The 110481-nt window shown below is 70.3% G+C and carries 118 protein-coding genes, 4 tRNA genes and 1 pseudogene (1 of these 123 only partly in view); 61 read left to right on the plus strand and 62 right to left on the minus strand.

The window, feature by feature from the left end; all coding sequences use genetic code 11:
• Window positions 1–148: 148 nt before the first annotated feature.
• A complete protein-coding gene (gene soxR / locus ACVKXF_RS03865) occupies window positions 149–631 on the plus strand; it encodes a redox-sensitive transcriptional activator SoxR (protein ID WP_111085894.1) in 483 nt (160 codons plus the stop codon).
• Here the strand turns inward: soxR and ACVKXF_RS03870 are convergent.
• Window positions 628–1065 carry a MarR family winged helix-turn-helix transcriptional regulator gene (locus ACVKXF_RS03870; RefSeq protein WP_456794905.1) on the minus strand — a complete coding sequence of 146 codons (438 nt, stop codon included), beginning with the start codon at window positions 1063–1065 and terminating at the stop codon, window positions 628–630. The two genes, soxR and ACVKXF_RS03870, sit on opposite strands and share 4 nt — an antisense overlap.
• A 25-nt stretch (window positions 1066–1090) precedes the next feature.
• Between ACVKXF_RS03870 and ACVKXF_RS03875 the strand changes: the two genes are divergently transcribed.
• Window positions 1091–2353, plus strand: coding sequence for a multidrug effflux MFS transporter (locus tag ACVKXF_RS03875; protein ID WP_456794906.1), 1263 nt, complete (start codon window positions 1091–1093; stop codon window positions 2351–2353).
• Between the two features lie 93 nt (window positions 2354–2446).
• Here ACVKXF_RS03875 and ACVKXF_RS03880 read toward each other — a convergent pair whose 3' ends face one another.
• Window positions 2447–3148 carry a phosphatase PAP2 family protein gene (locus ACVKXF_RS03880; protein ID WP_340196023.1) on the minus strand — a complete coding sequence of 234 codons (702 nt, stop codon included), beginning with the start codon at window positions 3146–3148 and terminating at the stop codon, window positions 2447–2449.
• 88 nt (window positions 3149–3236) lie between these two features.
• Between ACVKXF_RS03880 and poxB the strand changes: the two genes are divergently transcribed.
• The gene (gene poxB / locus ACVKXF_RS03885) at window positions 3237–4961 is read left to right on the plus strand and encodes a ubiquinone-dependent pyruvate dehydrogenase (RefSeq protein WP_456794907.1); all 1725 of its coding nucleotides are present in this window, start codon (window positions 3237–3239) and stop codon (window positions 4959–4961) included.
• A gap of 66 nt (window positions 4962–5027) precedes the next feature.
• Here poxB and ACVKXF_RS03890 read toward each other — a convergent pair whose 3' ends face one another.
• The gene (locus tag ACVKXF_RS03890) at window positions 5028–5711 is read right to left on the minus strand and encodes an SDR family NAD(P)-dependent oxidoreductase (protein ID WP_456794908.1); all 684 of its coding nucleotides are present in this window, start codon (window positions 5709–5711) and stop codon (window positions 5028–5030) included.
• A 101-nt stretch (window positions 5712–5812) separates the two neighbouring features.
• Between ACVKXF_RS03890 and ACVKXF_RS03895 the strand changes: the two genes are divergently transcribed.
• From ACVKXF_RS03895 to ACVKXF_RS03905, 3 genes are all read left to right on the plus strand, one after another.
• Window positions 5813–6655 carry a helix-turn-helix transcriptional regulator gene (locus ACVKXF_RS03895; RefSeq protein ID WP_456794909.1) on the plus strand — a complete coding sequence of 281 codons (843 nt, stop codon included), beginning with the start codon at window positions 5813–5815 and terminating at the stop codon, window positions 6653–6655.
• A 141-nt stretch (window positions 6656–6796) separates the two neighbouring features.
• A complete protein-coding gene (locus ACVKXF_RS03900; RefSeq protein ID WP_456794910.1) occupies window positions 6797–8290 on the plus strand; it encodes a hypothetical protein in 1494 nt (497 codons plus the stop codon).
• Window positions 8291–8346: 56 nt separating this feature from the next.
• Window positions 8347–8487, plus strand: a complete 141-nt coding sequence (locus tag ACVKXF_RS03905; protein WP_456794911.1) for a hypothetical protein — start codon at window positions 8347–8349, stop codon at window positions 8485–8487.
• A gap of 245 nt (window positions 8488–8732) precedes the next feature.
• Here ACVKXF_RS03905 and ACVKXF_RS03910 read toward each other — a convergent pair whose 3' ends face one another.
• Window positions 8733–9032 (minus strand): Dabb family protein, encoded by a 300-nt coding sequence (locus tag ACVKXF_RS03910; protein ID WP_456794912.1) that lies wholly within the window; start codon window positions 9030–9032, stop codon window positions 8733–8735.
• Window positions 9033–9060: 28 nt separating this feature from the next.
• Complete coding sequence (locus tag ACVKXF_RS03915) at window positions 9061–9948, minus strand: SDR family oxidoreductase (RefSeq protein WP_123310880.1); 888 nt, start codon at window positions 9946–9948, stop codon at window positions 9061–9063.
• 68 nt (window positions 9949–10016) lie between these two features.
• Here ACVKXF_RS03915 and ACVKXF_RS03920 point away from each other — a divergent pair, with 68 nt between their 5' ends.
• A complete protein-coding gene (locus tag ACVKXF_RS03920) occupies window positions 10017–10619 on the plus strand; it encodes a hypothetical protein (protein ID WP_456794913.1) in 603 nt (200 codons plus the stop codon).
• 66 nt (window positions 10620–10685) lie between these two features.
• Here the strand turns inward: ACVKXF_RS03920 and ACVKXF_RS03925 are convergent, their stop codons facing one another.
• Complete coding sequence (locus ACVKXF_RS03925) at window positions 10686–10811, minus strand: hypothetical protein (RefSeq protein ID WP_456794914.1); 126 nt, start codon at window positions 10809–10811, stop codon at window positions 10686–10688.
• A 47-nt stretch (window positions 10812–10858) separates the two neighbouring features.
• On the opposite strand from ACVKXF_RS03925, the gene ACVKXF_RS03930 reads away from it, so the two are divergent.
• Window positions 10859–12673, plus strand: coding sequence for a hypothetical protein (locus ACVKXF_RS03930; RefSeq protein ID WP_456794915.1), 1815 nt, complete (start codon window positions 10859–10861; stop codon window positions 12671–12673).
• Between the two features lie 17 nt (window positions 12674–12690).
• The gene (locus tag ACVKXF_RS03935; RefSeq protein ID WP_123312173.1) at window positions 12691–13524 is read left to right on the plus strand and encodes a glycoside hydrolase family 16 protein; all 834 of its coding nucleotides are present in this window, start codon (window positions 12691–12693) and stop codon (window positions 13522–13524) included.
• Window positions 13525–13621: 97 nt separating this feature from the next.
• Here the strand turns inward: ACVKXF_RS03935 and ACVKXF_RS03940 are convergent, their stop codons facing one another.
• The 5 genes from ACVKXF_RS03940 to ACVKXF_RS03960 form a co-directional block, all read right to left on the minus strand.
• Window positions 13622–14353, minus strand: coding sequence for a S1 family peptidase (locus tag ACVKXF_RS03940; protein ID WP_123310882.1), 732 nt, complete (start codon window positions 14351–14353; stop codon window positions 13622–13624).
• 51 nt (window positions 14354–14404) lie between these two features.
• Window positions 14405–14785, minus strand: coding sequence for a hypothetical protein (locus ACVKXF_RS03945; RefSeq protein ID WP_456794916.1), 381 nt, complete (start codon window positions 14783–14785; stop codon window positions 14405–14407).
• Window positions 14782–14997, minus strand: a complete 216-nt coding sequence (locus ACVKXF_RS03950; protein WP_148061698.1) for a helix-turn-helix domain-containing protein — start codon at window positions 14995–14997, stop codon at window positions 14782–14784. Before ACVKXF_RS03950 ends, ACVKXF_RS03945 begins: the two co-directional genes overlap by 4 nt.
• Before the next feature lie 242 nt (window positions 14998–15239).
• Complete coding sequence (locus ACVKXF_RS03955; RefSeq protein ID WP_456794917.1) at window positions 15240–17375, minus strand: Ig-like domain repeat protein; 2136 nt, start codon at window positions 17373–17375, stop codon at window positions 15240–15242.
• A 93-nt stretch (window positions 17376–17468) separates the two neighbouring features.
• Complete coding sequence (locus ACVKXF_RS03960) at window positions 17469–18755, minus strand: HupE/UreJ family protein (RefSeq protein ID WP_396289898.1); 1287 nt, start codon at window positions 18753–18755, stop codon at window positions 17469–17471.
• A gap of 122 nt (window positions 18756–18877) precedes the next feature.
• Here ACVKXF_RS03960 and ACVKXF_RS03965 point away from each other — a divergent pair, with 122 nt between their 5' ends.
• Complete coding sequence (locus ACVKXF_RS03965; protein WP_340196033.1) at window positions 18878–19600, plus strand: type 1 periplasmic-binding domain-containing protein; 723 nt, start codon at window positions 18878–18880, stop codon at window positions 19598–19600.
• 24 nt (window positions 19601–19624) lie between these two features.
• Here the strand turns inward: ACVKXF_RS03965 and ACVKXF_RS03970 are convergent, their stop codons facing one another.
• The 5 genes from ACVKXF_RS03970 to ACVKXF_RS03990 all read right to left on the minus strand — a co-directional run bounded on the left by ACVKXF_RS03970 (window position 19625) and on the right by ACVKXF_RS03990 (window position 25972).
• On the minus strand, window positions 19625–20548 hold the full coding sequence (locus tag ACVKXF_RS03970) for an ROK family protein (protein ID WP_396289896.1): 924 nt from the start codon (window positions 20546–20548) through the stop codon (window positions 19625–19627).
• A complete protein-coding gene (locus ACVKXF_RS03975) occupies window positions 20545–22233 on the minus strand; it encodes a dipeptide ABC transporter ATP-binding protein (RefSeq protein ID WP_456794918.1) in 1689 nt (562 codons plus the stop codon). Before ACVKXF_RS03975 ends, ACVKXF_RS03970 begins: the two co-directional genes overlap by 4 nt.
• On the minus strand, window positions 22233–23126 hold the full coding sequence (locus tag ACVKXF_RS03980; RefSeq protein WP_456794919.1) for an ABC transporter permease: 894 nt from the start codon (window positions 23124–23126) through the stop codon (window positions 22233–22235). The genes ACVKXF_RS03975 and ACVKXF_RS03980 overlap by 1 nt, the downstream gene beginning before the upstream one ends.
• Window positions 23123–24082 carry an ABC transporter permease gene (locus ACVKXF_RS03985; protein WP_456794920.1) on the minus strand — a complete coding sequence of 320 codons (960 nt, stop codon included), beginning with the start codon at window positions 24080–24082 and terminating at the stop codon, window positions 23123–23125. The genes ACVKXF_RS03980 and ACVKXF_RS03985 overlap by 4 nt, the downstream gene beginning before the upstream one ends.
• A 93-nt stretch (window positions 24083–24175) precedes the next feature.
• On the minus strand, window positions 24176–25972 hold the full coding sequence (locus ACVKXF_RS03990; protein ID WP_456794921.1) for a peptide ABC transporter substrate-binding protein: 1797 nt from the start codon (window positions 25970–25972) through the stop codon (window positions 24176–24178).
• Between the two features lie 216 nt (window positions 25973–26188).
• Here ACVKXF_RS03990 and ACVKXF_RS03995 point away from each other — a divergent pair, with 216 nt between their 5' ends.
• The 3 genes from ACVKXF_RS03995 to ACVKXF_RS04005 are packed head-to-tail and all read left to right on the plus strand — an operon-like array spanning window position 26189 to window position 29650.
• Window positions 26189–27373, plus strand: coding sequence for an ROK family protein (locus ACVKXF_RS03995; protein ID WP_456794922.1), 1185 nt, complete (start codon window positions 26189–26191; stop codon window positions 27371–27373).
• Window positions 27366–28913, plus strand: a complete 1548-nt coding sequence (locus ACVKXF_RS04000) for a M81 family metallopeptidase (protein WP_456794923.1) — start codon at window positions 27366–27368, stop codon at window positions 28911–28913. The genes ACVKXF_RS03995 and ACVKXF_RS04000 overlap by 8 nt, the downstream gene beginning before the upstream one ends.
• Entirely contained in the window at window positions 28910–29650 is a 741-nt protein-coding gene (locus ACVKXF_RS04005) for a copper homeostasis protein CutC (protein WP_456794924.1), read from the plus strand. The genes ACVKXF_RS04000 and ACVKXF_RS04005 overlap by 4 nt, the downstream gene beginning before the upstream one ends.
• A 13-nt stretch (window positions 29651–29663) precedes the next feature.
• On the opposite strand, the gene ACVKXF_RS04010 is transcribed toward ACVKXF_RS04005, so the two are convergent.
• Window positions 29664–30851: a Fic family protein gene (locus ACVKXF_RS04010; protein ID WP_456794925.1), complete on the minus strand. Its 1188-nt coding sequence runs from the start codon at window positions 30849–30851 to the stop codon at window positions 29664–29666.
• Window positions 30852–31074: 223 nt separating this feature from the next.
• Here ACVKXF_RS04010 and ACVKXF_RS04015 point away from each other — a divergent pair, with 223 nt between their 5' ends.
• Genes ACVKXF_RS04015 through ACVKXF_RS04025 form a run of 3 tightly spaced genes read left to right on the plus strand, consistent with a single transcriptional unit; the run spans window position 31075 to window position 34410 of the window.
• Window positions 31075–32094, plus strand: coding sequence for a Gfo/Idh/MocA family protein (locus ACVKXF_RS04015; protein WP_456794926.1), 1020 nt, complete (start codon window positions 31075–31077; stop codon window positions 32092–32094).
• Window positions 32091–33119: a Gfo/Idh/MocA family protein gene (locus ACVKXF_RS04020; RefSeq protein WP_456794927.1), complete on the plus strand. Its 1029-nt coding sequence runs from the start codon at window positions 32091–32093 to the stop codon at window positions 33117–33119. The genes ACVKXF_RS04015 and ACVKXF_RS04020 overlap by 4 nt, the downstream gene beginning before the upstream one ends.
• A 49-nt stretch (window positions 33120–33168) precedes the next feature.
• Window positions 33169–34410 carry an MFS transporter gene (locus ACVKXF_RS04025; protein WP_456794928.1) on the plus strand — a complete coding sequence of 414 codons (1242 nt, stop codon included), beginning with the start codon at window positions 33169–33171 and terminating at the stop codon, window positions 34408–34410.
• A gap of 15 nt (window positions 34411–34425) precedes the next feature.
• Here ACVKXF_RS04025 and aztA read toward each other — a convergent pair whose 3' ends face one another.
• Window positions 34426–35058, minus strand: a complete 633-nt coding sequence (gene aztA / locus ACVKXF_RS04030) for a zinc ABC transporter ATP-binding protein AztA (RefSeq protein WP_456794929.1) — start codon at window positions 35056–35058, stop codon at window positions 34426–34428.
• A 50-nt stretch (window positions 35059–35108) separates the two neighbouring features.
• Here aztA and aztB point away from each other — a divergent pair, with 50 nt between their 5' ends.
• Genes aztB through ACVKXF_RS04050 form a run of 4 tightly spaced genes read left to right on the plus strand, consistent with a single transcriptional unit; the run spans window position 35109 to window position 39338 of the window.
• Window positions 35109–35999 carry a zinc ABC transporter permease AztB gene (gene aztB / locus ACVKXF_RS04035; RefSeq protein WP_456794930.1) on the plus strand — a complete coding sequence of 297 codons (891 nt, stop codon included), beginning with the start codon at window positions 35109–35111 and terminating at the stop codon, window positions 35997–35999.
• Complete coding sequence (locus ACVKXF_RS04040) at window positions 35996–37207, plus strand: YncE family protein (protein WP_456794931.1); 1212 nt, start codon at window positions 35996–35998, stop codon at window positions 37205–37207. The genes aztB and ACVKXF_RS04040 overlap by 4 nt, the downstream gene beginning before the upstream one ends.
• The gene (locus ACVKXF_RS04045) at window positions 37204–38133 is read left to right on the plus strand and encodes a metal ABC transporter solute-binding protein, Zn/Mn family (RefSeq protein WP_456794932.1); all 930 of its coding nucleotides are present in this window, start codon (window positions 37204–37206) and stop codon (window positions 38131–38133) included. Before ACVKXF_RS04040 ends, ACVKXF_RS04045 begins: the two co-directional genes overlap by 4 nt.
• A gap of 26 nt (window positions 38134–38159) precedes the next feature.
• A complete protein-coding gene (locus ACVKXF_RS04050; RefSeq protein ID WP_456794933.1) occupies window positions 38160–39338 on the plus strand; it encodes a hypothetical protein in 1179 nt (392 codons plus the stop codon).
• 78 nt (window positions 39339–39416) lie between these two features.
• On the opposite strand, the gene ACVKXF_RS04055 is transcribed toward ACVKXF_RS04050, so the two are convergent.
• A complete protein-coding gene (locus ACVKXF_RS04055; RefSeq protein WP_123310913.1) occupies window positions 39417–39773 on the minus strand; it encodes a VOC family protein in 357 nt (118 codons plus the stop codon).
• Window positions 39774–39950: 177 nt separating this feature from the next.
• Between ACVKXF_RS04055 and ACVKXF_RS04060 the strand changes: the two genes are divergently transcribed.
• The 3 genes from ACVKXF_RS04060 to msrA all read left to right on the plus strand — a co-directional run bounded on the left by ACVKXF_RS04060 (window position 39951) and on the right by msrA (window position 41993).
• Window positions 39951–40409 (plus strand): DUF4383 domain-containing protein, encoded by a 459-nt coding sequence (locus tag ACVKXF_RS04060; protein ID WP_123312179.1) that lies wholly within the window; start codon window positions 39951–39953, stop codon window positions 40407–40409.
• A gap of 141 nt (window positions 40410–40550) precedes the next feature.
• Window positions 40551–41372 carry an aldo/keto reductase gene (locus ACVKXF_RS04065; protein ID WP_456794934.1) on the plus strand — a complete coding sequence of 274 codons (822 nt, stop codon included), beginning with the start codon at window positions 40551–40553 and terminating at the stop codon, window positions 41370–41372.
• Window positions 41373–41471: 99 nt separating this feature from the next.
• Window positions 41472–41993 carry a peptide-methionine (S)-S-oxide reductase MsrA gene (msrA, locus tag ACVKXF_RS04070; protein WP_222659191.1) on the plus strand — a complete coding sequence of 174 codons (522 nt, stop codon included), beginning with the start codon at window positions 41472–41474 and terminating at the stop codon, window positions 41991–41993.
• Between the two features lie 91 nt (window positions 41994–42084).
• Here msrA and ACVKXF_RS04075 read toward each other — a convergent pair whose 3' ends face one another.
• The gene (locus ACVKXF_RS04075) at window positions 42085–43086 is read right to left on the minus strand and encodes an aldo/keto reductase (protein WP_123310919.1); all 1002 of its coding nucleotides are present in this window, start codon (window positions 43084–43086) and stop codon (window positions 42085–42087) included.
• 200 nt (window positions 43087–43286) lie between these two features.
• Here ACVKXF_RS04075 and ppk2 point away from each other — a divergent pair, with 200 nt between their 5' ends.
• The 4 genes from ppk2 (at window position 43287) to ACVKXF_RS04095 (ending at window position 45831) form a co-directional block, all read left to right on the plus strand.
• Entirely contained in the window at window positions 43287–44195 is a 909-nt protein-coding gene (gene ppk2 / locus ACVKXF_RS04080; RefSeq protein ID WP_123312180.1) for a polyphosphate kinase 2, read from the plus strand.
• 86 nt (window positions 44196–44281) lie between these two features.
• On the plus strand, window positions 44282–44818 hold the full coding sequence (locus tag ACVKXF_RS04085; RefSeq protein WP_456794935.1) for a hypothetical protein: 537 nt from the start codon (window positions 44282–44284) through the stop codon (window positions 44816–44818).
• Complete coding sequence (locus tag ACVKXF_RS04090) at window positions 44815–45342, plus strand: DUF6611 family protein (protein ID WP_456794936.1); 528 nt, start codon at window positions 44815–44817, stop codon at window positions 45340–45342. The genes ACVKXF_RS04085 and ACVKXF_RS04090 overlap by 4 nt, the downstream gene beginning before the upstream one ends.
• 69 nt (window positions 45343–45411) lie before the next feature.
• Window positions 45412–45831, plus strand: a complete 420-nt coding sequence (locus ACVKXF_RS04095; RefSeq protein ID WP_123294560.1) for a DoxX family protein — start codon at window positions 45412–45414, stop codon at window positions 45829–45831.
• A gap of 6 nt (window positions 45832–45837) precedes the next feature.
• Here the strand turns inward: ACVKXF_RS04095 and ACVKXF_RS04100 are convergent, their stop codons facing one another.
• The 5 genes and pseudogenes from ACVKXF_RS04100 to ACVKXF_RS04120 form a co-directional block, all read right to left on the minus strand.
• On the minus strand, window positions 45838–47049 hold the full coding sequence (locus ACVKXF_RS04100; protein WP_456794937.1) for a cupin domain-containing protein: 1212 nt from the start codon (window positions 47047–47049) through the stop codon (window positions 45838–45840).
• A gap of 68 nt (window positions 47050–47117) precedes the next feature.
• Window positions 47118–47345 (minus strand): hypothetical protein, encoded by a 228-nt coding sequence (locus tag ACVKXF_RS04105; RefSeq protein ID WP_456794938.1) that lies wholly within the window; start codon window positions 47343–47345, stop codon window positions 47118–47120.
• A gap of 61 nt (window positions 47346–47406) precedes the next feature.
• Window positions 47407–48243: an alpha/beta fold hydrolase gene (locus ACVKXF_RS04110; protein WP_456794939.1), complete on the minus strand. Its 837-nt coding sequence runs from the start codon at window positions 48241–48243 to the stop codon at window positions 47407–47409.
• 200 nt (window positions 48244–48443) lie between these two features.
• On the minus strand, window positions 48444–48914 hold the full coding sequence (locus tag ACVKXF_RS04115) for a hypothetical protein (RefSeq protein WP_456795342.1): 471 nt from the start codon (window positions 48912–48914) through the stop codon (window positions 48444–48446).
• A gap of 102 nt (window positions 48915–49016) precedes the next feature.
• Window positions 49017–49103, minus strand: a pseudogene (locus ACVKXF_RS04120) (DUF2510 domain-containing protein); the annotation flags it as partial.
• A gap of 481 nt (window positions 49104–49584) precedes the next feature.
• Here ACVKXF_RS04120 and ACVKXF_RS04125 point away from each other — a divergent pair.
• Genes ACVKXF_RS04125 through ACVKXF_RS04135 form a run of 3 tightly spaced genes read left to right on the plus strand, consistent with a single transcriptional unit; the run spans window position 49585 to window position 50778 of the window.
• A complete protein-coding gene (locus ACVKXF_RS04125) occupies window positions 49585–49968 on the plus strand; it encodes a TIR domain-containing protein (RefSeq protein ID WP_456794940.1) in 384 nt (127 codons plus the stop codon).
• Window positions 49959–50255: a DUF7701 domain-containing protein gene (locus ACVKXF_RS04130; protein ID WP_456794941.1), complete on the plus strand. Its 297-nt coding sequence runs from the start codon at window positions 49959–49961 to the stop codon at window positions 50253–50255. The genes ACVKXF_RS04125 and ACVKXF_RS04130 overlap by 10 nt, the downstream gene beginning before the upstream one ends.
• Window positions 50248–50778 (plus strand): RipA family octameric membrane protein, encoded by a 531-nt coding sequence (locus tag ACVKXF_RS04135; RefSeq protein ID WP_456794942.1) that lies wholly within the window; start codon window positions 50248–50250, stop codon window positions 50776–50778. The genes ACVKXF_RS04130 and ACVKXF_RS04135 overlap by 8 nt, the downstream gene beginning before the upstream one ends.
• 273 nt (window positions 50779–51051) lie before the next feature.
• On the opposite strand, the gene ACVKXF_RS04140 is transcribed toward ACVKXF_RS04135, so the two are convergent.
• From ACVKXF_RS04140 to ACVKXF_RS04165, 6 genes are all read right to left on the minus strand, one after another.
• On the minus strand, window positions 51052–51297 hold the full coding sequence (locus ACVKXF_RS04140) for a transposase (RefSeq protein ID WP_456795331.1): 246 nt from the start codon (window positions 51295–51297) through the stop codon (window positions 51052–51054).
• Between the two features lie 508 nt (window positions 51298–51805).
• Window positions 51806–52432, minus strand: a complete 627-nt coding sequence (locus ACVKXF_RS04145) for a hypothetical protein (protein ID WP_456794943.1) — start codon at window positions 52430–52432, stop codon at window positions 51806–51808.
• A 30-nt stretch (window positions 52433–52462) separates the two neighbouring features.
• Window positions 52463–53137, minus strand: coding sequence for a hypothetical protein (locus ACVKXF_RS04150; RefSeq protein ID WP_456794944.1), 675 nt, complete (start codon window positions 53135–53137; stop codon window positions 52463–52465).
• 326 nt (window positions 53138–53463) lie between these two features.
• Window positions 53464–54627: an XRE family transcriptional regulator gene (locus tag ACVKXF_RS04155; RefSeq protein WP_456794945.1), complete on the minus strand. Its 1164-nt coding sequence runs from the start codon at window positions 54625–54627 to the stop codon at window positions 53464–53466.
• Complete coding sequence (locus tag ACVKXF_RS04160) at window positions 54602–55345, minus strand: hypothetical protein (protein ID WP_456794946.1); 744 nt, start codon at window positions 55343–55345, stop codon at window positions 54602–54604. Before ACVKXF_RS04160 ends, ACVKXF_RS04155 begins: the two co-directional genes overlap by 26 nt.
• Window positions 55346–56030: 685 nt before the next feature.
• Window positions 56031–56120: transfer RNA gene (locus tag ACVKXF_RS04165), tRNA-Ser, on the minus strand.
• Between the two features lie 143 nt (window positions 56121–56263).
• On the opposite strand from ACVKXF_RS04165, the gene ACVKXF_RS04170 reads away from it, so the two are divergent.
• Together ACVKXF_RS04170 and radA are read left to right on the plus strand one after the other, a co-directional pair.
• The gene (locus ACVKXF_RS04170; RefSeq protein WP_456794947.1) at window positions 56264–57229 is read left to right on the plus strand and encodes an SGNH/GDSL hydrolase family protein; all 966 of its coding nucleotides are present in this window, start codon (window positions 56264–56266) and stop codon (window positions 57227–57229) included.
• 10 nt (window positions 57230–57239) lie between these two features.
• The gene (gene radA, locus ACVKXF_RS04175; protein WP_456794948.1) at window positions 57240–58601 is read left to right on the plus strand and encodes a DNA repair protein RadA; all 1362 of its coding nucleotides are present in this window, start codon (window positions 57240–57242) and stop codon (window positions 58599–58601) included.
• Window positions 58602–58605: 4 nt separating this feature from the next.
• On the opposite strand, the gene ACVKXF_RS04180 is transcribed toward radA, so the two are convergent.
• Window positions 58606–58989, minus strand: a complete 384-nt coding sequence (locus tag ACVKXF_RS04180) for an SseB family protein (protein WP_123311003.1) — start codon at window positions 58987–58989, stop codon at window positions 58606–58608.
• A 281-nt stretch (window positions 58990–59270) separates the two neighbouring features.
• Between ACVKXF_RS04180 and cspE the strand changes: the two genes are divergently transcribed.
• Entirely contained in the window at window positions 59271–59480 is a 210-nt protein-coding gene (cspE, locus tag ACVKXF_RS04185) for a transcription antiterminator/RNA stability regulator CspE (RefSeq protein WP_017887662.1), read from the plus strand.
• 74 nt (window positions 59481–59554) lie between these two features.
• On the plus strand, window positions 59555–60286 hold the full coding sequence (locus ACVKXF_RS04190) for a DUF3800 domain-containing protein (protein ID WP_456794949.1): 732 nt from the start codon (window positions 59555–59557) through the stop codon (window positions 60284–60286).
• Between the two features lie 93 nt (window positions 60287–60379).
• Here the strand turns inward: ACVKXF_RS04190 and ACVKXF_RS04195 are convergent, their stop codons facing one another.
• Both ACVKXF_RS04195 and ACVKXF_RS04200 read right to left on the minus strand, forming a co-directional pair.
• Entirely contained in the window at window positions 60380–61036 is a 657-nt protein-coding gene (locus tag ACVKXF_RS04195) for a hypothetical protein (RefSeq protein WP_456794950.1), read from the minus strand.
• A gap of 64 nt (window positions 61037–61100) precedes the next feature.
• The gene (locus ACVKXF_RS04200; protein ID WP_181437672.1) at window positions 61101–61643 is read right to left on the minus strand and encodes an amino-acid N-acetyltransferase; all 543 of its coding nucleotides are present in this window, start codon (window positions 61641–61643) and stop codon (window positions 61101–61103) included.
• 122 nt (window positions 61644–61765) lie between these two features.
• Between ACVKXF_RS04200 and ACVKXF_RS04205 the strand changes: the two genes are divergently transcribed.
• From ACVKXF_RS04205 to ACVKXF_RS04225, 5 genes are all read left to right on the plus strand, one after another.
• Window positions 61766–62218: an SRPBCC family protein gene (locus ACVKXF_RS04205; RefSeq protein WP_123311007.1), complete on the plus strand. Its 453-nt coding sequence runs from the start codon at window positions 61766–61768 to the stop codon at window positions 62216–62218.
• Window positions 62219–62430: 212 nt separating this feature from the next.
• The gene (locus ACVKXF_RS04210) at window positions 62431–62874 is read left to right on the plus strand and encodes a hypothetical protein (protein ID WP_456794951.1); all 444 of its coding nucleotides are present in this window, start codon (window positions 62431–62433) and stop codon (window positions 62872–62874) included.
• A complete protein-coding gene (locus ACVKXF_RS04215; RefSeq protein WP_456794952.1) occupies window positions 62871–63329 on the plus strand; it encodes a hypothetical protein in 459 nt (152 codons plus the stop codon). The genes ACVKXF_RS04210 and ACVKXF_RS04215 overlap by 4 nt, the downstream gene beginning before the upstream one ends.
• The gene (locus ACVKXF_RS04220; RefSeq protein WP_456794953.1) at window positions 63326–64276 is read left to right on the plus strand and encodes a hypothetical protein; all 951 of its coding nucleotides are present in this window, start codon (window positions 63326–63328) and stop codon (window positions 64274–64276) included. The genes ACVKXF_RS04215 and ACVKXF_RS04220 overlap by 4 nt, the downstream gene beginning before the upstream one ends.
• On the plus strand, window positions 64273–65301 hold the full coding sequence (locus ACVKXF_RS04225) for a hypothetical protein (protein WP_456794954.1): 1029 nt from the start codon (window positions 64273–64275) through the stop codon (window positions 65299–65301). The genes ACVKXF_RS04220 and ACVKXF_RS04225 overlap by 4 nt, the downstream gene beginning before the upstream one ends.
• Before the next feature lie 255 nt (window positions 65302–65556).
• On the opposite strand, the gene ACVKXF_RS04230 is transcribed toward ACVKXF_RS04225, so the two are convergent.
• Together ACVKXF_RS04230 and ACVKXF_RS04235 are read right to left on the minus strand one after the other, a co-directional pair.
• Window positions 65557–68079 carry an ATP-dependent Clp protease ATP-binding subunit gene (locus ACVKXF_RS04230; RefSeq protein WP_123311017.1) on the minus strand — a complete coding sequence of 841 codons (2523 nt, stop codon included), beginning with the start codon at window positions 68077–68079 and terminating at the stop codon, window positions 65557–65559.
• 155 nt (window positions 68080–68234) lie between these two features.
• Entirely contained in the window at window positions 68235–68711 is a 477-nt protein-coding gene (locus tag ACVKXF_RS04235; protein WP_456794955.1) for a Clp protease N-terminal domain-containing protein, read from the minus strand.
• Window positions 68712–68781: 70 nt separating this feature from the next.
• On the opposite strand from ACVKXF_RS04235, the gene ACVKXF_RS04240 reads away from it, so the two are divergent.
• Window positions 68782–69714, plus strand: coding sequence for an NAD(+)/NADH kinase (locus tag ACVKXF_RS04240; RefSeq protein WP_123311021.1), 933 nt, complete (start codon window positions 68782–68784; stop codon window positions 69712–69714).
• 149 nt (window positions 69715–69863) lie between these two features.
• Here the strand turns inward: ACVKXF_RS04240 and ACVKXF_RS04245 are convergent, their stop codons facing one another.
• From ACVKXF_RS04245 to tilS, 14 genes are all read right to left on the minus strand, one after another.
• A complete protein-coding gene (locus ACVKXF_RS04245; protein WP_123311023.1) occupies window positions 69864–70922 on the minus strand; it encodes a sigma-70 family RNA polymerase sigma factor in 1059 nt (352 codons plus the stop codon).
• A gap of 367 nt (window positions 70923–71289) precedes the next feature.
• Window positions 71290–71421: a hypothetical protein gene (locus ACVKXF_RS04250; RefSeq protein WP_258373406.1), complete on the minus strand. Its 132-nt coding sequence runs from the start codon at window positions 71419–71421 to the stop codon at window positions 71290–71292.
• 131 nt (window positions 71422–71552) lie between these two features.
• Window positions 71553–71756 carry a hypothetical protein gene (locus ACVKXF_RS04255; RefSeq protein ID WP_111086942.1) on the minus strand — a complete coding sequence of 68 codons (204 nt, stop codon included), beginning with the start codon at window positions 71754–71756 and terminating at the stop codon, window positions 71553–71555.
• Between the two features lie 44 nt (window positions 71757–71800).
• Entirely contained in the window at window positions 71801–73327 is a 1527-nt protein-coding gene (gene lysS, locus ACVKXF_RS04260) for a lysine--tRNA ligase (RefSeq protein ID WP_456794956.1), read from the minus strand.
• A 71-nt stretch (window positions 73328–73398) separates the two neighbouring features.
• On the minus strand, window positions 73399–74091 hold the full coding sequence (locus tag ACVKXF_RS04265) for a Rossmann-like and DUF2520 domain-containing protein (RefSeq protein ID WP_222659121.1): 693 nt from the start codon (window positions 74089–74091) through the stop codon (window positions 73399–73401).
• Complete coding sequence (locus tag ACVKXF_RS04270; RefSeq protein WP_456794957.1) at window positions 74088–75845, minus strand: PH domain-containing protein; 1758 nt, start codon at window positions 75843–75845, stop codon at window positions 74088–74090. The genes ACVKXF_RS04265 and ACVKXF_RS04270 overlap by 4 nt, the downstream gene beginning before the upstream one ends.
• Window positions 75846–75854: 9 nt before the next feature.
• Entirely contained in the window at window positions 75855–76376 is a 522-nt protein-coding gene (locus tag ACVKXF_RS04275) for a PH domain-containing protein (protein WP_111086938.1), read from the minus strand.
• A 27-nt stretch (window positions 76377–76403) separates the two neighbouring features.
• A complete protein-coding gene (locus ACVKXF_RS04280; protein ID WP_123311031.1) occupies window positions 76404–76892 on the minus strand; it encodes a DUF3180 domain-containing protein in 489 nt (162 codons plus the stop codon).
• Window positions 76889–77464, minus strand: coding sequence for a 2-amino-4-hydroxy-6-hydroxymethyldihydropteridine diphosphokinase (gene folK / locus ACVKXF_RS04285; protein ID WP_123311033.1), 576 nt, complete (start codon window positions 77462–77464; stop codon window positions 76889–76891). The genes ACVKXF_RS04280 and folK overlap by 4 nt, the downstream gene beginning before the upstream one ends.
• A complete protein-coding gene (gene folB / locus ACVKXF_RS04290; protein ID WP_222659116.1) occupies window positions 77461–77850 on the minus strand; it encodes a dihydroneopterin aldolase in 390 nt (129 codons plus the stop codon). The genes folK and folB overlap by 4 nt, the downstream gene beginning before the upstream one ends.
• Complete coding sequence (folP, locus tag ACVKXF_RS04295) at window positions 77847–78713, minus strand: dihydropteroate synthase (protein WP_456794958.1); 867 nt, start codon at window positions 78711–78713, stop codon at window positions 77847–77849. Before folP ends, folB begins: the two co-directional genes overlap by 4 nt.
• A 9-nt stretch (window positions 78714–78722) precedes the next feature.
• Window positions 78723–80711, minus strand: a complete 1989-nt coding sequence (gene ftsH / locus ACVKXF_RS04300; protein ID WP_123311037.1) for an ATP-dependent zinc metalloprotease FtsH — start codon at window positions 80709–80711, stop codon at window positions 78723–78725.
• Between the two features lie 135 nt (window positions 80712–80846).
• Complete coding sequence (gene hpt / locus ACVKXF_RS04305) at window positions 80847–81398, minus strand: hypoxanthine phosphoribosyltransferase (protein ID WP_111086933.1); 552 nt, start codon at window positions 81396–81398, stop codon at window positions 80847–80849.
• Between the two features lie 9 nt (window positions 81399–81407).
• Window positions 81408–82427, minus strand: a complete 1020-nt coding sequence (gene tilS, locus ACVKXF_RS04310) for a tRNA lysidine(34) synthetase TilS (protein ID WP_456794959.1) — start codon at window positions 82425–82427, stop codon at window positions 81408–81410.
• 64 nt (window positions 82428–82491) lie between these two features.
• Between tilS and ACVKXF_RS04315 the strand changes: the two genes are divergently transcribed.
• A complete protein-coding gene (locus ACVKXF_RS04315; RefSeq protein ID WP_456794960.1) occupies window positions 82492–82983 on the plus strand; it encodes an inorganic diphosphatase in 492 nt (163 codons plus the stop codon).
• 185 nt (window positions 82984–83168) lie between these two features.
• Here ACVKXF_RS04315 and ACVKXF_RS04320 read toward each other — a convergent pair whose 3' ends face one another.
• Together ACVKXF_RS04320 and ACVKXF_RS04325 are read right to left on the minus strand one after the other, a co-directional pair.
• Window positions 83169–84632, minus strand: a complete 1464-nt coding sequence (locus ACVKXF_RS04320; protein WP_456794961.1) for an NlpC/P60 family protein — start codon at window positions 84630–84632, stop codon at window positions 83169–83171.
• A 33-nt stretch (window positions 84633–84665) separates the two neighbouring features.
• Entirely contained in the window at window positions 84666–85943 is a 1278-nt protein-coding gene (locus ACVKXF_RS04325; protein ID WP_456794962.1) for a M23 family metallopeptidase, read from the minus strand.
• A gap of 258 nt (window positions 85944–86201) precedes the next feature.
• Between ACVKXF_RS04325 and ACVKXF_RS04330 the strand changes: the two genes are divergently transcribed.
• The 3 genes from ACVKXF_RS04330 (at window position 86202) to ACVKXF_RS04340 (ending at window position 86478) form a co-directional block, all read left to right on the plus strand.
• A tRNA-Glu gene (locus ACVKXF_RS04330) sits at window positions 86202–86274 on the plus strand.
• A 53-nt stretch (window positions 86275–86327) separates the two neighbouring features.
• Window positions 86328–86404, plus strand: a tRNA-Asp gene (locus ACVKXF_RS04335).
• Between the two features lies 1 nt (window position 86405).
• Window positions 86406–86478 (plus strand) — tRNA-Phe (locus ACVKXF_RS04340).
• Between the two features lie 68 nt (window positions 86479–86546).
• Here the strand turns inward: ACVKXF_RS04340 and ACVKXF_RS04345 are convergent.
• On the minus strand, window positions 86547–87557 hold the full coding sequence (locus ACVKXF_RS04345) for an aldo/keto reductase family protein (RefSeq protein ID WP_456794963.1): 1011 nt from the start codon (window positions 87555–87557) through the stop codon (window positions 86547–86549).
• A gap of 126 nt (window positions 87558–87683) precedes the next feature.
• On the opposite strand from ACVKXF_RS04345, the gene ACVKXF_RS04350 reads away from it, so the two are divergent.
• Complete coding sequence (locus tag ACVKXF_RS04350; RefSeq protein WP_456794964.1) at window positions 87684–88676, plus strand: NAD-dependent epimerase/dehydratase family protein; 993 nt, start codon at window positions 87684–87686, stop codon at window positions 88674–88676.
• Between the two features lie 98 nt (window positions 88677–88774).
• Here the strand turns inward: ACVKXF_RS04350 and rocD are convergent, their stop codons facing one another.
• A complete protein-coding gene (rocD, locus tag ACVKXF_RS04355; RefSeq protein ID WP_456794965.1) occupies window positions 88775–90004 on the minus strand; it encodes an ornithine--oxo-acid transaminase in 1230 nt (409 codons plus the stop codon).
• The gene (gene ddaH, locus ACVKXF_RS04360) at window positions 90004–90906 is read right to left on the minus strand and encodes a dimethylargininase (RefSeq protein WP_456794966.1); all 903 of its coding nucleotides are present in this window, start codon (window positions 90904–90906) and stop codon (window positions 90004–90006) included. The genes rocD and ddaH overlap by 1 nt, the downstream gene beginning before the upstream one ends.
• Before the next feature lie 246 nt (window positions 90907–91152).
• On the opposite strand from ddaH, the gene ACVKXF_RS04365 reads away from it, so the two are divergent.
• From ACVKXF_RS04365 to ACVKXF_RS04380, 4 genes are read left to right on the plus strand one after another with little or no spacing between them, the layout of a single operon-like run.
• The gene (locus tag ACVKXF_RS04365) at window positions 91153–91590 is read left to right on the plus strand and encodes an Lrp/AsnC family transcriptional regulator (protein ID WP_111083794.1); all 438 of its coding nucleotides are present in this window, start codon (window positions 91153–91155) and stop codon (window positions 91588–91590) included.
• Window positions 91591–91600: 10 nt separating this feature from the next.
• Window positions 91601–91975, plus strand: a complete 375-nt coding sequence (locus tag ACVKXF_RS04370; RefSeq protein ID WP_456794967.1) for a hypothetical protein — start codon at window positions 91601–91603, stop codon at window positions 91973–91975.
• Between the two features lie 22 nt (window positions 91976–91997).
• Window positions 91998–92831 (plus strand): nitroreductase family protein, encoded by an 834-nt coding sequence (locus tag ACVKXF_RS04375; RefSeq protein WP_456794968.1) that lies wholly within the window; start codon window positions 91998–92000, stop codon window positions 92829–92831.
• The gene (locus tag ACVKXF_RS04380) at window positions 92828–93589 is read left to right on the plus strand and encodes a YqjF family protein (protein WP_456794969.1); all 762 of its coding nucleotides are present in this window, start codon (window positions 92828–92830) and stop codon (window positions 93587–93589) included. Before ACVKXF_RS04375 ends, ACVKXF_RS04380 begins: the two co-directional genes overlap by 4 nt.
• On the opposite strand, the gene ACVKXF_RS04385 is transcribed toward ACVKXF_RS04380, so the two are convergent.
• Window positions 93561–94223 carry a hypothetical protein gene (locus ACVKXF_RS04385; protein WP_456794970.1) on the minus strand — a complete coding sequence of 221 codons (663 nt, stop codon included), beginning with the start codon at window positions 94221–94223 and terminating at the stop codon, window positions 93561–93563. The genes ACVKXF_RS04380 and ACVKXF_RS04385 overlap by 29 nt on opposite strands.
• Before the next feature lie 98 nt (window positions 94224–94321).
• Between ACVKXF_RS04385 and ACVKXF_RS04390 the strand changes: the two genes are divergently transcribed.
• The 4 genes from ACVKXF_RS04390 to ACVKXF_RS04405 are packed head-to-tail and all read left to right on the plus strand — an operon-like array spanning window position 94322 to window position 96433.
• Window positions 94322–95317 (plus strand): SDR family oxidoreductase, encoded by a 996-nt coding sequence (locus ACVKXF_RS04390; protein ID WP_456794971.1) that lies wholly within the window; start codon window positions 94322–94324, stop codon window positions 95315–95317.
• A complete protein-coding gene (locus tag ACVKXF_RS04395) occupies window positions 95314–95649 on the plus strand; it encodes a hypothetical protein (protein WP_396289816.1) in 336 nt (111 codons plus the stop codon). The genes ACVKXF_RS04390 and ACVKXF_RS04395 overlap by 4 nt, the downstream gene beginning before the upstream one ends.
• A gap of 33 nt (window positions 95650–95682) precedes the next feature.
• Window positions 95683–96225, plus strand: coding sequence for a dihydrofolate reductase family protein (locus ACVKXF_RS04400; RefSeq protein ID WP_396289815.1), 543 nt, complete (start codon window positions 95683–95685; stop codon window positions 96223–96225).
• 10 nt (window positions 96226–96235) lie between these two features.
• Complete coding sequence (locus tag ACVKXF_RS04405) at window positions 96236–96433, plus strand: hypothetical protein (protein ID WP_222659099.1); 198 nt, start codon at window positions 96236–96238, stop codon at window positions 96431–96433.
• Between the two features lie 15 nt (window positions 96434–96448).
• Here the strand turns inward: ACVKXF_RS04405 and ACVKXF_RS04410 are convergent, their stop codons facing one another.
• A complete protein-coding gene (locus ACVKXF_RS04410) occupies window positions 96449–100021 on the minus strand; it encodes a proline dehydrogenase family protein (RefSeq protein WP_456794972.1) in 3573 nt (1190 codons plus the stop codon).
• Window positions 100022–100100: 79 nt separating this feature from the next.
• Window positions 100101–100361: a DUF4190 domain-containing protein gene (locus ACVKXF_RS04415; protein ID WP_456794973.1), complete on the minus strand. Its 261-nt coding sequence runs from the start codon at window positions 100359–100361 to the stop codon at window positions 100101–100103.
• 152 nt (window positions 100362–100513) lie between these two features.
• Between ACVKXF_RS04415 and ACVKXF_RS04420 the strand changes: the two genes are divergently transcribed.
• Window positions 100514–100990 (plus strand): MarR family winged helix-turn-helix transcriptional regulator, encoded by a 477-nt coding sequence (locus tag ACVKXF_RS04420; protein WP_340196695.1) that lies wholly within the window; start codon window positions 100514–100516, stop codon window positions 100988–100990.
• A 177-nt stretch (window positions 100991–101167) separates the two neighbouring features.
• Here the strand turns inward: ACVKXF_RS04420 and ACVKXF_RS04425 are convergent, their stop codons facing one another.
• The 3 genes from ACVKXF_RS04425 to ACVKXF_RS04435 are packed head-to-tail and all read right to left on the minus strand — an operon-like array spanning window position 101168 to window position 103073.
• Window positions 101168–101875 (minus strand): anti-sigma factor, encoded by a 708-nt coding sequence (locus tag ACVKXF_RS04425; RefSeq protein WP_456794974.1) that lies wholly within the window; start codon window positions 101873–101875, stop codon window positions 101168–101170.
• Window positions 101872–102387 (minus strand): sigma-70 family RNA polymerase sigma factor, encoded by a 516-nt coding sequence (locus ACVKXF_RS04430; protein WP_123311076.1) that lies wholly within the window; start codon window positions 102385–102387, stop codon window positions 101872–101874. Before ACVKXF_RS04430 ends, ACVKXF_RS04425 begins: the two co-directional genes overlap by 4 nt.
• Window positions 102384–103073, minus strand: a complete 690-nt coding sequence (locus tag ACVKXF_RS04435) for a YceI family protein (RefSeq protein ID WP_456794975.1) — start codon at window positions 103071–103073, stop codon at window positions 102384–102386. The genes ACVKXF_RS04430 and ACVKXF_RS04435 overlap by 4 nt, the downstream gene beginning before the upstream one ends.
• Before the next feature lie 119 nt (window positions 103074–103192).
• Here ACVKXF_RS04435 and ACVKXF_RS04440 point away from each other — a divergent pair, with 119 nt between their 5' ends.
• Window positions 103193–104203, plus strand: a complete 1011-nt coding sequence (locus ACVKXF_RS04440; RefSeq protein WP_456794976.1) for a TerC family protein — start codon at window positions 103193–103195, stop codon at window positions 104201–104203.
• A gap of 71 nt (window positions 104204–104274) precedes the next feature.
• On the plus strand, window positions 104275–105132 hold the full coding sequence (locus tag ACVKXF_RS04445) for an NAD-dependent epimerase/dehydratase family protein (protein ID WP_456794977.1): 858 nt from the start codon (window positions 104275–104277) through the stop codon (window positions 105130–105132).
• 11 nt (window positions 105133–105143) lie between these two features.
• Here ACVKXF_RS04445 and ACVKXF_RS04450 read toward each other — a convergent pair whose 3' ends face one another.
• Window positions 105144–106130: a DNA-3-methyladenine glycosylase family protein gene (locus tag ACVKXF_RS04450; RefSeq protein WP_456795332.1), complete on the minus strand. Its 987-nt coding sequence runs from the start codon at window positions 106128–106130 to the stop codon at window positions 105144–105146.
• A gap of 93 nt (window positions 106131–106223) precedes the next feature.
• Between ACVKXF_RS04450 and ACVKXF_RS04455 the strand changes: the two genes are divergently transcribed.
• The 5 genes from ACVKXF_RS04455 to ACVKXF_RS04475 all read left to right on the plus strand — a co-directional run.
• Window positions 106224–107252, plus strand: coding sequence for a 6-phosphofructokinase (locus ACVKXF_RS04455; RefSeq protein ID WP_123311084.1), 1029 nt, complete (start codon window positions 106224–106226; stop codon window positions 107250–107252).
• A gap of 145 nt (window positions 107253–107397) precedes the next feature.
• On the plus strand, window positions 107398–108375 hold the full coding sequence (locus ACVKXF_RS04460; RefSeq protein ID WP_456794978.1) for an MDR family oxidoreductase: 978 nt from the start codon (window positions 107398–107400) through the stop codon (window positions 108373–108375).
• 85 nt (window positions 108376–108460) lie between these two features.
• Window positions 108461–109129 carry a GntR family transcriptional regulator gene (locus ACVKXF_RS04465; protein WP_111083777.1) on the plus strand — a complete coding sequence of 223 codons (669 nt, stop codon included), beginning with the start codon at window positions 108461–108463 and terminating at the stop codon, window positions 109127–109129.
• 17 nt (window positions 109130–109146) lie between these two features.
• On the plus strand, window positions 109147–109932 hold the full coding sequence (locus ACVKXF_RS04470) for an ABC transporter ATP-binding protein (RefSeq protein ID WP_456794979.1): 786 nt from the start codon (window positions 109147–109149) through the stop codon (window positions 109930–109932).
• Window positions 109933–110094: 162 nt separating this feature from the next.
• A protein-coding gene (locus ACVKXF_RS04475; RefSeq protein WP_456794980.1) for a hypothetical protein crosses the window boundary here: on the plus strand, window positions 110095–110481 show its 5' portion. It continues 210 nt past the right edge of the window; the window shows 387 of its 597 coding nt (coding positions 1–387); it begins with the start codon at window positions 110095–110097; the stop codon falls past the right edge of the window.

Here is a 110481-nt window from a genome sequence, read left to right on the forward strand (position 1 = left end):
CGGGGGGCGGGCCCCGCCGTGCCACGGGGCCCGGGTTCCCCTCCTCGGGTGCGGGCCCCGGCGGGGGGCCCCCGGGGGGCGGGGGGGCGGGGGGGCCGGGGGCGGCCCCCCCCCGCGCCCCCCGCCCCCCCGCCGTAAGATCTCGACCATGGTCGAGATCCAGCCGCCGCGTCCGACCGACCTGCTGCCCATCGGCGAGATCGTCCGCCGCACCGGGGTCGCCGCGTCGGCCCTGCACTTCTACGAGCGCAAGGGCCTGATCCGACCCGAGCGCACCGACGGTGGCACCCGGATGTACCCGCGCCACGTCGAACGCCGGATCGCGATCATCCAGGTGGCCAAGCGGCTCGGCATCCCGCTCAGCGAGGTCGCCGAGCAGTTCGGCACGCTGCCGGCCGACCGGATGCCGTCCCTGCGCGACTGGAACCGACTGAACGAACGGTGGCGTGCGCGACTGCGGGCCCGCCAACTCGAACTCGAGCGGCTGCAGCAGGAGATGACGCAGTGCATCGGGTGCGGCTGCGTCTCGCTCGGTGCGTGCTCGGTCGTGAACCCGGGCGACACGCTCGGCGACGAGGGGCACGGCGCTCGTCGGCTGCTCCCGATCGAGGACGACGCGCCGCAGGACTAGACCCCGCGGAGTCCGTGGTCGATCCGGTCGAGCAGCGCGACCGCATCGGACACCCCGTCGTCGTCGCCGAGCGCGTCCCGGAGCTTGCCGGCCCAGTGCGCGCGGAGGCGTCCGATGCTCTCCCGCGCCAGCTCGGTCGAGTGCAGCTGCACGGTCCGCGCATCGTCCGGGTCGTGCCGGCGTTCGACCATCCCCTTCGACACGAGGGACCGCAGCGCGACGCTGAGGTTGCTGCGCTGGAGTGCGGTCGCCTCCGCCGTCGCGCTCGGCGAGGTGCCGGGGTTGCGGTCGACCCAGCGCATCACGAGCGCCTCGGTCCCGGTGAGCGGCACGATGTCGAGCGCACCGGCACCGTGCGGGTCGATCTCCCGCGAGATCCGGAGCACGACGTCGGCGAGGTCGGCGAGGACGTGGTCGGACACAGCGGAGTGCATGTCCGTACTGTACCGAGGATCGGCAATGAGTTATGCTTTCATAACAATGACCACGGACACCGGAACCATCCGCGCGCACGTCGCGACACCCACGACCAGGCAGCAGGGCATCACGATCCCGCTGCTGCTGGTGCTCGGCCTGCTCAGCGCCGTCGCCCCCTTCGCCACCGACCTGTACCTGCCGGCGTTCCCACAGATGACCACCGAACTCGGTGCGAGCGCCACCACCGTGCAGCTCACACTGACCGCGTTCCTGGTCGGCGTGACGGCCGGCCAGCTCGTCTTCGGGCCACTGTCCGACCGGTTCGGCCGCGTGCCGCCGCTCATCGCCGGCGCGGCACTGTGCGTCCTGGCGAGCGTCGCCGCCGTCTTCGCCCCGAACATCGGCGTGCTCATCGCCGCACGACTCCTGCAGGGACTCGGTGGCGCCGCCGGCATGGTGATCAGCCGTGCGGTCATCTCCGACCTGGCGACCGGCAAGCCCGCCGCCCGCGCGTTCTCGCTCATGATGATCGTCGGCGGGGTCGCCCCCGTCGTCGCACCACTGCTCGGCGGCCTGCTCACCGGCCCGATCGGCTGGCGCGGACTGCTGTCGATCGTGCTCGGCCTGTCGGTGGTCATGCTCGTCGCAGTGCTCGCCGTCATCCGTGAGACCCACCTCAAGGCCCACCGCGACGTGCTGCGCGAGGAGCGCAAGGGCTCCGGTTCGCCGCTCCGCGCGCTGCGCTCTCGCACGTTCCTCGGCTACATCGCCGTGTTCGGCTTCGCGTTCGCCGTGATGATGGCCTACATCTCGGCCTCGCCGTTCCTGTACCAGGACATGATCGGGCTCGGCACCGTCGGCTACGGCCTGGCGTTCGGGCTGAACGCGCTGGCCCTGATGGGTGTGAGCATCGTGTCCGCCAAGCTCACCGAGACCCGTTCGGTCACCGGCGTGCTGTCGCTCGGCATCGCCCTGGTGTTCGCGTCGACGGTCGTGTTCGCACTGCTCGTCGTCTTCTCGGCGCCGGTGTTCTGGCTCGCCGTCCCGCTGTTCACCGCGGTCGGCTCGCTCGGCCTGGTGCTCGGCAACGCGACGGCGCTCGCGCTCGGTGCGGTCCCCACTGCTGCCGGCAGCGCGTCGGCCGTGCTCGGTGCGCTGCAGTTCGGGCTCGCCGCGCTGGTGTCGCCGCTCGTCAGCATCGGTGGCTCGGCGACGGCTGTGCCACTGGCGGTCGTGATGCTCGCGTCCGCCGTGGTCGCCGTCGTGGCGCTGCTCGTCGCCCGGGGGCGCACCCGCCTCGCCTGACCCGGTCGGGCCCGACCCGGAACGACATCATCGACGTCGCACGACGACGAGGACGTCGTTCCGGGTCGGCAGCCGACCCGAACGCCCCGTCGGCTACCGCCCCGGGCGCAGGAACGGGATCCGCGGCATCAGCCAGTCGACCCACACCACCCGCACGCCCGGAGCGACGGCGAGCGCCCACAGGATCGAGGCCGCCGCGTCGGTCGGGTAGTGCACCGCGTCGATCGACACCGAGAAGAACACCACCACGATCGCGACGACCCCGAGTGTCAGCGCGAGCCGGTGCCACCGCGTCTCGCGCAGCAGCCAGATCAGCGCGATCACGAACGCCGTGATGTAGACGGTGTGCCCGCTCGGGTAGCCGGGGTCGGGCTGCACCGGGAACGGGTGCGGCAGCACGGCGACGTCGGGCCGAGCGCGGTGCACGATCTCCTTGACGACCGCGGAGGGGACCCAGGTGACGGCGATCGTGCCGCCGAAGGCCAGGGCCGGTCGGAGGCTCCGGGTGCGCCACCAGATCACGGCCACGACGACGACGGTGATCCCGATCGCCGGAGCGGGACTGATGACGTGGTAGACCGCGGTGGTGAACGCCCCGACCGCGCCCGTGTGCAGGGCGTTCAGGGCCTTCGAGAGCCCGAGGTCGACCGTGCCCAGAGCGAACCCGACGAGCGTGATGACGACCACCGCGATGACCGCGATCGCGACCGACACGAGCGGGTAGGGCGACGGCTCGAGGATGCCGTCCGCGTCGGGCCCCGGTCGGCGGGGGCGGAGCTGCGGCGCGTCGGTCATCCGACCATCGTCCCAGCCCCGGCCCGACCACGGGCCCGGCGAGCCTCTGAAAGCACTCAGCGCAGCCGTCCGCGAGTAGACAGGACGCATGCCAACCGTTGCCGAGAACATCGTCGCCACCCTCCGCAAGAACGACGTCGCGCGCGTCTACGGCCTGCCGGGGGACTCCCTCAACGGCTTCACCGACGCCCTGCGCAAGGACGGCACGATCCGGTGGGAGCACGTCCGCCACGAGGAAGCCGCCGCCTTCGCGGCGAGCGCCGAGGCCGAACTGACCGGTGAGCTCGCGGTCTGCGCCGGCAGCTGCGGCCCGGGCAACCTGCACCTCATCAACGGCCTGTTCGACGCGAACCGGTCGCGGGTCCCGGTGCTCGCGATCGCCGCGCACATCCCCACCGCCGAGATCGGCTCCGGCTACTTCCAGGAGACCCACCCGCAGGAGCTGTTCCGCGAGTGCTCGGTCTACGTCGAGTACGTCGCCGACCCGACGCAGATGCCCCGCCTGCTCGAGATCGCGATGCGCGAAGCGGTCGAGAAGCGCGGGGTCGCCGTGCTCGTGATCCCCGGCGACGTCCTGCTCGCCGAGGCCAAGGACGACCGCACCACGCGCATCGAGCGCACGACGCCGCGGATCGTGCCGAGCGAAGCCGAGCTGCAGCGCACCGCCGAGCTGCTGAACGGTGCCGACAAGGTCACCATCCTGGCGGGTGCGGGCGTCGCCGGAGCGCACGACGAGGTCGTCGCGCTCGCCGAGCGGCTGCAGGCCCCGATCGTGCACGCCCTGCGCGGCAAGGAGCACATCGAGTGGGACAACCCCTACGACGTCGGGATGACCGGGCTGCTCGGCTTCGCGTCCGGGTACCGCGCGATGGAGGACGCCGACGTCGTGCTCATGCTCGGCACCGACTTCCCGTACCAGCAGTTCTTCCCGGCCAAGGCGAAGCACGTGCAGGTCGACATCCGTGGGTCGCAGCTCGGCCGGCGGCACCCGGTCGACATCGGCCTGGTCGGCACCGTGAAGGACACCGCGCTCGCCCTCATCCCGATGCTGACCGGTTCGCACCCGACGACGCACCTCGACAACGCCCTGAAGCACTACCGGAAGACCCGCGAGAAGCTCGACGACCTGGCCGTCCCCGCCGGCCGGAAGAAGCCGCTGCACCCGCAGTACGTCGCCCGGGTGCTCGACCGGATCGCCGCGCAGGACGCCGTGTTCATCCCGGACGTCGGCTCCCCCGTCGTGTGGGCGTCGCGCTACCTGACGATGAACGGCAAGCGTCGCCTGATCGGGTCGTTCGTGCACGGCACGATGGCGAACGCGGTGCCGCAGGCGATCGGTGCGCAGACGGCGTTCCCGGACCGCCAGGTGATCGCTCTGGCGGGCGACGGCGGGCTGACGATGCTCCTCGGGGAGCTCATCACGATCGTGCAGAACAAGCTGCCGGTGAAGATCGTCGTGTTCGACAACTCGTCGCTCAACTTCGTCGAGCTCGAGATGAAGGCGGCCGGGTTCGTGAACTACGGCACCGAGCTGCAGAACCCGGACTTCGCCGCCGTCGCCGAGGCGATCGGCATCAAGGGCTTCAAGGTCGACGTCTCCGACGACTTCGAGGACGCCATGGCCGCCGCACTCGCGCACGACGGGCCCGCGCTCGTCTCCGTGCGCGCGAACCGGCAGGAGCTGTCGATGCCGCCAGCGGTCACGCTCGAGCAGGCGAAGGGCTTCACGCTCTACGCCATCCGCACGGTGCTGTCCGGTCGCGGCGACGAGCTGCTGGACCTCGCGTCGACCAACGCGCGGCAGCTGCTGTAGACGCGACCGCACGGCGGACGGGAGGCGCGGTGCCAGCTGGCACCGCGCCTCCCGTCCGTCGCGGCGTCACCACCCGAGCGGCTGGCCGTCCTCCAGGAACACGCCGGTCGGGCCCTCCCGGCCCGCGCACGCGGCGGCCGCGATCGTCGCGGCGCTGACCTCGACGGGGCGACCGTGCGGGTTCGGCATGCCACCGAACTCGGTGGCCGTGTAGCCGGGCTCGATCGCGACGAAGTGCACCTCGGGCACGACGCGCGCGTACTGCACCGTCAGCATCGAGACGGCGGCCTTGGACGCGCCGTAGACCACGGCCGGCACGGTGAACGCCGGCTTCGACGGGTCGTGGGTGGCGGTGAAGGAGCCGAGCGCACTCGACAGGTTCACCACGATCGGGTTCGCGGAGCGACGCAGGAGCGGCAACGCGGCCTCGGTCGCGCGGATCGTGCCGACGGCGTTCGTGTCGAAGACGGCGAGCGCCTCGGGCCCGCTCTGCCCCCAGACGGCGATGCCGGCGTTGTTGACCAGCACGTCGAGCCCGCCGTTCTCGGCGACGTGCGCGAAGGCGGCGGCGACCGAGTCGTCGTCGCGGACGTCGAGCTGGACGGAGCGGGCGCCGATCTCGGCGGCGACCGCGGCGCCCTGGTCGGCGTCGCGGGCACCGATCCAGACGGTGTGGCCGGCTGCGACGAGCTGGCGGGCGGTTTCCTTGCCGAGGCCACGGGTGGCGCCGGTGATGAGTGTCGTTGTCATGCATCCAGCGTCACGCTCGACGCGGTCGGCAGGGAGTCGCCCGGTTGTCGTAGGACCGGCAGGGCCAGGACGCGGCCGCGACGTGCGCGCAGACTGGTGGCATGGCGGACACGGACTTCGGGCACACCCTGCGACGGCTCCGCGACCACGTCACCCCCGCAGCTGCCGGCATGGTCGTCGGGCCGCGGCGTCGAGCGGCCGGGCTGCGGCGCGAGGAACTCGCGGGCCTCGCGGGGATCTCCGCCGACTACCTGACCCGCCTGGAGCAGGGACGCGCGACGTCGCCGTCCGCCCAGGTGGTCGAGGCGCTGTCGCGTGCCCTCCGGGTCTCGGACGCCGAACGCGAGCTGCTGTACCGGCTCGCCGGGCACGCGGCCCCGGGCGCGGACGTCGTGCCGTCGCGGATCCCGCCGAGCGTGCAGCGGCTGCTCGACCGGCTGGCGGACACCCCGGTCGCGGTGCTCGACGCCGCGGGGAACCTGCTCGTCGCCAACGCCCCGTACGACGCGCTGATGGGGCCGATCGGGGCGCTGCGCGGGAACGAACGCAACACCGCGTGGCGGCACCTGGTCGGGTCCGGCAGCCGGGCCGTGCACACGCCCGCGGAACAGGCGGCGTTCGAGGAGAACCTGGTCGCCGGACTCCGGATGACCGCGGCCCGCTACCCGCTCGACCGGCAGTTGCAGCAGCTCGTGCGGGACCTGCGGGCGGCGAGCCCGCGGTTCGTCGAGCTGTGGGACTCGGGTGCGACGACGATGGGCGAGACGGCCCGCCGCAAGGTGATCGACCACCCCGACGTCGGGCTCATCACGCTCGACTGCGACACCCTGGTCGTCGGACCGGAGGACCTGCGGATCCTGGCGTACACGGCGGTGCCGGGGTCATTGGACGCGGAGCGGTTGGCGCTGGCGATCGTGCTCGGGACGCAGTCGTTGGTGGAGTGAGCACTCGCCCCCAATTCGTGGGGGATGCTCGCGACGTGGCCCTCAGCCCGTTCCAAGGTTGGCTACGATCCGAGAGCGCCGGCTTCCGGCGAGCTCAGACGTCCGGGCTCCTGCCGGACTGCACACCCGAGGGGACCACCCGTGCAGCACAGCACTGCAACACTTCGACGCGCCTGCGCGATCGGCGCGACCATCGCCGTCATCGGCCTGAGCGCCGGCTTCGGCGCGTTGACGGCCACGACCGCCTTCGCCGACGAGCAGCCCGTCGCGCCGACGAGCACCGCGACCGCGTCCCCGGCGCAGGGCGCTGACGGCACGGCCGACGGCGCTGACGAGTCGGCTCCGCCGGTTCCCGGGGCGACGTCCAGGCCGACGGCCGAGGCGACAGCTGATCCCACCGCGGAACCGTCCCTGCCGGTCAGCACGCCGGCCGCGACTGCGACTCCCGATCCGACCGCGCCCGTCGCAGCCGAACCGGCCGCGTCGCCGATCGCGACGATCACCGGGGACGCGACCGTCGGCAGCACCCTGACGGCGACCGGGCACGACTTCACCGGCGACCTGGCCTACGCGTGGACCAGCGGTGACACGTCCTTGCCGGTCACCGCTGACTCGTACGTCGTCGCCGCATCGGACGCCGGCAAGACCATCAGCGTCACGATCACCAGCGACGCCGAGGAGTCCGCGACGACCACGACCGCCGTCATCACGCAGGAGGCGGCCTTCCCGGAGGCCTCGACCGAAGACGACCCGATCACGTTCTCCGCGGTCGCCGGTGAGCGTTTCACCCACACGTTCGCCGCCGAGGGCTTCCCCGCACCGACGTACTCGGCTGCGTACTACTCGCTCGACGATCCGTACGCGAGCGAGGACGACGGCGATGAGTCCGGGTACCTGCCGTACGGCCTGTCCCTGGACCACGCCACCGGCGCGCTCTCCGGGAAGCCCCGCTACTCCGGCACCTACGCGTTCCGCATCGTGGCGACGAGCGGCACCACGACCGCGTCGCAGTACGTCAACATCACGATCGACGCCGCCGCACCGCTCGGCGTGGAGGTCACCGCCGAGGACAAGGACACCTTCCTCACCGCGCACTCCACCAGCTGGGTCATCGAACGCGACGGCACCGTCTGGACGTTCGAGAACGAGACCACCCGTCAGCCCGACGGTGGGTACATCGGGTTCGGGGTCGGGTTCGAGGGCGGCCAACCCACCATCGACCAGGGCGGGACCCTGCTCGTCAGCGGCCACCTGGTCGACCGCTTCGGCAACGAGGTCGACGACGCCGACGGCTACCCGGTGCCGTTCACGGTGACCTCGGATCACGCTTCCGACGTCATCACGCCGAGCCGCGACCCGTGGGTCGCGACCGATGTCACGTTCCCCGAGGCGTCGACGCACTCCCTCGAGGTCGCCTCGAGCGGGTTCGCAACCGCCTTCACGGTCGACGTCCAGCCCACCGCGGCGCCGGCAGTCTCCCCCACGGGCACGGTCGTCACCCCGACCGCGAGTACGGGCGAGCTCGCCTACACGGGGTCGGACGCGATGCACCTGCTCCCCTGGGCCGGCGGCCTCGCCGTCACCGGAGCAGCGGTCATCGCGCTGCAGGCCTCCCGCCGCCGGAAGCAGCACTGACGTGGCGACGAAGAAGCTCATCCCCCGAAACCGCGCTCGTCGCCTACCTGGTCGGCGTGCCCCTGGCCGTAGTGGGTGCGATCGCGGCGCTGAGCCTCGGCGGCGTCGAAGGTGCCGTCGCCGGGGCATCGGCGTTCATCGGCGGCGTCCTGTTCGTGTGCACCGGCATGGTCGTCAGCGCGATCGACCGGCGTTGATCCCTCGTCAGGCGCTGCGGGCGAGACGGCCCGCGACTCTCGCTCGACAGTGGCGCCAGGTCGAAGCGGTGCTCACGCACGATCACACGTGGCGTCCCTGACACAGAGCTGGTGGAAGTACGAAGGCCCCGCGAGCGGGGCCTTCGGCTGGCGACGTTCCGGTAGCCGGCCCGTCGTGCTTCCACCGTACCGGTGCGCGCGCGGCGTCAGCACCCCCGATCCAGTCCGGACGGAGGTGCTGCCGGCTACGCCGCGTCCTCGACGTCGAACACCACGACCCGTGTACTCGCCCCGCCGATGAACTCCGCCACTGGCCGGTGCTCCGGGTGCGGCAGGTACCCGGCGAGCGCTGCCCGATCGCGGAACCGGACGACGAGCATCCAGTGGAACCCGCCCTCCAGCCCCTCGGTGCTCACGCTCGTCCCCGACTGCACCGACTCGACACCGTCGATCCGCGGCAGGTGCTCACGTGACAGGGCGTCGGCCTCGGACGACCGGTCCGCTCCGTCCCACTCGACCAGCACGGTGTGCGTCACTCCGGACATGTGGTCTCCTCGTCTGTCACGACGCCGATCAGAACGCGGGCGTTCCGCCGGCGATCGTGATCGTGGATCCGGACTGGTAGCTGGACTCCGGGCTCACGAGGTGCACGTACGCGGCACCGAGCTCGGCGGGCTGTCCGGGTCGACCGAACGGCGAGGTCTCGCCGAAGTGCGACACGGTCTCGGCGTCGTCGGAGCCCGGCTGCAGCGGCGTCCACACGGGTCCGGGCGCGACGGAGTTCACGCGGATGCCCTTCGGGGCGAGCTGCTGTGCAACGGCCTCGGTGAAGAGCTTGATCGCACCCTTCGACACCGCGTAGTCGATCTTGTCGGCCGACGGCGTCGACGCCTGGATCGAACCCGTCGTCACGATGGTGGAGCCCGGCTCGAGGTGCGGCACCGCAGCCTTGGTCAGCCAGAACAACGAGTAGATGTTGGTCTTGAACGTCGAGTCGAACATCGACGTGTCGAGGGTCAGGATGTCCTCGTTGCTGTCCATGCGGCCGGCGACCATGACCAGGGTGTCGAGACCGCCGAGCTCGTCGACGCCCTTCTGCACCAGGTCCTTGCAGTACTGCTCGTCGGAGATGTCACCGGGGAACAGGACCGCGCGACGGCCCTCGGACTCGAGCAGGTCGCGGACCTCTTCGGCGTCCTCCTGCTCGTCCGGCAGGTAGGACAGCACCAGGTCGGCGCCTTCGCGCGACAGCGCGATCGCGGCCGCTCGACCGATGCCGGAATCGGCGCCGGTGATGATGCCGCGGTAGCCGGTCAGCCGCTCACGGCCGACGTAGCTCTCCTCGCCGTGGTCCGGCTTCGGGTCCATCTTCCAGGCGGCACCCGGCAGCGACTGCTCCTGCTTCGGGTACGGCGGGGCCGGGTAGAGGGTGTTCGGGTCGCGCTTGTCGTACTGGCTCATGCATCCACCATCGTCGTCGCACGTGAGCGGGCTTTCAGCGTCACCGGGCCAGGGGTACGGTCCACCATGTGGCAGAGGACGGCTGGATCGTGTTCGACGACGAGCCGAAGCGGCGCGTGTTCCGGGCGCGCTTCCGGCGCGTGATGCCCTGGATGGTCGTCTTCGGCACGGCGACCGCGTTCTTCTCGCGGGGCGGGGCGTCTCCGTTCCAGCTCTTCGGCTGGATCGCCGTGCCGATCTGGTTCGCCGGCTCGTGCCTGCTCGTCGTCGGCCTGTGGCAGATCATCCGGTTCCAGACGCGCCCCTTCGCCGTCGACGTGCAGCTCCGACGCATCCGGATCCGAGGCCGCACCGCCGAGTTCGGCGACGTCGACGTCGCCGAACTCGACCCGGCCGGCAACGAGGAAGCCGACGGACTCTCCCTGCGCTTCGGGGTCCGTCGCGGCCGGAAGGTCTCGATCCTGGTCCGTGAAGGACGGGACGCCACGATCACCGGCGACCACCGCGCCGCACTGCTCGCCCTGATCGACGGCTCCTCGATCGCTCGGCCGTCGAGCCCGCACGACCCTTCCGGGCGCTTCGCGCGGTTCAACTTCCCTGGCTCGCTGGACAAGGCAGCCGCGGCGCAGGTGGTGAAGGACCCGCCCCAGGTGGGCGACCCAGCGCCCTGAACGGGGCCGGTGACGGACGGGAGGCCCGTGGCGGCGTCGCCACGGGCCTCCCGTCCGCCTCTTGGTTCAGACGCCGGCCGTGGTCTTGATCCAGGACGAGGCCTGCGACAGCAGGTCGTCGCACGTGGACGCGCGTTCAGCGTCGCGCGCCGTGTCGGTCTGCTGCGGACCGGAGTCGCCACTGGTCCCCATTTCGTCCGACTGTCCGGGCGCTCCGACAGGTCTACGGTCTGTTCCGTGTGGCAACGACGCCGCACGACGACGAATCGAGCATCATGCAACGACGGATGAAGCAGCTCGTCGCGATCGCCTTGAGCGCCGGTGTCGTGGGGGCCCTCGTCCCCGCGATCTCCGCCCAGGCGGTCACGACGAGCGACACCCCGGACTTCGGGAGCAACGTCAAGATCTACGATCCCTCGGTGCCCGCGTCGACCATCCAGGCCGACGTCGACGCCGCCTTCACCAGTCAGCTCCGCAGCGCGAGCGCGCAGTTCGGCACGCAGCGGTACGCCTTCCTGTTCAAGCCCGGCAGCTACGGCCGCGTCTGGGCGAACCTGGGCTTCTACACATCGGTCGCCGGGCTCGGGAAGAACCCCGACGACGTGACGATCAACGGTGCCGTGAACGTCGATTCCGGATGGAACGCCGGGGACGAGAAGAACGCGACGCAGAACTTCTGGCGGTCGGTCGAGAACGTGGCGATCGCCCCCGAAGGCGGCACCGACCGGTGGGCGGTGTCCCAGGCCGCGCCGATGCGTCGGGTGCACATCAAGGGGAACCTGACGATGGGGCCCTCGAACCAGGACGGCGGCCAGGGGTACTCGTCGGGCGGCTACATCGCCGACACCAAGGTCGACGGCACGGTGACCTCCGGGTCGCAGCAGCAGTGGTACACCCGGAACTCCACGATCGGCTCGTGGCAGGGCGGCAACTGGAACATGACGTTCTCTGGGGTGAACGGCGCCCCGGCGAACGACTTCTCGAAGAGCTACACCACGCTCGCCACGACCCCGACGACGCGGGAGAAGCCGTACCTGTACGTCGACTCGTCGAACAAGTACCACGTGTTCGTCCCGTCGCTGCGGCAGAACTCGAGCGGTGTCACGTGGCCGAACACCGGCGGCACCGACATCCCGATGCGGAACTTCTACGTCGCCCACCCGGGCGACTCGTCGGCGACCATCAACAGCGCGCTGGCCCAGGGGCTGAACCTGTTCTTCACACCGGGCACCTACCAGCTCGACGCGGCGATCAACGTCACCCGCGCGGACACCGTCGTGACGGGCATCGGCTTCCCGACGCTCGTGCCGACCAAGGGCAACGCCGTCCTGACCTCGACCGACGTCGCGGGGGTGAACGTCTCGAACCTCGTGGTCGATGCGGGCACGCAGAACAGCGCGCAGTTGGTCCGCCTCGGCGCGTCCGGGTCGCACGTCGACCACGCCGGCGACCCGCAGAGCATCCAGGACGTCTTCTTCCGCGTCGGATCGAGCGTGCAGGGCAAGGCCTCGACCACGCTGCAGGTGAACGCCGACGACACGCTCGTCGACCACATCTGGGCCTGGCGCGCGGACCACGGCGGTGCGGCGACCGGGTGGACCGTGAACACCGGGGCGACCGGCGTCGAGGTGAACGGCAACGACGTCCTCGCCACCGGGCTGTTCGTCGAGCACTACCAGAAGTACGAAGTGCAGTGGAACGGCAACAACGGCAAGACGATCTTCTTCCAGAACGAGATGCCCTACGACGTGCCCGACAACGCCTCGTGGCAGAGCCCGACCGGCGCCGGCTACGCGGCCTACAAGGTGGCGGCGAACGTGACGAGCCACGAGATCTGGGGCGGCGGCGTCTACTGCTTCTTCAACACGAACCCCGCGGTGCACGCAGACCGGGCGTTCGAGGTCCCGCAGACCGCTGGCGTCCGCGCGCACGGCCTGGTCACGGTCTCGCTCGGCGACACCGGCACCATCTCGAGCGTCATCAACGGCGTCGGTGGTGCGGTGCCGACACCAGCGGGCAACACCGCCCCGAACCGCGTCGCCTCGTACAACTGATCCCGGGAGGATCGATGATGCACACCACTCGGAAGCGACGACTGGTCGCTCTCACGGTCGCCGGAGCGGCGGCCATCGCACTCGGTGCGGGCCCCGTCCTGCAGGGAGCGGACCCCGCGAACGCCGCGAGCGGCGACGTGGTCTGGTCGCAGGACTTCGACGGAGCCGCGGGCAGCGCGCCGGATCGATCGGCGTGGACGAACGAGACCGGCGGCGGCGGCTGGGGCAACAACGAGCTCGAGGACTACACCGACTCGCGCGACAACTCGGCGCTCGACGGGCAGGGCAACTTGATCATCACGGCGAAGCGCGAGGCGGACGGTTCGTACACCAGCGCCCGACTCACGACGCAGGGCAAGTACACGCCCCGGTACGGCCGCGTCGAGGCCCGGATCCAGATCCCCCGCGGCCAGGGCATCTGGCCGGCGTTCTGGATGCTCGGCTCCGACCTGCCCCAGGTCGGCTGGCCGAACTCCGGCGAGGTCGACGTGATGGAGAACGTCGGGTACGAGCCGGCGACGGTGCACGGCACGGTCCACGGGCCCGGGTACTCCGGCGGCCAGGGCATCACGTCGAGCTACCAGCACCCCCAGGGGTGGTCGTTCGCGGACACGTTCCACACGTTCGCGGTCGACTGGAAGCCGGGATCGATCACCTGGTCGGTCGACGGTGTCGCGTACAAGACGGTCACGCCGGCCGACACGGGTGGCAATCCGTGGGTCTTCGACAAGCCGTTCTTCATCGTGCTGAACCTCGCCGTCGGCGGCAGCTGGCCGGGCTACCCGGACGGTACGACGCAGTTCCCGCAGCAGATGAAGATCGACTACGTCCGTGTGATCGACAACTCCTGACCCAGCGCGGGTGGGCGACCAGCCGCTCTGGAGACGGCTGATGACGGACGGGAGGCCCGTGGCGACGTCGCCACGGGCCTCCCGTCCGCCTGTCGGTTCAGACGCCGGCCGTGGTCTTGATCCAGGACGAGGCCTGCGACAGCAGGGCGTAGTTCGAGCCGGCCTTGGTGTTCGCACCGGGGTCGGCGCTGTCACCGGTGGAGCAGACGGCGACGACCTTGCCGTTGACGAGCAGCGGGCCGCCGGAGTCGCCGTGGTTCGAGGCGCCGGTCACGCCCGTGAGGTGCTGCGCACGACCGCTGTAGGCGTCGGTACTCGCGCCGGTGAGCGAGACGGTGGCCTGGTAGAGCCCGTCGGACTGGGTCGCGTTCGCGCGCAGGCCGTACCCCTGGATGGTGCCGGTCCCGCTCGACTTGGCGGTCGCGGTGAGGTCGAGGGGTGCGTACGTGGACAGCGCGTACGCGGTCCGCAGGTGGACGAGGGCGATGTCGCCGGCCGGCGAGGCACTGACGCGGTCGACGGCGACGGCCGTGCCCCGGTTGGTCGTGGAGTTCGAGTGGTAGACGTTCATCGCGCCGATGCCGTCGATGCAGTGCCGGGCGGTGAGGATCCACGAGGCGTTGATCTGCTCACCGGTGCAGTTGCTGACGTAGCCGGACGGGATCGAGCCGCCCGAGGCCTCGAGCTGGACCGCCCACGAGGTGGTGGGGGCTTTCTCGCCACCGACGACCTTGGTGCTGGCCGGCAGTGCCGAGGCGGGTGACGCGGCGAACACACCCGCGGTGATGACGGCCGCGGCGGCGAACGCGGCTGCGATGGACTTCTTCATGACGACTCCTCTGTCGGGGGAAGCACCTGACCCGTTGCGTTGTGCAACTGGTCAGCATCCTGACCCTCGTTCGGGGGCGACGCCAGTCCGCACTTCGGCGGACGGGGCCGCCCGAGGATCGTGTCGACCGGGAAACCGGAGGAGCGACATGAGCACGAACACCGCTCGGAGGACGCGCCCGACCGTCGTCACCATCGCGTCCGCTATCTGGTGCGCTGTGGTGCTCGTCCGCCTCGGGTTCCTGGTCGTCGCGGTGCTGAACACCGACGGTGGGCTCGCCGTCGCACTGGTCGGCGCGTTCATCGGCCTCGCCTTCGCGGCCTTGTTCGTCTGGCTGGCGATCCGGATGGCCCGCGGATCGGGGTCCGCACGGGCGTTCATCTCGAAGGTGCCGACCGGCACGCCGTCGAGGAACGTGCGCAGCTCGCTCATCGGTCGCGCTCGTTCGCCTCGAGGACCAGGCCGAGGACGGTCAGCGCGTCGAAGGCAAGACGGAGCTGTGCGGTGCCCTTCCCGCCTTCGAACTCGTTGACCCATCGGCGGCTGACACCCATCCGCTCGGCGAGCTCAGCCTGAGACCAACCGAGATGCGTGCGGCGCTCGTGCACGAGATCGCCCAGCGCAAGGGCGGTGTCGACTCGCATGTGCGCCTCCGCTGTAATCGTCCGGTTACAGCGTAACCCTGTCACCGATCGCTTACAAGTACCACCAGTAACCCATCGCTTACACAACGTGTTCGGAACCGATCGCTCCCACGGAGTCTTGCGGTCGTAGTGGTCGGCACGCCCGTGGCGATCGTCGTCCTCGCTTCACGATCGCGCAGTCCTGAACGACGCACGAGGGCCCCGCGACCGGAGTCGCGGGGCCCTCGCTCGGTGCACTGGTGTTACTTGATGACGATCGACTGCACCGGGCTGGTGCTCGTCGTCAGGGTGTCGGTGCCGGCGAAGACGGCGTGCAGCTTGTGCGTGCCCTTCTTCAGCGAGAGCGCCGAGGTGACCTTGCCGTTCTTGACGGTGACGGTCGCCAGGCGCTTCGTGCCCTGGTAGATCCGCGCGGTGCCGTTGACGGTGAAGCCCGTGGCCTTCACCTGCACGGTCGCCTTGCCGCCGCTGTACTTGAGCGCCGTGCGGGACGGGGCCTTCGTGACGGTGACGGTGGTGGCCTTCGCGGTCGCCGAGTCGGTGCCCGAGAAGGTCGAGTCCGCGTTGACGAACTTGGCGGTGAGCGCGTGCGTGCCGATGGCCAGGGCGCTGGGGAGCGTCATGGTGGCGGTGCTGTTCTTCACCGGGACGGTGCCGAGGACCTTCTTGCCGTCCGAGACCGTCAGCGTGCCCTGCTGCTTGCCGATGCCACCGGCGATGGTCGCGGTGACCGTGGCCGGCTTCGCCGCGTTGTAGGTCTGCGACGCGGCGGAGACGGCGAGCGTCGTGGTGGTCGCCGGCAGCGTGGCGTGCAGGTCGAACCGGTCGACCGTCGAACCGATCGCGGCCGGGTCGGCGGTGGCGGTCGGCTGGAGCGTCACGCCGCAGCTGTCGACGTTGCCGTGCTGGACCGCCGAGTTGAGCGTGGTGCAGTCACCGGCGCGGATGTCCTGGACGGAGAGCTTCTCGTCGGTGACCGACACCTTCACGAAGGTGCGGACGTGCTCCTGGTTCTCGACCGAGTTGGCCCAGTGGCGCTTGCCCGTCGGGTCGAGCGGGTCCGCGCCGTAGCCGCTCTGCGTGGCGTCCGGAGCGGTCAGGTCGTAGTACTTCGAGCCGGAGGCCGAGTTCGCCGTCATGTAGATGACGCCACCGGGGCCGGAGAAGACCTCGGGAGCAGCGGGCTGCTCGTTGACGTTGGCCTTCTTGCCGTTCTTGATCGCGTAGCTGCGCGAGTAGGAGTGGTCGTGGCCCTGCAGGACGAGGTCGACGCCCATGTCGGAGAACGCACGCGTGAAGTCGAACCGGCGCTGCTGGTTGTCCTTGTCGTTCGCGTGGTCGGCCGGCGAGTAGATCGAGTGGTGGTAGACCAGCGTGGTCCACTTCGCGTCGTCGCCGTAGCGGTTGATGACGTCGCGCACGTAGTTCACGTGGGCAGCGTCCGAACCGGCCGCGTAGGCGTTCGAGTTGATGTCGATGAACAGGACGCCCTTGTACATGTACCAGTAGTCGCCACCCGAGTTCGCGGTGGTGTTGCCACCCGGGTAGAAGTCCGGCACCTTGAGCGAGTTCGGCACCTGGTTGTGCTGCTCGTACGCCTTGCCGCCGACGTCGTGGTTGCCGATGGTCGAGGCCCACGGGTAGCGCTTGAGGACGTCGCTGCTGTCGGCGAACGCACCCCACTCGTACTCGTTGTTGGCGTGCTCGATCTGGTCGCCACCGGAGACCAGGAGCTCGGCGTCCGGCTCGGTGGTCGTGGCGTACTTCAGCGTGTCCGCCCAGCCCGCCCCGTCGTCGTCGACGTAGCCCGACGAACCGATCTGCGGGTCACCGAAGAACAGGAAGTCGAAGTCGCCGGAGAAGCTCTTCGTGGTGAACGTGTAGGACGCCGACCATGCCGACCCGTCCGCCGCACCGACGTGGTACGTGTACGAGGTGTTCGGCTCGAGGTCCGAGATCGTGGCGTGGGCGTTGATGTAGCCCGACTCGGCGGCGATGCCGTCGATGTTCTTCGTGTTCGAGTCCGTCGTGCTCGTGTCGACTGCGGTGTTCGCGGCCTTCGACGCGGCGATCGTCGACTTGGCGTCGGTGAAGACCCCGTCGGTCATCGACGCGGTCTTCTGGATCTCGAGCGACTGGGCGACGTTCGTCGGGAAGTACCACGAGGCGATGCGCTGGCTCTCGGTGGCGCCGACGCCCAGCAGGATGTGGATCGGGCCGCCGGTGGAGATGTTGGTGGTGGGGGTGTTCGTCGCCGCGGTGGCGGCGTTCGTGCCGACCATCGAGGCACCGGCGATGAGCGCGGCCCCGAGGACGGCTCCGCACACGCGGAGGGTGGTGGTTCTGCGCCGTGTGGTGGCGCCGGACAGGAGACTCATGGTGGTCCGTTTCTCAGACGTGGGATGGTGCAGCACGGAAGACTCTGCATGCACTGCGAAACGTCTTGGTAAACGCTGAGTGACAAGTCGTGGTCATCCTGCAGCGAGGCGCTCGACGAACCAGATCATCCCCATCACGAACACCCCGGCGGTGACGGCTCCGGTGACCCAGAGCGAGACACGGTGGGCCTTCCGGCGCAGGAGGGACAGCGGCGGGAACACGATGACGATGATCGCGAGCTGCACGGCCTCGATGCCGACGTTGAAGATGAGGAGCGACACGAGCAGCTGCCACGAGAACGCCTCGTGGATGCCCAGCGCCCCGGCGAACCCGAGTCCGTGGATGAGCCCGAACGCGAAGACGACGGCCAGGCGCGTCCAGCCGGCTCGGTCGAGCGAGAAGTGCCCGTGCGTACCGACCACGAGTTCGTCCGCCCGCGACCGGCGCCGCCAGAGCCGCCACAGGTACCAGCCGGCCACTGCGGCGATGGACAGGGCGATGAGCGGCTCGACGACGATGGCGGGCGGGCTCACCACCCCGAGCGCGGCGAGGATGAACGTGATCGAGTGCGCGATCGTGAACGCCGACGCGGTGTAGACCACCTCGCGCAGACGTCGTGAACCGGCGATGAGCGCGACGAGGAACAGGATGTGGTCGATCCCGGTCAGCAGGTGCTCGGCGCCGAGGCGGAAGAACTCCCAGAAGCGCTGCCCTGCCGACTGCTCGGTCGAGAACGACGGCTGCGCGGCGTCGAGTGTCGCCGACCCCTGCTTCGCGTCGACGTCGTACGTGACGATCGTCTTGGTGTCCCGCACGAAGGTCTCGCTGTCCGGGAACAGCGTCGACCGGACGACGTGTCCGGTCTGCGTCTCCGACGGCTCGGGGCAGGTGAAGTCGGCCGTCACGTGGGCGTACGGCACCTCGTCCTGCAGGTCGACCGTCACGGTCTTCCCGAGCACGGCCGTGCAGCGCTGCCCGCCGGCCCCCGTCACCGTGAACCGGTCGGACACGTACTTCCCGATGGCGTCGGTGTGCGCCTCCGCCGCCGACACCATGCCGGGGAAGTCGCCGTCGTCCCAGGCCGCCTGGCCCTGCGTGTGCAGGGGGTCGTCGTGCTCGCTCGTGGCGACCGACACCAGCATCAGGTCGTACTCGAGCCCGAGCTCCGCGTGCACGACCGTCGGTTCCGGCGACGTCACCTTCGCGTAGACGACCGAGCTGAAGCCGTGCGCCGATGCCGGCGACGCCCCGGCCAGCACGCCGACGACGACCACCCCGAGCAGCAGGAGCACGGCGACGACCCGGGCGATCAGCGCGGCGGCGCGGGACGGACGGACGGGGCGGGGGCGCAGGAGCGCGACGGAGGTTCCGGAAGGCACGCGCAGACGATCCGGCCCTCGGACGACCGGCAGGTGAACAGGTGGTGACCAGCAGTGGGACAGGTGTCGGACAGCCGCCGGAGTCGGCCCGGTGGGGCGCACCGACGTGTTTCGATGATGCAGTGACCCGCCTCGCCGCTCGGACGACCGTCCTGCTGACCGCCGTCGCCCTCGTCGGCGCCGGCGCCGCCGTGCTGGCCGGGTGCTCGGCGACGCCCGGCGGGACCGACGCAGGAACCGACGCCGGTACCGGCACGTCGGCGACGGCCCACGCCACGGCCGGCGCCCTCGGCGCGGGCTTCTCCGACCCGACGCGGCCGCCGGCACCCGAGGCCACCATCCACCCGGAGCCGGGTTCGTGGTCCGGGGTGCACGCCCCCGACGGCTACGACGTCGTGCTCCTGTCGGACGCCGGCGACGCCGAGGACGCTCCGACCCGGACCCTGCTCGACACCGTCGCGTCGTGGGCGGCGGACGAGGACGTCACCGTCACGACGGTGTCGGCGACGGACGCCGACGACCGGATCGCCGCGGTCACCCGGGCGATCGACGAGCGGTCCGACCTGGTGATCAGCGTCGGCAACCACATGGTCGACCCGCTCGCCGCGGTGTCGCCGACCGCGCTGCACCAGCAGTTCCTGGTCGTCGGCGCCGAGATCGCCGAGCCGACGTCGAACGTGACGGCCGCGGACTGGACCGGCGGCGGCTTCCGCGGCGAGGGACTCGGGCCGTCGAGCCACTACGACCCGTCCACCTTCACCGAGGAGCGCGCCGACCGCGCGCTGCGTGCGGGCCTGGCGGCGGTCCTGCACGACCTGCGCGGCATCGTCGTCTGGGTGCGCTGACCCCGGCTGCCGCCGAGCCGGCCGCTACGCCGGCTCGGCCTCGAGTACCAGCGCGCGCACCTGCGACGCGGCGCCGAGCGCGACGGCGTCCGACCCGAGGGTCGACTGCGCCAAGCGGATCGTCGCGCCGCTCACCGGGGGCTCGGCCGCGATCGCCGCGGTGATGGCCGGTTCGAGCAGGTCCCACGACCGCGCGATACCACCCCCGATCACGATCGTCGTGACGTCGAGGATGCCCGCGGTGAGCAGGGCGGCGCGCGCCAGTCCCCACCCCGCGGCCTCGAAGACGGCAGCGGCGTCCGTGTCACCGGCACGTGCGGCGACCGCGACGTCGCGCGCCGACAGCCGCCGGCCGGATCGTTCGGCGTACCGGTCGGCGATGCCGCGGGCGCCCGCGATGGTCTCGAGGTGTCCGACCTGTCCGCAGGTGCACAGCGCGTCGCCGAAGCCCGGCACGTGGCCGATCTCACCGGCGGCACCGCGCGGCCCCGCGAACAGCCGCCCGCCGAGCACGAACGCACCGCCGACTCCGGTGCCGAGGGTCATCCCGAGCACGTCGGACTCCCCCGCGACGGCGCCGGTGGCGATCTCGCCGAGCAGGAACGCGTTCACGTCGTTGTCGAGCGTCGCCGGCACGCCGAGGGCGTCGTTGACCGCGCGGGTCACGCCGTAACCGGCCCAGCCGGTGAACGAGTTGCCCGTCACCAGGACGGTGCCCGTGGCCGCGTCGACCACGCCGGCCGCGCCCACCCCGACACCCGCCAAGGAGGCCCGGTGCCGGACGAGCAGGCCCGTCACCGCTCCGACGGCGGCCGTCACGATCGCTGCCCCGCCCGCGTGGGCGGGCGTCGGCAGGTCGACGCGGTCGACGACCTCGAGGTCGGGGGTCGTCAGGACGACCTTGGTGTTCGTGCCGCCGACGTCGACGCCGGCGATCACCCGGGTCACGCGGTCACCGCCGCGAGCGAGGCGAGGCGCTCGGTCCGCCGCTGCCGTTGCAGGACGGGGTCCGGCACGGGCACGGCGGCGAGCAGGCGTCGCGTGTAGTCCGTGGTGGGGTGCAGGAGCGTCGTGCCGGTGGTGCCCTGCTCCTCGACGACCCCCTGGCGCATCACGACGACGCGCTCGGCGAAGTGCTGCACCACGGCCAGGTCGTGCGAGACGAACAGGCACGCGAAGCCCAGGTCGTCCTGCAGCTCGCCGAGGACCTCGAGCACGGTCTCCTGCACGCTGACGTCGAGCGCCGAGGTCGGTTCGTCGGCGACGAGCAACCGCGGCTCGAGCACCAGGGCACGGGCCAGCGAGACCCGCTGGCGCTGCCCACCCGAGAGCTCACGCGGGGCCCGGGACGCCAGGGTCCGCGGCAGCCGGACGGCGTCGAGCACCTCGTCGATCCGGCGGCGACGGTCCGCCGACGACATGCCACGGCGGTGCACGGCGAGCGGTTCGGCGATGCACTCCGCGACGGACATCCGGGCGTCGAGCGAGGCCACGGGGTCCTGCAGCACGACGCCGATGCCGGACCGGAGTGCCCGACGGTCACGACCCTTGGCGCTGCGCAGGTCCTGCCCGAACAGCGAGACCGTGCCGGACGTCGGCTTGATGAGCCCGAGCGCCACCCGGGCCGCGGTGGACTTGCCGGAGCCGGACTCGCCGACCAGGCCGACCGTCTCTCCCGCGTGCACGGCGATGTCGATCCCCTGCAACGCGTGGACGGCGCGCGCCCCGCGCCCGAAGGTCACCGAGACGTCCCGCAGGTCGACCACCGGGGCCGCACCGGGCCTCCCGGCCGCCGCATCAGCGGACCCCGCGTCGTCCGGGGCGGCGGGACGGTCGCCCGCCACGTCGAGCCGCGGCACCGCGGCGAGCAGCCGCTTGGTGTACTCGTGCTCCGGGCGGAGCAGGACGTCCTCGACCCCGCCGGTCTCGACGATCTCGCCCTGCAGCATGACCGCGACGCGGTCCGCGAAGTCCGCGACGACGCCCATGTTGTGCGTCACGAGCAGGACGCCCGTGCCGGTGTCGACGGCGAGCTTCCGGAGCAGTTCGAGGATCTCGGCCTGCACCGTCACGTCGAGCGCGGTCGTCGGTTCGTCCGCGATGAGCAGCTTCGGCGAGTTCGCGATCGCCATCGCGATCACCACGCGCTGCCGCTGGCCGCCCGACAGCTGGAAGGGGAACGACCGCGCCCGCTGCTCCGGCGACGGGATCCCGACGCGGCGGAGCAGGTCGACGGCCTCGGCCGCGGCCTGCGCGGCGGTGACCGTTCGGTGGTTCCGGATCACCTCGGCGATCTGCGCGCCGACCCGGGTGAGCGGGTCGAGGGCGGTCGCGGGCTCCTGGAAGACCATCGACACCGTCGAGCCCCGCAGGGCACGGAGCGACGGTTCGGAGGCGCCCACCACCTGGTGTCCCGCGACCTCGGCGCTGCCCGTCGCGGTCGCGTTGCCGGAGAGCAGGCCCATCGCGGCGAGCGCCACGGTGGACTTGCCGGACCCGGACTCGCCGACCAGGGCGAGCGTCTCGCCGGGGGCGACCGTCAGGGACACGCCCCGCACGGCCGACACGATGCCGGACTCGGTGCTGAAGGAGACGCTGAGGTCGGACGTCCGCAGGATCGGTTCGGTGGTCATCAGCGGCCCCTCACGTCGAAGGCGTCCCGGAGCCCGTCGCCCACGGCGTTGAACGCGCAGACGATCAGGATCACGGCCAGACCCGGCGGCACGATGAGCCACCAGCGTCCGGAGTACGCGGCGGTGAGTCCCGCCGAGAGCATGCCGCCCCAGTCCGTCGCGGGCGGCTGCACGCCGAGCCCGAGGTACGAGACGTAGGCGACGAGCAGGATCGCGTCGGCGACCTGGAAGGTGGCGGCGACGACGATCGTGGACACCGAGTTCGGCAGCAGGTGCTTGCCGATGGCGCGGGCGTGCGAGCCGCCGATCGCGCGCAGCGTCAGCACGTAGTCGCGGTTCTTCAGCGTCAGGGTCTCGGCGCGGATCAGGCGGGAGGGCACCAGCCACGACACCAGCCCGAGGATCAGGATGAGTCCGGCGACGCCGGGGGTCGTGATGGCCGAGATGACGAGCAGGATGAACAGCGCCGGGATCGCGATGCCCGCGTCGACGACGCGCATCATCAGCGCGTCGACCCAGCCGCCGACGTACCCGGCGACGGAACCCCAGAGGGTGCCGACGACGGTGGCCAGGACCCCGGCCGCGATGCCGACCATGAGCGAGACCTTGCCGCCGTACATGAGCCGGCCGAGGACGTCGTGGCCGACGGCGTCGGTGCCGAGCCAGTGGGCGGCGCTCGGACCCTGGTTGGCCTGCTCGAGCAGGGTGTGGGTCTGGTCCGTCGAGTACAGGAGCGGGCCGACGAAGCAGAACAGGACGATGACGACGATCACGGCGAGGCCGATCACGGCGAGCGTGTTGCCGCGGAACCGGCGGGCGGCGAGCCGGAACCCGGTGGCCGCGACCGTGACGGGGGCGCCCGGGGCTTCGGGTGCCAGTTGTACGGCGCTCATGCTCGGCTCGCCTTCACTCGGGGGTCGATCAATGACTGCGCGACGTCGGCGAGCAGGGTGCCGATGACGGTCGCGATGGAGATGACGAGGACGCAGCCGAGCAGCGTCGGGTAGTCCGACGACTGCGCCGCGTTCCAGAACAGGAGCCCCATGCCGGGGTAGTTGAAGAGCTGCTCCGTGACGAGGGCACCGCCGAACAGCACGGGCAGGTAGTAGCCGAGCATCGCGACGACGGGCGTCAGCGAGTTCCGGAACACGTGGCGGCGCAGGATCGTCATCGTCGACGCTCCCCCGGCGCGGGCGGTGCGGACGTAGTCCTCCTGCAGGTTCTCGAGGGTGGAGGCCCGCATGTACCGGCTGAACACGGCGATCATGGCGAGCGCTCCGGTGACGACGGGCAGGACGAGCCCGGCCGGGTCCTGGAAGACCTCGGCGAGGGTGTTGCCGCTCGGCGCCTGCGACGGCAACCACGGCAGCTGCTGGCTGAACACGATGATCAGGACGAGGCCGAGGAAGAAGGCCGGCGTCGAGTAGAAGACGACGGCCAGCGCGGTGGCGGCGTAGTCGACCGCGCCGTTGCGGCGGGCTGCCTGGAGCATGCCGACCGGGATCGCGACGACGAGGCCGAGGACGGCGGAGATGCCGGTGAGGACGAGGGTCTTCGGCAGGCGCTCGGCGATGAGCTGCGACACCGGTTCGTTGAGCGTGTACGAGGTGCCGAGGTCACCCGTGAGCAGGCGGCCGAGGAACCGCAGGTACTGCACCGGCAGGGCCTGGTCGAGTCCCTGCGCCTGGTTGAACGCGGTGATCTGCGCGGGCGTGGCCGAGACGCCGAGGACACCGCGGGCGGGTCCGCCGGGCAGCGCGTGCAGCAGGCAGAACACCACGATCGTGACGATGAGGATCACCGCGAGCGCCTGCAGGACGCGCCTGGTGAGGTAGAGAGCTGTGGTCATGCGGCTTCCGTCGTCTGGGTTGTTGCGTCGGAGCGGACGGGAGGCGCGGTGCGCGTCGGGCGCACACCGCGCCTTCCGTCCGTGGTCACGGTCTTACTTGGTCCACTCCCACTGGGCCGGGTGGAAGTTGGCGAGCGAGTCCTGGTCGAACCCGGACAGGCCCTTCTTGACGACCGAGATCTGGTAGTCGGGGCTCGGCAGCCAGATCACCGGCAGGTCCTTCGCGACCGCTGCGCTGTAGTCCTGCACGGCGGTGGCGTCGGTCGAGGTGGTGGTCGCGTCGATGAGGTCGTCGACCTGCTTGTTCGAGTAGCTGCCGAAGTTCGCCGAACCGCCGGTCGAGAAGAGCGACTCACCGGTCGGGTAGGCCGGGAAGTACCAGCTGCCCGCGGTGCCGAAGAACGACAGGTCCCAGTCGCAGCTGGCCTCGTCGCTCGTGCAGGTCGGGGTCTGCGACAGCACGCTCGACACCGGCGCGGTCTTGATGGTGAAGCCGATGCCGGTCTTCGCGAGCGAGGACTGGATCGCGCTCATCATGTTGTCGGTCACGGTCGAGCCGGACTGCGACAGGACGCCCATGGTGAACTTCGTGCCGTCCTTGACGCCCTCGCCGCACTGACTGTCCGACGTGCCCGGGTCGGTGCAGACCATCGTGCCGCCCTGCTCCTCCCAGCCGTGGCTGGTCAGCAGGTCCTTGGCCTTCGACGTGCTGAACGGGTACGGGTTGTCCTGCTGCACGTCGGAGACGTAGTCGGACTCCTGCGCCTGCGGGATCGGACCGTAGGTCGAGGTGGCGGTGCCGTTGAAGACGACCTTCGACAGGGACTTCTGGTCGATCGACATCTGCACGGCCTGGCGGGCGTACAGCTGCTTGAAGACCGCACCCATGTCCGGGTTGTTGAAGTTGTACGGCATGTACGTGATCGCCCAGCCGGTCCACGGCTCGACCTCGTAGCCCTTCGCCGTGAACGACGACTCCTGGTCCATGTCCGTGGCGTTGATGTAGCCGTAGTCGACCTCGCCGGAGCGGACCGCGTTCACCTCGGCATCGGCCGTCGTGAACGGCAGCAGGTTGACGGTCGTGATCGAGGGCTTCTCGCCGCCGTCGTACTTCGTGTTCGCGGTGAGGGTGACCTTGCCGGCGGTGGTGAACGCCTTGACGCCGTAGGGACCGGAGATGGTCTTCCACAGGTCGTCGGTGGCGTAGTCGGAGATCTTGCCGGCCGCGGTGTTCAGGTACTTCCAGACCTGCTTCGCGCCGGCGGTGGTCTCGTCGGCGTCGGTGACCTTCGCGCTCGCGCTCGTCTTGTCCCACGCGTGCTGCGGCAGCGGGATGATGTGGCTCAGCTGGTTGGCGAGCATCCAGTCCGAGTTGTACGCCTTGTCGAACGTGATCGTGAAGTGGGTGTCGTCGACGGCCTTGAACGACGTCCAGTTGTCGGGCGCCTTGCCCTTCGAGTACGAGCCCCACTGGTCCTTGTTCGCCTTGATCAGGTTGAACCAGAACTCGACGTCGCGGCTGGTGATCGCCTCGCCGTCGGACCAGTGCCGGTCACCGAGGGTGATCTCGACGCTCTTGCCGTCGTCGGCGAACTCCGCGTCCGTGGCGACGGAGCCGTCCTTGTTCCACGCGATCTTGCCGGTGGAGCCGTCGTACGCGACGAGCGGCTCGTACAGCGACTGCGCGATGGAGCCGTTGTTCGTGTTGAGGTGCGCAGCGGTGCCGATCGGCAGGATCCAGTTGGGCGTGAAGTTGGCGGGGAGGGCGTAGTCGATCTCGTCCGTGTTCGCGTTCGAGGTGGCGGAGCCGCCCCCGGAACATCCGGCGAGCAGGGCGCTCACGGCGAGCGCTGCTCCGGTGAGGAGCGCCCAGCGGCGGGGCTTGGTCATGTGTGTCTCCTGGTGCGTGGGAGTTCTGGGGAGGTGGAGCACGCGTGCCGAGCGGCACGCACACAGTCAATGGCCAAAGCCGTTGGAAAAACAAACATCTTCGTGTAAAAACTGCGTTTCTGCCGATCGGACGAAAGGGTGAACGGGCCGTTCCGCCGGTTAGGCTCCGGGTGTTCGGTCGGATCGACCGTCGTTTCCCCCGGATTGGAGAAAGTCGTGACGGACCTCTCTGCTCGCGTCCTCGAACTCGTCGCGTCCGGCCAGGCCGCGAGTCGCACCGAGATCGCCACGCTGCTCGGCGCGGCTCCGTCGACGGTGTCGCACGTCGTCAGCCAGCTGCTGTCGCACGGGTTGCTCGCGGAAGAGGGCACCGACGTCTCGACCGGTGGGCGCCCGCGCAAGGTGCTCCGCATCGGCGGCGTCGACGAGTACGCGGTCGCCGCGGACGTCGGCGGCGGCCACGCGCGGGTCGGGATCGTGCTGCCAGGAGGCGCGCTCGAGTCGGTCGCGAACGTCCCGTTCGCCCTCTCCGACGGTCCGACCGCCGGACTGCAGCGACTGGCTGGCCTGCTCGAGCGGCTCGCGGACGACCGTGGTCGCGCCGGCCTGCGCGGGGTCGGCCTGAGCCTGCCCGGTCCCGTCGACGTCGAGGCCGGTGTCGTCGACCTGCCGAGCCGGATGCCGGGGTGGAACGGGTTCCCGGTGGCGGCCTGGCTGTCCGAACGCTTCGGCCTGCCGGCGATCGTCGACAACGACGCGAACTGCATGGCCGCCGGCGAGCAGAGCGTGCAGCCTCCAGGACGTCGGCAGACCATCACGATCAAGGCCGGGTCGGCGATCGGCGCGGGCATCGTCATCGACGGCCGCCTGTACCGCGGGTCCACGGGCTCGGCCGGCGACATCACCCACGTCCGGATCGACGCCGCCGGTGACACCCCCTGCTCGTGCGGGAACACCGGGTGCCTCGAGACCGTCGCGTCCGGGGCCGCCCTGGTGCGGATCCTGTCGGACGCCGGGGTCGACGTCTCCTCGACCGCCGACGTCGTCCGACTCGCTTCGGACGCCCACCCCGAGGCCACCCGCGCCATCCGCCTGGCCGGACGGTACCTCGGCGAGGTGCTGGCGGCCAACGTGAACTTCTTCAACCCGGACGCCGTCTACCTGGGCGGCATCCTCTCCACCCTCGACCCCTTCATCGCAGCGGTGCGCAGTCAGCTCTACGAGAGCTGCCACCCGCTCATGACGCAGCACCTGGCCATCGAGCCGGTGTCGCTCGGCGCCGATGCCGGGCTCGTCGGTGCCGGGCAGTTCGCGCTGCAGCGGGGCCTCGCCGCCTCGCTCGAGGAACTGTCCACCCCCATCCCGCAGTCCACCACCAGGAACAGGAGCGTCCGTGTCTGAGACCGTGTCCGCCGCCCCCGCCGTCGCCCGACGTCCGGTCGTCGCCATCGCCGGACTGGCGATCGAGACGTCGACCTTCACGCCCACCCGCACGCACGCTCCGGCGTTCCACCCGGACCGCGGCAACGAGGTCGTCGCGCGGTACCCGTTCCTGTCCGCGATGTCGGACACGGCGGACTTCCGCGGGGCGCTCATCGGGCACGCGCTGCCCGGCGGCATCGTGGACCGCGCTTCGTACGAGGAGCTCGCGACCGAGATCGTGACGCGACTGCGCGCGATCGTCGACACCGAGCACGTGGACGGCCTCTGGTACGACATCCACGGCGCGATGGTCGTCGAGGGGCTCGACGACGCCGAGACGGACCTGCTCGGGCGGATCCGCGCAGTGATCGGCCCGGACGTCGTCGTGTCGGCGTCGATGGACCTGCACGGCAACGTCACGCGGGAGCTCGCCCACCAGGTCGACCTGGTGACCTGCTACCGGATGGCCCCGCACGAGGACGCCATGGAGACGAAGGAGCGGGCCGTCCGCAACCTGGTCGACGTGCTCACCACCCGTCCCCCCGGCGCGCAGCGCCCCGTGAAGGCCTGGATCCCGATCCCCGTCCTGCTGCCCGGCGAGCAGACCTCGACCCGCCTCGAACCCGCCGCCTCGCTGTACGCACAGGTGCCGCTCGTCGAGCAGACCGACGGTGTGCTCGACGCCGCGATCTGGGTCGGCTACGCCTGGGCGGACCAGCCGCGCGACCAGGCCGTCACCGTCGTCACCGGATGGGACGAGGCCGCCGTCGCCGCCGGCGCCGAGCGACTCGCCCGAGCCTTCTGGGACGTCCGCGAGGACTTCGTGTTCGTCGCACCGACCGGCACGTTCGAGGAGTGCCTCGACGCGGCACTCGCTCCCGGCGCCGCGCACCCGTACTTCGTGTCCGACTCCGGCGACAACCCCACCGCGGGCGGCTCCGGCGACATGACCTGGGGCCTCACGCAGGTGCTCGCCCGCCCGGAGTTCCGCGACCCGTCCGGCCCGACCGTCATCTACGCGAGCGTGCCCGGACCGGCCGCCGTCGCCGCAGCGGTGGAGGCCGGCGTCGGCGCGACGGTCACCGTGACCGCCGGTGCGTCGGTGGACCACGTGCACGCGGGCCCGATCACGATGACCGGCCGGGTGCACGCGATCAAGCACGGCGACCGCGACGCCGAGACCGAGGTCGTGCTGCAGGTCGGCAGCGTGTTCGCGATCCTGACGAAGCTCCGGAAGCCGTACCACCACGAGCACGACTTCACCGACCTCGACCTGGCACCGCGGCAGGCGGACGTCGTCATCGTGAAGATCGGGTACCTCGAACCGGAGCTGTTCGACATGGCCGCCGACTGGATGCTCGCGCTCACCCCCGGCGGTGTCGACCAGGACCTGCTCCGCCTCGGGCACCACAGGATCGCGCGCCCGATGTTCCCCTACGATCGAGTGTTCCCCGAGGCCCCGGACCTGACCGCCAGGATCATCCCGGCCTCGGACCAGCCACTCGGAGCCTCTGCATGACCCCTTCGCCCGTTGCACTCGAGATCGCGGTCACGTCGCCCCAGGGTGCCGTCGTCGCACGGGACGGCGGGGCCGACCGGGTCGAGCTCTGCGTCGGGCTCGAGCTCGGCGGTCTCACCCCGTCGCAGGCCCTGGTCGAGACGACCCACGAGACCGGGATCCCGGCGCACGCGCTGGTCCGGTGCCGCCCCGGCGGGTTCGTGCACACCCCCGACGAGGTCGAGCTCATGGTGCGCGAGGTCCGGACGGTCCTGCGATCCGGAGCCGCCGGCGTCGTCGTCGGTGCACTGCGCCCCGACCGAACCCTCGACGAGGACGCCCTGCGGCGCTTCGTCGACGCCGCCCGCTCGGTCAGTGCGACGGCGGAGATCACCCTGCACCGGGCGATCGACCACGCGGTGGACCCCGTCGCCGCAGCAGCCACGCTCGCGGCGCTCGGCTTCACCCGCGTGCTGACGTCCGGCGGCGCCCCCACCGCGGGTGCCGGCGCAGCCACGATCGCCCGGATGGTCGACGCCGCCGGGCCGGTGCAGGTCATGGCCGGTGCCGGCGTCACCCCCGCCGACATCGGCGCGCTCGTCGCCACGGGCGCAGCCGCCGTGCACATGTCGGCCAAGCGAGCCGCGCCGGACAGTGCGCACGCGGGGGTCCCGATGGGCGGCGCCGACGACGGCTCAGCACACTTCGTGACCGACGCCGAGGTCGTGGCCGCCGCGCGACGCGCCCTCGACGCCTGACACCGGGCCCGCGTCAGCCGCGACGCCCGGCCCGCCTGGCGAAGGCGTCGAGCGCTGCCAGGACCTCGTCGTTGCGGTACAGGACCCCGTGCTGGTACTCGTTCTTCGACACCAGGATCCCTGCTCCGACGAGTTTCTGGAGGTGCGGGTACGCGTTCCGCGGTTCGATCCCCATCTGGGAAGCGAGCACCGTCGCGTTCAGCACCGGCTGCCGCGCGACGACGTCGAGTGCGGCCCAGACGCCCGAATCGCTCCGAGCATCGACGCGGTCGCGCCAGCCCTGACGGATCCGCTGGATGTCGTCGACCAGTTCCGTGGCGTTGCCGATGGCGGTGAACGACGCTTCCGCCACCCGTCGGATGATCGGCTCGACGGCACCGCGGCGGTACGCCGTCAGCGCCTCGACGTAGCCGTCCGTGTCGGTCAGGAGACCTGCCGACACGGGAACCGTCACGTTCCGGGTCAGCTCGTTCGAGCGCAGCATCGCCTGCAGCAGGGCACGCCCCGTGCGACCGTTCCCGTCGGTGAACGGGTGGACCGTCTCGAACTGAGCATGCGCCACCGCGACCTGCGCCAACCGCGGCAGGTCGAGGCGCCGCGCGAACGCCATCACGTCGTCGATCAGCGCCGGGACACGCTGCCAGGCCGGAGCGACGTAGTCGGCACCGACCGGGGAGCGTCCGTCCGTGCCGATCCAGACGGGCTCCTGCCGGAACGCTCCGGCGTCGTGGTGGGGATCGCCGTCCATCAGCACCGCGTGCATCGCGAGCACGGTGTCCGCGGTCAACTCATCGGACAACTCGATCGCGGTGCGCATGGCTCGGGTGTTGGAGACGATCGCCGTGGCGTTGCGTTTGCCCGGAGCACCGATCTCGGCAGCGAAGACCTGTCGGGCGCTGGCCGTCAGGTGCTCGATCTGCGAGGACGCCGCGGCTTCGGACCGCAGCAGGAGGGACGAGAACGGTGCCACCTCGCCACCGAGTTCGCCGTCGAAGCGCACGAGCGCCGTCGAGGCCTCGTCGACCAGCGTCGCCACCTCGTCGCTCAGCCGGAGGGCGGCCGTGGAGATGTGCGGCGGCACGGCGGCGAGGTACTGTTCGCGCACCGTGCTGCGTCGAGCGGCACGAGGACCGTGGTCGGCGTCACGCCGCTCCCAGTCGAGTTGCTCGTACTCCAGCGCGGGCCAGGTGCTCGTGGACACTCCTGCCTCCAGACCTCAGAACAACTGCGCCAGATTTTCTGACTTGTGCCACTATCTCAGAAAATCTGGCCATCGGGTTCTGACCTCGACTCGGCCACGAAGTGGAAGGCCGACCGAGGGGGTCTGGCGTGGCTCCGCCTGAGTACTGCCCTCCGACCGGCGGCTCGGTAGCATGGCCCGGTCCCCGTCACCGTCGACCGGCCCACCCCGCGAAGGAGCCCCGATGCCCCCGACCCCGCAGAGGATCGGCCTCGTCGGCGCCGGCGGCATCGCACACGCGCACATGCCGGGCCTGCTCCGTCTCGGCCCGGTCGTCGTGTACGCGCAGGACGGTGCCGAGGACCTGGCCGCCGCGTTCGGTCCGGCCGCAGCCGCCGCGGGTTCCTCGATCACCGTCGTCGACACGCTCGACGACCTGTTCGACGCCGTCGACGTCGTGGACGTGGTGACGCCGACCTTCGCCCACGCCGAGGTCGTGCGCGCCGCACTCGCCGCAGGCAAGGACGTCGTGTCCGAGAAGCCGCTCGCCCGGACCGACACCGACGCCGCGGACCTGGTGTCCCGTGCTCGTGAGGCGGGCCGACAGCTCTACCCGGCCCACGTGGTGCGCTTCTTCCCCGCGTACGTGCGCCTGCACGAAGCCGTCACCACGGGCCTCCTGGGCGACCTGGCCGTCCTGCGGTTCGTCCGCTCCGGCGCGTTCCCGATCCGCACCGCGTGGTTCGCCGACCGGGCGCTGTCCGGCGGCATCGTGATGGACCAGATGATCCACGACCTCGACATCGCCCGCTGGGTCGCCGGACCGGTCACCACGGTGTCGGCGGTCGGCGTCCGCGCCGGCACCGAGGCCGAGCCGGTGGAGGCGGCGCACGTCCTGCTCACGCACGGATCCGGGGCGATCAGTCACGTCGCCGGGATCTGGGGGCCGCAGCACCTCGCGTTCTCGACCGAGTACTCGGTGACGGGCACGCGCGGCAGCCTGGCGCACCGGTCGCTCGACGAACAGGACTACGTCGCCGACCTCGCGGTGCCCGACGCCGCGGACGGCTTCCTGCCCGAGGTCGACCCAGCCGACGACCCGTACGGACTCGAGCTCGCCGAGTTCCTCGGGGCGTTCGCCGGTGGTGCCGCACCCCGGGTGACCGCGGCGGACGGCGCCGAGGCGGTCCGGATCGCGAACGCGGCACTCGAGTCGATGGACACCGGACAGCCGGTGCACCTGGCGACGGGGGCCCGCGCATGACCGCCCTGAAGATCGCCGTGATGTCGTTCGCCCACACCCACGCGATCGGCTACCTCACCGCCCTCGCCGCGATGCCCGGGGTCGAGGTGCGCGGTACGGACCCGGACGGCGTCAGCACGGGCGACGCCGTCGTCGAGCTGCGCGGCCGCGACCTGGCCGACGAGCTCGGGGTCGACTACACGGACACCTACGACGAGCTGCTCGCCTGGGGCCCGGACGCGGTCGTCGTCACGAGCGAGAACGCCCGGCACCGCGAACTCGTCGAGGCAGCGGCCGCCGCCGGTGCGCACGTCCTGTGCGAGAAGCCGCTCGCCACCACGTGGGAGGACGGCCTCGCGATCCGCGACGCCGTCGAGGCCGCGGGGGTCATGCTCATGGTGGCGTTCCCGGTGCGGTTCACCTCGGCGTTCGACAAGCTCCGCGCGGCGCACGACTCCGGTGCGCTCGGGCAGCTGTTCTCGGTGCGCGGCGCGAACAACGGCATGCTGCCCATGACCCGGTCGTGGTTCACCGAACCGGAGCTGTCCGGCGGCGGCGCGATCGTCGACCACGTCGTGCACATCGCGGACCTGCTCGAGGGGCTGATGGGCTCGGCGCCCGTCACCGTGACCGCGGTGGCCAACCGCACGCTGCACGCGGCCCGGGCGCAGGCGGAGACCGCCGGACTCGTCACGATCACGTACGCGAACGGCGTCGTCGCCGCGATCGACTGCTCGTGGAGCAAGCCGGACACCTCGGCGGTGTGGGGTGGGCTGACGCTCGACGTCGCCGGGACGGGCGGCACGGTGTCGCTCGACTTCTTCGGGGCGGCTGCGCGCGGGATCGTCGCGGAGACCGGGCTGCCGATCGAGTCCCGCACCGGCGCCGACCCCGATGCCGTGATGCTCCGCACGTTCGTCGACGCCGTGCGGTCGGGCGTGCAGCCGCAGCCGGACGTGCACGTCGGGCTGCGGACCCTGTCGATCGTGCTCGCCGCGCAGGAGTCGGTGGCGTCGGGCCGCACGGTGCCGGTACCCGGCGAGTAGCGACACGACACGCGGGAATGGCCCGCGACCAGCGCTGCTTGACGAACCCATGACCTCGTCAGCAGAGCGCCGCGGGTGGCTCGGTGTCACGTCCGTCGCACTCGGATCCTTCGTCCTCGTGCTCTCGGAGTTCTTGCCGATCGGGCTCCTGCCCGCCATCGCCGCAGACCTCGACGTCGGGATCGGCACGGCGGGGCTCATGGTCGTCGCCACGGGGCTGGTCGGCGCCGTGGCTGCACCGGTCGTCACCGTCCTGACCTCGCGCGTGGACCGCCGCGTCGTGCTCGTGTCGTTGACCGTGCTGCTCGTGGTGGCGGACGGGCTCGCGGCGATCGCGCCCTCGTTCGGTGTGCTGCTCGTGGCGCGGATGCTCCTGGGCGTCGGCATCGGCGGGTTCTGGGCGATCGGCGCCGGCATCGCCGGTCGACTGGTCCGGCCGGCCGCCACGATCCGGGCGACCTCGCTCATCACCGCCGGGGTCTCGGTCGCGACGGTCGTGAGCCTGCCGCTCGGCGCCCTCGTCTCGTCGCTCGCCACCTGGCGGCTCGCGTTCGTCATCGGCGGCGTGCTCGGTCTGGTCGCGCTCGTCCTGCAGCTCGCGATGCTGCCGCGTATCCCCGCGCAGCAGCAGGTCCGGTTCGCGACGCTCGGGTCGCTGCTCCGCGTGCCCCGCGCCCGCGTCGGTCTGATCGCCGCCGCGTTCCTGTTCGCCGCCCAGTTCGCCGCGTACACGTACATCGCCCCGTACCTGCAGGACCTGGTCGGGGTCGGCCCGGACACCGTCACGCTCGCGCTCCTGGTGTTCGGCGTCGCGGGGATCGTCGGGAACTTCGCCGCCGGCTTCACCCTGGGCCGGAGCGTGCTCGGGACGATCAGTGTGTCGAAGGTCGCCCTCGCGGTCGCCGTGGTCCTGCTCCCCCTGCTCGCGCACTCCGTCGTCGGGGTGTTCGTGCTGCTCGTGGTGTGGGGGCTGGTCTGGGGCGCGTTGCCGCTCGGCATGCAGACGTGGATGTCCACGGCGTCGCCCGCCGGGTCCGAGACCGGGCTCGCGCTGTTCGTCACGACCATCCAGCTTGCGATCGCCGCGGGCTCGGTGCTCGGCGGCGCGGCGGTGTCCTCGTTCGGGCTCGCCGCGGACTTCTGGTTGTCCGGAGCGGTCGCCGTCGTGGGCGCGATCGTGCTCGTCTCCCTCGGGCTGCGCCGCTCGAGCGCAGTGCCGGTCGCCGACGAGGCTCCGGCACCGGCGCCGGTGACGACCTCGACGGGTTCCGTCGCCGTCGCCTGCCCCTGATCGCCGCCCGCGCCGTCAGGGCACGGGGAGCGTGACCACGGCGTCGGCTGCGGCGATCGCCGCGGGGTCGTGCGCGGCGTGGACGACCACGACGCCGTCGGCTGCCTCGGCGGCGAGCGCCGCCACCACGAGCGCCGCCGAGTCCGCGTCGACGCCGGCCGTCGGTTCGTCGACGAGCAGCACCCGGGCCCGCTGCGCCAGGCCGAGCGCGACGAGCGTCCGCTGCCGCTGACCACCGGAGAGCTCGTCGAGCGGACGGTCGGCGAGGTCGGCGATCGCCATCCGCTCGAGCTGCGCGTCGACGACGGAGCGGTCGTCGCGGCCGAGCGGGCGCCACCAGGCCCGGTGGCGCCACCGCCCCATCGCGACGGTCGCGCGGACGGTGAGCGGGAGCGTGGTCGGCGGCACGGACTGGCTCACGTGGGCGACGCCGTCGGACGGGAGGCCCGTGATGCGCCCGGCGGTCGGCCGCAGCACGCCGGCGACCACGTCGAGCAGCGTCGACTTGCCGGACCCGTTGGGTCCGGTCAGCGCGGTGACCTGGCCGGCGGCGAAGGTCGCGTCGAGGCCGTCGAGGACGGTCCGCTCCCCGCGCAGGGTGGTCACCCGGTCGAGGCGGACGGCTGGTGGCGGGTCGGTCGCTGGCACCTGAGCACGCTATCAGTATCGATACTCGTTTTCATGTAGCGTCTCGGACCGTGACCTGGCTGACCGATCCCTTCACCGTCGACTTCATGGTGCGCGCCCTGACCGGTGGCGCCCTGGCCGCGGTCCTGTGCGCCGTCGTCGGCACCTGGGTGCTCGTGCGCGGGATGGCGTTCCTGGGCGAGGCGCTGTCGCACGGCATGCTGCCCGGCGTCGCGATCGCAGCCCTCACCGGCGTCCCCGCGGTGCTCGGTGCCGCCGTCAGCGCCGGGGTGATGGTGTTCGGCGTCGGGGCGCTGCGACGACGCGGTGGCTTGTCGTACGACACCTCGATCGGGCTGCTCTTCGTGGGCATGCTCGCGCTCGGGGTCATCATCGTGTCGGCATCGAGGTCCTTCGCCACCGACGTCACCGCGATCCTCTTCGGCGACGTGCTTGCCGTCACCCGCGCCGACCTCGGCGGGCTGGCGGTCGCGGTCGCCGTCGCACTGGTCGTCGCCGCCGTGTTCCACCGGCCGTTCACCGCCCTGGCGTTCGACGTCCGCAAGGCCGCGACGCTCGGCCTGCACCCACGGCTCGCCGAGGTGGTCCTCATCGGCCTGGTCACGCTCGCCGTCGTGGCGTCCTACCGCGCGGTGGGGACCCTGCTGGTCGTCGGACTGCTGCTCGCGCCCGCCGCAGCGGCCCGCGCCTGGACGAAGCACGTGGCCTCGACGATGCTCCTCGGCGCGGTGCTCGGTGTCGTCGCCGTGCTGGTCGGGCTGCTCGTCTCGTGGCACGCCGGCACCGCCGCCGGCGCGAGCATCGCGGCCGTCGCCGTCGCGGGGGTCGCCCTGTCCCGCGCCACCGCCGCCGTCGTCCGCGGGGTCGCGTGCACCACCGCACGGAGCGACGCACACCCCGTCGACCACCCTGTCCGAGCACCAGCACGAGAGGCACCATGAACCACGACCCGACCACCGACCGCGCGAACACACGACTCCGGACGACACGACTCCTGGGAGCCGTGGGCCTGACGGCCGGCCTCGCCCTCACCGCCACGGCGTGCTCCACCACCTCGGCGCCGCAGGCCGACGTCACCACCGCGACCACGGCCCCGCACGGGTACGTGGCGGGCGCGACCGAGTCCCAGGAACCCCAGCTGGGCCTCCTGGCCGTCGCCGCGACCGGCGAGACGGCGCTGCACGACCTGCTCACCGGCGAGACGACCGACCTGGACCGCGTCGACGCGGCCGAGCACGCCGCGACCGACGGCCGGTTCCTCGTGACGAGCGACGGCGACCGCACCACGGTCGTCGACGGCGGCTCCTGGACCGTCGACCACGGCGACCACACGCACTACTACGCCGCCGAGCCGCGCGTCGTCGGGACGCTCGAGGGCGGCGGCCCGGTCCAGGTGCACTCCTCGGAGACGATGACCACGATCGCCTGGCCGGAACGCGGCGAAGCAGTGGTGCTCGACCGCGCGGCACTCGGGCAGGGTGAGTTCGACGAGACCGCACGACTGGACGCAACCGTCCTGCTGCCGCTCGGCGAGCACCTGGTGGCCGCCGAGGGCGACACCGTCCACGTCCTCGATGCCGACGGAGAGCGGACGGGGTCGACCGGAGCCGGACAGCCCTGCACCGACCCGGCCGGCGGGATCGTCACCCGCGCCGGCGCCGTGGTGGGGTGCGCCGACGGAGCCGTCGTCGCCGACGACGCCGGCGGGACCTCGTTCGTCGCGCTGCCGGACGACGCCGAGCGACCGACCGACTTCGCCGCGCGGGCCGGCCGCCCCACGGTCGCCGGACTCGCGGGCGACACCGGGTTCTGGCTGCTCGACGTGCGGGAACGCGCGTGGCAGCACGTCGCGACCGAACGGCCACTGCGCGCCGTGGTCGCCGTCGACGACCAGGACGAGCACGTGGTCGGGGTCGACGACACCGGCCGGGTCGTCGTCGTGACCGCGTCCACCGGTGCCGTCGCGACCACCGACCCCGTGGTGGACGGCGACACCGCGGCGCTGCTGCAGCTCGACGCGCAGCGCGCCTACGTGGCCGACCCGACGAGTGCCGTCGTGCACGAGATCGACTTCGCGGACGGCGCCCGCGTGGCCCGGACCATCGAGTTGCCGTTCGCGCCCGCCGCGTTCGCCGAGGTGGGACGGTGAGCGGGAGCACGCCCGTCCGGCGCACCGCGCGGACACTGACCGCGGCGCTCGTCGTCGCAGCCGTCGCCGTCACCACCGCCGGCTGCACCACCGCCGGCTCGGACCGTCCACTCGTCGCCGTGACGACGAACATCCTGGGCGACGTCGTGACCGAGGTCGTCGGGGACCGGGCCGACGTCATGGTGCTCATGCCGCCCGGTGGCGATCCGCACTCGTTCGAGGTCTCCGCGCAGCAGGCGGCTCGACTCCGGAGCGCGGACCTGGTGGTCGAGAACGGCCTCGGGCTCGAGGAAGGGGTGGCCCACCACGTCCGCGCCGCGGCCGACGACGGCGTGCCCGTCTTCACCGCCGGCGACGCGATCGATGCCCTGGAGTGGACCACCGACGACGACAGCGGCCCCGATCCGCACTTCTGGACGGACCCCGCGCGGATGGTCGACGTGGTCGAGGCCCTCGACGACGAACTGGACGCCGTCGGCATCGACGCACCCGGCACCGAGGCCTACACCGACCGGCTCGATGCCCTCGACGCCGACATGACCGCCGCGTTCGACACCGTCCCCGCCGATCGCAAGGCCCTGGTGACGAACCACCACGTGTTCGGGTACCTCGCCGACCGCTACGGGTTCCGGGTGGTGGGGGCCGTGATCCCGAGCGGCACGACCCTGGCGTCCCCGAGCGCCGCCGACCTGCGTGACCTGGCGGACGCGATCGAGCAGGCGGGCGTCCCGACGATCTTCGCCGACGCCTCGCAGCCCGCACGCCTGGCCGAGGTCCTGGCGGAGGAGGTCGACGTGCAGGTGTCGATCCGCTCGCTGGCGACCGAGTCCCTGACCGAGGACGGCGCGGCGTCGACCTACCTCGGGATGATGCGCTCGAACACCGAGGCGATCGTCGACGGCCTGACGACTCCGATTTCTAATTGAGAATGAGAATCAGTACAGTGATGTCCATGACCAGAACCAAGACCCTCCGCGCCGCGGCACTGCCAACCGCGCTGCTCGGTGCCGCAGCCCTGGCCCTGACCGGGTGCGCCACCAACGCCGCCGACGCCGAGCGGACCTCGACCCCGAAGGCCGACGGCACCCGCATCACACTCACCTACGACGGCGGCCTGCTCGTGCTCGACCAGGACCTGCGGGTCGTGGCCGACGACGCCATCGACGGCTTCACCCGCGTGAACCCCGCCGGCGACGGCCGCCACGTGCTCGTCACGGTGCCGGAGGGCTTCCGGGTGCTCGACACCGCGGCGGACCCGGCCCTGACCGACGCGGTCTTCCCGGCCGACACCGGCGGGCACGCCGTCGTGCACGGCGACCGCACCGCCCTGTTCGCCGACGGCACCGGCGACGTGACGACCTTCGACAACACCGAGCTCGACGGCGACGCCCTGCCCGAGGTCGAGACCACCGAGTCCGAGGCCGCCCACCACGGCGTCGCGATCGAGCTCGAGGACGGCACGCTCCTAAAGACCATCGGCACCGAGGAGAGCCGCTCCGGCGTGCGCGCCCTGGATGCCGACGGTGAGGAGATCACCCGGTCCGAGCAGTGCCCGGACGTGCACGGCGAAGGTGCCGTCACGGGTGAGGTCGCGGTGTTCGGCTGCACCGACGGCGCCCTCGTCTACACCGACGGCGCGTTCGAGAAGCTCGACGCCCCCACCGAGTACGGCCGCACCGGCAACCTGTTCACCACGGACACGTCATCGGTCGCGGTCGGCGACTACAACGACGACCCGGACAGCGAGGGCTACCTGCTCGACCAGATCGCCCTGATCGACGCAGCTTCGGGGAAGTACACCGTCGCGGACATGCCCGACGGCGTCGGCTTCACGTTCCGCGACCTCGCACGCGGCCCCGGCGACGAAGCGGTGGTCCTCGGTGACGACGGCGCCCTGCACACCTTCGACGAGACCACCGGCGACCAGCTCGACTCGTTCCCCGTGATCGACGCGTGGGAGGGCCCGGCCGAGTGGCAGGACGCCCACCCCGCCGTGAAGGTCGCGGGCGACATCGCCTACGTCACGGACCCCGCCGAGCAGAAGGTGCACGCGGTCGACCTGACCACCGGGAAGGTCGTCGCCTCCAGCGACGCACTGCCGGGCGTGCCCAACGAGATCGCGGTCGCGTAGCGCTCTGCAGGCGACCACGCGCAGACGGGAGGCCCGGTGCCAGCTGGCACCGGGCCTCCCGTCCGTCCTGGGGTCGCGTCAGCCCTGCGGCGGCGAGTAGAACTGCAGGTCGTTGCCCTCGCTGTCCTTGAACGGGACGATCTTGCCCCACGGGTGCTCGCTGATCTCGCCCTGCACGTCCGCACCGCGCTCGCGGATGCTCGCCAGCTCGTCCTCGATCGACCCGTCCGGCTGGAACGTGACGACCGCTCCCCCGCCGCTCGACGGGCTCGCCGACTCACGGCCGTTCAGCCCGATCATCAGGCCGTTCGCGTCGATCTCGCTCCAGTCGTCGGACTCGTCCGTGACCGTCAGTCCGAGGGTGTCGCGGTAGAACGCGACCGCCCGCTGCATGTCGGTGACCGGGACCCATACCGCTGCGACTCCGCTTGCCATGGTGCTGCCTTCCGTCGGTGTTGCCGTACGGCGGAGCGTAGGCAGCGGGGCGTGCGGGCCGACTCAGCAGGATCACCGGCGTTCGGAAATCGGATGTCCCCTGCAATCCAACTGCGCATCGGCCCCGAATCCCCTGTGCGCAACATCCGTGGCGCGCTCGACAAGAGAGGTCTCACCATGACCAGCAACGCAGCAACCGCTCGCAACCGCACCGGCTCGACGTGGACCCAGAAGGGTGCGCTCCTCTTCGGTGTCGTCTTCCTGATCGTCGGCATCGCCGGCTTCATCCCCGGGCTCACCATGGACATGGGCTCGATGTCGATGGCCGGTCACGGCTCCATGGCCCTGCTCCTGGGCCTGTTCCAGGTGTCGGTCCTGCACAACATCGTGCACCTGCTGTTCGGCATCGTCGGACTCATCGCAGCCCGTTCGGCGTCGGGCGCTCGCCTCTACCTGGTCGTCGGCGGCATCGTCTACGCGGTCCTGTTCGTCTACGGCCTCTTCACGGCCGGCATGGCGGACCCCGCGAACTTCGTCCCCCTGAACAGCGCGGACAACGTCCTGCACGCGTTCCTCGCCGTCGCGATGATCGTCCTCGGCTTCGTGCTGCCGCGCATCGGCGCGCGCACGCGCTGACAGTCGTCCGTCGCTTGAGGCGTTCGCGCCCCCTGGCGGGCATCGCGCCCATGTGAGTCGGGGCGCGATGCCCGTGCGGGGGCGCGGTGCGCGGCGGCGGCGCTCCACACGTCCACCAACCCGCGGCGTACTGTCCGACGCATGCCCGCTCTCATCGACACGTTCACCCTGTCCAACGGCCTGCACATCCCGAAGATCGGCTTCGGCACCTGGCAGATCCCGTCCGGTTCCGACGCGTACGACGCCACGAAGACCGCGCTCGACCTCGGCTACCGCCACATCGACACCGCCCTGGCCTACGGCAACGAGGCCAGCGTCGGCCAGGCCGTCCGTGACAGCGGCATCCCCCGCGACGAACTCTTCATCACCACGAAGCTGCCGGCCGAGGTCAAGACCGCGTCCGGCGCCCGTGACGCCTTCGAGGAGTCCAGCCGCAACCTCGACCTCGGACACGTCGACCTGTACCTGATCCACGCGCCGTGGCCCTGGAGCGACATGGGCTCGGACCACCGCGACGGCAACGTCGAGGTCTGGAAGGTCTTCGAGGAGCTCTACGACGCCGGCCGCACCAAGAGCATCGGTGTCTCGAACTTCGCCGTCGCCGACCTCGAGGACCTGCTCGGCCGCACCGACGTCGTCCCGCACGCCAACCAGATCCGCTGGTTCATCGGCAACACCCAGGACGACACGACCGCCTTCGACCGCGAGCACGACATCCTGACCGAGGGCTACTCCCCGCTCGCCACCGGAGGGCTGCTCGAGAACGAGCAGATCGCCGAGATCGCGGCGAAGTACGACAAGTCCGTCGCCCAGGTCGCGATCCGCTACCTGCTCGAGAAGGACGTCCTGCCGCTGCCGAAGTCCACGACCCCGTCGCGCATCGCCGCGAACGCCGACGTCGACTTCGTGCTCTCCGCCGACGACGTGGCCGCGCTCGACGCACTCGAGGACACCACGAACTGACGCGACCCGACATCCGGCGACACGGGAACACCGCAGCCCCGTTGCCGGTTGCACCACACGGTGCCGCAGCCAGCGGCACGACGACCTCAGGAGGCCACCATGACCACCACCGAAACCGCCATCCTCGCCGGCGGCTGCTTCTGGGGAGCGCAGCAGCTCCTCCGCCGCCGACCCGGCATCGTCAGCACCCGCGTCGGCTACTCGGGTGGCGACACCCCGAACGCGACGTACCGCAACCACGGTGACCACGCCGAGGCGGTCGAGATCGTCTTCGACCCGTCGGAGATCTCGTACCGCGACCTGCTCGAGTTCTTCTTCCAGATCCACGACCCGTCGACGAAGGACCGTCAGGGCAACGACGTCGGCCGTGCCTACCGTTCGGCGATCTTCTTCACCTCGCCCGAGCAGGAGCAGGTCGCGCGCGACACCATCGCCGACGTGGACGCGTCCGGCATCTGGCCCGGCAAGGTCGTCACCGAGGTCGAGCCCGCGGGCGACTTCTGGCAGGCCGAGGAGGAGCACCAGGACTACCTCGAGAAGTACCCCGCCGGGTACACGTGCCACTTCGTGCGTCCGGGTTGGAAGCTCCCGCACCGCGACGAGGCGACCGCGGCGGTCTAAAAGCGACAGACCATGAGACGGGAGGGACGGTGCCAGCTGGCACCGTCCCTCCCGTCTGCTCTTGGGTCACGCCCACTGCATCCGGCGTGCGTCAGCCGCGCGGTACCAGTGCGTCGATCGCCGCCAGCTCCTCGTCGGTGAGCGGGGCGCCCGCGAGCGAGTCGAGCGTGCCGTCCAGCTGACGGACACTCGATGCCCCGACCAACGCCGACGTGACGGCCGGCTGCCGGAGCACCCACGTGATCGCGAGCTGGGCGAGCGTCTGCCCGCGCGCCGCGGCGATGTCGTTGAGCGCCCGCGCCGTGGTCAGGTACTCGTCGTCGATGCGGTCCGCACCGAACCAACGGCCCTCGGCGGCACGCGAACCCACCGGCACCGAACCGTCCAGGTACCGGTCCGTCAGCAGCCCACCGGCCAGCGGCGAGAACACGATCGCACCCGTCCCGAGTCGCGTGAGCTCGTCGAAGAGCCCGTCCTCGGGGACCCGGTCGAACATGTTGTAGCGCGGCTGGTGGATGAGCAGGTGCATGTTCTCGGCGGCGAGCGCCTCGGCTGCCGCGGCGGTCTGCTCCGGGTCGTAGTTCGAGATGCCGGCGTACAGCGCCTTGCCCGAACGGACCGCGGTCACGAGGGCGCTGACCGTCTCCTCGATGGGGGTCTCGGGGTCGGGACGGTGCGAGTAGAAGACGTCGACGTAGTCGAGCCCGAGGCGCCGGAGTGACTGGTCGAGCGACGCGAGCATGTACTTGCGGGAGCCACGGTCGCCGTACGGGCCCGGCCACATGTCGTAGCCGGCCTTCGTCGACACCACGATCTCGTCGCGGTACGGGCGCAGGTCCGACTCGAGGATGCGCCCGAACTGCTCCTCGGCCGACCCTGGTGGCGGACCGTAGTTGTTCGCCAGGTCGAAGTGGGTGATCCCGCGGTCGAAGGCGTGCAGCACGATGTCGCGCTGCGTCGCGAGCGCCCGGTCGGCGCCGAAGTTGTTCCACAGGCCGAGGGAGATGCGCGGCAGCTTGAGGCCGCTCCTCCCCACGCGCTGGTACGGGAGCTGCTCGTAGCGGTCGGCGGCAGGGAGGTGGACGTCAGGCATCGTTGCTCGATCCGGGTCGGGGACTTGGCCGCTGACGACGCTAGCGGATGACGGGCGGGCGGCACGGTGCGGCGTCGACTGAGCAGGACGACCTTCACCGGGACGACACGCGTGGTTCGGCGTCCGTGCGGCTGTGCAGGACAGGATGGGGGACGAACCGATCGACGGACCGTCGACCGGTGGGCAGTGAGGGAGACACCGTGGACACAGCGCCGTACTCGCAACCGCTCCGGGAGTACATCGAGCAGCTCCGGACCGAGGGCTACAGCGTCGCGGACGGACACACTGCCGACCCGGACCTCATCGACCCGCACGGCAACCCCGTCCTCACGTGGCGCGACGACTACCCGTACGACGAGCGGCTGCCGCGCGACGAGTACGAGTACTCGAAGTACCAGCTGCAGATCGAGCTGCTGAAGTGCCAGTACTGGCTCGAGGACACCGGGCAGAAGGTCGTCGTGCTGTTCGAGGGGCGCGACGCCGCGGGCAAGGGCGGCACCATCAAGCGGTTCACGGAGCACCTGAACCCCCGGACCTCGCGCGTGGTGGCGCTCAGCAAGCCGAGCGAGCGGGAACGCGGCGAGTGGTACTTCCAGCGCTACGTGCAGCACCTGCCGTCAGCCGGCGAGATGGTGCTGTTCGACCGTTCCTGGTACAACCGCGCCGGCGTCGAACGGGTGATGGGCTTCTGCGACGACGACGAGTACGAGTCGTTCATGACCCAGGTGCCGCAGTTCGAGCGGATGCTCGTCGACTCCGGCATCCACCTGACGAAGTTCTGGTTCTCGGTCACGCGCCGCGAGCAGCGCACCCGGTTCGCGATGCGGCAGCTCGACCCGGTCCGCCGGTGGAAGTTGTCCGACATCGACCTGCTGTCGCTCGACCGCTGGGAGGACTACACCGAGGCGAAGAACGCCATGTTCACCCGCACCGACAAGCGGTACGCGCCGTGGACCATCGTGCGGTCGAACGACAAGAAGCGCGCCCGCCTGAACGCGATGCGGTACTTCCTGACGCAGTTCGACTACCCGGACAAGGCCGTCGACGTGATCGGCAAGCCGGACCCGCTCATCGTGCGGCGCGGCAAGCGGGACGTCGACATCGAGTGAGCAGGCCGTCAGGAGTCGTCACTCGGGCGTAGGGGTTCCGTCAGGGCACCTTCCCCACTGCCCGACCACGCGGGAACGTGTCCGGTGTGACACTGACAGCGATCATGCCGACGCTCCGCGCGTCCCTGCCGGATCCGATGGACCCGTTCCTGTGGCCGGCCCACACCGTGGCGACCACCGACGACCTGGTCGTCGCCGCGATCTCGATGGTCCGGCTCGCCGACCTGACCGGCACCCCGAGCGTCCACACCGCGGAGCAGTCGCCGCCCCGCTTCCGCCCCCGCGGCTGGACGCCCCGTGCCGTCAGCGTCGCAGTCGCGTCGGTCACCCGGGTCCGACGGCCGCGCACCGGGGTGGTGCTGCTGGAACTGGACGCGGTCCTGCCGGCCTGCGCCGTGCTCGACCAGGTGCGCCTGATCGGACGCCGGAGCACCGCTCCCCTCGCCACGATGTACGTCGTCACCCGATGTGACGGTCAGGCCGACGGTCCGTTCCACCGCCTCCCGGCTCCGCTGCCGGCCGACGTCCGCGATGGCGACCTGGTCTGCTTCCCCTGCCTGACGACCGTCCGGCACCGGGACGTCGTCCCCGTCCGCGCCGAGCTCCTGCCGGTGGGACGGTGACCACGGCGACGTCGGTCCGCGACCGCCTGATCGACGGGCCGCACCTGTGGGGCCGCTATACGATCCGGCCGGTGGGCCGCACGATGTGGACCTCGCGGACACTCGTCGTGTTCCCACCCGGGACGAACACGAGTGAGCGCCTGCTGCTCCGGGCGTGGCACGTGTGGCCCGCCGTCGGGGCGTTCACCGCGCTCGTGGTCGTGGTCGTGGCGGTCGCGCTGCCGGCGGCGGGCATGCCCGTCGGGCTCGCGCTGTACGCCGCGGGGTTCGCCGTCCTCGGCCGGGCCACCAAGCGGCTGCGGCCACGGGTGCGCTCGATCACCGTGACCACGTTCCTGAGCAACGGTCGGCCGGAGGTGCACGGCGACGAGCGGCTCCTCGCCGGGTCACTCGACGCGCTCTCGATCCTGGAGCGGGCGGTGCGGGCGCACCGGCTCGCGCCCGTCGACTTCGAGCTCATCTGGGCCGACGTGTGGGCCGCGCTGCCGGAGGACCGTCCGCGAGCGGGAGTGACACCGTGTTAGGTTGTGCACAATTCACATGAGCGCAACCGATCTCGTGTGCTCGGCAACCCCTCGAAAGGCGCCCACCCGATGACCTCCCGTCGCCGCACCCCTCGCTCGACCAAGCCCCGGACCGTCGTCCGCATCCTGCTGGGCGCCGCCATGACCTGGGCCGGCATCAGCCACCTCACCGTCGCACGTCAGGAGTTCCGGGCCCAGGTGCCGGAGTTCGTCCCCCTGGACCCGGACGTCACGGTCCTGGCATCGGGCATCGCGGAGATCTCCCTCGGAGCCGCCCTGGTGCTGCTGGTCCGACGGCAGGCCACCGTCGGGTGGGTCGCCGCGGTGTTCTTCACCGCGATCTTCCCCGGCAACATCGCGCAGTGGATGCACCACCGTGACGGCTTCGGCCTGGACACGGACACCAAGCGGTTCGTCCGGCTCCTGTTCCAGCCCGTGCTGATCGCCGTCGCGCTCTGGGCGACGAACGCCCTCCGCAAGCGCCGCTGAGCCGGACTACCGCAGCGGCACGATCCCCTGGGACCCGCGCGGGAACGTGGCGAGGACCTCCTCCGGGATGTTCAGGTGCTGCGACACCAGCGACGGCGGCAGGTGTGCGAGCCAGTTCGCCAGCGAGACCTCCTCGTAGCGGTCGCTGCGGAACGTCTCCACGTAGACGAGCGGCTCGTCACCGGTGTTCTCGACGTAGTGCCCGAGGTTCCGCTTCACGACACCGACGTCACCGGCCCTGAAGTTCATGGTGTTGGCGTGGGGGCCGGTGTTGAAGACCGTCATGCGGCCCTGGCCCTTCAGGTAGTACTGCCACTCGTCGGCGTTCGGGTGCCAGTGCAGCTCCCGCATCGAACCGGGCTCCACGACCGTCAGCGCCGCGGCGACCGTCTTCGCGCCCGGGAAGTTCGTGCTGTCCGCGATCCGGATGCTGCCGCCGCTGTTCTCGAACCGCGGGGCGGTCTTGCCCATCCGGAAGATCACGGGCTCGGTCCCGCCCCACTCGACGCCGGCTGCCAGCTGGTCCCGTTCGAGCTCACCGGGGACCTCACCGGGGAAGATCCAGAGGTTGTGGAGCGGGAGGTCCGTGAACGCCTCCTGCGCGACGCCGAAGTTCTTCGCCAACACGTCCGGCGGCGTGTGCGCGAACCAGTCAGTGAGCAGGAGCGTGTTGCTCTCGGACTGCTCACCGCTGTCGAACGCCAGGACGAACTCGGCCCCGTCCGGCCCGAGGCCCTGCAGGGAGTGCGGGAGGCCCGCGGGGAAGAACCAGAGGTCGCCCTCGAACACGTCCTCGACGCTCGGCAGGCCCTCGCGGCTCAGGGTCGTGACGCGGCACCCGCCGCTGGTCATCAGTGCCCACTCGGCGGTCTGGTGCCAGTGCAGCTCCCGGATGCCCCCGGGCTCCAGGTACATGTTCACGCCCGCGATCTCGTCGGAGATCGCGAAGTCGGACTGGGTCAGTTCACGAGCCCAACCGCCGCGCTGGACTCGTCGGGGCGAGATGTTGAACGAGGACCAGAAGAAGGCCTGTGTGCTGATGTCGGTCGCCGGCGCGTTCAGCTGGCTCGGGAACTGCGCCGCGAGCGCCGGGTTCTGCGGACCCGTCATCGTGTTCGCAGTGGGGTCGTCCGCGATGTTCACGAGCCCTTCCTGCGGGAGGTCTGGATCGCCGACGGACGGTGTCTCGTGGTGGGGCGGGGTGGGCTGGTCGGTCATCGTCTGCTCCTTCGCTCTCGGATGCGCGTCGAGACCATCGGACCAGGAGCCGTCGGCGGCCCCTAGCGTCATTCGACGCGATCGTGCTCCAGCGCTCGTCGCTGCTCGGTGATCGCGTCGCTCAGCACGTCCGCCAGGAACGTCGAGCCGGACACGCGCGCGATGAACGCTCGCCCCGTCGCGGTCAGCGCACCTCGGTGCACGGCGTCGACGACGATCTCGCGCACGGCCTCGCGTCGCCCTGCAGGGAGCGCAGCGAGCACGCGGTCGGCCTGCTGCAACAGTTCAGTCTGCATGTCACTCCTCGGCACGAGGGGCGCGCCCACCACGGCACGCGCCCCTCGGGTCCGTGAACGCCTACTGCTTCAGGAAGGCGAGGATGTCGGGGTTGATGACGTCCGCGTGGGTCGTCAGCATCCCGTGCGGGTACCCCTCGTAGATCTTGAGGGTGGCGTTCTGCAGGAGCTCGGCCTGCTTGATCGAGGCGGCCTTGTACGGCACCACCTGGTCGTCGTCGCCCTGCGTGACGAGCACCGGGACCGAGATGGCCTTGAGGTCCTCGGTCTGGTCGGTCTCGGAGAACGCCTTGATCCCCTCGTAGTGCGCCAGTGCGCTGCCCGTCATCCCCTGACGCCACCAGTTCGCGACCACCGGAGCGGACACCTCGACACCCTCGCGGTTGAACCCGTAGAAGGGCCCCTCGGCGACGGCCTGGTAGAACTCGGCGCGGTTCGCGGCGAGCGCGCTCCGGAACCCGTCGAGCACCGCGATGGGCGTGCCCTCCGGGTTGTCGTCGCTCTGCAGCATGATCGGGGGCACGGAGGACACCAGGACCGCCTTCGCGACCCGGCCCTGCGGCTCGCCGTACTTCGCGACGTACCGGGCGACCTGGCCGCCACCAGTGGAGTGCCCGATGTGGATCGCGTTCTGCAGGTCGAGGTGCTGCACCAGCGCGTCCGTGTCGCTGGCGTAGTGGTCCATGTCGTGACCGGTCCCGATCTGCGACGACCGACCGTGACCGCGACGGTCGTGGGCGATCACCCGGTAGCCGTTCGCCAGGAAGAACAGCATCTGCGCGTCCCAGTCGTCGGAGGACAGCGGCCATCCGTGGTGGAACACGATCGGCTGGGCGTCCTGGGGCCCCCAGTCCTTGTAGTAGATCTCTGCACCGTCGCTCGTGGTGACGAACGCCATCTTGCACCTCCGTGAGTCGTTGCTCCACCTGGTTCGCGGGCTGGCCGCTGCCTTCCGTCCGGCGGAAGGTCGAAGCAGGCTCACGGTACGGTCGCAGCCCGGTCGGACGCTTGCGTCATTCATCTCGATCGGCGTCGAGTGTGGTCCGCAACGTGCTCCTGTGCAGTGGCCGCCCACCCGCGACTCCGGGAACGCTCCGGCTAGGACGAGCCGGGAAGAGTCACTCCAACCGCGGCGGTCAAGTCGACCAGCTCTGCTCTTCGGGCCCTGATGCCCGCGTTGATCTCGTCGCGCGTCGCGCGTGCCTCCTGGGCTTGCTGTTCAGCGGCACGAACGCGGTTCTCAGCAGTCCGAACCGCTTGCTCCCCCTTGAGCCGCTCGGCCGCCTGCTCAGCGGCGAAGCGCTCGCGAGCGCTGGCCTGTTCCTTCACCCAGAGCTCGCGCGCCTCCGATTGTTCAGCCTCGAAGTCCGCTCGAAGAGTGGCGAGCTGCTGCTCTTGCTCGGCCCGGTACGCATCGACGTCGTCGAACGCGCGCATGTGGTAACGAGCAACGACCGCTTCCCCCGCCTCGATCCGGGCCTCGGCGGCACGCAGCCGCTCTCGTGCTTCCCGCTTCGACAACTTCTCGACCGGCTTGTCCTGCGCTGCAGGGACCGCCGTACGCAGCATCTGTTCCGCGGCTCTGGCAGAACGACGCGTGTGCGGAGCGGCCGCCCCACGGGTGTCCGAGGGTCGGCCGCCGCGACCACCTGGCAGTGACTGCTTAAGCTGCACATGCTCAGTCCACCTTTGCCCGTCCCAGTAGCGGACGAACCGCGGATCCTTATCGTCGTACCAACCGGCAGGTGCTGCTGACATTGCTTCAACTTACGGAGCACCGCACCAGTCGACACCCCCGGTCTGGGTGCCCAGCCGACGCGGACAGTCGAGCTGGATTGACCGGTGCCGGTACCGCGCTCTTATGTTAGGAGCCCTCGTCTGCCACCCGAAGTTGCCGAAAACTCGCGCGACCACGATCGCGATTCTGGTTCCCAGAAGTCAACTGGTTGACGAGGCGCAGCAGAGCACCACGCTGTTCAAAGTGCCCCCCGAGTAGTCTGGTTGTCGGTTGAACCACGACTGCCAGGGCGCCCTGAGCATGTTAGCCAGGAGCGGCGGCCTGATTACGATGAGCGCCGGCTGCTCCGTTGGCACTTTCAGTTTCGGGCTCACGTTTACCGCTCGTCGCCGAGCTCGTCTGTTATCGTTCGCCTGCAGGCGTTGTTGATTATGATCGCGCCTTCAATAGACGTCATGAAATCGAAGATTCCGTAAGATCAATACATCAGAGGAAAAGGCAATGGTGAAACCAAGAGCATTCATTAGCTTTGAGATGGAAGACCGCTGGGCGCGCGATTTTCTTGTCCAGCAGTCAAAGGACGAGGGGAACGATGTGGACTTCGTCGACTATTCAGTGCAGGACCCTTGGGACACAAGCTGGAAAACTCAGTGCAAGGAACGCATTGGGCGCACCAAGGGAACCATCGTCCTTGTCGGTCCAACGACCTACGAGTCGGAAGCGGTGCTCTGGGAAATAGCAGAGACCCTACGTCAAGGGCACTATATTTTCGGCATCCAGATCAACAAAGACAAGACGCACGCCATTCCATCCGGCCTTCCGGCAAAAAACGTGATTCGGTGGGACTTTGCACAAATATCATCCTGGCTCGGCACGTGGATCTGAACTACCTAGACCGACTTGGTGTCCAGATCCGCAAGCAAGTACCGGAGTCGGACCTGCCGGACGAGGAAACGAGCGACCTGTTTCGTCTTTATGCCGTTTTGCTCTTGGCTAAAGGGCAAAACGTGAGCGCTGAAGACGTCCATAACGCTTGGGTTGCCTGGATGACCGCTCGTGATCCCAATCATGAATCACTGCGCCCCTTTGGAGAGTTATCCAATGACGTGGCGGCAGATGATGAGCCCTATTTGACAGCGATACGGCGCGTTGCAGGACAATCTCATGGATGACGAGCTTCACAGAAAGGTTCACGACAAGCTTTTCCCCAACGGCGAGCCTTCGTCTGAAACTCTAGCGACTACAATCGAGTTGTATAAGGTTATGGTGGCAAGCTCGGAAGCGTTAGTAGCGCGAAGGCAAGGGGTTAACACTTTCTTCCTCACACTGAATGGCGTCGTTCTCACCGCACTGGGACTTATTGTTGGGAAGGGCCTCGTCTCCTACCTCGAGGTGTTCGGCCTCATCGGACTTTCCGTCACAGGTGGAATTCTGGCCCTTGCTTGGCGCGGGCTGTTGGTCTCATTCAGCCAACTCAATACCGGCAAGTTCGCGGTGATAAATCAGATTGAAGCTTTCCTCCCGGCTGCGATTTATGCAGGTGAATGGGTGGCGCTCGGCGAGGGCAAGCGCCCCGATTTATACAAGAGTTCAACCTCTAGGGAGCTGTGGACACCCAAAACGTTCTTCGTCGTCTACTGCCTCGCGACGCTTCTTGAGGTTCTTGCCTTGCTTCATATCATTCCGACCGCTTGAAGATAGATTGGCTGTTTACCGACTATGACGCGACAGCTGGCCTTCCGAAGGCACTGAGCCGTCCGATGCCGCTTGGGCCTTAGGTATGTACGCTCGGTCGCGTTCGGGTGTCGCTCTGCCACATGCGTTCGGGATGCCAGCGATGATTTCGGACTCCCGGCCATCGCGGCCGCGCCACCACCGAACGAACTCCGCCGGCTGCCGCATCACGAACCCCTTTGCGCGCTCGTTGATCACCGCCCCTCTCGGCCGTGTTGCGCTCGGTGATGTCGGTCAACCACAGCCGGTCCAGGTCCGGGGCCGTGAATGCCCGCCGGACCCGGTCATTGTGCACCGGCGGGCCGCTTTCCGGGTCAGTCGCCGTTTTTTGGCATGCAATGACCAGAGCCGCTGCTGCGAGCACAACCGCCACACGCGTCGCTCCGAGACTCGGTGGCCGTCGGCGGCGAGGTCGTCGGCGATGAACCGGTACCCAAACGTCGGGTCGTCACGGTGCGCATCGACGGAGGCATTGGTCAGGTGCGCGTTCTTTCAATCACGACGGCTCACCAGGCTCTTCCGCCAGGCGTAGAACGCCTGCTTCGAAAAGCCCAGCACCCGGCAGGTCGCCGCGACCGGGATCCGGTCGGCGACGAGTTCAAGGACCAGCGGGTACATTACTTGCGAGGCGCGCTTGGGAGAAATACGCGGCGGCACGGCGAAGGATCTCGTTCTCCTGCTCTAGCAGCCGGTTCCGTTTCCGAAGCTCTCGCAGCTCGACGTTCTCGGTCGTTGTGGTCCCGGGCATGACCCCGTCGTCGATGTCGGCTCGACGCAGGCAGTTCGTCACGGCCCCTCGGAGATCCCGAAGTCCTTCGCGACCTGCGTCAACGGGATCTCACCCCGTCGCGCGACCGCGATCACGTCGCATCGGAACTCCTCCGGGTAGGGCTTGGCCATGACCGACATCATTCCAGCGAGGGCCACGTCCCCACGGGTCAGGAGTCAACCGAATCGACAGCAGTCCCGTTTGGCTCGGCGAATCTGGCTATTGGTCCGGTTGGTCGAATGAGTCGTAGTAGGACTGGAGGACCTTCGCGAAGTTGGCCGCGTCGGTCACGTGCTTGGCTGACATCGGCTCCTCACGGAGCCAGGCGCTGAGAATCTCGAATGCTAGGTAGGAGCACCGCACTACGAGAATCTGCGCATCTGCGGTGTAAGCCTCGTGGGAGACCCCGATTGCTTCGGCGATGAGGTCCTCGCACGTACGTACGGCACTACGTACGTCGGCGTCTGTGATGAGCTCGACATCGAGCCCGAGAGGGTCTTCTCGTCGCTGCCACCATCGGTCAAATCCGTCTTCGAAAGTGCGAATTTCTACCGCATCGACGAACGAACCGTGCTCGATGGTGTCGATACGTTCGGCGATGAGGCGAGGAGTGAACGTTCGGGCGTACGTGTGTGTGGACTGATACCGGGCGACGAGGCGCATCACGGCGTCCCGCTCAAGCGATCGACGCTCTCGGGCGTGATCCTCACGACGTCGGGCGTCCTCCCGATCCGCGGCATCCTTGTCGCGTTTCGCAGCCATCGCGGTCGTTCGCCAGAGCGTTGCGAGTGTCACGATTCCACCGACCAGCGTCGTCACGATTGCCGTCACCCACCCGAGTTCCACGCGCGCACTCTAACGGGCTGCGGCTGCCTGCTATGGCCGTTCGGTGAGTGTCGTTGTGGCGTCCTCCATCGCTCGTAGCCACGTCGAGGTGGCTGCGGAGCGGAGGTCGACCAGCTCGAGCATGCGAGCGAGGTCCTTGCTGAGGTTGCGGGTGAAGATTGGCTCGTGGTGAGCGATGCGGTTACGGAGCTGCCGGATCGCGTCGAGGTCGTCGTAGATGCGCCCGCGGAGCGGCTTCGCGCTGGTAGTGGCGCCGGGGAAGAGTGTGGTGATGTGTGGGGCCCAGACGCGGCCGACGTGGCGAGCGGTGAACATCGTCTGCCAGAACACGAACTTCAATTCGGCGATGACTTTCCCCGTGGTAAGTTCGTGGCTCGCGACCACCTGCAGGTTCCGGCGGGGGTTGTAGACATTGCCCTTCGGGTTCGGCAGGCTCTGTACGAAGGTCGGGGTCCACGGCCACCGGGCACCGTAGACGGCCGCCAGGGCTTCATCTGCGGCGTTGGGCGTGGTGACCTCGGCGAAGTGCGCGGGGAGCATCAGGGTGGCAGAGATGCGAGCGTTCCAGCCGTAGAGCTCGACGGCGCGGGCCGTGTCGCCGCCAGCAGCCTTGATGTAGGTGCCGACGCGGGGCGCACTGAGCGAGGATCGGATGTTCGCATCGTCGGGGGGGGGGGGGTAGCAGCCGGCACGTGGGAAATGCACCCTGTAGGTGCAGAGTCGTGGGACTGGCGGGCTTTCCGGCCTCCCCCCGCGGACACACGAAACGCAAGGGATCCCGCATGGGGTCCCTTGTTTCGTCTTCGGACTTTGAGTGACTTGCTCATGCAACCGCACCCGCTCGCCGAGATCTGTCACCTCATCACCGATGGCATCGACGCTGGTGCCGAGCCAGTGACCTTTCCGTCGCGACGATCATCAGCATCATCCGAGCGGTGAAGTACTTGCCGTTCGATCTGCCGGGGTTCCCCGCGCGGTGAGAGCATTCCAGACCCGTCGTCCATCGGGCAGCGGGTCTGGAACTCGCCGGTCTAGACCAGCGTGAGGGTCGGTCGCGAGTCGACCTCCCCAAGAAGGCGCCGCACTCGAGACGGCTTCCAAGCCAGCTCAGCAGCGATCGACGCAACAGTGACGTTGCTACTGCTTGCGAGCTCAATTGCCTGGGCGAGCATCCCAGGCACCTCACCGGGATACTGCCGAACAGGCCGAGGCGCTACGGCTGGCGTGTCGGCGAGTTCGTGCAGCTTGATGTACGCGCGACGCGCAGCCGAATCCGAGATAAGCCCAAGCTCCTTGCTCCGGTACACAAGTGCCTGCACCGAGACGCCCCAGTGCTCGCTCAGCTGGGCAAGTTTGCGCATGTCGAACCGGGCCGGGAGCTCGTCTCGGACCACGTTCGTGGGCATGAGGAACTCGGCCGCAAACCGGTCCGCCTGGCGCTCTAGTGCTGGGTCGCCAGCGGTGTACTCGCCGTGCATCAGCAGGTGCCCGAGTTCGTGTGCGGCAGTGAACCGGTGGCGAAACACGTCGTCTGCCTTATCAACGGACAGCACCATGACCGGGCGATCGAACGCGAGGGTCGAGAACGCGTCGATGCGCGCTACTTCTTCCTCCACCATTGGTACAAGTACGGCGATGATGCCCTTGCTCTCCAGAAGCCGCACTAAGTGAGCAACGGGTTTCCCGCCCAGGCCCCAAGACTGGCGAATGGATCGCGCCATCGCTACCGGATCCTGCGGACGGCCGGCGTCCGACTCGAAGGAGGGAAGGTTCACCTTGGGTAGACGGACGTGGCGTTCAATGGCGTTGACCAGTTCCCACACCTGCTCCGTGTACGAGGTGGCCTTGGCCCGTTGGCGAGCCGTCGTCGAGCGAAGGCTACGGAAGAACGCATCACCTGACTCGAGCTTCGACTGGGGCCGACCTGCGGCGAAAAACTCGGGCAAGACGTCCAGAGCAGAAGCGAGAGCGCCAACAAGCTCTGGACGCGGTGCCATCGCGTTCGCCTCGTATTGGCCCACTGCGGCAGCAGAGACCCCGATCTCCGTTGCGACGTCTTGCTTGGTGCGGAGCGCAAGTTGACGGGCTTGTCGAAGCCGGTCGCCATCGAACGTCTCAGCGACCGTCTCCAAGGAGAGGGCGATGCGTCCGGCACCGCCGAGAGCGCGGTCACGAATCAATGTCTGACGTCCCATCGGTACCAGTGTCCTCGTCCTCATCTTCGACCAGCGTGAGAGGTGCCTGAGGTGCATCGCCAGCGGCGAAGGAGTCGGTCGTCTGATTGAGGTCGAGCGCAACAAGTCCTGCGGCGGTCGTCTCCGTCACCGTGGCCGGGAGCTGCTCGTGGTGTGCCCACAACACCGATCCGTCAGCATCGATTCGCACGTCACCGATGTGGATCTTCTCGACGCCGCTACGGACGGAACCTTCCATGACGACCAGAACGGCGCGGGTTGCAGCGCCGAACTCCGAATCCTGCACTGTGTCCACGTCGGCGTCGTCTTCCCAGTCCCCGAAATCCAGCGTCGTGTGGGTCTGGACCGGTGCGAGGCGCAGGATGCGTTGGCGGATCCCGGAGCGGATCTTCATGTCGTCGATGCCCTTGCTGCTGGCAGCGAGCTTGACCACCAGCACCAGAGTGTTGTTGATGATGCCGACTCGGTAGCGGCACCGCTTGGGCCGGATGACTTCACCGCCGAGGTCTTCCAACTCGTCTGCCGCGTGGTTCGCGAAGGCGAGCCACGTGGCCGCCCCATACGCCTCGTTTGTCCGCAGGCGACTGCCGGTCTTGGCGTCGTGACCATCGGACTGCGCAGCCGTCGCAGCCCGGGCGAGCGCGGTTGCGACGGCGGCGCTTTCGGCACCGAAGGCGTCGAGCATCCAGATGGTCGGCTGGTAGTCGGTGCTGATCATGTCGAACTCCGGGGTCGAAGGGAAGCCGTCATCCATAACGGTACACGCTTGGTTTAGAAATGTGCACCTAAACGCCAATTCCGGTTGCGAACAAGCGATGACCGCTTGGCTGAGCCACCTGCGCTTGCGCTGGATGCCCCACGCCTTCGCTGGTGCGGGGATGGTCGGCGTGAGGCCGTCCGCTTCCATGTTGACCGCACATGCGTCCGACGCCCGGCGCTGTCATAGGGAACGTCCACGGCGTCGCGGGCGCGGTTCGCATCGGCCGCAGCCGTGCAGTGCCGGGCTAGCTACCGATATCTGGTGCTAGCCCCTGCTTGGACTCACTAGCTGCTTTCTCGAGGTCTGTGTCGAGCGCCCGGGCATCATTCCAGACCGCTGCGAGTCGAGCGAGTGCTGCGTCGACCGCCCCTCCGTAGCGTTGAGCTCGGCGTACGTCTCCTGCAACGTCAGTCCGTCGAACCGTGATGGCCGCCGCGCGACCGCACCGAGGAACTCCTTCGGAGTCGGGCCGTCAGCGGCTGCTGCACGTCGACTTGGGATGATGCTCGTGATAGATCGGCCCGACAAGCTCACACCAGTGCGCGCCCACATAGGTCTGGCCGTCCCGAGCGAGATCTGCACCAGAGTCGCACCACGGCCGCTCCCAGAAAAAGAAAACCCCCGCTCAAACGGGGGTTTCCTGTGGCGGTACCGGTGGGATTTGAACCCACGGTGGAGTTGCCCCCACACATGTTTTCGAGACATGATCCTTCGGCCGCTCGGACACGGTACCGGGAAAGAGCTTACACGATCCGGGAGGCCCGTCACGCCACCCGACATCGGCCTGCCCTCCACAGGCGGTCGCCCCCAGGGCTCTTCCCCCACCCACAGGCCGCCCACGTCGTCGACTCGGCCTGCGGGCGTACCGTCCACGACATGAAGACCCGCACGCTCATCGCACTCCTGACGTCCGTCCTCGGTGGGGCCGGTGTCCTCGGCGCCGCTGCCATCGGGGCCCGCGCCGGCGTCAAGGGGCAACGGGCGGCTGCGCAACGGGTGGTCGACATGCTGCCGATCCACGCGGACTGGTGGCACGAGCGACAGCAGCACGAGGGGCAGGTGCTCTACGTGGCGATCGGTGACTCGGCGGCGCAGGGCGTCGGCGCGACGGTACCGTCGCGCGGGTACGTGGGCCTGTTGGCTCGGCGGATACGGCACCGTTCGCACGAGTCGGTGCGGGTCGTGAACCTCAGTGTCTCGGGCTCGACGACGTGGGGTGCCAAGCGCGACCAGTTGCCGAAGCTCCGGCAGTACACGCCGGACATCTGCACGGTGTCGATCGGGGCGAACGACATCGCCGACTTCGATCCGGACAAGTTTGAGCGGAACATCCGGGCGATCTACGGCGCAGTGCCGTCGCATGCCGTGGTCGCCGAGCTGCCGTGCATGTTCGTGCCGGACCGTGAGCGCAAGGTGGCGGTGGCGAACGAGATCGTGCACCGGGTGGCCGCGGAGTTCGGGCTCACGGTGGCGCCGCTGCACACCATCACGAAGCGGGTCGGGGTCCGCCGCACGTTCTTCAACAGCTACGGTGACCTGTTCCACCCGAACGACCGGGGGTACGAGGTCTGGGCGAGCGCGTTCGAGCCCGCGGTGGACGCCCGAGTCGACACCGTGGCGGCGATCCGGCACTACCTGTCCGCGCGCGAGGCGGAGAACCTCGGGCGAGAGGCCGGCGCCGTCGCGAACGCCCGGGCCGAGCAGGACACCGACGGCGCCGAGGCACTCGACCACACCACCCGACCGAGTCCCGTCGAACGGATCCGCAACCGGATGACGGGTTCGATCGCCCTGCCCGACGAGCCGGTGCACCGCTCCGGTGATGTCGGCGGCACGGCCTAGCCTCGACGACATGGCGCGCCCGCAGTCCCTCTACCGATGCACCGAGTGCGGCTGGACCAGTGTCAAGTGGGTCGGCCGGTGCGGCGAGTGCCAGACCTGGGGCACGGTCGAGGACTCCTCGGCGGTCTCGGCGAGCACCCGGGGCACGGCGGCCGTCGCCGTCACCGGGGCCCGCGCGGCCCGCCCCATCACCGAAGCCCGCGGCACCACGGTGCAGCGTTGGCAGACCGGCATCGGCGAGTTCGACCGGGTGCTCGGCGGCGGGGTGGTGCCCGGTGCCGCGGTCCTGCTGTCCGGCGAGCCGGGCGTCGGCAAGTCCACGCTCCTGCTCGAGGTCGCTTCACGGGCGGCCGCTTCCGGCAAGCGCGTCCTCTACGTCAGTGCGGAAGAGTCCGTCGACCAGGTCCGGCTGCGCGCAGAGCGCACCGGTGCGATGCACGACGACCTCTACCTGGCGAGCGAAGTCGACCTCGGCGTCATCATCGGCCAGATCGACCAGGTCAAGCCGGACCTGCTCATCGCCGACTCCGTCCAGACCATCTCGTCCAGCTCGATCGACGGCATCGCTGGCGGCACGTCGCAGGTGCGCGAGGTCGCCTCGACCCTGATCCGCATCGCGAAGGACCGCGCCCTCCCCGTCCTGATCGTCGGCCACGTCACGAAGGACGGCACGATCGCCGGGCCGCGCCTGCTCGAGCACCTGGTCGACGTCGTCTGCCACTTCGAGGGCGACCGGCAGACCGCGCTCCGGTTCGTCCGGGCGTTGAAGAACCGGTTCGGCCCCACGGACGAGGTCGGGTGCTTCGACATGGGCGGCGACGGCATCCACGAGGTCCCGGACCCGAGCGGCCTCTTCATGTCGAAGAACGCGACCCCGGTCTCCGGCACGTGCGTGACCGTCGCGCTCGAGGGGCGCCGGGCGCTCCCGGTCGAGGTCCAGGCGCTCATCGTCCCGAGCTCGGCTCCGCAGCCCCGCCGGGTCGTGAACGGTGTCGATGCCTCACGCGTGGCGATGCTGCTCGCGGTGCTCGAACGCCGAGCCGGTCTCAAGCTCTCCGATGCCGACGTCTACGTCTCCACGGTGGGCGGCATGAAGCTGACCGAGCCCGGCGCCGACCTGGCGATCGCCCTGGCGCTGGCGAGCGCGGCGCGGGATCGTCCGTACCCGCACACGCTCGCGGCCGTGGGCGAGATCAGCCTGGCGGGCGAGATCCGTCCGGCCACGGGGACCAAGCAGCGCGTGAACGAGGCGAGCCGACTCGGCTTCACGACCGTCCTCGGCGCCGACTCCGGGCATCTGCGCGAAGCACTCCGCGTGGCGTTCTCCATGACGCATTCCGCCCGCGAGCGCGAACTCGACCGCGCGTTCTGATCGCCTAAGCGCGCAATGCGGCCAACAGGTCCTCGGGCGTCGCCTGCATGGTGTTCGGCCCGGCGATGTCGAAGAACACGCCCTCGAGCATGTCGAGGTGGGCGCTCAGGAACTCTTCGAGCCGCGGCCCGTCGTAGACCATGACCTGCCGGATCTTCTCGTCCGGCACCATCGCCGTGTAGGCGTCGGCCGACGAGAACAGCAGCAGGATGCGCTTCTCGGAGCCTTCGCGCCCGAACACCCGCACCTGCATGTCCTTCTTGCCGGTCACGAGCCGGGGGACGATCACGATGTCGTTGCGCAGCGCGAACGCCACCGCAGCGACGTCCTGCTTCGCGAGGGCTTCCTCGAGCTGTTCGCTCCGGAAGCGCTGTTCCTTGTCTGCCATCTGATCAATTCCACCAGATTTTCGTCGTTCAGTGACGCACGGGTAGCCAGTCGGCCCTGAGCACGCTAGCCTGATGGAACCGCTTCGGCGGCGCTCAACGTTCGGGCGAGGTGGTTTGCCCCTCAACTCGGACTACCAGGGTCACTGGCCATCAGGCCTGACCCCGAACCCGTCCCGCCGGCACCTGCCCGCGTGGCGCATCACCCCCGTCGACGTACGTCGGGGCTCCGCAGGTGCGATCGCACCATGGCGGAACGCAAGAAAGCTAAGGAAACGCCATCATGGCATCTACCGGTACCGTCAAGTGGTTCAACAACGAAAAGGGCTTCGGCTTCATCGCCCCGGACGACGGAAGCGCTGACGTCTTCGCGCACTTCTCCGCGATCGCCGGCAACGGCTACAAGTCGCTGGAGGAGAACCAGAAGGTGGAGTTCGACATCACCGAGGGCCGCAAGGGCCCGCAGGCGGAGAACATCACCGTCCTCGGCTGATCACATCAGCTTCGAACGGCCCCGTCGTCCTCTGGACGGCGGGGCCGTTTGCTGTCCACTGATATGTTGGACCAGTGCGCAGTGGATACATCGTCTACGTCGACGAAAGCGGAGATCACAGTCTCACGCGCATCAATCCGGATTATCCGATGTTCGTACTCGCGTTCTGCATCTTCCCTGTCGACGTCTACGTCGACCGGATCGTTCCGCTCGTGCAACGTCTCAAGTTCGATTTCTTCAACCACGACATGGTCGTCCTCCACGAGCGGGAGATGCGTCAGTCAGCGCCGCCCTTCGACATCCTCCTGAACGCCTCCGTCCGCAGTGACTTCATGGCAAGAGTCGATGCCGTGTTCGATGAGCGCTTCGGGGTGGTTGCATCCGCGATCCGGAAGCACGAGTTCGTCCGCCGGGTCGGAGAGGACACGAGTCCCTACCACGTCGCACTCGAGTTCGGCCTCGAACGAGTCTTCCTACAGCTCCAGGATCGAGGAGCGTCTCGGCGCGAGACGTTCGTGGTCTTCGAGAGCCGGGGCCGCTCCGAGGACCGGGAGCTTGAGGCCGAGTTCGACCGCATCATGACCACTACGAAGATGCGCGGGATGGCCGAGACCTTCCGTTTCAAGATCGCGAGCAAGCAGACGAACAGCGCCGGGCTCCAGATCGCCGATCTCGTCGCTCGTCCGATCGGCACACACCTCCTCAAGCCCGATCAGTCCAACCGCGCTTGGGACCGGATCCTCGAGCGGATGCCGAAGTCGCCGTCTGGTTCGGTCAAGGGCTGGGGCTTGAAGGTGTACCCGTGAAAGCGAGAACCCCCGGGGGTTCCGGGGGTTCGACGCCGATCGGGCATTCCCAATCCACTTGGGACGAGGCTACCAGCCCGCGCGGCGCCAGAGCTACTGCAGGATGAACTGCACCGAGGTCTTCGACTTCAGGTTCCCGACCGCGACCTGCAGGTGGTAGCTGGCCCCGTCACCCGAGACCGCCGGACGGGACGCGTCGCACGTGGTGGTGGACGACCGGGTGCGGTCCCACGCGATCGCGGGCGTGGTCAGGGTCTGCCCGGCCTTGATCGTGACGTCCTGGTTCGTGCCGCCGGTCTGGCAGTCCTTCGACGACCAGTACTGCTCCTCGCCCGAGCTGATGGTCAGCACCTGCTGCGCTGACCCGAGGTCGAGGTGGCACGAGTTGGTGCCGGTGTTCTTGATCGACATCGCGATCTTCGGGTCCTCGGTGGGGCCGTAGGCCTCCTTGTCGAGCACGGGCATCAGGACGACCTGGTCCTTGCTGCACGTCGAACCGTCGGGAGCGGCAGCGGCAGCGGTCGAGGGCGGCGCCGACGCCGAGCGGGACGGGTCAGCGGACGACGCACCACCGGCCGAGGCGGACGGCGAGGACGTCGGTGCTGCCGTCGGGGTCGACGCGCTCCCCCGTCCGACGACGATGAGCACGACCACCACGACGATGATCACGAGCGCGCCGAGTACGGCTGCACGACGGCGCCAGTACACGACCGGCTTCTCGGGCCCGACGGGGTGACGCAACGACGACATGCGCACAGGGTAGACAACCCCGGATGCCCGGTGCGGGACCCCCGCCGGGTGCCGCGCGAAAGCGTCAGAGGATCTTCAGCATGCGGGTGTTGCCGAGGGTGTTCGGCTTGACCCGGGCGAGGTCGAGGAACTCCGCGACCCCTTCGTCCGACGACCGCACCAACTCGGCGTAGACGGCGGGTTCGACGACCTGCTCACCGATCTCGAGGTACCCGTGCTTCGCGAAGAAGTCGACCTCGAACGTCAGGCAGAAGATCCGTGCGACGCCGAGTTCCCGGGCGTCGTGCTCGAGCGCCTCGAGCATCCGGTGTCCGACGCGCTTGTGGATCCAGTCGGCGTCGAGCGCGAGGGTGCGGACCTCGGCGATGTCGTCCCAGAAGACGGCGAGGGCGCCGCAGCCGATCGGTACCCCGTCGGGTCCTTCGGCGATCCGGAACTGCTGGATCGAGCCGTAGAGCGCGACGTTCTCCTTGCCGAGCAGGATGCGCCGGTCGACGTAGGGGGCGATGAGCCGCTGGATGTGCGGGACGTCGGAGGCGAGTGCCGGTCGCACGAGGATCCCGTGCTCGTCACGGACGTCGAACGCGTGCTTCCCGTGCTCTGTCATCTCGACAACCCTAGACCGCGCCGGAGCGCAACCGAACGCCGCGCCCGGACGAGCGGCAGCGGACCTTCCCGGGGGACACCCCGCTGGACGGTGCACAGGCTGAGCCGCCTACCGTCCACACCATGCCTCAGATCATCGAAACCGTCGACGTCAACGTCCCCGTCTCCGCAGCGTACGGTCAGTGGACCCGCTTCGAGGAGTTCCCGCACTTCCTCGACGAGGTCGAGAAGATCGTCCAGGTCGACGACAAGACCACCGACTGGACCGTGAAGGTCGCCGGCCAGGAGCGCGAGTTCCGTGCCGTCATCACCGAGCAGCACCCCGACGAGCGCGTGGCCTGGACCGTCAAGGACGGCGAGACCGACCACGCCGGTGTCGTCACCTTCCACAAGCTGTCCGACAACGAGACGCGGGTCACCGCGCAGATCGACTGGGAGCCGTCCGGCTTCCTCGAGAAGCTCGGCGCAGCGGTCGGCGTCGGTGGCCACGCCATCAAGAAGGACCTGCAGAACTACAAGGAGCGCGTCGAGTCCGCTCCGACCGACACGGGCTGGCGCGGCGACGTGCAGGCGTGATCACGGCCTGAGACGTCCGCAGGCGGACAGACGGGAGGCCCGTTGCCAGCTGGCACCGGGCCTCCCGTTTCGTCCGTGCACCGGTTTCGTTCGGCATCCCCCCACGACATGCCGACCTGCCGGTCCGGCGCGAGCCTGGCAAAGTGGTCACACTGGCCGTCGCGCTGGTCCAGTTTTATCATGTCTGAGACAGATATACAGGGCGGGGAGACATGATCGAGTACAACGACGACGATGCACACCGGCGAGAACTCTCCCGGAAGCTGCAGTTGCTGATGGACGTCGTCGAGGCGAATGCCGGGCAGCGACCGTCCTACAAGGAGATCGCAGCCGAGATCGAGGCACAGGGTGCGTCGATGAGCCGGCCGCGGTGGGGCTACATGCTCGGGGGCAACGGCCCGGCCGTCCGTGACCAGCGCCTGCTCGCAGCACTCGCCGGCTACTTCGGCGTCCCGGCGGAGTACCTGACCGACGCGGCGGGCAACACCGACGTGCCCGAGCGGGTGCAGGCGCAGCTCGAACTCGTCCTCGAGCTCCGCAAACGCGAGGTCGTCGCCTTCGCGACCCGACGCCTCAGCGAGTTCGCCTCCGCCGACGAGATCCGGGACTTCACCGAACACCTCCGGCGGCTCGACGAGTCGGGGTCCGCGCCGTGACCGGCGTACGCGAGCGGTTCGGCGCCCGGCGTCGGCAAGCGGTCGCCCGGCGGAGCGTGCGGCGACTCGGGCTCCCCCGGCGGCTGACGCTGCCCGCGCTCCTCGCCCGCGCCGAGTCGACCCTCGGCAAGCCGATCCGGCTGCGGACGGCCGACCTGCCCGGTGACCTCTCCGCACGGTTCATCCAGCGTGCCGACCACGCACTCCTCGAGACCCGTCCGGACCTGTCCGAGCGCTCCCGCGTGGCGTGCGTGCTCCACGAACTCGCCCACGTGTTCCTGGCGGACCCCGGCTGCGACCACCAGGCCTACACCGGGCTGCTCACCGGCCGGACGGCGTTCGCGCGGTCGCTGGACACCCCGCACGAGCAGGCGGTCGAACTCGTCGCCGACGAGCTCGCGCTCCGGATCGGGCTGCTCGACCCGGACGACCGCGAGCCCGGGATCTTCCGGTGACGCTGCACGTCTGGGGATCGATCCCGGTGTGGGTCATCCTGACGGTGCTCGTCGTCCGGCTGCTGCTGGTGCGGACCCAGTCGGCGAGCGTCACCTGGCTCATGGCGTGCTGCGGCTTCGTCGCCGTCGGCCTGACGATCAACCAACCGGACGTCACCACGTTCCTCGCGGGCGTCACGCACGTGCCCAACATCGCAGACCTGGTCGGACGGTGCCTCATGGTGTGCGGCATGTTCGCGCTCGCGCAGTCGGTGGAGGCCGCTGCGCGCTCCGCGAAGCTGCTGCGCGCAAGCCGGATCATCGCCTGCGTGGTCCTGCTCCTCACGCTCGTCGTGCTCTTCTCGCTGGTGGACGCACCGACGCCGACGGCACAGTTCATGACCGTCTACGGCGACCAGCTGCCGACCGCGCTGTACTCCGCGGTCGAGATGACGTACATCGCGGTCGTCATCGCCCGTTCCGCCACCGCCGTCCTGCGCGGGTTCCGGAGCGGTGACGGCCTCGGCCGGATGTACTGGCTGTTCGTCGTCGGGGCCGTCGGGCTGGTCCTGCTCGCCGTCATCGCGATCGCGCTCGACGCCGTCCACGTCGCCGGTGTCGACGGCGCGGTCCGGGCGCTGTCCACCGTGTACGCCCCGGTGTTCCTGCTGTCCATGGTGCTGCTCGCCGTCGGTGCCGCCGGGGGCGTGCTGCCGGACGCGGCACGCGAGTTCCGCGACTGGCGGGACACCCGGCACCGGTTCCGCAGCCTGGAGCCGGAGCTCCGGCGACTCGAGGCGGCCTCGGGGCACACCGGGCTCTACTTCACGATCGCCTGGCAGCGTCGCCAGTGGCGCAGTCGGTTGCACCGGCTGGCCGTCGAGATCGAGGACCGCGCACGCGAGGCCGGGCAGGACGTCCCGGCTGCGGCGACCCTCACCACCGCACGACTCAGGGAGCTCTCATGACAGCCGGACGCACGACCGCACTCGGAACCGCACTCGGAACGGCAGTCGGCACCGTCGGGACGCTCGGACTGGGCGCCTTCGTCGCCCGACGACTGCTCTTCCCCGCCCCGTACACGGCGACCGCCACCGTGCGGAGCAGCACCGGGACGGAGGTCGAACTCGTCGCGACGCGCGACACCCGCCTGCCGGGGACGTACGACCTGCAGCGCGACGACGCCCGCGTCCAGGTCGGTGCCCTCGTCGCCGCGAGCACCGAGACCGAGCCCAGCGGGGACACCATCCGCCGCCGCGTCACCGGCACCGTGGCGACCGGTGAATGGGCCTGGGACGCCCTGCGGTACGACGGGCCGGCCGACGTCCCCGGCGCCGAGCCCGAGGCCGCCACGACCCACGTCGTCCACGTGCACGGCCAGTCCCTCGGGCCGCGGCAGGTCCTCCGCGGCGTCGGTGTCTGGCGCGGCCTCGGCGCGACGTCCGAGGTCCTCGACACCACGGACCTGCCGCTCCGGTCGCTCGACCCGGGGGCTGCAGACCGCATCGTCGCCGCGGTCCGCGCCGCCCGCGCCCGAGGCGCCCGCCGCGTGGTGCTGCAGGGGTGGTCCGCCGGCGCCCTCGCCTGCTCGGTCGCCGCCGGCCGGGTCGACGTCGATGGGATCGTGGCCGTCTCGCCGCTGCTCGACGTCGCGTCGGCACTCCGCGGAGCGGTCCGTGGGGCACGCCTGCCCGCCTTCGTCGGCACCGTCGCTGCGCGCATCGCGACGACCCCGGTGCTGTCCCGCCTGGCGGGAGCGTCGGCACCGGTAACGACCACGGCCTGGCAGGACGCGACGACGCCGACGCTCGTGGTCCACTCCGAGGCCGATGCACTGGTCGCAGCGGACGACGTGGCCGCGATCACCGCACGCCCGCACACCACCGCCGTCGCCTTCCGCACGGCACCGCACACGCTCGAGTGGAACGAGGACCCGGAGCGCTGGGAGGACGCGGTCCGCCACTTCGTCGAGACGTTGCCCGCCATCGCCTAGCGGACGTGCAACGGCCCCGGTCTGCGAACAGACCGGGGCCGGCAGCGACTCGATCCGTTGGGGGGAACCGATCGAGTGCGACGCGCGAGGAGTTGGGGGGAACGTCTCGCGCGCTGGTTCCACCGTACCCCCGGACGAGGGTCCGTGGACGCGGGACGCGCGCATCGGCGATCCGGGATCTGGACCGACCCGATGACGGACGGGAGGCCCGGTGCCAGCTGGCACCGGACCTCCCGTCGTGCAGACCGTCGGGTCCTAGGACTCGATCTCGCCCTGGGGCGCGTCCGCTGCGGTCTCGACCGCGGCTGCGCCGGCGAGGACCTCTTCGCGGCCCGGCTGACGCCCGGTCTCGAAGTGGAACGCACCGTCGACGAAGTCGACCTTCACGTGGTCACCGGCGTTGAGCTCACCCTGCAGGATGTGCTCGGACAGCTGGTCCTCGACCTCGTGCTGCATCGCGCGACGGAGCGGGCGTGCACCGAGGGACGGGTCGAACCCGACCTTGATGAGCTGCTCCTTGGCGGGGAGCGTGAGCTCCACCGTCATGTCGCGGTCGAGCAGACGGTCGGCCAGGCGCTTCACGAACAGGTCCACGATCTGCAGCAGTTCGGACTGCGACAGCTGCGGGAACACGATCGTGTCGTCGACACGGTTCAGGAACTCGGGCTTGAAGTGCTTCTTCAGCTCCTCGTTGACCTTGCCGCGCATGCGGTCGTAGCCGACGGCCGAGTCACCCTCGACCTGGAAGCCCACCGGGCCACCGGCGATGCCCTGCGAACCGAGGTTCGTGGTCATGATGATGACGGTGTTCTTGAAGTCGACCACGCGGCCCTGACCGTCGGTGAGACGGCCTTCCTCGAGCACCTGCAGCAGCGAGTTGAAGATGTCCGGGTGGGCCTTCTCGATCTCGTCGAACAGGACCACGGAGAACGGCTTGCGGCGCACCTTCTCGGTGAGCTGGCCGCCCTCCTCGAACCCGACGAACCCGGGAGGGGCACCGAACAGACGCGAGACGGTGTGCTTCTCACCGAACTCCGACATGTCGAGGGAGATCAGTGCGCCCTCGTCGTCGAACAGGAACTCGGCGAGCGCCTTGGCGAGCTCGGTCTTGCCGACACCCGTGGGCCCGGCGAAGATGAACGAGCCCGAGGGGCGGTTCGGGTCCTTGAGGCCGGCACGGGTGCGGCGGATCGTCTTGGACAGGGCCGAGATGGCCTCTTCCTGACCGATGACCCGCTGGTGCAGCGCCTTCTCCATGAAGACGAGACGCGAGGTCTCCTCCTCGGTGAGCTTGAACACCGGGATGCCCGTGGCCTGCGCCAGGACCTCGGCGATGATGCCCTCGTCGACGGTGCCGGACGCGGCGACGTCGCCGGCACGCCACTGCTTCTCGAGGCGGAGACGCTCACCCAGGAGCTTCTTCTCCTCGTCGCGCAGCGAGGCGGCCTTCTCGAAGTCCTGCTCCTCGATGGCGGCTTCCTTCTGCCCGCGGACCGTCGAGATCTTCTCGTCGAACTCGCGGAGCTCCGGCGGCGCCGACAGGATCGACAGCCGCAGGCGTGCGCCGGCCTCGTCGATCAGGTCGATGGCCTTGTCCGGCAGGAAGCGGTCCTGCACGTAGCGGTCCGCCAGGTTGGCGGCCGAGACGATCGCACCGTCGGTGATGGACACCTTGTGGAACGCCTCGTACTTGTCGCGCAGGCCCTTGAGGATGTTGATCGTGTGCGGCAGCGACGGCTCGTTGACCTGCACCGACTGGAAGCGACGCTCGAGTGCGGCGTCCTTCTCGAAGTGCTTGCGGTACTCGTCGAGCGTGGTGGCACCGATCGTCTGGAGCTCACCGCGGGCGAGGAGGGGCTTGAGGATCGAGGCGGCGTCGATCGCGCCCTCGGCAGCACCGGCACCGACGAGCGTGTGGATCTCGTCGATGAAGACGATGATGTCGCCGCGGGTGCGGATCTCCTTCGTGACCTTCTTGAGGCGCTCCTCGAAGTCACCGCGGTAGCGGGACCCGGCGATGAGCGACCCGAGGTCGAGCGAGTAGAGCTGCTTGTCCTTGAGCGTCTCGGGCACGTCGCCCTTGACGATCGCCTGGGCGAGGCCCTCGACGACCGCGGTCTTGCCGACGCCGGGCTCACCGATCAGGACGGGGTTGTTCTTGGAGCGGCGGGAGAGGATCTGCATGACCCGCTCCATCTCCTTCTCGCGCCCGATGACGGGGTCGAGCTTGCCGTCACGAGCGGCCTGGGTGAGGTTCCGACCGAACTGGTCGAGGACCTGCGAACCCTGCTGCTGGCCGTTCTGCTGCTGCTCGCCGCCGACGGCGACCGCTTCCTTGCCCTGGTAGCCGGACAGGAGCTGGATGACCTGCTGGCGCACCCGGTTCAGGTCCGCGCCGAGCTTCACGAGGACCTGGGCTGCGACGCCCTCGCCCTCGCGGATCAGGCCGAGCAGGATGTGCTCGGTGCCGATGTAGTTGTGGCCGAGCTGCAGCGCCTCGCGCAGGGACAGCTCGAGCACCTTCTTGGCACGCGGCGTGAACGGGATGTGCCCGGTCGGCTGCTGCTGGCCCTGGCCGATGATGTCCTGGACCTGCTCGCGGACGGCGTCGAGCGAGATGCCGAGCGACTCCAGCGCCTTGGCGGCAACGCCCTCGCCCTCGTGGATCAGGCCGAGGAGGATGTGCTCGGTGCCGATGTAGTTGTGGTTGAGCATCTTCGCTTCTTCTTGAGCGAGGACGACAACCCGACGGGCTCGGTCGGTGAATCTCTCGAACATGTGCTCTCCCTTGGCCCTTTCTGACGGAGCCGACAGCTGGTCCGGTCTCGTCTGAGTCCGGTCACGTACTCCGAGAGTAACCAGCGCTCCCCGTGGGGGCTGCCCCTGTTCGCCGTGGGCGTGACCTCACTGCGCGATGTGCGCAGTGAGCGAACTCAGGCGCGCCGTGCTGCCCGGCGCAGGGCACGCCGGAAGCGGCGCGGCTCGACGCCCAGGGCGTCGAGGACGTCGTGCGCCGACCCCATGAAGGGGTCGTCGACCCCGTCGAGGACGGCGAGCAGGACGTGCACCGGGCGGACGCGCTCGGCGGGGCCGGCGAGGACGGCGGCCCGGGCGAGGACCCGTGCCGCCGCCGGCGTGCAGGCGACCCGGTCGTGCTCGTCGGGGCACGAGGCCCGCGCACCGACGAAGACGCTGATCTCGGCGCGGACCGCCTCGGGGCTCACCCCGTGTGCGTCGAGGGCCGAGCGTAAGCGGGGCATCCCGCTGCAGAGCGTGACGGCCGCGAGCAGGAGGTGCTCCGCGTCGACGAAGCCGAAGCCCGTCTCGTGGGACTCGAGGTCGGCGAGCAGCACGATCTCGCGGCCCTGGCGGACAGTGGGCAGGGCGACGGACAGCTGAGCGATCTGCATGTATTCAGAATATCGCATGCGATGACAATTGCACACCCCTCGGTTCAGCACGGCTCGGTACCATCCGGTCATGGATCAGCCCGTCGTCGGCCTCGTCGTCCACCCGACCAAGAACGTGCAGGAGTCCGTCACGACCCTGCAGCGCTGGAACGCGTCCGGGCTCGGCGAACTCGTCGCCCGCCGCGCCGACGCACAGCGGATCGGTGGGGGCATCACCGCGGTGGAGGACGACGACTTCACCGAACGGGTCGACCTCGTCGTCGCCCTCGGCGGTGACGGCACCATGCTCGGCGCGATGCGACTCGTGGCGAAGCGTCCGGTGCCGGTGCTCGGCGTGAACTACGGCAACGTCGGGTTCCTGGTGGAGATCGAGCCGCCGGAGCTCGAAGCCGCGCTCGACCGACTGTCCGCCGGCGAGTACCAGCTCGAGCCGCACCACGCGCTCGAGGCCCGCCTGTCCTGGAGCGGCGCGCGCACTGACTACCTGGCCTTCAACGACCTCACCATCGTGCGGCGCCCCGGTTCCGGCCAGGTGTCGGCCGACCTCAGCGTCGGCGGCCTCGGCTACGGGTACTACCGTGCCGACGCCATCGTCGCCGCGACCCCGGCGGGCTCCACCGCGTACAACTACGCCGCGGGCGGCCCGGTGCTCTCCCCCGCACTGTCCGGCTCCGTCGTGACCCCGGTCGCACCGATGGCGGGGATCGACCGCGCCGTGGTGCTCGCCGCCCGCGAGCGCTACCGGTTCGACATCGCCGAGGGCACCAGGAGCGCTGCACTCGAGGTCGACGGGCTCGTCGTCGGCGAGGTCGCCACCGGGGCGCAGATCGACGTCCGGCTCCGCAAGGACGCCGGCAGCGTCGTCCGGCTCGACGCAGAGCGGCACGGACGCACCGGCCGGGTGAAGCTCAGCCTGCTCGACCTGCCGGTGCGGCCCGACCAGCTCATCGAACTGATCCCGAGCGACCTGCGGCAGAAGCTCGGGCGCGAACTCGACCAGTAGCGATCCCGGTACCGTCCCACCCCCGGAACGGCGAATGGCCCGCTCGAGCAGTGCTCAAGCGGGCCTTCCCATCACCCCACCGGATCGCCTTCCCACAGAACGACCCGGGTTCCCCTGCCGACGCGGACGCCGGCCGAAGCCTGCTGACCTCAGTCGGTCAGGTACAGCTGCATGTCCTGCGAGACCGCCTTGGCGAACAGGCGCAGCTTGGCGCGCGACTCCACCCGGCTGACGGCCTGGCGGGTCGTGTGCACGATCTTCGAGATCTCGTCGAGCGTCATCGGCTTGTCGTCGTCGAGGCCGTAGCGCATGCGGATCACGTTGGCCTCTTCGCTCGGCAGCTCGGCGACGATCGAGCGGATGTCGCGGTGCAGGAGCGTGGTCTCGGTGAGCTCGTTCGGGGACGCAGCGTCCTCGTCCTCGATGAAGTCGCCGAGCTCGCTGTCGTCCGAGTCCCCGACGACGGTGTGGATCGACACCGGCTCGTGCGAGCGGCCCTTGAGGTCGACGAGCTCCTCGACGGTCATGCTCAGCTCGGCGGCGACCTCGTCGGGCATCGGCGCACGGCCGAGGTCCACGGTCAGGTCGCGCTCGGTGCGGGAGATCTTGTTGATCAGCTCGACGGTGTGCACCGGGATGCGGATCGTGCGGGCCTTGTCGGCGAGACCACGCGAGATCGCCTGGCGGATCCACCAGGTGGCGTAGGTCGAGAACTTGTAGCCCTGCGTGAAGTCGAACTTCTCGACCGCGCGGACGAGACCGAGGTTGCCCTCCTGGATGACGTCCATGAACGGCAGGCCACGCTGCGAGTAGCGCTTGGCGATGCTCACGACCAGGCGGAGGTTCGAGGTGATCATGCGCTCCTTGGCGCGCTCACCGTCGCGGACGAGCCAGCGCAGTTCGCGCTGCAGGGTCTTCGCGAGGCCCTTCTCGGTCGCGAGCTTCTCCTCGGCGAAGAGGCCGACCTCGATGCGGCGGGCGATCTGCGCTTCTTCCTCGGCGGTGAGGAGCGAGAGGCGGCCGATGTGGCGCAGGTAGTCGCCGACCTGGTCGACCGAAGCACCGCGGACGCCGGCGAGCTGCTCGTCGGCCTCGACCTCGGTGTCGAGGGAGGTGGTCGTGGACTCGGCGCCCTGGGTCTTGGATGCCGCTGCCTTCTTCGTGGTGGCGCGGCGGGTGGTGCTCGGTGCAGCCGTTGCGATCGTCATGGTGTTGCTCCCTGCGTTCGGCGGTGATGGCTTCGTGCGGTGGTGCTGGGGGGTCGTGCTTGGGGGTGTTGATGAGTAAAGCGGTCCGGAGGTGTACCCCACAAACCGATCGGAATGATTCTCAGGCTTCTCCGTGATTCGCGGTCGAAACCGTCCCCCGTGGGGTACAGCACTGCCGTCAGTGTGGTCCCCCGAACTGCGGCGGATCAAGGGTGTGACGTGATGTTTCCGGCGTTGCAAGGGTGTTTCTCACGCGTTTCCGAATCTGTACCCCGCCGCACCGCGCCTTCTGGACATGCAAAAGGGGTACGTCCGCCCGGATCAGTGCGATCCGGTGGTCGTACCCCGAAAACCGAAGGGGTGGGGGTCACCAGGAGGGTTCGAGCCACCCGTCCCGGCGCTTGGACGCCTCGAGGTCGGCGTCTCGGTCGAACTCGTCGTACTCGCTCTCGATGTCGCCGACGAGGCTGCGACCCGTGAAGGGGTGTGTGGTTGCCATGCGGACGATGCTCACCCGGGCGCGCGACGGCGAGGTGAACGGTGCGTGACCGATCGAGGGCGCACAGGAGTCCAGGCTGGTGACCAGGGCGGGGTCAGCAGCCTGCGGGGTACGGCGGTGTGGCGGCGCGGCTACTCGGCGGATGCCGGTGCGGGTGCGGGGACGCCGTGCTCGCGCTCGAAGCGGGCGCGCTCCTCGGCCTCGACCTTGGCGTAGGCGGCACGCTCGGTGCGGTCGGCCCGCATGATGGCACGCATCACGAACCAGAAGATGAGGCCGACGACGATGGTCGGCGTCAGGGCGAAGATGATCCCGGTCACGACTCCATGCGGCACCGGAGCATCGTACCCCGCCCCGGCGCCGCCGAACTGTGTGCGGGCTACTTCACCAGGGGGAACAGGATCGTCTCGCGGATGCCGAGGCCGGTGATCGCCATCAGCAGGCGGTCGACGCCCATGCCCATGCCGCCGGACGGCGGCATCGCGTGCTCGAGTGCCCGCAGGAACTCCTCGTCGACGCGCATCGCCTCGGGGTCGCCGCCGGCCGCGAGCTTCGCCTGCTCGACGAAGCGCTCCCGCTGGACGACGGGGTCGACGAGCTCGGAGTAGGCGGTCGCGAGCTCGAAGCCACGGACGTACAGGTCCCACTTCTCGACGATGCCGGGACGGGTGCGGTGCTCGCGGGTGAGCGGCGAGGTGTCGACCGGGAAGTTCATCACGAACGTCGGGCGGTCGAGCGAGTCGATGACGAAGTGCTCCCAGAGCTCCTCGACGTACTTGCCGTGCGTGGCGTGCGCGACCTCGACACCCTCGGCCGCCGCGAGCTCCTGCAGCTCGGACAGCGGGGTCTCGGGGGTGATCTCGCGCCCGGCGGCCTCGGACAGCGAGCCGTACATGTCGATGCGCGGCCACTCGCCACCGAGGTCGTAGGTGCTGCCGTCGGGCAGGGTGACCTCGAGCGAGCCGCCGGTGACCGCCCGCGCAGCGCTCTGCACGAGCTCCTGGGTCAGGTCGGCCATCTGCTCGTAGTTGCCGTAGGCCTGGTACGCCTCGACCATGGCGAACTCGGGCGAGTGCGACGAGTCGGCGCCCTCGTTGCGGAAGTTCCGGTTGATCTCGAACACCCGGTCGATGCCGCCGACGACGGCACGCTTCAGGAAGAGCTCCGGCGCGATGCGCAGGAAGAGCTCGGTGTCGAACGCGTTCGAGTGCGTCACGAACGGTCGGGCCGAGGCGCCGCCGTGCTGGGTCTGCAGCATCGGCGTCTCGACCTCGAGGTACTCGTGCGCCGTGAAGGTCTGGCGGAGCGAGGACATCACGGCGGCGCGGGCGCGGACGGTGGCGCGCGCTTCGTCGCGGACGATGAGGTCGAGGTAGCGCTGTCGGACCCGCGTCTCCTCGTTGAGTTCGTTGTGCAGGTTCGGCAGCGGCAGGATCGCCTTCGCCGCGATCGCCCACTCGTCGACCATGATCGACAGCTCACCGCGGCGCGAGGAGATCACGCGGCCGTGCACGAACACGTGGTCGCCGAGGTCGACGAACTCCTTCCAGCGCGCGAGGGACTCGTCACCGACCTCGGCCAGGGACACCATCGCCTGGATGCGGGACCCGTCGCCGGACTGCAGCGACGCGAAGCAGAGCTTGCCGGTGTTGCGCGAGAACACGATGCGGCCGGCGATGCCGACGACGTGCTGCGTCTCCTCACCCGTCTCGAGGTGCGCGTACTGCTCGCGGACCGCCGGGATCGTCGTCGTGATCGGGAGCTCGGCGGGGTACGCCTCGATGCCGGACTCGAGCAGCTTCGCGCGCTTGTCGAGCCGGACCTGTCGCTGCTCGCTGGTCTCCTGCTCGGCCAGTGCGGCGGCGTCGGCGATCGCGGTGTCGGTGGTGGCGGTCTCGTCGGTCATGCGGGTGCGGCTCCGATGGTCGTGGGGGTCGGGGGAAATGCTACCCGCGCCGCGCTCCCGCCCCGGACTCGCTACAGCGTCGACTGCCCGTCGGCCGCCGTCAGCGCGTTGTCCACGGCGGAGCGGACGAGCGCACCGAGCACCCGGCCGGGGTGGTCCACGCCGATGCCGGACAGCGTTCCCGCCGACTGGTCCACGATCGCGGTCGAGAAGCTCACGGCGGCGCGGACGGCGTCGGCGTACGCGGGCCGGTCCCCCTCGGCGACGACGAACGGCTCGGCGCCCATCTCGACCACCAGGGCCTGCGCGATGGGCAGCACCGGCGAGGGTGCGGTCACCGCGCAGTAGGCGTCTCGCAGCCGCGACAGGTCGACGCTCGTGCCGGTGAACGCCATCGCCGGGTGGATGGCGAGCGGGATCGCACCCGCCGCCATCGCAGGGGCGAGGATGCCGACACCGTGGTCCGGGCTGGTGTGCACGACGAGCTGGCCGGGCTGCCAGATGCCGGCGTCCGCCAGGCCCTGCACCAGCGAGGCCAGCTGGTCGTCCGGCACGGCGAGGAGCACGAGTTCGCTCCGCTCGACCAGGTCCGGCGTCGCGAGCACGGGAGCGCCGGGCAGCATGGCCTCGGCACGGTCGCGCCCCTCGGCGGACACGGCGGTGACGCCGACGACCGCGTGCTCCGCGTTCGCCAGTGCGGCTCCGAGCACGGGTCCGACCCGTCCGGCGCCGACGACGCCGACGCCCAGGCGCCCGGCCCTCACCGCACCGCTCCGGACGGCGGGACGTCGCTCCACCCCGGGCCGGGAGGCACGGTGCCGGGCCGGTGGTCGGCGTCGGGCCCGGCAGGGGCACTGGTCTCGGGCCACGGCACGTCCGCAGCGTGCGTGACGGACGCGGGACGGGCCTCCCGTTCGCGCCACCGGTGGGACGTGTCGACCGCAGCGGCCTCGACGGCTCGGTGGGTGGTCTCCGACCACAGGCGCTGCGCGTCCCGCGCGTCGAGCGCACCGACGCGGGCCGAGACCGGGCCGGCGACGGTGTGCACGTGGACGGCGGCGAGACGCAGGGCACGCTCGAGCGGGCCCTGTTCGACCTTGACGCTCTGCACCCGGGGCAGCGGCACGATGACGAGCGACCGCCAGACGGCGCCGAGCCGCAGCAGCACGGCGCCCTGCACGAACCGGTACCCGTTGCGTCGGAACGCGAACGGTCGGAGCCAGACGGCGCGGCGTGGGGAGTGCACGAAGCCGCCCTGGTCACCACTCGTGGTCAGGCTGTCGTCGACGACGCTGACGGCCTCGGCGGAGCCTTCCCGCAGGGCCTCCTGGGACGCCTCGGGGCCGGCGACGACGGTGCCGACCAGGCCGGGCAGGATGATGTCGAGGACCTCGCGGACGTCGGCCGCGGTGCCCACGGGCAGCACGATCGCGGACGCCTGCTGGTTGCTCGACGCACCGTTGCCGGCGTTCGTCGCGCGGTTGATCCGGACGTCCCACCAGCCGAACGGGCGCCAGAGCAGCGGCTGCGCGACACTGACGGCGTGGATGCGGCCGGGGGGCAGCGTCTCGTTCGAGGTCGAGACGAGCCCGAACCCGATCCGGATGCCGTCGCGGGTCTCGGCGATCGTGTACTGCAACGACCGCGAGAACTTGCGGACGTAGTAGCTCCCCGCACCGATCACCGCGGGGAACAGCCCGAACAGGATCCCGTACTCGCCGGTGAGCGCGACGCTGACGATCATCGCGGCCACGGCCAGCAGGATGAAGACGGTGGTGCCGGAGAGCAGCATCGACGCGATCAGGCGTCCGGGCTTGACCTTGACGATCCGGGTCGCGTGCACGGCGGAGGGGTCGAGTTCCGGCGAGAACATCTCGTCGACGCGGTCCTGCAGCACGCCGTTCGACGCACGCGCCGGACCGCTGCCGCGGTCGTCGTCCTTCGCGCCGGACGCGAGCACGAGGATGCGCGACCGCAGGTCGTCGGCGGCCCGCACCCCCAGGTACGCGAGCTGGACGTTGGCGTCGTTGCCGGCCTGCGCGATCTCGAGCTTCGCGGTGCCGAACACCCGCGGGATGAGCGGCCGCGAGATGTTGATGCCCTGGATCCGGTCGAGTCGGGCCTTGCGGTGGTTCCGGAAGAGCACGCCGGAACGGACCTCGACGATCTCGCCGGTGACCCGGAACTCGTGCATCCGCCAGGACAGGTAGAACAGCCCGATCAGCACGAGCAGGAACACCGCGACGCCGAGCAGCACCCAGCCGACGACGCCGTGCTCGTACACGTAGCGGACCGGGTCGCCGTCCTGCTGCTCGCCGCCGGGGATGAAGAACTCGACGAGCTGGTCGCGCAGGCTGTTCAGCACGTAGCCGAGGATGACGATCAGGAAGATCCCGCCCTTGAGCAGCGGGGTCAGCGGGTGCAGGCGGTGCCACTCGCCGTCGGTCAGGGGCGCGGCCGCAGCGGCGTTCCCGCGTGTGGGCGGGGTGGGCGGCGGCGGGCCGGGTCGGAAGGTCACCGCGACCCCCTACAGCCCGGCGCGGCGGGACTCGGCGAGTTCGACGAGCCGGTCGCGCAGCTCGTCGGCGTCGGTGGCCGGGATACCGGGGATGCGGACGTTCGTGGCGGCCGCAGCGGTGACGAACTTCAGCTCGCTCATGCCGAGTGCGCGGTCGAGCGGACCCCTGGCCACGTCGACGAGCTGCATCCGGCCGTACGGCACGGCCGTGAAGCGCTGCCACATCAGGCCGCGGCGGACCACCAGGTCGTCGTCGCGCAGGGCGTAGCCGATCGCGCGGACACGGCGGGGCGTGAGGGCCGCGGTGACCAGCGTGATGACGAGCACCACGATGCCGATGAGCAACCAGACCGTGCCGGCGCCCGAGCCGAAACCGTCGTTCACGATCCCGATCAGGACCAGGCCGGCGGTCACCACGAGCCCGATCACCAGCGTCGTGATGAGTTCGGTCCACACGAGCTTGGCGGACACCCTGGTCCAGTCGATGCCGGTCAGGCCGAGCCCCGGCTCGTCGAGTCGTTCACGCGCCATCGCGGGCCTCCAGGGGGTGTGCTCGGGTCAGTTCGCCGTCGTGCCGTTGCGGGGGTCGCCCGGCTCGTCGTCGTCACCAGGGGGTGCGATGCACATGCGCTCTGCCACGAGTGCGCAGACCGTCAGCACGATCCCGCCCCCGACGGCGACCACGTTCGGCAGGGTCGAGCCTAGCGAAGGCGTCACCGAGCGGGTGAGGAGGTACACGACCAGCCCGATCGCGAAGCCGCCGAACAGGGCGCCGCAGATGCTCGAGGCCTTCGCGAGGACCACGACGCGGGTGGCGTAGAGCGGGTCGACCGGGCGCTGCCGCCCGGCGCCGTCGCGGGCGTGCCGGCGGACGGGACGCGCCATGAGCACGACGGCGACCCCGATGAACGCGAGCGTGATGCCGAGCGGTACGGCGAGCAGCAGCGTCGGCGACTGGCGCGACGCCAGCACCGCGTCGAACGCGAAGCCCGCCACCGCGGTCACGACGGCGATGCTGAACAGGGTGGAGAGACGGGTCGGCTTCACGCGCTGGTCACGTTCCCTTCCGTGGAGGTCGCGGGGACCGCGGTCGTCCGGGAGGCCCGGCGCACGTCCGCGAACAGGCGCGGCTCGTCGACGCGCTCGGTGTCGTCCCCCACGGCGGCGAGCAGGTCGGCCACCGGGCCGACGCCGGGCAGGACGGCCGCGGGGTCGGCGTCGAGCCACGGTGCGAGCACGAAGGCCCGCTCGGCGGCACGGGGGTGCGGAACGGTGAGCGTGGCGGTGTCGATGCGCAGGTCGTCGACGGCGACGACGTCGAGGTCGAGGGTCCGGTCGCCCCAGCGGACGTCACGGGTCCGGCCGTGCTCGTCCTCGATGCCGTGCAGGGCGTCGAGGAACGCCTGCGGCTCGAGGTCGGTGTCGACGACGACGACGGCGTTGCGGTACCGCGGCTTGGTGTCGTCGCGGCCGTCCAGCGTGACGGCGACGGACTCGACCTCGTGGCTCGAGGCCACCGGGTGCACGCCGGGCAGCGCGGCGACCGCGCGGGCAGCGGCGCGGAGGGTGCTCCCCCGGTCGCCGAGGTTGGCGCCGAGCGCGACGACGACGCGGCTCACGCTGCTCCCTCGTCCGGCACGGTCGCCCCGCGGGCACGGCGGATGGTGATCGAGACGTCGGTGAACGGCACGGTGATCGGCGCCTGCGGCTTGTGCACGGTGACCTCGGTCGCCAGGGCCGCACGGTGGGTCAGCACAGCGGCCGCGATGCGTTCGGCGAGGGTCTCGATGAGGTCCACCGGGTCGCGCTCGATCTCGGCGACGACCTGCTCGGCGAGCACGCCGTAGTGCACGGTGGCGTCGAGGTCGTCGCTGCCCGAAGCCGCGCGGGCGTCGAGTTCCACGGCGACGTCGACGACGAAGTCCTGACCGTCGGCGCGTTCGTGGTCGAAGACCCCGTGGTGGCCGCGCGCGCGGACCCCGACGAGGCGGATGGTGTCGTTCACGAGCGAGCTGCCCTCCAGGCGTCCCAGACGTCGAGCACGGCACGGGTCGGTGCCGGGTCGTGCACGCGCACCCCCCACGCGCCGCGTTCGGCGGCGAGCAGGCTGATGGCGGCGGTGGCGAGGTCGCGGTCCTTCGGCGGGGCGCCCTCGGGGCTGCCGACGCCGTCCAGGAACCGCTTGCGTGATGCGGCGACGAGCACGGGCAGGCCGATCGAGGCGAACCGCTCGTACCCGGCCAGGATCTCCCAGTTCTGCACGCCCTGCTTGGCGAAGCCGAGGCCCGGGTCGATGACGACCTGTTCCTGTCGCACGCCGAGGACGATGAGCTCGGCGACCCGCATCTCGACCTCGCGCCGGACCTCGTCGACGGCGTGCACGTACTCGGCGTTCCGGTACATCCGGTCGCTGTGGCCGCGCCAGTGCATGACCACGAAGCCGGCCCCGGTCGACGCGACCACGCGGGCCATGTCCGGGTCGGCCAGGCCGCCGGACACGTCGTTGACGATCGCGGCGCCGAGTTCGACGGCCCGTTCGGCGGTCGAGGCGTTCATCGTGTCGACGCTCACCGGGATGCCCTCGGCGACGAGCTGCCGCACGACCGGCAGGACGCGCTCCTGCTCGACCGGCACCGGCACGCGCTCCGAGCCCGGCCGGGTCGACTCCCCACCGACGTCGATGATGTCGGCACCCGCGGCGACGAGGTCACGCGCGTGCTGCACGGCGGCGTCGTAGGCCTGGTGCAGCCCGCCGTCGCTGAACGAGTCCGGCGTCACGTTGAGGATGCCCAACACCCGCGTGCGGTCCCGTGTGGGACCGCCGCGGGTGTCGAGCCGACGAGCGCGTCTCGTCGGCAGGTCGGTCATGCCGGCCCCCTACGCCGGGGCGATACCCGGGTTGCCGAAGGGGCGACGACGGGGCTTCGAGGTCGACTCGCTGTCCGACTGGTCCGCTGCGGTGGCGGCGGCCTGCCCGGGCACGTCGATCGCGGGCAGGTTGCTCACCGGACGCTTGTCGCTGGAGAGCCACTGCGGGCGCTCCGGCAGCTTGCGGACGTCCTTGAAGATCTCCACGAGCTCCGGGGCGTCGAGCGTCTCCTTCTCGAGGAGCTCGCCGGCCAGGCGGTCGAGGATGTCGCGGTTGTCGTTGAGCACCTGGTAGGCCTCGTTGTGCGCGGCCTCGAGCAGCGCACGGGTCTCGGCGTCGACGGTCTGGGCGATGTTCTCCGAGTAGTCGCGACCGGTCCCGCCGCTCATGTCGCGGCCGACGAACGGCTCGCTCGACCCGGACCCGAGCTTGACGGACCCGACGGCCTGGCTCATGCCGTACTCGGTGACCATCTTGCGCGCGGTGCCGGTGGCCTTCTCGATGTCGTTCGAGGCGCCGGTGGTGGGGTCGTGGAACACGATCTCCTCGGCGACGCGACCACCCATGGCGTAGGTGAGCTGGTCGAGCAGCTCGTTGCGGGTGACCGAGTACTTGTCCTCGAGCGGGAGCACCATCGTGTAGCCGAGGGCACGGCCGCGCGGCAGGATCGTGATCTTCGTGACCGGGTCGGTGTGCCGCATCGCCGCAGCCGCCAGGGCGTGGCCGCCCTCGTGGTACGCGGTGATCAGGCGCTCCTGGTCGGACATGATCCGGGTCCGGCGCTGCGGGCCCGCCATCACGCGGTCGACGGCCTCGTCCAGCGCGCGGTTGTCGATGAGCTGCGCGTTCGACCGGGCGGTCAGCAGCGCGGCCTCGTTCAGGACGTTCGCCAGGTCGGCACCGGTGAAGCCCGGCGTCTTGCGGGCGAGCAGCTCGAGGTCGACGCTCGCGGCGAGCGGCTTGCCCTTCGCGTGCACCTCGAGGATCTGCTTGCGGCCGGCCATGCCCGGAGCGTCGACACCGATCTGACGGTCGAAGCGGCCCGGACGCAGGAGCGCGGGGTCGAGCACGTCGGGACGGTTCGTCGCGGCGATGAGGATGACGTTCGTCTTGCCGTCGAAGCCGTCCATCTCGACGAGCAGCTGGTTGAGCGTCTGCTCGCGCTCGTCGTTGCCGCCGCCGATGCCGGCACCGCGGTGGCGTCCGACCGCGTCGATCTCGTCGATGAAGACGATGGCCGGCGAGTTCGCCTTCGCCTGCTCGAAGAGGTCACGGACACGGCTCGCACCGACACCGACGAACATCTCGACGAAGTCCGAACCGGAGATCGAGTAGAACGGCACGCCTGCCTCGCCGGCGACGGCGCGGGCGAGCAGGGTCTTGCCGGTGCCGGGAGGGCCGTACAGCAGCACGCCCTTCGGGATCTTGGCGCCGACGGCCTGGAACTTCGCCGGCTCCTTCAGGAACTCCTTGATCTCGTGGAGTTCCTCGATCGCCTCGTCGGAGCCCGCGACGTCGGCGAACGACACCTGCGGGTTCTCCTTGTTGTTGATCTTGGCCTTCGACTTGCCGAACTGCATGACCTTCGAGCCGCCGCCCTGGGCGCTCGAGAGCAGGAACCAGAACAGGGCACCGATGATCAGGAAGGGGAGCAGGACACCGAGGAGCGACAGGAACCAGTTGCCCTGCTGCACACGGTCGTCGTAGCCCTTCGGCAGGTTGGCGTCGTTGACGGCCTGGATGACCTCTTCGCCGCGGGGCGTGGAGTAGTAGAACTGCTCCTGCTTGTCGCCGTCACGGAGCGTCAGGTCGACCCGCTGCTCGGTGGAGTTGACGATCGCGGACGAGACCTTGCTGTCGGCGAGCTGCTCGAGGCCCTTCTGGGTGCTGACCTCGGTCGTGCTGCCCTGGCTGATGACACTCCAGCCGATGAAGATGCCCGCCAGCGCGATCAGCACGTAGAGGTACGGGCCGCGGAAGATGCGCTTGAAGTTCATGTGATCCGGGCGCGAGTGCCCGACACCTTTCTCTGCCGAAGTTGCGTGCAGGTCAGCATACGGCCGCGATTCTGTGGCGAGAATGGGTGTCCTCTGCGGGCGAACTCGACCCGAGGCACGTGCCCCCTGGACGGGTTACGAGTACACGTGGGGCGCCAGGACGCCCACGCCGCGCAGGTTGCGGTAGCGCTCGTCGTAGTCCAGGCCGTAGCCGACCACGAACTCGTCCGGGATGTCGAAGCCCACGTACTTGACGTCGACCTCGACCTTGGCGGCCTCGGGCTTGCGCAGCAGGGCGACGATCTCGACGCTCGCGGCACCGCGGGACTGCAGGTTCTGCTTGAGCCACGACAGCGTCAGACCAGAGTCGATGATGTCCTCGACGATGAGGACGTCGCGCCCGTGCAGGTCGGTGTCGAGGTCCTTGAGGATCCGCACCACACCGGACGACTTCGTGCCGGAGCCGTACGACGACACCGCCATCCAGTCCATGCGCGCCTGCATCTTCAGGTGGCGCGAGAAGTCCGCCATCACCATGACGGCACCCTTCAGGACACCGACGAGCAGGGGGTCGCGACCCGCGTAGTCGGCGTCGACGACCGCCGCGAGTTCGGCGAGCTTGTCGTCGATCTGCTCGGGGGTGAAGAGGACTTCGGACAGGTCTGCCTGGACGTCGGAGAGTTCCACCGGTCCAGCCTAACCGGCACTGAACGACAGGCGGTCACCGGATCGCGACGCCCGGACGCCCGGCAGGTCGATCGGTCCCTGTCCGCTCCATTCGGTGACGAGCCGGCAGACCTCGAGCGTCTGCACCCGTGACAGCGTCACCCCGAACTCGCTCTCGACCGCCAGGCGCACGAGCCGCTGCCGGAGGGCGGGCGGGTTCGCCGCGAGTGCCCGCACCGACAGCGAGATGCCGGCCTCGGTGTGCTCGGCGATGTCCTCTGCGATCTCCTCGGCGAAGTGGTCGAGTGCCGCCGAGTCCTCTCGGAGCTGGTCGGCCGTCCGCGCCAGCGCTTCTGGTACCCCGGCACCGAGCTCACGCTCGAGAACCGGCATGAGCGCGTTCCGCACGCGCACCCGGGCGAAGGTGCCGTCGTCGTTCTGCGGGTCGTGCCACGGCGCCAGCCCGGCTGCGGCACAGGCCTGCCGCGTCGTGTGCCGGCGCACCGCGAGCAGCGGGCGGCCGTACGCCGGCCCCGGCTCCCGCCGCGCGAGCGGCAGCATGCCCGACAGGCTGTCCGGCCCGCTGCCGCGCAGCAGGCCCAGGAGCACCGTCTCGGCCTGGTCGTCCAGGGTGTGCCCCAGCAGCACGAGACGCGACCCGGTGGCGGACGCGACGTCCGCGATCGACGCGTGACGGGCCTCCCGGGCGGCGCCCTCCGGACCACCGTCGGAGCCGACCGTGACCCTGCGGACCGTCACCGGGTCGAGTCCCAGCTCGGATGCCTGCCGGGAGGCGCGGCTCGCGACCGCCTCGGAGCCCGCCTGGAGCGCGTGGTCGACGACCACTGCCCCGGCTCGGAGCCCCTGCTTGCCCGCCTCGAACGCGGTGGCCGCGGCGAGCGCGAGCGAGTCCGGTCCGCCGCTCAGCGCGACCAGGACGAGGTCGCCCGCGGCGACGACCCCGTCGTCGAGCGCGGTGGCGAGCAGGTCGCGGACCGCCAGGCGGGTCTCGGCGACGGCAGGGTCCAGCCGGGGACGCGGAGAGTTCACCCGGTAACGTTAGCCGCGCTCTCGGGACCACCGACAGCCCCACCGACACACCAGGAGTGCAGACATGGCCGCGTACGACGTCGTCGTCGAGATCCCCAAGGGCAGCCGCAACAAGTACGAGGTGGACCACGAGACCGGTCGCGTCTACCTCGACCGCGTGCTGTTCACGTCGTTCGTCTACCCGACCGACTACGGCTTCTTCGAGAGGACCCTGGCCGACGACGGCGACCCCGTGGACGCGCTGCTGCTCCTCGAGTTCCCGACGTTCCCCGGCGTGGGCGTCAAGGTGCGCCCGGTCGGCGTCTTCAAGATGAGCGACGAGGCCGGCAAGGACGAGAAGGTCCTCGTGGTCCCCGCGAAGGACCCGCGCTGGACGCACATCCAGGACATCTCGGACGTCGACGAGCAGACGAAGGCCGAGATCGCGCACTTCTTCGAGCGCTACAAGGACCTCGAGCCGAACAAGTGGGTCAAGGCCGAGGGCTGGGGCGACGCCGCCGAGGCCGAGGCCATCGTGCAGGCTGGCCAGGCCGCGTACGTGCCCGCTGGTCACTGACGCTCCGCACGCGAACGGCGCCCGCTCTCCATCGGAGGGCGGGCGCCGTTCTGTTGCGTGGTTGCTTTGCCGGGCGGGGTCGGGGGGGTACCTGGTGGGATCGGGCGTACCTGGCCTTTTGATCCGGGCAGGTATGCCCGATCTCGCTTGCTACCGCAGCCGTTCTGGGAACGACCGGGCGCGGGCTACAGGGAGCCGCTCGGGCGGGCGACGTAGGGCAGGAGCTGGCTCGGCGTCCAGACCGCCCGCTCGACCACGCCGACACCCGGTCGGGCCGCTTCGACCATCATCCCGTTGCCGGTGTAGATCGAGTCATGGTAACCGCCTGACGCGGTTCCGTTCGACGAGTAGAAGAGGATGTCGCCGGGCTGGCGCTGCGAGAGCGGCACGAGACGGCCGATCGATCCGAAGTAGTTGTACTGCCAGACGACGTTGTGCCCGCCGGTCGCGATGCCCTGCGAGCTGTACGCCATCATGACGAGGCCGGAGCAGTCCCAGGTGTTCGGGCCGGCGCCGCCGAGGACGTAGGGCTTGCCGAGCTGCCCGCGGGCGTAGGAGATCGCACCGGCGGCCTTCGAGGGGCTGCTCGGGGCGGGCGCCGGGGTGGTGGGCGCGGGGGTGCTCGGCTTCGAGGGGGTGGGCGTGCTCGGCTTGGCGGGCGCGGGTGCGGGTGCGGGTGCGGCCGGCGTGCTCGGCTTCGACGGGGTGCTCGGACGCGACGGGGTGGTCGTGCCGCCGCCGGTACTCGGGCTCGTACCGGAGCCGGTGCTCGGGTTCGTGCCGCTGTTGGTGCCGCCGCCGTTGTTGTTGTTGGTGGTGCTGCCGCTGCCGCTGCTGTTGTTGGTGCTGCTGCTGCTGTTGCCGCCGCTCGTCTGGGCCGCCAGGGCGGTCTCCGCCGCCTTGGCCTGCTGCGCACTCCAGTAGGCGCTCTCCGTCGCGACACTCGTGCCCTTGAGGTACGCGAGCTGGCGGAGAACCTGGTCCTGCTGGCCCTGCTGCTTCTGCACCCGGGCCTGGGCGTCGGCCGAGACGTCGTTGGCGGTGGCGAAGGCGGTCTTCGTCGCCTCGGTCGCCTTGCTCAGCGCCGTCGTGGCGACGGCCTGCTGGTCGGCGAGCGAGTCCACCGTCTTCTGGTCGGAGCGGGCCTGCGCGAGGATCGTCGCCGATCGCTCGGACAGGTGCGACATCGTGCCGACGCGGTAGAGCAGGTCCCCGGAGTCGGACGCGTCCGTGAGCATCGTCGTCGACAGGTCGCCGCCGCCCGTGCGGGACAGCTCGACCACGAGCGCGGCCACCTGACCAGCGGAGTCGTCCGCCTTGTCCTTCGCGCGCTTCGACTGCGCGGACAGGTCGGCGAGGGTGTCCTTCGCCTCCTGCTGCTGCGATGCGGCGAGGGCGTACGCCTGCCCGGCCTGCTGCTCGACGATGCCTGCGCGGTCCGCGGCGTCCTGCAGCGCGGTCAGCCGGTCGCTCAGCTCGTCCACCGTCTGCTGCGCGTCGGCGGCATCCGACTTCGCGGCCTTGACGTCGTCCCAGGACGGCGCCGACGGCGCGGCCTGGGCGGGTCCCGCGACGACGACCGACAGCCCGATGCCGAGCACGGCGACGGTGGCGATCCCGCAGGAGAACGAGCGAGCGGACAGGATCATGGCGGGGTCAACGCATCCCGGCTGCGCTGATGCTCATACCGAGATCCCCCGCGCTGCCATGAAGGGGACCGGGTCGACGGCAGCACCGTTGACCCGGGTCTCGAAGTGGAGGTGACACCCGGTCGACCAGCCGGTCGAACCGATCTTGGCGATCTGCTGCCCGGCGGAGACGTGCTGGCCGTTCGCAACCATGATCCCGCCGTCGACGATGTGCCCGTAGGCCGTCGAGATGCCGCCGCCGTTGTCCAGGATGACCTCGTTGCCGTACCCGCCGCCGTTGCCCGCGAAGGTCACGGTGCCGTCGTGGGCGGCGTAGATCGGGGCGTAGCAGGCGGGAGCGAGGTCGACCCCGGCGTGCAGTGCCGTGTAGTGCGTGTACGGGTCGACGCGGATGCCGTAGCCGCTCGTCTGGAAGCCGCCGGCCGGCCGGACCCACCCGGCCGAGTTGGCCGTCCCGCCGCCGGTGCCGCCCTGGCTCGTCGCCGCGGCCTTCGCGGCTGCCTTGGCCGCAGCCGCGGCGATGCGCGCCTGTCGTGCCTTCTCGGCGGCGACGCCCTTGCGGTAGTCGGCCTCGACCCCGCGCTGCTTCGTGGTGAGGGCGGTCAGCTGGGCCTCGAGCCGCGACTCGTTGTCGTTCTGGGCGTCCACCGCCGTCTGTGCCGCGTCGGCAGCACCCTGGGCCTGCTGCATCTTCGACTGGGCCGCGTCGGCGAGGTCGCCCAGGGCCGCCTTTGCCTTGTCCGCCTTGTCGGCCTGCGCCTGGGCGGTGCCGCGGTCCTGCGACGCCTGCGAGTAGATGCCGTCGGCCTGCTCGCTGAGCTTCGACATGGCGCCGAGCTCGTAGAGCAGGTCACCGGAGTCCGAGGGGTGCGTGAGGATGTCGGTCGTCACGTCGTTGGCGCTGGCGCGACCGAGCTGCGCGGCGAGCTGGCCGGCCTGCTCCTCGGACTGGGCGGCGGTCTGTTCGGCGTCGTCCGCCTGGGACTGGAGCGTCTTCTGCTCGAGCGTTGCCTCGTCGTACTTGTTCTGTGCGGCCTGGTAGGCCTCGCCGGCGGCCTGCGCGGCCTTCTGCTTGGCAGCAGCCTCCGTCTTCAGCGTCGAGATGAGCGACTTGATCTCGGTGACCTTCGCCTGCTGGGCACTCGTCGAGGACTTGGCCTTCTGCACCTCGGACCAGCTCGGGTAGCTCGCGGCGCTGGCCGACGTCGCCGGGGCGAGGACCGCGAGGGTGCTGCCCGCGAGCGCGACGGCGACCGCGGCGGCGACGAGGCGGCTGCGGTTGCGGAGGGAGAGCGAAGGTGAGGTCGACATGTATCTCGATTTCGTAACAGCGCGGCAAGGCTCACGCACGTAACACTGTTAACAGACGCAACAGTAACAACAGGTGTCGCAGCCCCGCAGCCCCTCGGACGAGGGGCGCGGAGCCGACGACGATGCTCGCACCGCAACCTCGACACCCGGTGCCGGACAGGCGCGACACGCCGGGGATTCCGCGGGAACGGGGCCCGATTTGCGAACCCCCCGGGGCATCCGTATGCTTGTCCATCGGTAGCGCGAAGCACCACTTGCGGCCCTATCGTTTAGTGGCCTAGGACACCGCCCTTTCACGGCGGCAGCACGGGTTCGAATCCCGTTGGGGTCACTCTCCGAGTGAGCGAGCAAGTAGTACTGAGCAACACCACAGCAATTCAACATGGCCCTGTAGCGCAGCTGGTTAGCGTGCCGCCCTGTCACGGCGGAGGTCGCGGGTTCAAGTCCCGTCAGGGTCGCCACGGCTGGATAGCTCAGTTGGTAGAGCGTTCGACTGAAAATCGAAAGGTCCACGGATCGATGCCGTGTCCAGCCACCGGTGAAGGCCCCCTGCTTCGGCAGGGGGCCTTTTCCGTTGTCTGAGCCGTCTGGCCCGGGGCGGCGCTAGGCCTCGCGGGTCTTCGGGCTGCTGTCGTTCGTCTTCGCCGGGTCGCGTTCGACCACGGAACCGAGGGCATCGTCGATCCGACTGAGCAGCTCCGCCGGGATCGTGACGCCGGCAGCACCCGCGTTGTCGTGCACCTGCTCCGGACGCGACGCCCCGATGATCGCACTCGCGACGTTCTCGTTCTGCAGCACCCAGGCGACGGCGAGCTGCGCCATCGACAGGTCGAGCTCCTTCGCGATCGGCTCGAGCTCCTGCACCGAGGACAGCACCTCGTCGCGCATGAACCGCTTGATCATGTCCGCGCCGCCCTTGTCATCGGTCGCGCGGGAGCCCTCGGGCAGCGGCTGACCCGGCTTGTACTTGCCGGTGAGCACACCCTGGGCGATCGGGGACCAGACGATCTGCGAGATGCCGAGTTCCTTCGAGGTGGGGACGACCTCGCCCTCGATGACCCGCCACAGCGCCGAGTACTGCGGCTGGTTCGAGATGAGCTGGAAGCCGAGGTCCTTCGCGAGCGCAGCACCCGCACGCAGCTGGTCTGCGGTCCACTCGCTGACGCCGACGTACAGGACCTTGCCCTGGCGCACGATGTCCGCGAAGGCCTGCATCGTCTCTTCGAGCGGGGTCTCGTGGTCGTAGCGGTGCGCCTGGTACAGGTCGACGTAGTCCGTCTGCAGCCGCTGCAGCGAGCCGTCGATCGACTCGAGGATGTGCTTGCGGGACAGCCCGGTGTCGTTGTGGCCCTTCGGACCGGTCGGCCCGAAGACCTTCGTGGCGATCTCGAGGGACTGGCGCCGCTCCCCCTTGAGTGCTTCACCGAGGACCGTCTCCGCGCCGGTGTTGGCGTAGACGTCGGCGGTGTCGAACGTCGAGATGCCGACCTCGAGGGCGGCCTTGACGCAGGCGATCGCCGCGTCGTTCTCGACCTGGGATGCGTGGGTGAGCCAGTTGCCGTAGGTGATCTCGGAGACCTTGAGGCCCGAGTTGCCGAGGTAGCGGTACTCCATGTGCGTGTCACTCCTGTCGTGGGGCGCGTCGGTGCGACCCGAACCGTGACGGTAGTCGGCTCGGACGGTGCAGGATCACATGGGACGACGGCGCGACGCTGCGCCGCAGAGAGCGAGGGAGCATCCATGACCGGAGCGAGCGTGTTGTTCATCGGCGGGAGTGGCGTGATCAGCGCCGCCTGCGTCCGGGAAGCCGTCGAGCAGGGGTTCGACGTCACCGTGCTCAACCGGGGGACCACCGGGGGCAGGCCGATCCCGGAGGGTGTGACGCGCCTCCAGGCCGATGTGTCGGACCGCAGCGCCCTTGCGGACGCACTCGGCGACCGCCACTTCGACGTCGTCGTGAACTGGATCGCCTTCACGCCGGACCAGGTGCAGGCCGACATCGACTTCTTCGCCGGACGGACGCGGCAGTACGTGTTCATCAGCTCGGCCTCGGCGTACCAGACGCCGGCGACGCACCTGCCGATCACGGAGTCGACGCCGCTCAAGAACCCGTACTGGCAGTACTCGCGGGACAAGATCGCCTGCGAGGACCTGCTGATGGCGGCGTACCGGGAGCAGGACTTCCCGGTGACGATCGTGCGGCCGTCGCACACCTACGACGAGACGAAGCTGCCACTGACCGGTGGGTGGACCGCCGTGGCGCGGATGCGAGCCGGCAAGCCGATCATCATCACCGGGGACGGCAGCTCGCTCTGGACCCTGACGCACAGCCGCGACTTCGCGGTCGGGTTCACGGGGCTCCTCGACCGTGCCGAGGCGATCGGTGAGGCATTCACGATCACGAGCGATGAGGCGCCGACGTGGAACGCCATCGCGCACGAGATCGCGGCAGCGGCGGGCGTCGACGACCTGCGGATCGTGCACGTGCCGGCGGACGCGATCAACGCCGTCGACCCCGAGTGGGGCGCGGCGCTGCTCGGCGACAAGGCGAACAGCTCGGTGTTCGACAACAGCAAGGTCCGGTCGCTCGTGCCGTGGTACCGACCGCGCACGCCCTACCGGCAGGGGGTCCGCGAGGTCATCGCCTGGTACGAGGCGCACCCCGAGGAGCAGGTCGTGGATGAGCGGCTGGACGGCCTGATGGACGAGCTGGCGGCGCGCTGGGCTGTGTGAGCCGCACTTGGTGAGCAGAAATGGTCGGGTGCCGTGTGGCGACCCGACCATTTCCGCTCACGAAGCGAGCGCGCGAGCGAGCTCGTGGAGCGAACCCGTCAGGCGCGCGCAGCCAGGACGTCCGCCAGCGTCCCGATCGCCGTACGCAGCTCGTCGTCGGTGACGACCAGGGGCGGGGCGAAGCGGATCGTCGACCCGTGGGTGTCCTTCACGAGGAGCCCACGGTCGGCCAGGTCCTTCGAGATCTCCTTGCCGGTGCCGAGCGAGGGGTCGATGTCGATCCCTGCCCAGAGTCCGGCGACGCGGTGCGCAACGACCCCGGAACCGAGCAGGTCGTCGAGCAGTCCGCGCAGCAACGGTTCGCCGTCGAGGGCGCGCTGCTGGAACGTGCCCTCGCCGAGCATCGCGACGACCTCGGCCCCGACGGCAGCGGCGAGCGGGTTGCCGCCGAAGGTCGAACCGTGCTCACCGGGACGCAGCACCCCGAGGACGGACGCCGAGCCGACGACCGCGGACACGGGGACGATACCGCCGCCGAGGGCCTTGCCGAGCGTGATGAGGTCGGGGCGGACCCCGACGCGCTGCACGGCGAGGGTGTGACCGGTGCGGCCGAGCCCGGACTGGATCTCGTCGGCGACGAACAGCGCACCGAACTCGTCGCAGACCTGCCGGACGGAAGGCAGGTACGAGGCCGGCGGGATGACCACGCCGCCCTCGCCCTGGATCGGCTCGAGCAGGACGGCGACGACGGTCTCGTCCATCGCCGCGCGCAGGGCGTCGGCATCGCCGTACGGCACGGTGCGGAAGCCGGGCGTGAACGGCCCGAAGTCGTCGTGGGCGGAGGGGTCGTCCGAGAACGAGATGATCGTGGTGGTGCGGCCGTGGAAGTTGCCGGACGCCACGATGATGGTCGCGCGGTCCGCGGGGACGCCCTTCACCCGGTAGCCCCAGGCGCGGGACACCTTGATCGCGGACTCGACGGCCTCGGCACCGGTGTTCATCGGCAGGACCATCTCGGTCTCCGTCAACGCCGCCAGTGCCGTGGCGAACGGCCCGAGCTGGTCGTTCACGAACGCCCGGCTCGTCAGCGTGACCCGGTCGAGCTGCGCCCGCGCAGCGTCGAGCAGCCGGGGGTTGCCGTGGCCGAAGTTCACCGCGGAGTACGCGGCGAGACCGTCCAGGTACTGCTTGCCGTCGACGTCGGTGACGGTCGCTCCGGAGCCCGACGCGATGACGACGGGCAGCGGGCTGTAGTTGTGCGCGAGGGCGCGGTCCTCGACGGCGAGCGCCGCCGCGGTGTTGACCCCGAGCGACGCTGCCGCCGCCATCAGCTGACCCCGAGCGAACGCGCGACCGAGGTGCCGGTGCCGACCGGGTGCAGGTCGAGCGTGCAGCACTTCACGCCGCCACCGCCGAGCAGGAGCTCGGACAGGTCGACGCCGATCGGGTTGTAGCCCTTCTCCTTCAGCTGCTCGGCGAACCGAACAGCCCGGGCGGCGATCACGACGTTGTACCCGTCGGAGTAGGAGTTCAGGCCGAGGATCGCGGCGTCCTCTTCCGTGGCGATGATCGCGTCCGGGAAGCGCTCGCGCAGGATCGCCAGCGAGGGCTCGTCGAAGGCGCTCTCGAGGTACGCGATGTTGCTCGTCCCGTCGACGGCGGGCTCGGGGTCGAGCACGGCGATGGCGGTGTCGAGGTGGTAGAAGCTCGGGTTGATGAGCTTGAGGGTGACGACCTCGCGGCCGTAGATCGTCGCGAGCTCGTCGTGCGAGGTGCTGTCCGACCGGAAGCCCGTGCCGGCGTAGATCGTGTTGCCGATGAGCAGGAAGTCGCCCTCGCCCTCGTTGGTCTGCTCCGGCTCGGCGACGGTCAGGCCGGCCTGACGGAACCAGTCCATGTACGCCGGGCCCTCGGGCTGGCGCTCGGGGTACTGGAACTTCGCGCCGTAGGCGATGCCGTCGAGGACGAACCCGCCGTTGGCCGCGTAGACCATGTCCGGCAGGCCGTCGATGGGGTCGATGTACGAGATGTCGAAGCCGAGCTGCTCGTACACGTCGACGAGCGTCTGCCACTGGGCGACGGCCTTCGACGTGTCGGTCGGCTCCTCCGGGTGCATCCACGGGTTGATCCGGTAGCTCACCGTGTAGAAGTCCGGCTTGCACATCAGGATCGTCCGCTTGGTGGCGGTACGGGCCGGTGCATCGGTGGTCGAGGGTGCGGTGTTCGACATCAGTCCTCCTGAGAAGGGACCGGGGCCCGAGCCTGCCAGGAACCGAAACGGAACGAAGGAGAGGTGCTCCGGCGAGATGCAGGCTCACTCGCCGTAGCGGACCAGGTCGACGCCACGACGATCCTGACACAGACCGTCCGGCAAGTGCAGCACCGGCGGCGAAGCGCCGTGGCACCCGTTCGGGTGACGCACGTTTCGTGCGTCCGACCTGCCGACCTCGCAAGAAGTCCGCGTACGATGGGTGCAATGGATTCGCTCGACCACCGCATCCTGGATCAACTCCGGGACAACGCCCGCGCCGGCTACGGCGACATCGGGTCGGTGGTCGGACTCTCGGCATCGGCCGTCAAGCGCCGTGTCGACCGGCTCGTCGGCGACGGTGTCATCCAGGGCTTCACGATCAAGGTGGACCCCGCCGTCGAGGACCGCGGGACCGAGGCCTGGGTCGAGCTGTACTGCCGCGGCACCGTCTCCCCCGACGAACTCCGGGCGCTGCTCGACACCGTGCCGGAGGTCATCGACGCCGGCACGGTCACGGGGAGCGCCGACGCCGTCGTGCACATGCGCTCGAAGGACCTGTCCGCGCTGGAAGAAGCGCTCGACAAGGTCCGCCTCGCACCGCAGGTGGACCACACGCGGTCCGCGATCGTGCTCTCCAAGCTGGTCAGTCGCGACACCGCGTAACGTCCGGCAGATGGCACGGAACACGACCTGGAGGCGCGGATCACCGCCCACGGGACCGCGCCCGGCCCGACGGCTGGTCACCGCTGCGAGCGTCGCCTACGTCGCGAACTGCCTCTGGGGCACCGCGGTCGCCGTCCGGCTGATCCGGACCAAGAAGCTCCGCGTCGTGCACCACGGACTGTTCGTCGTGACCGCGACACTCACCGGGGCCGCCGCGACGACCCCCCTGTGGACCCGTGACCGTTCGGCGCTGTTCCTGCTGCCCGCACTCGTCCCCCTCGCACTCGCGCCACGCACGAACCCGCGCTCCGGAGCACACTGGAAGACCGCGGTGGCCGCCGCGCCGTCCTACCTGGGGGCGCTGCTGGTGCGGCGTCGACCGTGACGACGAGACACGAGGGGAAGCAGTGGAGCTCTTCGAGGCCATCCGACGCCGCCGGACCACGAACGGGGCGTTCCTGCCCGATCCGGTGTCCGAGGAACACCAACGGCTCCTCATGGAGCTCGCCGGCCGGGCCCCGTCGCAGCTGAACAGCCAGCCGTGGCGCTTCGTGCTGGTCGAGGAGCGCGACACGATCGACCGCGTCGCCGCGATCAGCGGCAGCTCGATGACCCGCACCATGGCCGAGGGGACGTTCTTCGAGCGGTACAAGCCGTACTTCCGGTTCTCGCAGGCCGAGATGGACGAGCGGCGCGACGGCATGCTGTTCGACAAGCTGCCCGGGCCGCTCCGGCCGTTCACGAAGCAGGTGTTCACGAAGCGCGGGCAGCTGCTCATGAACACGCTGCGGGTACCGCAGAGCCTCGGTGAGGAGAACCGGAAGCTCGTCGCCGGGTCGCCGCTGCTGCTCGGCGTGATGCTCGACCGCCACGAGTACCGGAAGGAGGAGCTGTCCGGCTTCTACTCGGTGTTCAGCATGGGCGCGGCGATGGAGAACATCTGGCTCGCGACAACCGAGCTCGGCCTGGGGATCCAGTTCGTGTCCTTCCCGATGGAGACCCCTGGCGCCTGGGCGGAGATCGAGGGACTGCTCCGGGTGCCCGAGTCGCTCGAGCTGATGGCCGTCTACCGGATCGGGTACCTGCCCCCGGAACGACGACGTCCGGCCATCGACTGGACCTCGAGCGAGCGGAAGCGACCCTCGCAGTACGTGTTCCGCGGCACCTGCGACACCCCGCAGCGCGGGTGGGACGACGCACCCGTCGCAGCCCACATCGAACCGGAGGCGACCACATCGTGACCGACACCCGACCCACCCAGAGCACCCCGGGCCTCCAGGCCGTCGCCCCCGGCCTGCCGGGCCGCCCCTGGATCTCGCAGGACTGGCTCGACGTCGTCTTCGTGCACTGGCGCGTCGACGTGTCGGCGGTGGCCCCGCTGCTGCCGGCCGGAACGCGGCCCGACACGATGGCGCTCGACGGGACCGACGACGGGGTGACCACCTGGGTGGGCCTCATCGCGTTCCGGTTCGAGGACACGCGGTTCCCGCCGTTCTCGACCGGGAGCATCGGCGACTTCGTCGAGGTGAACGTCCGCGTCTACACGGTCGACGAACAGGGCCAGCACGGCGTCGTGTTCCTGTCGCTCGACGCCGGCAAGCTCCTGCCGACGCTCGGCGCACGCGTGGCCACCGGGCTGCCCTACTGGTGGGCGGACGCCGAGTCACGGAGCGGCGACGGCCGCGTCGGGTACGCGATGCGGCGGCACGGGACCCACCTGCGGTCCCTGGTCGACGTGCGGGTCGGCGACGAGCTCGCCGAGCCGAGTGCGCTCGAGACGTTCCTCACCGCGCGGTGGGGCATGCACGTGCACCGGGCCGGGCGGACACGGTTCTGGCCGAACGAGCACGACGCGTGGCCGTTGCACCGGGCCTCGGTGGTGTCGCTGCGGGACGACCTGGTCGGCGCCGCCGGGCTGCCCTTCGGGCTGACCGAGCTCGAGCCGGACTCGGTGCTCTACTCGCCGGGGGTCACGACGCGGTTCGGTCGGGGACGCTGAGGCCGGACTCCGGCCCGTCCAGCGGTGCTCGGGCAGCAGACCGGAACTGGTGGACGGCCACCACGGCGGAGAACAGTGCGAAGAAAGACCCCGACACCCAGGCGGTGGTCCGGTACTCGGGGAGGTCGGCGACGGTGAACCCGATCACGGCGAGGGTGGTGCAGGTCACCGCCACGCAGACGGAACCCCATGCGACGACGAGGTGGTCGACACGTGGGACGGTGCGCGCGAACCGGAAGGCCATGGGGACACCAGCCATCGCGCCGAACACCAATCCCAGCGGGGTCCCGACCATCAGGCTCGCCACCGCGACGACGGCCGCGCTGGTCACCGCCACCACCACACGGGTGACGTGGCAGCGCCACGACGCGCTGCGAGTCTGCTGGTCGTACGCGCGCCAGCCCGTGACGAACAGCGCGATCGAACCGATCACGAACACGACCGCAGCGGAAACGCCGACGACGAGCGCGAACACGCCCCCGAACGCGATACCGAGGGCGACGTGTGCGGCGGCGAGGAGCACCTCGAGCACCGGGTACGTCCAGACCTCGAACAGCCGGTTCGGTGTGTTGAGCACCCAACCAGGTGGCGCCTCCTCGGCGGGGCCGTCGATGTCGGGGTCTCGGGTCTCCACCTGGCCATGATGTCCGATCGGTGCGTGCGTGGTTCGTACGGCACCTTCGGGGGACACCGGCTGAGTGGTGCACGGCCGACCGCAGGTACAAGGGAGCCATGACTCGAGTGGCAGTGGTGACCGGTGGATCCGCAGGACTGGGACGGGCGACCGTCCGGGAGCTCGCCGCACGGGGGTGGGACGTGGCCGTCCTCGCCCGCGGGCAGGAGGGCGTCGACGCCGCGGTCGCCGAGGTCGAGGCCGCCGGACGTCGCGGGCTGGCCCTGGTCGCCGACGTGTCCGACCGTGCGGCCGTCGAGGCCGCGGCGGACCGCGTCGAGCAGGAACTCGGGCCGATCGACCTGTGGGTGAACGGCGTGATGGTCGGAGTGTTCGGCAAGTTCCTGGACACCGCGCCCGAGGACTTCGAGCGGGCGCTCAACGTGACCTACCTCGGCTTCGTCAACGGCACCCGTGCCGCGCTCTCGCGGATGGTGCCCCGCGGTCAGGGGCACGTCGTCCAGGTCGGTTCCGCGCTCGGCTTCCGCGGCATCCCGCTGCAGGCCGCGTACTGCGGTGCGAAGCACGCGATCGTCGGGTTCACCGAGTCCGTCGTCTCCGAGCTGCTCGAACAGGGCAGCAAGGTGAAGGTCTCGCGGGTGGACATGCCCGCGCTGAACACGATCCAGTTCGGGTGGGTGAAGTCGAAGCTGCCGCACCACCCGCAGCCGGTCGCCCCGATCTACCAGCCCGAGGTCGGCGCCCGCGCGATCGCCGCCGTGGCCGAGCGCCCTCGCCGTCGCACCTGGGTCGGTGAGTCGACGGTCTACACGATCCTCGGCAACCGGATCAGCGGACGCTTCGCCGACTGGTACGCCGCCAAGACGCTCGTCTCCGGGCAGCAGGCGCCGGACAAGGACGGCCTCGAGCTGCAGGACAACCTGTACGAGCCGGTGCCGGGCGACCACGGCGCGCACGGCGTGTTCGACGAGTCGGCACACGCCTGGTCGCCGCAGACCTGGTGGGTGGAGCACCGGCGGATAGGCAACGGGATCATCGGGGCGGCGATCGGTGCAGTCGGAGCCGTCGCACTCGTGGCAGGACGACGACGATGACGCGCCGTGCACGAGCGGGGGCGTCGCCGGTCGAGCTGGGCCGAGCGGTCCTCGGGCTCTGGCATCTGAGCCGCTCGTTCCGGCGACGCGACCAGGCCGTGCTGCACGGCGTGCTCGGCGTCCGGCAGCTCGCGCAGGCCGCACTCGTCGCACGCGCCGGCACCGGGAACGCACACACGCTCAGCGCCCTCGTCGACGCGGCACACGGCGCGACGATGGTCCCGCTCGCCCTCGACCCGCAGCGCCGCCGGTTCGCCCTGCAGCAGGTGTGGATCGCCGCGGCACTCACCGTCGCCGAGGTGGCCGTCGTCGGACGTGGCGGTCGCCGCTGACGCCTGTCAGAGGTGCTCGGTAGCGTCCGGGACATGAGCACCACCTACTCCGTCGCGTCCTCGATGGACGGCTTCGTGGCCGCGCCCGACGACGACCTCGACTGGCTGCTGCAGTTCGGCTTCGAGCCGTTCCAGGAGCACCACGACCGGTTCTTCGCGGGTATCGGCGCGATCGTCATGGGCTCGACCACGTACGAGTGGTTGCTCGAGCACGACGACACGTGGGCGTACCCGGACCTGGCGACGTGGGTGTTCACCACGCGCGACCTGCCGGTGCCGGACGGCGCCGAGGTGCACTTCGTCTCGGGCGAGGTCGCGGACCACCAGGCCGACCTCGAACGGGCAGCCGGCGAGCGCGACGTCTGGGTCGTCGGCGGTGGACTGCTCGCTGCCCAGTACCAGCAGGCCGGGCTGCTCGACGAGCTCCGCGTCACCGTGATGCCGGTGGCGCTCGGTGCCGGCGCACCACTCCTGCCGGTCGCCGCACCGACCCCGGTGTTCGAACTGGTCGGGACGACACCCTTCACCGGCGGCGCCGTGGAACTGCACTACCGGTCCGCAGCCACCACGGCGTAGCGTCCGCGGCATGAGCGACAACGAGCAGACCGAGCCCGTCATGGACGGCGCAACCGAGGCCACGAACCACGAGAAGCTGCACGGCCTGATCGAACAGGTCGACCACGATCACCACGGCGAGGGTGCCGGAGCGATGGCCGACCACCTGCGCGACCGGATGGACGAGACCGGCGTCGAGGACGAAGAGGGCGGCGACGTCGAGGACTGACCCGAGCCGGGGACGTCAGACGCGCAGGTCGGCGAAGTCCGCGTCGACGTCCCCGAACCGGTGGGCGGTGATCGAGACCGACTGCTCACGGATGAACGGGAGCATCTCGATCAACCCGGCCTCGACCACCGGGGCGTCGTGGATCGCGACGTCGATGCTCGCCCCGAGGGCTTCCTCGAGTGCCAGGGCGTCGCCGCCGATCAGCCGGATGCGTGCCCCGGGACCACCGAACGCCGTGTGCACGGGTCGGTCCTGGCCTTGCGCGAGCATGTCCCCGAGCGCGTCGACGGGCTCCTCGTCCTCGCCGCTCGTCCAGTTCGCCTGGAACACGGCACCGGACGACGCCCGGGCGTGGAAGTCCTGGTCGGACTCGACCAAGTGGTCGACGACGTCCAGCGGTGACCGGCTCGACGCGAACAGCTGACTGAGCGGGCCCGGCAGCGGGCGAGCGGTGCTGAGGAGGACGTGGGCGCGGGCAGCCGTGGCGGCGACGAGTGCGCGGACGAGGTCACCCGCCGAGGCGTCCTCCGCCTGCCGCACGATGACGGACTGCGGTCGGTGGCGCAGGACGTTGCGCTGCACCACGAGCCCTGACAGGTCGTGCGACCCGCCGTAGAGCTCTTCGCGCGCCCGGACGTCGCTCAGCGCACCGGCGCGCACCTGGTCGAACTCCTCGAACGACAGTCCGCTGCGCGCGGCCTCGATGACCGCGGTCACGCGTGGCGGCAGCCCGTGCAGCTGGATGCTCTTGTGCACGGTGCGCGGGACCGGCTCCCACCGCCCGAGCGTCGCGACGTACATCGGACCGCCCGCCTTCGTGCCGGTGCCCACCGACGACCGCTTCCAGCCGCCGAACGGCTGCCGGCCGACGACCGCGCCGGTGATGCCGCGGTTCACGAACAGGTTGCCGGCGCGCACGCTGGCGAGCCAGTCCGCGACCTCGTCGGCGTCGAGCGAGTGGATGCCCGCCGTCAGGCCGTAGTCGGTGCCGTTCTGGATCGCGATGGCCTGCTCGAGCGTCTCGGCGCGCATGATGCCGAGCACCGGACCGAAGTACTCGGTCTGGTGGAAGTCGCTGCCCGGGCGGACGCCGTCGCGGATGCCGGGCGACCAGAGCCGCCCGGAGTCGTCGAGGGCCGTCGGCTGCACGAGCCAGGACTCCCCCGGCCCGAGCTCGGTCAGGCCCTGCCGCAACTTGCCCTCGGGCTCCGCGATGACCGGACCGACCTGGGCGGTGGGGTCGTCCGGCCAGGCGACCCGGAGGGTGCGCGTGGCGTCGACGAGCTGCCGACGGAAGCGCTCGCTCTCGCCGACCGTGCCGACCAGGACCACCAGGGACGCCGCCGAGCACTTCTGGCCGGCGTGCCCGAAGGCGGACTGCACGATGTCCTGCACCGCGAGGTCGATGTCGGCGCTCGGTGTGACGACGATCGCGTTCTTGCCGCTCGTCTCGGCGCTGAGCGGCAGTCCGGCGCGCCACCAACGGAACGACCGCGCGGTGTCGGCCGAACCGGTCAGGATGATGCGGTCGACGGCGGGGTGCCCGACGAGGTCTCGGCCGAGTTCGTCCTCGGCCAGGTCGACGAGCTGCAGCAAGGAGTGCGGCACACCGGCGTCCCAGAGCACGTCGGCCAGCAGCGCACCGCTCCGCTTCGCCTCGGGTGCCGGCTTGAGGACGACACCGCTGCCCGCGGCGAGCGCCGCCAGCACCCCGCCGGCGGGGATCGCGACGGGGAAGTTCCACGGCGGGACGACGACGGTCAGGCGCGGCGGGACGTAGCGGCCGCCCTCGATGTCGCCGAGACGACGGGCTCGTTCGGCGTAGTAGTGGGCGGCATCCACGGCCTCGGTGACCTCGGTGTCGGCCTCGGAGAACGTCTTGCCGGTCTCCGCCGCCATCACCTCGATCAGGTCGGCGCGGCGGGTCTCGAGCTCGTGCCCGATCAGGTCGAGGAGCTCGGCGCGGTCGGAGGGGTCCTGCCGACCCCAGTTCACGCCAGCCTGGGCGGTGCGGGCCATGATCCGTTCGAGCTTGGAGCGGTCGGCGACCTTGGCCCCGCGGATCGTCTGCGCGCCGAGCTGCGAGCGTGGCACCCGGCGGAGGACGTCGAGCGCCCACGCGCGGTTGGCGGGGACGGAGGGATCGGTGTCCGGGGCGTTCCGGAACGCGTCGCGCAGCACGGGTTCGCCGAGCGCCCGGTGGCGGTCCTGGGTGCGGTGCGTCGCTGGTACCGACTCGTCGATGGCCGCAACCGAGGCCAGGTACCGGCCGTGTTCACGGTCGAACACGCTGGCGTCGTGGTCGATGTCGGACGCTGCGGCGATGAAGTTCTCGGGACTCGCGCTCTCCTGCAGCCGCCGGGCCAGGTACGCGATGGCGGAGTCGAACTCGTCCGGCTGCACCACGGGTGTGTAGAGCAGGATCTGGCCGACGTCGGCGCGGACGGCGTCGGCGTGCGTGGACGCCATGCCGAGCAGCATCTCGACGTCGATCGCGTCGGTCACCCCGCGGCGCTGGGCGAGCACCCATGCGGTCGCCAGGTCGAACAGGTTGTGCCCGGCGACACCGATCCGGACGGCGTCGGTGCGCTCCGGGGTCAGCGCGGCGTCGAGCATGCGCAGGTAGGCGCTGTCGGTCTCGCGTTTGCTGCCCCAGGTGGCGAGCGGCCAGTCGTGCACGATCGCGTCGACGTGCTCCATCGCCAGGTTCGCGCCCTTGACGAGCCGCACCTTGATCGGAGCGCCGCCCCGGGCCCGGCGCTCCTGCGCCCAGGCCGTCAGGGACTCGAGCGCTCCCGCGGCGTCGGGCAGGTAGGCCTGCAGCACGATGCCGGCCTGCAGCCCCGCGAACTCGTCGCGGTCGAGCAGGGTCCGGAACACCGCGAGGGTGACGTCGAGGTCGCGGTACTCCTCCATGTCCAGGTTGATGAACTTCGCCTGGCCGCCGGACGCCAGCGGGGCTGCCGCCAACCGGTACAGCGGCACGAGTCGGTCGACGACCCGCTCGACCGTCTGGTCGAACGCCCACATCGACATCTGGGGCACGACCGAGCTGACCTTGATCGACACGTAGTCGACGTCGTCGCGGGCGAGCAGGTCCATCGTCCCCTGCAGCCGGCGGTCGCTCTCGGCGCTGCCGAGCACGGCTTCACCGAGCAGGTTCACGTTGAGTCGGGTGCCCGGTCCGCCGACCTTCGCGAGCGCCGGACCGAGCTTCGCCGTGCTCGCATCGATGACCAGGTGACCCGTCATCCGGCGCAGGATCCGGCGAGCGGTCGGGATGACGGCCCACGGCGCCATCGTCGCGAACCCACCGCCGAGCGTCACCGCACCGCGCAGGTACCAGGCGAGGAAGTCGGGGACGTCGCGGCTGACCTGCTCGAGGTTGCGGGCGGCGACCCGGGGGTCCTCGGGGCGGATGACCTTGTCGACGAAGCTGCGCGTGAAGTCGAGGCCACGCTCGTCCCGCAGGGCTTCGGCGAGGCGAGCGGCACCGGCATCCGGCTTCGCCCCGGCGGACGCCGCCAGCCACCGGCGGACCAGCGCAACGGCATCGTCGGTGCAGTCCTGGAGGCGGGCGCTCGGCATGCTCCGATCGTATGCCGCACCTCCGACCTCACCTTGGAGCGCGCCGCACGTCGGCCAGGAGTCATCCGGACGGATGAAGTCAGCCGAAGACCCGGATCAGTTCCGGCAGCATGAGCAGCACCGGCAACACCGAGAAGACGGAGATGACCGCGCCCGCGACGATTCCCGTGATCGCGAGACCGCGTCCGGCCTCACCCGTCCGCCGCAGCTGCGGCAGCGCGATGAGCCCCACGACGACCCCGCCGATGGGGACCGCGAAACCCAGCACCAGCGCGATGATCGCCAGGGTGTTCGTCGGGCGGATGGGTGCCGTCGGCGGCTGCGCGGAGGGGTTCGTCATGCGGGTTCCTGTCTCGTCGGGCCGAGCGCTGCACGGCCCGGTCATCGTACGGGCGGACCGGATCGGTCCACAGCGCCCCGTTCGGGTCATCCGGACGGACGAAACCCGCGGCGACGGGGTCGGTCGGCCCCCACCGTGGATACGCTGAAGGAATGTCGACGCAGGGCAAGGACGGCCACGACTGGGCGACGTGGGACGCCTACCACGACGTCTGGCGACGCCTCGACCGAGCGCTCGACCAGGCCGTCCAGGCGGGTGCCGGCATCTCCATCCCCGAGTTCGAGATCCTGATCGGCCTGCACCGGGAGCCGGACCACCGGCTGCGCGTCCGCGACATCGCCGCCGGCATCGGCTGGGAGAAGTCGCGCGTCAGCCACCAGGTCACGCGCATGGTCTCCCGTGGCCTGGTCAGCCGGGCCGACTGCCCGACCGACGGCCGCGGCAGCTGGGTGGAGATGACCGCCGACGGCCGTCGGGCGGTCCTCGCCGGCATCCGTGCGCACACCGGTGCGTTGGAAGACCTGTTCTGGAGGCCCGTGGGGACCGACGCGGACACGCTCCGGTCCGTCAGTGCGCGCGTCCAGGACGCGATCGGCCCCGACGTGTCGGACGACGCCGTCTCCGGCTGACTGTCCGCGCGCGTCCGCCGAGGACTCCCCCGGGCGCTTCCGCCGAGGTTCCACGACTCGCCGCCCGTGGAGCGCCGAGGTTCCACGAACCGCCGTGAGTCGCGCCCAGATGCCGAGATTTCGGAACCTCGGGGCGGAGGGCGCGAGGGCGGAGGGCGAGGGGGCGCGGAGGGTCGGTCAGAGGTCGACGACGGCGAGGGCGCCCTGTTCGCCGCGGAGCCGCACCTGCACGCTCGCGATGTCGTCGCGCGGGATGTCCGTCGACGCCGACAGCCCCTTCGCGTCCTCGCCGGCGGCCGTCCACGAGCCGACGATCTGCGTGGAGCCGTCGGACCGCACCACGACCAGGTCGTACATGACCGAGCCGTCCGCCGCCCACGCCTTGCCGCCGTACGAGCAGCCCCAGTCGAAGCGGGTGCCCCACTGTTCGCCGCTGACGGCCAGGTCGACGTCGAGTCCCTGGGCGCCGGTCATGTCGTACCGGTCCGCGGTCGCCGATGCCGAGACGTCGCGTCCGGCCTGCACCGTGCCGCGGTCCCCTGCCGTGCCGACGGCGAGCCCGCCGAGCACGGCGGCGACCACCGCGAGCCCCGCGGTGGCGGCGACCCAGACCCGGCGACGGCGACGGCGGTGTCGAACGCGGTGCGCGACGGAGGCGAGGGTGCTCTCGGAACCGGTGTCGGGCCTCCCGTCCGGTTCCGCGATCTCGATCGCCTGGTCGGCCGGCAGCTTGGCGAGCAGACCGGGCAGGCCGACCAGCTCGGCGACGGCGGCCGTGCAACGGTCGCACGTCTCCAGGTGCCGCTCGTACTCGAGCCGCTCCTCCGAGGACAGGGACCCGAGCACATACGCCGCATCCCATTCTGCGTAGCGGTCGTCGCTCATCGGGTCACTCCTCGTTCCTGCAGTGCGAGCCGCAGGGCTCGCAGCCCGTAGTGCAACCGCGACTTCGCGGTGCCCTCGGGGATGTCGTGTCGTCGTGCGATCTCCGGCACCGTGTGGCCGAGCCAGTAGGCGTCCACCACCACGCGACGGTGGTCCGGCGAGAGCGACGCGAGGGCGTCGGCCACGACGATGCGGTCGAGGACTGCGTCGGTGCGGTCCGACTCCGCGCGGTCGACCGGGTGTTCCGTCCCGAGCTCTCGGCGGTTCCGGGCGGACCGGGCATCATCGACGACGAGGTTGCGCGCCACGGTGAACAACCAGGCGCGTGCACTGTCCGGCGCGCGTTCCAGCACCGCCGGTCGCTGCCAGGCGCGGACCATGGTCTCCTGCACGACGTCCTCGACCGCCGAGCCGTCCCGCGTCAGGTGCCGGACGTACCGGGTGAGCGCGTCACCGTGCTCGCGGTACAGCGTCGCGAGCAGCTCGTCGGCGGAACGGCTCGTCACGGTCACTTCTGCAGGTCGAGGGAGAACTCGACGGAGCCCTTCCCGTCCACGGTGACGAAACCGAGCGAGGGGGCCTTCACGCCGTAGTCGGCGAACGTGATCGGCACCGAACCGGCGACCTGCACGGTTCCGCCCTCGCCGACGGCGACCTGCGCGTCGGCGGTGACGGCCTTCGTGACGCCGTGCAGGTCCATCGTGCCGGTCAGGGTGACGTCCTGCTTGCTGCCGTCGAGCGCCTTCGACACGTCGACGGGCTTCGTGAGGGTGAACGTCGCCGTCGGGAACCGGTCCGTCTCGAGGGCGGTGTCCCGGAAGTAGGCGTCGCGCGCGGACTCGGGGGTGGTGATCTTCGCGACCTGGACCGTGACGGTCGCCTTCGCGAGGGAGCCGCCGTCGACCTCGGCGGTGCCCTCGACGTCCTTCGTGCGTCCGACCACGTTCACATCATTCCCCTGCAGGACCTCGTGCACCCGGTAGCCGGCGTAGGAACCGCTCTGGCTGGTCCAGGTGCCGTCGGCGTCCGCCGCGTCCAGGCTGGCGGACGACGTCGCCTGCAACGAGGGGGCCGCAGCGGCCTGCCCGTTGACGGTGTTCGCGTAGATGGACGGGCCGGCGATGACGGCGGCGGCCGCGATGACCACGACGCCGGTGGAGATGCCGATGATGACCTTGGTGCGTGTGCGGAGTCCCATACCCCGTCAACGAGGTTGCCCGGTGGATCGTTCACCGGCAGGAACGATCCGGCTCACGGATGCGTTCGGATCTGTCAGGCTGTTCATCCACCGTCCCACCTGCAGCCAGGAAGGCCGCAATGCCCGAACTCCCCGTCGTGTTCGAAGTCGGCTCGCTGATCGCCATCGTCGCGATCCTGCTCGCCGACCTGCTCATCGTCGCGCGCCGCCCGCACGTGCCGACCCTGCGGGAGTCAGCGACGTGGGTGGGCGTCTACGTGGGGCTCGCGCTGGTCTTCGCGGTCCTGATGCTCGTGTTCGCCGGCGGCGACTCGGCCGGCGAGTTCCTGGCGGGCTGGCTCACCGAGTACAGCCTGAGCATCGACAACCTGTTCGTCTTCGTCATCATCATGGCGCGGTTCTCGGTGCCGAAGAAGATCCAGCAAGAGGTGCTGATGCTCGGCATCATCATCGCGCTCGTGCTGCGTGGCATCTTCATCCTCGTCGGCGCCCAGCTCATCGAGAACTTCTCGTGGATCTTCTACATCTTCGGCGCCTGGCTGATCTGGACCGCGATCCAGCAGCTCCGCGGTGAAGACGACGGCGACGACCAGAAGGACAGCTTCATCGTCCGGCTGCTCCGCCGACGGGTCCGCCTCACCGACACGTTCGACGGCATGAAGTTCCGCACCACGCACGACGGCGTCCGGCACTTCACGCCGCTGCTCATCGTGCTGATCGCCATCGGCACCACCGACCTGCTGTTCGCGCTCGACTCGATCCCGGCGATCTTCGGCATCACCGAGAGCCCGTTCATCGTGTTCACCGCGAACGTCTTCGCCCTGATGGGCCTGCGGCAGCTGTACTTCCTGCTCGGCGGCCTGCTCGAGCGACTCGTCTACCTGAAGTACGGCATCGCCGTGATCCTCGCGTTCATCGGCGTGAAGCTCGTCCTGCACGCGCTGCACGACAACGAGCTGCCCTTCCTGAACGGTGGCGAGCACATCGAGTGGGCGCCGGAGATCAACACCTGGGTCTCCCTGATCGTGATCATCGCTGCGATGGCGCTGTCGACCCTGGCCAGCGTCGTGCGGATGCGTCACGACGGCGTGGAGTCGAAGGACGACGAACCCGCTCGCACGTCGGACTGACGGAAGGTGCGCTGAGCGACAGCAGGCCGGGCGCTGGAGCGTCCACCAGGTGCCCGTGCCAAGGTCGACGGGTGCACAACAACGACACCGTCGTGATCGCCGGCTGCGGCGACCTCGGAACCGAGGCCGGCCTGCGGTTCGCCGAACAGGGACACCACGTGGTCGGCCTCCGCCGCCGCGCCGAACTGGTGCCGGCGCCGATCACCGGCCGGAGCGTCGACCTGCGACACGAGGCCCCCGAGATCCCCGCCGACACGAGCGTCGTCGTCGTGGCCTTCGCCGCCGGCAGCCGCGACGTCGACGAGTACCGCGCCACCTACGTCGACGGCCTCCGGAACGTGCTCGACGGCATCGACGCCTCGGATGCCGACCCACGACTGCTCGTGGTGTCGTCGACCGCGGTGTACGACGTCGACGACGGCAGCGTGGTCACCGAGGACACCCCGGCGCACGGTGGGACCCCGACCGCTCAGGTGCTGGTCGAAGCCGAGGCGCTGCTGCGCGAACGCGCTCCCGGAGCCGTGCTCGTCCGCCTGTCCGGGGTCTACGGGCCGGGCCGCGAGCGGCTGATCGACCAGGTCCGCTCCGGTTCCGCGTGCCTGGCCCCCGGTGCCTCACCGCACACGAACCGGATCCACCGCGACGACGCCGCCGCGGCGCTCGTGCACCTGGCAGCCGTGCCGGACCCGGCGCCGACCTACCTGGGCACCGACGACGAACCGAGCCGGCTGGACGACGTGCTGCGGTTCCTGGCCGGCGAACTCGGCGTTCCGGAGCCCGTCACCGGCGACGGCGGTGCCCGGCAGTCCGGCGGTGACAAGCGTTTGTCGAACGCGCTGCTGCAGTCCACCGGCTGGACTCCGCAGTACCCGACGTTCCGCGAGGGCTACCGCGCCGTGCTGGCCGGCGAGGGCACCCGCCACCCCTGACGCCCCCGCGCTCAGTGCCCGCGGTGGTCCTGGATCGTGAGCCGCGGACCGAACGCCGGCTTCCGGAACCCCGAGCCGCCGATCAGCCGAACGACCCGCTCCCGGTGCCCCCGCCACGGCTCGAGCAGCTCGAGCATCCCGTCGTCGTCGACCGGTCCCCCGGTCAGCGCCCACCCGACCAGCGCGGGGACGTGGAAGTCTCCGACGCTCGGCGAGTCCGGGTCGCCGTGGGAGCGCTGCGCGGTCTCGGCAGCCGTCCACTTCCCGATGCCCGGGATCGACTGCAGCCGCGCGGACACGACCGATCCGCCGCGGCCGAGCGTCAGCGTCCGCTCGAGCGCCGGGGCCACACGCACCGCGCGCATCACCGTCGCCGAGCGTCCGGGCTCGATGCCGGCCCGGTGCCACTCCCAACTCGGGATCCGCGCCCACTCGTCGGCCGTCGGCGGCACGATGAGCCCGTCGGGTGACGGCCCGGGCGCCGCGGTGCCGTACCGGCGGAGCAGGTACCGCCACGCGCCCCACGCCTGCCGCGAGGTCACCTTCTGCTCCATGATCGCCGGCACGAGCATCGCGACGACGGTGTTCGTGCGGAGCAGCCGGAGCCCGGGCTGCTTGTGTCGGGCGGCAGCGAGGAACGCGTGCCCGGAGACGTCGAACCCGTCCCAGTCGTCGCCGCGACCGAGCAGCTCCGGCGCGTGCTCGACCGCCCACGCCGCACCGTCACCCCACGCCGAGACCGCGATGGTGCCGCCGGCCTGCCGGATCGCCACGGAAGCCGGGCCGTTGGGCGTCCGCAGCGCGAGCCACACGACCGACCCGACCACCTTGTAGGCGGGGTCGCCGGAGCCGCGCTGCAGGGGCCGCAGGGTCGACGTGACGTCCACCGGGCCTCCCGGTCGGTACACCGTGTCGACGCGAGACGCATCGACGGACGCACCAGGAGCACCCGACGCATCGACGGACGCACCGGCGGACGACGAGGCGGAGTCGAGCAGGGTCACACCGGGATGGTAATGCGCAACCACCGTCAGTCATGATGGTCGCAGTCCCCCACGACCCCACCCGCACCACCCGACGACGGAGTTCCCATGCGCATCGGCATCCTCACCTCCGGAGGCGACTGCCCCGGCCTGAACGCGGTCATCCGCGCGATCGTCCTCAAGGGCATCGCGATCCACGGCCACGAGTTCGTCGGGTTCCGGGACGGCTGGCGCGGCGTCGTCGACGGCGACATCGTCCCGCTCGGCCGCAAGGACATCCAGGGCATCGCCAAGCAGGGCGGCACGATCCTCGGCACCAGCCGCACGAACCCCTTCGAAGGACCGAACGGTGGGGTCGAGAACATCGAGCGCATGCTCGAGCGCCACGGCATCGACGCCATCGTCGCGATCGGCGGCGAGGGCACGCTCGCGGCGGCGAAGCGCCTCACCGACGCGGGCCTGAAGATCGTCGGCGTGCCGAAGACGGTCGACAACGACCTGGGCGCCACCGACTACACCTTCGGGTTCGACACCGCCGTCGCGATCGCGACCGAGGCGATGGACCGTCTGCGCACCACGGGCGAGTCGCACTCCCGCTGCATGGTCGCCGAGGTCATGGGCCGGCACGTCGGCTGGATCGCCCTGCACTCCGGCATGGCCGCGGGCGCGCACGCGATCCTCATCCCGGAACAGAAGACGAGCATGGAGCAGATCGCGAAGTGGGTGCGCGCCGCCTACGACCGCGGGCGTGCACCGCTCGTCGTGGTGGCCGAGGGCTTCGTCCCCGACCACGAGGACAACGCGCACACCGAGCGCGGGCTCGACGCCTTCGGCCGTCCGCGGCTCGGTGGCATCGGCGAGCGCCTCGCGCCGCTCATCGAGGAGATGACGGGCATCGAGACGCGCGCCACGACCCTCGGGCACATCCAGCGCGGCGGCACGCCGACCGCGTACGACCGGGTGCTGTCGACGCGGCTCGGTCTGGCGGCCATCGACTCGGTGGTCGAGGAGCGTTGGGGCCGGATGGTCGCCCTCAAGGGCACGGACATCGTGCACGTCTCGTTCGACGAGGCGCTCGGTGAGCTCAAGACCGTGCCGCAGGCCCGGTTCGACGAGGCCGCCATCATGTTCGGGTAGTGCGGGGGCCTTTCGGGCATACCTGGTTGTTTCGGGCGTACCTGGTCGTTTCTTTCGACTCGGTACGCCCGGTTCCGCCAGGGATCGCTCGCGTTCTGGGAAAGAACGGACCGCTGGCCGGGAGGCCCGGGGTAGCGTCCGGCGCATGACCCGCGCCGTAGTCGTGTCCAGTTCCGCCCCGCCCACCGTCGCCGACGTCGACCTGGCCGATCCGACCGAGGGCGAAGCCCTCGTCGACATCACGTACTCGAGCGTCAACTACAAGGACGGCCTCGCGCTCGCCCGGAACCCGGGTGTCGCCCGGGTCGACCCGCTCGTGCCGGGCATCGACGTCGTCGGGACCGTGTCCGCTCTCGGTCCGGGGGTGCACGACGTGGCGATCGGCGACCGCATCGTGCTGAACGGCGCAGGCCTCGGCGAGACCCGGCACGGTGGCTGGGCCCAGCACGCGGTGGTGCCGTCCGGTTCCCTCGTGGTGCTGCCGGACACGATCGAGGACTCGTTCGCGGCGGCGATCGGCACGGCGGGGTTCACGGCGATGCTCAGCGTCCTCGCGCTCGAACGGTTCGTCGCGCCCGATGCCGGGCCGGTGCTCGTGACCGGCGCGTCCGGCGGGGTGGGGACGGTGGCGATCGCCCTGCTCGCCGCCCGGGGCCACCGGGTGACCGCGTCGACCGGTCGGAGCGCCAACGAGGCCTCGCTCCGACGACTCGGCGCGACGGAGGTCGTGGACAGGAGTGCGCTGTCCGAGCCCGGCAAGCCGATGCAGCGTGCGACGTGGGCCGGCGCCGTGGACAGCGTCGGCGGGGCCACCCTGGCGAACGTGCTGGCCGGCACCCGGTGGGGTGGTGCCGTCACGGCGTGCGGGCTCGCCCAGGACTCCGCGCTGCCCACGACTGTGCTGCCGTTCATCCTGCGGGCGGTGTCGCTGCTCGGCATCAACTCGGTGGACGCCCCGCTGGAGCTCCGGCGTCGGGCGTGGGAGCGCTTGGCGACCGACCTCGACCCCGCGCTGCTGGCGGGCGTGACCCGGACGATCACACCGGAGCAGGCCATCGCGGTCGGCGCGGACGTGGTCGCCGGGCGCGTGCACGGTCGGACGGTGGTCGACCTCCGGCGCTGAAATACTCCTGTACCACAATTTTACAAGCGTTTGCAAATTGACACGTTAGGATTCCAGTACCGAGTCCGATGCACGAGGAGATGACATGCCGGTCCCGAAGTCCACGGTCGAGAACTCACCCCGCAAGCTGCTCCGCGACGTCGTGTACGAGAAGATGCTGGCAGCCCTCCGCGACGGCACGCTCCAGCACGGCGAACGCCTGAACGACGACGAGCTGGTCCAGTGGCTCGGAGTCAGTCGCACCCCCATCCGCGAGGCGATCGCGAAGCTCGTCGACATCGGCCTCGTCGAGATGGAGGCGAACCGGTACACCCGCGTCGCCACCCCCACGTTCGACGACTGGGTGACCGCGACCCGTGCCACGGCCGGGTTCTTCGAGCTCAGCCTGCGCTGGGGCGTCCCCGAGTACGACGACGCGGACGTCGCGGCGATGCAGAAGCTGCTCGACCGTGCCGACGGACTCCGCAAGGTCCGCGACCTCGGCTTCAGCGGTGCCGTGACCGACATCATCGAGTTCGCCATCGCCCACTCCGGCAACCCCCTCGTGCAGGTCGCCGCCGAAGGTGCGCTCGAGCGCGTCCGCTTCACGCTCAACCCCACCCCGGCGTTCGAGCAGTACGGATCCGAAGCGTTCTTCTCGATCCTCGGCGAGGCACTCGACGAGCGCGACGGCGAGACGGCCGCCGAGGCCGGGCGTGCGCTGACGCGGAACTTCGAGCAGCACATCGAGTCCGTCCGCTCCGCACGCAGCTGACGGGCCAGGATGGACGGGTGACCGACGTCCTGATCAACGCCACCGGAGTCCGCGTGACCCGGTCCGGGCGCGACCTGCTGCACGACGTCGACCTGACGGTCCGGCGCGGTGAGCACTGGGCGCTCCTCGGGCCGAACGGCGCCGGAAAGTCCACGCTGCTCGCGGTCCTCGGCGCGACGGGCCACCCCACCGCCGGCACGGTCGAGGTGCTCGGTCGACGCCTGGGTCGGGTCGACGTCCGGGAGCTCCGCGAGCACATCGGGCACGTCGACCCTCGGCACCGGATGCTCTCGCCGCTCACCGTGCTCGAGACCGTGCTGACCGGGCTGACCGGCACGACCGACCTCATGGTGCGGTGGGAGCCCACGGCGGCCCAGGTCGAGGCGGCCGAGCAGCACGTCGCCGACGTCGGGCTCACCGCACGGCGGGACGCCCGGTGGCCCGTGCTGTCCCAGGGCGAGCGGGGCCGCGCCCTCATCGCGCGCGCACTGATGTCGGAGCCGCAGTTGCTGCTGCTCGACGAGCCGGCGACCGGCCTCGACGTCGCAGCGCGCGAGCACCTGCTCGAGACCGTCGACGCACTGCGGCACCGGCACCCCGAGCTCGGCAGCGTCATGGTCACGCACCACCTCGAGGACCTGCCGGCGTCGACCTCGCACGCGATGCTGCTCCGCGACGGCGCCGTGGTCGCGCGGGGCACCGCGGACGAGGTCATCACGTCGTCGGCGGTGTCGCACGCCTTCGACTTCCCGCTCGCGATCCTCCGGTCCGAGGGGCGCTGGGCAGCACGGCGTTCCGCCTGACGGCGCGGACCCGGCGCGGAGCCGGCGCGGGGGACGGACAGCCGCGCTGCGCCGCTCCTGCCCGTGCTTGAATGGTCCCTCAGGTGTCTGCGGCCCGTGTCGGGGAGGGACCCGATGCTGGACGACGGTGTCAGGCCGCGCACTGCAACGAGGGGGAACACCATGACGACCACGCCGCCGCCCTACCCGGGGTCCGAACCGCAGCCGAACAGCGGCCAGCAGCCCGACCAGCAGCAACCCGGCCAGCAGCCCTGGGCGCAGCAGCAGCAGCCGCCCGGCCAGCAGCCGTACGCGCAGCCCGGCGCCGCCGGAGCGCCCTACGCGCCGCCGCCCAAGCAGTCCCGCGGCAAGCGCGTCCTCATCTCACTGCTCGGCGTCGTCGTCGCCGTGGTCGTCGCGTTCCTGGTCCGCCAGGCGCTGACCGCCGCGTTCAGTGACTCGACGGAGGAGAAGGTCTCGAAGGCCGTCGTGCAGATCCGCGAGCAGAGCGACCTGCCGAAGCAGGTCGACTCCGTGACGACGTGGACCGGTGTCGAGGCCGAGGGCAAC

Source organism: Curtobacterium sp. PvP017 (assembly GCF_054060195.1).

Coding starts and splice junctions, on each gene's coding strand:
- soxR (WP_111085894.1), top strand. CDS start 149: ATGGTCGAGATCCAGCCGCCGCGTCCGACCGACCTGCTGCCCATCGGC.
- ACVKXF_RS03870 (WP_456794905.1), bottom strand. CDS start 1,065: ATGCACTCCGCTGTGTCCGACCACGTCCTCGCCGACCTCGCCGACGTC.
- ACVKXF_RS03875 (WP_456794906.1), top strand. CDS start 1,091: ATGAGTTATGCTTTCATAACAATGACCACGGACACCGGAACCATCCGC.
- ACVKXF_RS03880 (WP_340196023.1), bottom strand. CDS start 3,148: ATGACCGACGCGCCGCAGCTCCGCCCCCGCCGACCGGGGCCCGACGCG.
- poxB (WP_456794907.1), top strand. CDS start 3,237: ATGCCAACCGTTGCCGAGAACATCGTCGCCACCCTCCGCAAGAACGAC.
- ACVKXF_RS03890 (WP_456794908.1), bottom strand. CDS start 5,711: ATGACAACGACACTCATCACCGGCGCCACCCGTGGCCTCGGCAAGGAA.
- ACVKXF_RS03895 (WP_456794909.1), top strand. CDS start 5,813: ATGGCGGACACGGACTTCGGGCACACCCTGCGACGGCTCCGCGACCAC.
- ACVKXF_RS03910 (WP_456794912.1), bottom strand. CDS start 9,032: ATGTCCGGAGTGACGCACACCGTGCTGGTCGAGTGGGACGGAGCGGAC.
- ACVKXF_RS03915 (WP_123310880.1), bottom strand. CDS start 9,948: ATGAGCCAGTACGACAAGCGCGACCCGAACACCCTCTACCCGGCCCCG.
- ACVKXF_RS03925 (WP_456794914.1), bottom strand. CDS start 10,811: ATGGGGACCAGTGGCGACTCCGGTCCGCAGCAGACCGACACGGCGCGC.
- ACVKXF_RS03935 (WP_123312173.1), top strand. CDS start 12,691: ATGCACACCACTCGGAAGCGACGACTGGTCGCTCTCACGGTCGCCGGA.
- ACVKXF_RS03940 (WP_123310882.1), bottom strand. CDS start 14,353: ATGAAGAAGTCCATCGCAGCCGCGTTCGCCGCCGCGGCCGTCATCACC.
- ACVKXF_RS03945 (WP_456794916.1), bottom strand. CDS start 14,785: ATGAGCGAGCTGCGCACGTTCCTCGACGGCGTGCCGGTCGGCACCTTC.
- ACVKXF_RS03950 (WP_148061698.1), bottom strand. CDS start 14,997: ATGCGAGTCGACACCGCCCTTGCGCTGGGCGATCTCGTGCACGAGCGC.
- ACVKXF_RS03955 (WP_456794917.1), bottom strand. CDS start 17,375: ATGAGTCTCCTGTCCGGCGCCACCACACGGCGCAGAACCACCACCCTC.
- ACVKXF_RS03975 (WP_456794918.1), bottom strand. CDS start 22,233: ATGACCACCGAACCGATCCTGCGGACGTCCGACCTCAGCGTCTCCTTC.
- ACVKXF_RS03980 (WP_456794919.1), bottom strand. CDS start 23,126: ATGAGCGCCGTACAACTGGCACCCGAAGCCCCGGGCGCCCCCGTCACG.
- ACVKXF_RS03985 (WP_456794920.1), bottom strand. CDS start 24,082: ATGACCACAGCTCTCTACCTCACCAGGCGCGTCCTGCAGGCGCTCGCG.
- ACVKXF_RS03990 (WP_456794921.1), bottom strand. CDS start 25,972: ATGACCAAGCCCCGCCGCTGGGCGCTCCTCACCGGAGCAGCGCTCGCC.
- ACVKXF_RS04005 (WP_456794924.1), top strand. CDS start 28,910: ATGACCCCTTCGCCCGTTGCACTCGAGATCGCGGTCACGTCGCCCCAG.
- ACVKXF_RS04015 (WP_456794926.1), top strand. CDS start 31,075: ATGCCCCCGACCCCGCAGAGGATCGGCCTCGTCGGCGCCGGCGGCATC.
- ACVKXF_RS04020 (WP_456794927.1), top strand. CDS start 32,091: ATGACCGCCCTGAAGATCGCCGTGATGTCGTTCGCCCACACCCACGCG.
- ACVKXF_RS04025 (WP_456794928.1), top strand. CDS start 33,169: ATGACCTCGTCAGCAGAGCGCCGCGGGTGGCTCGGTGTCACGTCCGTC.
- ACVKXF_RS04040 (WP_456794931.1), top strand. CDS start 35,996: ATGAACCACGACCCGACCACCGACCGCGCGAACACACGACTCCGGACG.
- ACVKXF_RS04050 (WP_456794933.1), top strand. CDS start 38,160: ATGACCAGAACCAAGACCCTCCGCGCCGCGGCACTGCCAACCGCGCTG.
- ACVKXF_RS04055 (WP_123310913.1), bottom strand. CDS start 39,773: ATGGCAAGCGGAGTCGCAGCGGTATGGGTCCCGGTCACCGACATGCAG.
- ACVKXF_RS04060 (WP_123312179.1), top strand. CDS start 39,951: ATGACCAGCAACGCAGCAACCGCTCGCAACCGCACCGGCTCGACGTGG.
- ACVKXF_RS04065 (WP_456794934.1), top strand. CDS start 40,551: ATGCCCGCTCTCATCGACACGTTCACCCTGTCCAACGGCCTGCACATC.
- msrA (WP_222659191.1), top strand. CDS start 41,472: ATGACCACCACCGAAACCGCCATCCTCGCCGGCGGCTGCTTCTGGGGA.
- ACVKXF_RS04075 (WP_123310919.1), bottom strand. CDS start 43,086: ATGCCTGACGTCCACCTCCCTGCCGCCGACCGCTACGAGCAGCTCCCG.
- ACVKXF_RS04095 (WP_123294560.1), top strand. CDS start 45,412: ATGACCTCCCGTCGCCGCACCCCTCGCTCGACCAAGCCCCGGACCGTC.
- ACVKXF_RS04100 (WP_456794937.1), bottom strand. CDS start 47,049: ATGACCGACCAGCCCACCCCGCCCCACCACGAGACACCGTCCGTCGGC.
- ACVKXF_RS04105 (WP_456794938.1), bottom strand. CDS start 47,345: ATGCAGACTGAACTGTTGCAGCAGGCCGACCGCGTGCTCGCTGCGCTC.
- ACVKXF_RS04110 (WP_456794939.1), bottom strand. CDS start 48,243: ATGGCGTTCGTCACCACGAGCGACGGTGCAGAGATCTACTACAAGGAC.
- ACVKXF_RS04115 (WP_456795342.1), bottom strand. CDS start 48,914: ATGCTGCGTACGGCGGTCCCTGCAGCGCAGGACAAGCCGGTCGAGAAG.
- ACVKXF_RS04125 (WP_456794940.1), top strand. CDS start 49,585: ATGGTGAAACCAAGAGCATTCATTAGCTTTGAGATGGAAGACCGCTGG.
- ACVKXF_RS04135 (WP_456794942.1), top strand. CDS start 50,248: ATGGATGACGAGCTTCACAGAAAGGTTCACGACAAGCTTTTCCCCAAC.
- ACVKXF_RS04155 (WP_456794945.1), bottom strand. CDS start 54,627: ATGGGACGTCAGACATTGATTCGTGACCGCGCTCTCGGCGGTGCCGGA.
- ACVKXF_RS04160 (WP_456794946.1), bottom strand. CDS start 55,345: ATGATCAGCACCGACTACCAGCCGACCATCTGGATGCTCGACGCCTTC.
- ACVKXF_RS04170 (WP_456794947.1), top strand. CDS start 56,264: ATGAAGACCCGCACGCTCATCGCACTCCTGACGTCCGTCCTCGGTGGG.
- radA (WP_456794948.1), top strand. CDS start 57,240: ATGGCGCGCCCGCAGTCCCTCTACCGATGCACCGAGTGCGGCTGGACC.
- ACVKXF_RS04180 (WP_123311003.1), bottom strand. CDS start 58,989: ATGGCAGACAAGGAACAGCGCTTCCGGAGCGAACAGCTCGAGGAAGCC.
- cspE (WP_017887662.1), top strand. CDS start 59,271: ATGGCATCTACCGGTACCGTCAAGTGGTTCAACAACGAAAAGGGCTTC.
- ACVKXF_RS04195 (WP_456794950.1), bottom strand. CDS start 61,036: ATGTCGTCGTTGCGTCACCCCGTCGGGCCCGAGAAGCCGGTCGTGTAC.
- ACVKXF_RS04200 (WP_181437672.1), bottom strand. CDS start 61,643: ATGACAGAGCACGGGAAGCACGCGTTCGACGTCCGTGACGAGCACGGG.
- ACVKXF_RS04205 (WP_123311007.1), top strand. CDS start 61,766: ATGCCTCAGATCATCGAAACCGTCGACGTCAACGTCCCCGTCTCCGCA.
- ACVKXF_RS04210 (WP_456794951.1), top strand. CDS start 62,431: ATGATCGAGTACAACGACGACGATGCACACCGGCGAGAACTCTCCCGG.
- ACVKXF_RS04225 (WP_456794954.1), top strand. CDS start 64,273: ATGACAGCCGGACGCACGACCGCACTCGGAACCGCACTCGGAACGGCA.
- ACVKXF_RS04230 (WP_123311017.1), bottom strand. CDS start 68,079: ATGTTCGAGAGATTCACCGACCGAGCCCGTCGGGTTGTCGTCCTCGCT.
- ACVKXF_RS04235 (WP_456794955.1), bottom strand. CDS start 68,711: ATGCAGATCGCTCAGCTGTCCGTCGCCCTGCCCACTGTCCGCCAGGGC.
- ACVKXF_RS04240 (WP_123311021.1), top strand. CDS start 68,782: ATGGATCAGCCCGTCGTCGGCCTCGTCGTCCACCCGACCAAGAACGTG.
- ACVKXF_RS04245 (WP_123311023.1), bottom strand. CDS start 70,922: ATGACGATCGCAACGGCTGCACCGAGCACCACCCGCCGCGCCACCACG.
- ACVKXF_RS04250 (WP_258373406.1), bottom strand. CDS start 71,421: ATGGCAACCACACACCCCTTCACGGGTCGCAGCCTCGTCGGCGACATC.
- lysS (WP_456794956.1), bottom strand. CDS start 73,327: ATGACCGACGAGACCGCCACCACCGACACCGCGATCGCCGACGCCGCC.
- ACVKXF_RS04275 (WP_111086938.1), bottom strand. CDS start 76,376: ATGGCGCGTGAACGACTCGACGAGCCGGGGCTCGGCCTGACCGGCATC.
- folP (WP_456794958.1), bottom strand. CDS start 78,713: ATGACCGACCTGCCGACGAGACGCGCTCGTCGGCTCGACACCCGCGGC.
- ftsH (WP_123311037.1), bottom strand. CDS start 80,711: ATGAACTTCAAGCGCATCTTCCGCGGCCCGTACCTCTACGTGCTGATC.
- ACVKXF_RS04315 (WP_456794960.1), top strand. CDS start 82,492: ATGGCCGCGTACGACGTCGTCGTCGAGATCCCCAAGGGCAGCCGCAAC.
- ACVKXF_RS04320 (WP_456794961.1), bottom strand. CDS start 84,632: ATGATCCTGTCCGCTCGCTCGTTCTCCTGCGGGATCGCCACCGTCGCC.
- ACVKXF_RS04325 (WP_456794962.1), bottom strand. CDS start 85,943: ATGTCGACCTCACCTTCGCTCTCCCTCCGCAACCGCAGCCGCCTCGTC.
- ACVKXF_RS04345 (WP_456794963.1), bottom strand. CDS start 87,557: ATGGAGTACCGCTACCTCGGCAACTCGGGCCTCAAGGTCTCCGAGATC.
- ACVKXF_RS04350 (WP_456794964.1), top strand. CDS start 87,684: ATGACCGGAGCGAGCGTGTTGTTCATCGGCGGGAGTGGCGTGATCAGC.
- rocD (WP_456794965.1), bottom strand. CDS start 90,004: ATGGCGGCGGCAGCGTCGCTCGGGGTCAACACCGCGGCGGCGCTCGCC.
- ddaH (WP_456794966.1), bottom strand. CDS start 90,906: ATGTCGAACACCGCACCCTCGACCACCGATGCACCGGCCCGTACCGCC.
- ACVKXF_RS04365 (WP_111083794.1), top strand. CDS start 91,153: ATGGATTCGCTCGACCACCGCATCCTGGATCAACTCCGGGACAACGCC.
- ACVKXF_RS04370 (WP_456794967.1), top strand. CDS start 91,601: ATGGCACGGAACACGACCTGGAGGCGCGGATCACCGCCCACGGGACCG.
- ACVKXF_RS04390 (WP_456794971.1), top strand. CDS start 94,322: ATGACTCGAGTGGCAGTGGTGACCGGTGGATCCGCAGGACTGGGACGG.
- ACVKXF_RS04395 (WP_396289816.1), top strand. CDS start 95,314: ATGACGCGCCGTGCACGAGCGGGGGCGTCGCCGGTCGAGCTGGGCCGA.
- ACVKXF_RS04400 (WP_396289815.1), top strand. CDS start 95,683: ATGAGCACCACCTACTCCGTCGCGTCCTCGATGGACGGCTTCGTGGCC.
- ACVKXF_RS04405 (WP_222659099.1), top strand. CDS start 96,236: ATGAGCGACAACGAGCAGACCGAGCCCGTCATGGACGGCGCAACCGAG.
- ACVKXF_RS04410 (WP_456794972.1), bottom strand. CDS start 100,021: ATGCCGAGCGCCCGCCTCCAGGACTGCACCGACGATGCCGTTGCGCTG.
- ACVKXF_RS04415 (WP_456794973.1), bottom strand. CDS start 100,361: ATGACGAACCCCTCCGCGCAGCCGCCGACGGCACCCATCCGCCCGACG.
- ACVKXF_RS04420 (WP_340196695.1), top strand. CDS start 100,514: ATGTCGACGCAGGGCAAGGACGGCCACGACTGGGCGACGTGGGACGCC.
- ACVKXF_RS04425 (WP_456794974.1), bottom strand. CDS start 101,875: ATGAGCGACGACCGCTACGCAGAATGGGATGCGGCGTATGTGCTCGGG.
- ACVKXF_RS04435 (WP_456794975.1), bottom strand. CDS start 103,073: ATGGGACTCCGCACACGCACCAAGGTCATCATCGGCATCTCCACCGGC.
- ACVKXF_RS04440 (WP_456794976.1), top strand. CDS start 103,193: ATGCCCGAACTCCCCGTCGTGTTCGAAGTCGGCTCGCTGATCGCCATC.
- ACVKXF_RS04455 (WP_123311084.1), top strand. CDS start 106,224: ATGCGCATCGGCATCCTCACCTCCGGAGGCGACTGCCCCGGCCTGAAC.
- ACVKXF_RS04460 (WP_456794978.1), top strand. CDS start 107,398: ATGACCCGCGCCGTAGTCGTGTCCAGTTCCGCCCCGCCCACCGTCGCC.
- ACVKXF_RS04465 (WP_111083777.1), top strand. CDS start 108,461: ATGCCGGTCCCGAAGTCCACGGTCGAGAACTCACCCCGCAAGCTGCTC.